Source organism: Bradyrhizobium sp. AZCC 1678, from assembly GCF_036924765.1.
GTDB lineage: Bacteria > Pseudomonadota > Alphaproteobacteria > Rhizobiales > Xanthobacteraceae > Bradyrhizobium > Bradyrhizobium algeriense.
Genome location: NZ_JAZHSE010000001.1, coordinates 7,700,001 through 7,813,261 on the forward strand (window position 1 = coordinate 7,700,001; position 113,261 = coordinate 7,813,261).

105 protein-coding genes, 3 tRNA genes, 1 rRNA gene, 4 pseudogenes and 1 riboswitch (1 of these 114 only partly in view) are annotated in these 113,261 nt (G+C 62.6%); of the genes and pseudogenes, 58 read left to right on the forward strand and 55 right to left on the reverse strand.

The window, feature by feature from the left end; translation table 11 throughout:
* Positions 1-56: 56 nt before the first annotated feature.
* From V1294_RS36705 to V1294_RS36715, 3 genes are all read right to left on the reverse strand, one after another.
* Positions 57-132: transfer RNA gene (locus tag V1294_RS36705), tRNA-Ala, on the reverse strand.
* 55 nt (positions 133-187) lie between these two features.
* A tRNA-Ile gene (locus V1294_RS36710) sits at positions 188-264 on the reverse strand.
* A gap of 208 nt (positions 265-472) precedes the next feature.
* A 16S ribosomal RNA gene (locus V1294_RS36715) occupies positions 473-1,963 on the reverse strand.
* Between the two features lie 842 nt (positions 1,964-2,805).
* On the opposite strand from V1294_RS36715, the gene V1294_RS36720 reads away from it, so the two are divergent.
* Both V1294_RS36720 and V1294_RS36725 read left to right on the forward strand, forming a co-directional pair.
* A complete protein-coding gene (locus V1294_RS36720; protein ID WP_334504149.1) occupies positions 2,806-4,875 on the forward strand; it encodes a M23 family metallopeptidase in 2,070 nt (689 codons plus the stop codon).
* A 152-nt stretch (positions 4,876-5,027) separates the two neighbouring features.
* Positions 5,028-6,653, forward strand: coding sequence for a Vgb family protein (locus V1294_RS36725; RefSeq protein ID WP_334504151.1), 1,626 nt, complete (start codon positions 5,028-5,030; stop codon positions 6,651-6,653).
* A 23-nt stretch (positions 6,654-6,676) separates the two neighbouring features.
* Here V1294_RS36725 and V1294_RS36730 read toward each other — a convergent pair whose 3' ends face one another.
* Complete coding sequence (locus V1294_RS36730; RefSeq protein ID WP_334504153.1) at positions 6,677-7,087, reverse strand: hypothetical protein; 411 nt, start codon at positions 7,085-7,087, stop codon at positions 6,677-6,679.
* A 169-nt stretch (positions 7,088-7,256) separates the two neighbouring features.
* Here V1294_RS36730 and V1294_RS36735 point away from each other — a divergent pair, with 169 nt between their 5' ends.
* Positions 7,257-7,616 carry an SPW repeat protein gene (locus V1294_RS36735; RefSeq protein WP_334485762.1) on the forward strand — a complete coding sequence of 120 codons (360 nt, stop codon included), beginning with the start codon at positions 7,257-7,259 and terminating at the stop codon, positions 7,614-7,616.
* A 131-nt stretch (positions 7,617-7,747) separates the two neighbouring features.
* On the opposite strand, the gene V1294_RS38190 is transcribed toward V1294_RS36735, so the two are convergent.
* From V1294_RS38190 to V1294_RS36750, 3 genes are all read right to left on the reverse strand, one after another.
* Positions 7,748-8,005 carry a hypothetical protein gene (locus tag V1294_RS38190; RefSeq protein WP_442895410.1) on the reverse strand — a complete coding sequence of 86 codons (258 nt, stop codon included), beginning with the start codon at positions 8,003-8,005 and terminating at the stop codon, positions 7,748-7,750.
* A gap of 468 nt (positions 8,006-8,473) precedes the next feature.
* Positions 8,474-10,339 carry a phage tail tip lysozyme gene (locus tag V1294_RS36745; RefSeq protein WP_334504156.1) on the reverse strand — a complete coding sequence of 622 codons (1,866 nt, stop codon included), beginning with the start codon at positions 10,337-10,339 and terminating at the stop codon, positions 8,474-8,476.
* A 16-nt stretch (positions 10,340-10,355) separates the two neighbouring features.
* Positions 10,356-11,900: a hypothetical protein gene (locus tag V1294_RS36750; protein ID WP_334504158.1), complete on the reverse strand. Its 1,545-nt coding sequence runs from the start codon at positions 11,898-11,900 to the stop codon at positions 10,356-10,358.
* Positions 11,901-11,943: 43 nt separating this feature from the next.
* Here V1294_RS36750 and V1294_RS36755 point away from each other — a divergent pair, with 43 nt between their 5' ends.
* Positions 11,944-12,147 (forward strand): hypothetical protein, encoded by a 204-nt coding sequence (locus V1294_RS36755; RefSeq protein WP_334485768.1) that lies wholly within the window; start codon positions 11,944-11,946, stop codon positions 12,145-12,147.
* Between the two features lie 238 nt (positions 12,148-12,385).
* Here the strand turns inward: V1294_RS36755 and V1294_RS36760 are convergent, their stop codons facing one another.
* Positions 12,386-13,210: an AfsR/SARP family transcriptional regulator gene (locus tag V1294_RS36760; protein WP_334504160.1), complete on the reverse strand. Its 825-nt coding sequence runs from the start codon at positions 13,208-13,210 to the stop codon at positions 12,386-12,388.
* A gap of 469 nt (positions 13,211-13,679) precedes the next feature.
* Here V1294_RS36760 and V1294_RS36765 point away from each other — a divergent pair, with 469 nt between their 5' ends.
* On the forward strand, positions 13,680-13,964 hold the full coding sequence (locus V1294_RS36765) for a hypothetical protein (RefSeq protein WP_334504163.1): 285 nt from the start codon (positions 13,680-13,682) through the stop codon (positions 13,962-13,964).
* A gap of 71 nt (positions 13,965-14,035) precedes the next feature.
* Here V1294_RS36765 and clpB read toward each other — a convergent pair whose 3' ends face one another.
* A complete protein-coding gene (gene clpB, locus V1294_RS36770; RefSeq protein WP_334504165.1) occupies positions 14,036-16,672 on the reverse strand; it encodes an ATP-dependent chaperone ClpB in 2,637 nt (878 codons plus the stop codon).
* Positions 16,673-16,894: 222 nt separating this feature from the next.
* On the opposite strand from clpB, the gene V1294_RS36775 reads away from it, so the two are divergent.
* From V1294_RS36775 to V1294_RS36805, 7 genes and pseudogenes are all read left to right on the forward strand, one after another.
* A complete protein-coding gene (locus tag V1294_RS36775) occupies positions 16,895-17,683 on the forward strand; it encodes an MOSC domain-containing protein (protein WP_334485776.1) in 789 nt (262 codons plus the stop codon).
* 1,185 nt (positions 17,684-18,868) lie between these two features.
* Positions 18,869-19,030, forward strand: a pseudogene (locus V1294_RS36780) (glyoxalase superfamily protein); the annotation flags it as partial.
* 48 nt (positions 19,031-19,078) lie between these two features.
* Positions 19,079-19,198: pseudogene (locus V1294_RS36785) on the forward strand (ClpX C4-type zinc finger protein); the annotation flags it as partial.
* A gap of 160 nt (positions 19,199-19,358) precedes the next feature.
* Entirely contained in the window at positions 19,359-19,517 is a 159-nt protein-coding gene (locus V1294_RS36790; protein WP_334504167.1) for a hypothetical protein, read from the forward strand.
* A 275-nt stretch (positions 19,518-19,792) separates the two neighbouring features.
* Positions 19,793-23,113 (forward strand): adenylate/guanylate cyclase domain-containing protein, encoded by a 3,321-nt coding sequence (locus V1294_RS36795; RefSeq protein ID WP_334504169.1) that lies wholly within the window; start codon positions 19,793-19,795, stop codon positions 23,111-23,113.
* A 169-nt stretch (positions 23,114-23,282) separates the two neighbouring features.
* Positions 23,283-23,594 (forward strand): hypothetical protein, encoded by a 312-nt coding sequence (locus V1294_RS36800; protein WP_334504170.1) that lies wholly within the window; start codon positions 23,283-23,285, stop codon positions 23,592-23,594.
* Positions 23,595-24,173: 579 nt separating this feature from the next.
* On the forward strand, positions 24,174-24,971 hold the full coding sequence (locus V1294_RS36805) for a phosphatase PAP2-related protein (protein ID WP_334504172.1): 798 nt from the start codon (positions 24,174-24,176) through the stop codon (positions 24,969-24,971).
* Positions 24,972-25,024: 53 nt separating this feature from the next.
* Here the strand turns inward: V1294_RS36805 and V1294_RS36810 are convergent, their stop codons facing one another.
* Entirely contained in the window at positions 25,025-25,912 is an 888-nt protein-coding gene (locus tag V1294_RS36810) for a TIGR02594 family protein (protein WP_334504174.1), read from the reverse strand.
* A 258-nt stretch (positions 25,913-26,170) separates the two neighbouring features.
* On the opposite strand from V1294_RS36810, the gene V1294_RS36815 reads away from it, so the two are divergent.
* Positions 26,171-27,031: an alpha/beta fold hydrolase gene (locus V1294_RS36815; protein ID WP_334504177.1), complete on the forward strand. Its 861-nt coding sequence runs from the start codon at positions 26,171-26,173 to the stop codon at positions 27,029-27,031.
* 52 nt (positions 27,032-27,083) lie between these two features.
* Here the strand turns inward: V1294_RS36815 and metW are convergent, their stop codons facing one another.
* Both metW and metX read right to left on the reverse strand, forming a co-directional pair.
* On the reverse strand, positions 27,084-27,752 hold the full coding sequence (metW, locus tag V1294_RS36820) for a methionine biosynthesis protein MetW (RefSeq protein WP_334485788.1): 669 nt from the start codon (positions 27,750-27,752) through the stop codon (positions 27,084-27,086).
* A 1-nt stretch (position 27,753) separates the two neighbouring features.
* Positions 27,754-28,959, reverse strand: a complete 1,206-nt coding sequence (metX, locus tag V1294_RS36825; protein WP_334485790.1) for a homoserine O-acetyltransferase MetX — start codon at positions 28,957-28,959, stop codon at positions 27,754-27,756.
* An 82-nt stretch (positions 28,960-29,041) separates the two neighbouring features.
* Positions 29,042-29,121: riboswitch (SAM riboswitch) on the reverse strand.
* Between the two features lie 175 nt (positions 29,122-29,296).
* Between metX and V1294_RS36830 the strand changes: the two genes are divergently transcribed.
* The 4 genes from V1294_RS36830 (at position 29,297) to V1294_RS36845 (ending at position 33,247) form a co-directional block, all read left to right on the forward strand.
* The gene (locus tag V1294_RS36830) at positions 29,297-30,157 is read left to right on the forward strand and encodes a chorismate mutase (RefSeq protein ID WP_334504179.1); all 861 of its coding nucleotides are present in this window, start codon (positions 29,297-29,299) and stop codon (positions 30,155-30,157) included.
* Positions 30,158-30,184: 27 nt separating this feature from the next.
* Positions 30,185-31,282, forward strand: coding sequence for a histidinol-phosphate transaminase (gene hisC / locus V1294_RS36835; protein WP_334485794.1), 1,098 nt, complete (start codon positions 30,185-30,187; stop codon positions 31,280-31,282).
* On the forward strand, positions 31,279-32,217 hold the full coding sequence (locus V1294_RS36840; protein WP_334504182.1) for a prephenate/arogenate dehydrogenase family protein: 939 nt from the start codon (positions 31,279-31,281) through the stop codon (positions 32,215-32,217). Before hisC ends, V1294_RS36840 begins: the two co-directional genes overlap by 4 nt.
* Before the next feature lie 280 nt (positions 32,218-32,497).
* Positions 32,498-33,247 carry a hypothetical protein gene (locus tag V1294_RS36845; RefSeq protein ID WP_334504184.1) on the forward strand — a complete coding sequence of 250 codons (750 nt, stop codon included), beginning with the start codon at positions 32,498-32,500 and terminating at the stop codon, positions 33,245-33,247.
* A gap of 129 nt (positions 33,248-33,376) precedes the next feature.
* Here the strand turns inward: V1294_RS36845 and V1294_RS36850 are convergent, their stop codons facing one another.
* From V1294_RS36850 to V1294_RS36880, 7 genes are all read right to left on the reverse strand, one after another.
* Entirely contained in the window at positions 33,377-34,288 is a 912-nt protein-coding gene (locus tag V1294_RS36850) for a heme o synthase (protein ID WP_334504976.1), read from the reverse strand.
* A 132-nt stretch (positions 34,289-34,420) separates the two neighbouring features.
* Positions 34,421-34,843, reverse strand: coding sequence for a c-type cytochrome (locus tag V1294_RS36855; protein ID WP_334504979.1), 423 nt, complete (start codon positions 34,841-34,843; stop codon positions 34,421-34,423).
* A 133-nt stretch (positions 34,844-34,976) separates the two neighbouring features.
* A complete protein-coding gene (locus V1294_RS36860; protein WP_334485809.1) occupies positions 34,977-35,375 on the reverse strand; it encodes a cytochrome C oxidase subunit IV family protein in 399 nt (132 codons plus the stop codon).
* Between the two features lie 9 nt (positions 35,376-35,384).
* The gene (locus V1294_RS36865) at positions 35,385-36,107 is read right to left on the reverse strand and encodes a heme-copper oxidase subunit III family protein (protein WP_334485811.1); all 723 of its coding nucleotides are present in this window, start codon (positions 36,105-36,107) and stop codon (positions 35,385-35,387) included.
* A 10-nt stretch (positions 36,108-36,117) separates the two neighbouring features.
* The gene (locus tag V1294_RS36870) at positions 36,118-36,822 is read right to left on the reverse strand and encodes a cytochrome c oxidase subunit 3 (RefSeq protein ID WP_334485813.1); all 705 of its coding nucleotides are present in this window, start codon (positions 36,820-36,822) and stop codon (positions 36,118-36,120) included.
* On the reverse strand, positions 36,819-38,594 hold the full coding sequence (locus V1294_RS36875) for a cbb3-type cytochrome c oxidase subunit I (RefSeq protein WP_334485815.1): 1,776 nt from the start codon (positions 38,592-38,594) through the stop codon (positions 36,819-36,821). Before V1294_RS36875 ends, V1294_RS36870 begins: the two co-directional genes overlap by 4 nt.
* A gap of 84 nt (positions 38,595-38,678) precedes the next feature.
* Complete coding sequence (locus tag V1294_RS36880) at positions 38,679-39,512, reverse strand: cytochrome c oxidase subunit II (protein ID WP_334485817.1); 834 nt, start codon at positions 39,510-39,512, stop codon at positions 38,679-38,681.
* A gap of 532 nt (positions 39,513-40,044) precedes the next feature.
* On the opposite strand from V1294_RS36880, the gene V1294_RS36885 reads away from it, so the two are divergent.
* Positions 40,045-40,953 carry a DUF2189 domain-containing protein gene (locus V1294_RS36885; RefSeq protein WP_334485819.1) on the forward strand — a complete coding sequence of 303 codons (909 nt, stop codon included), beginning with the start codon at positions 40,045-40,047 and terminating at the stop codon, positions 40,951-40,953.
* A gap of 617 nt (positions 40,954-41,570) precedes the next feature.
* Here the strand turns inward: V1294_RS36885 and V1294_RS36890 are convergent.
* Entirely contained in the window at positions 41,571-42,758 is a 1,188-nt protein-coding gene (locus tag V1294_RS36890) for a DUF2125 domain-containing protein (RefSeq protein WP_334485821.1), read from the reverse strand.
* A gap of 110 nt (positions 42,759-42,868) precedes the next feature.
* On the opposite strand from V1294_RS36890, the gene V1294_RS36895 reads away from it, so the two are divergent.
* Complete coding sequence (locus V1294_RS36895; protein WP_334504186.1) at positions 42,869-43,474, forward strand: gamma-glutamylcyclotransferase; 606 nt, start codon at positions 42,869-42,871, stop codon at positions 43,472-43,474.
* A 162-nt stretch (positions 43,475-43,636) separates the two neighbouring features.
* On the opposite strand, the gene V1294_RS36900 is transcribed toward V1294_RS36895, so the two are convergent.
* The 4 genes from V1294_RS36900 to ftsE all read right to left on the reverse strand — a co-directional run bounded on the left by V1294_RS36900 (position 43,637) and on the right by ftsE (position 47,232).
* Positions 43,637-44,800, reverse strand: a complete 1,164-nt coding sequence (locus V1294_RS36900) for a class I SAM-dependent methyltransferase (protein WP_334504188.1) — start codon at positions 44,798-44,800, stop codon at positions 43,637-43,639.
* Complete coding sequence (locus tag V1294_RS36905) at positions 44,724-45,440, reverse strand: YdcF family protein (protein ID WP_417021195.1); 717 nt, start codon at positions 45,438-45,440, stop codon at positions 44,724-44,726. Before V1294_RS36905 ends, V1294_RS36900 begins: the two co-directional genes overlap by 77 nt.
* Before the next feature lie 168 nt (positions 45,441-45,608).
* Positions 45,609-46,580 (reverse strand): cell division protein FtsX, encoded by a 972-nt coding sequence (locus V1294_RS36910; protein ID WP_108512101.1) that lies wholly within the window; start codon positions 46,578-46,580, stop codon positions 45,609-45,611.
* A complete protein-coding gene (ftsE, locus tag V1294_RS36915) occupies positions 46,573-47,232 on the reverse strand; it encodes a cell division ATP-binding protein FtsE (protein WP_108512102.1) in 660 nt (219 codons plus the stop codon). The genes V1294_RS36910 and ftsE overlap by 8 nt, the downstream gene beginning before the upstream one ends.
* A 306-nt stretch (positions 47,233-47,538) precedes the next feature.
* On the opposite strand from ftsE, the gene V1294_RS36920 reads away from it, so the two are divergent.
* Together V1294_RS36920 and V1294_RS36925 are read left to right on the forward strand one after the other, a co-directional pair.
* On the forward strand, positions 47,539-48,423 hold the full coding sequence (locus V1294_RS36920) for an MJ0042-type zinc finger domain-containing protein (protein WP_334504191.1): 885 nt from the start codon (positions 47,539-47,541) through the stop codon (positions 48,421-48,423).
* 40 nt (positions 48,424-48,463) lie between these two features.
* Complete coding sequence (locus tag V1294_RS36925) at positions 48,464-48,841, forward strand: response regulator (RefSeq protein ID WP_334504194.1); 378 nt, start codon at positions 48,464-48,466, stop codon at positions 48,839-48,841.
* 172 nt (positions 48,842-49,013) lie between these two features.
* Here the strand turns inward: V1294_RS36925 and V1294_RS36930 are convergent, their stop codons facing one another.
* Positions 49,014-51,710 carry a TIGR02302 family protein gene (locus tag V1294_RS36930; protein ID WP_334504196.1) on the reverse strand — a complete coding sequence of 899 codons (2,697 nt, stop codon included), beginning with the start codon at positions 51,708-51,710 and terminating at the stop codon, positions 49,014-49,016.
* Between the two features lie 172 nt (positions 51,711-51,882).
* Between V1294_RS36930 and V1294_RS36935 the strand changes: the two genes are divergently transcribed.
* The 3 genes from V1294_RS36935 (at position 51,883) to V1294_RS36945 (ending at position 54,899) form a co-directional block, all read left to right on the forward strand.
* Positions 51,883-52,263, forward strand: coding sequence for a carboxymuconolactone decarboxylase family protein (locus V1294_RS36935; protein WP_108512105.1), 381 nt, complete (start codon positions 51,883-51,885; stop codon positions 52,261-52,263).
* Between the two features lie 119 nt (positions 52,264-52,382).
* The gene (locus tag V1294_RS36940; protein WP_334485843.1) at positions 52,383-53,291 is read left to right on the forward strand and encodes an NAD(P)-dependent oxidoreductase; all 909 of its coding nucleotides are present in this window, start codon (positions 52,383-52,385) and stop codon (positions 53,289-53,291) included.
* A 96-nt stretch (positions 53,292-53,387) separates the two neighbouring features.
* Entirely contained in the window at positions 53,388-54,899 is a 1,512-nt protein-coding gene (locus V1294_RS36945) for a L,D-transpeptidase family protein (RefSeq protein ID WP_334504199.1), read from the forward strand.
* A 320-nt stretch (positions 54,900-55,219) separates the two neighbouring features.
* Here V1294_RS36945 and V1294_RS36950 read toward each other — a convergent pair whose 3' ends face one another.
* Complete coding sequence (locus tag V1294_RS36950; RefSeq protein ID WP_334504201.1) at positions 55,220-56,353, reverse strand: pentapeptide repeat-containing protein; 1,134 nt, start codon at positions 56,351-56,353, stop codon at positions 55,220-55,222.
* A gap of 441 nt (positions 56,354-56,794) precedes the next feature.
* Between V1294_RS36950 and V1294_RS36955 the strand changes: the two are divergent.
* Positions 56,795-56,934: pseudogene (locus V1294_RS36955) on the forward strand (NAD(P)-dependent oxidoreductase); the annotation flags it as partial.
* Positions 56,935-57,661: 727 nt separating this feature from the next.
* Here the strand turns inward: V1294_RS36955 and V1294_RS36960 are convergent.
* Entirely contained in the window at positions 57,662-57,955 is a 294-nt protein-coding gene (locus V1294_RS36960) for a DUF4167 domain-containing protein (protein ID WP_334485847.1), read from the reverse strand.
* Positions 57,956-58,248: 293 nt separating this feature from the next.
* On the opposite strand from V1294_RS36960, the gene V1294_RS36965 reads away from it, so the two are divergent.
* Positions 58,249-58,503 carry a hypothetical protein gene (locus tag V1294_RS36965; protein ID WP_334485849.1) on the forward strand — a complete coding sequence of 85 codons (255 nt, stop codon included), beginning with the start codon at positions 58,249-58,251 and terminating at the stop codon, positions 58,501-58,503.
* A gap of 133 nt (positions 58,504-58,636) precedes the next feature.
* On the opposite strand, the gene lysA is transcribed toward V1294_RS36965, so the two are convergent.
* From lysA to argH, 3 genes are all read right to left on the reverse strand, one after another.
* Positions 58,637-59,902, reverse strand: a complete 1,266-nt coding sequence (lysA, locus tag V1294_RS36970) for a diaminopimelate decarboxylase (protein WP_334504202.1) — start codon at positions 59,900-59,902, stop codon at positions 58,637-58,639.
* Positions 59,903-59,972: 70 nt separating this feature from the next.
* Entirely contained in the window at positions 59,973-60,239 is a 267-nt protein-coding gene (lptM, locus tag V1294_RS36975; RefSeq protein WP_334485853.1) for an LPS translocon maturation chaperone LptM, read from the reverse strand.
* Between the two features lie 112 nt (positions 60,240-60,351).
* Entirely contained in the window at positions 60,352-61,749 is a 1,398-nt protein-coding gene (gene argH, locus V1294_RS36980) for an argininosuccinate lyase (RefSeq protein ID WP_334485855.1), read from the reverse strand.
* Between the two features lie 147 nt (positions 61,750-61,896).
* Here argH and tlpA point away from each other — a divergent pair, with 147 nt between their 5' ends.
* The gene (gene tlpA, locus V1294_RS36985) at positions 61,897-62,565 is read left to right on the forward strand and encodes a thiol:disulfide interchange protein TlpA (protein ID WP_334504204.1); all 669 of its coding nucleotides are present in this window, start codon (positions 61,897-61,899) and stop codon (positions 62,563-62,565) included.
* 152 nt (positions 62,566-62,717) lie between these two features.
* Here tlpA and V1294_RS36990 read toward each other — a convergent pair whose 3' ends face one another.
* The 6 genes from V1294_RS36990 to V1294_RS37015 form a co-directional block, all read right to left on the reverse strand.
* Positions 62,718-62,897 carry a putative motility protein gene (locus V1294_RS36990; RefSeq protein WP_334504206.1) on the reverse strand — a complete coding sequence of 60 codons (180 nt, stop codon included), beginning with the start codon at positions 62,895-62,897 and terminating at the stop codon, positions 62,718-62,720.
* 319 nt (positions 62,898-63,216) lie between these two features.
* Positions 63,217-64,098 (reverse strand): 3-hydroxybutyryl-CoA dehydrogenase, encoded by an 882-nt coding sequence (locus V1294_RS36995; RefSeq protein WP_334490001.1) that lies wholly within the window; start codon positions 64,096-64,098, stop codon positions 63,217-63,219.
* A gap of 290 nt (positions 64,099-64,388) precedes the next feature.
* Positions 64,389-65,333 carry an electron transfer flavoprotein subunit alpha/FixB family protein gene (locus V1294_RS37000; protein ID WP_334485861.1) on the reverse strand — a complete coding sequence of 315 codons (945 nt, stop codon included), beginning with the start codon at positions 65,331-65,333 and terminating at the stop codon, positions 64,389-64,391.
* Positions 65,333-66,082 (reverse strand): electron transfer flavoprotein subunit beta/FixA family protein, encoded by a 750-nt coding sequence (locus V1294_RS37005; RefSeq protein ID WP_334485863.1) that lies wholly within the window; start codon positions 66,080-66,082, stop codon positions 65,333-65,335. Before V1294_RS37005 ends, V1294_RS37000 begins: the two co-directional genes overlap by 1 nt.
* Positions 66,083-66,198: 116 nt before the next feature.
* Positions 66,199-66,771, reverse strand: a complete 573-nt coding sequence (locus tag V1294_RS37010; protein ID WP_334485865.1) for a cob(I)yrinic acid a,c-diamide adenosyltransferase — start codon at positions 66,769-66,771, stop codon at positions 66,199-66,201.
* A gap of 21 nt (positions 66,772-66,792) precedes the next feature.
* Positions 66,793-66,987, reverse strand: coding sequence for a twin transmembrane helix small protein (locus tag V1294_RS37015; protein ID WP_108512116.1), 195 nt, complete (start codon positions 66,985-66,987; stop codon positions 66,793-66,795).
* A 179-nt stretch (positions 66,988-67,166) separates the two neighbouring features.
* On the opposite strand from V1294_RS37015, the gene V1294_RS37020 reads away from it, so the two are divergent.
* Positions 67,167-68,027 carry a YihY/virulence factor BrkB family protein gene (locus tag V1294_RS37020; protein ID WP_417021290.1) on the forward strand — a complete coding sequence of 287 codons (861 nt, stop codon included), beginning with the start codon at positions 67,167-67,169 and terminating at the stop codon, positions 68,025-68,027.
* On the opposite strand, the gene V1294_RS37025 is transcribed toward V1294_RS37020, so the two are convergent.
* Together V1294_RS37025 and gluQRS are read right to left on the reverse strand one after the other, a co-directional pair.
* Positions 67,951-69,207 carry an ATP-binding protein gene (locus V1294_RS37025; protein WP_334504208.1) on the reverse strand — a complete coding sequence of 419 codons (1,257 nt, stop codon included), beginning with the start codon at positions 69,205-69,207 and terminating at the stop codon, positions 67,951-67,953. The genes V1294_RS37020 and V1294_RS37025 overlap by 77 nt on opposite strands.
* A 64-nt stretch (positions 69,208-69,271) precedes the next feature.
* Positions 69,272-70,171: a tRNA glutamyl-Q(34) synthetase GluQRS gene (gluQRS, locus tag V1294_RS37030; RefSeq protein WP_334504210.1), complete on the reverse strand. Its 900-nt coding sequence runs from the start codon at positions 70,169-70,171 to the stop codon at positions 69,272-69,274.
* Between the two features lie 129 nt (positions 70,172-70,300).
* On the opposite strand from gluQRS, the gene V1294_RS37035 reads away from it, so the two are divergent.
* A complete protein-coding gene (locus V1294_RS37035) occupies positions 70,301-70,993 on the forward strand; it encodes a DNA-3-methyladenine glycosylase family protein (protein ID WP_334504212.1) in 693 nt (230 codons plus the stop codon).
* Here V1294_RS37035 and V1294_RS37040 read toward each other — a convergent pair.
* Complete coding sequence (locus V1294_RS37040) at positions 70,950-71,837, reverse strand: LysR family transcriptional regulator (protein ID WP_334504214.1); 888 nt, start codon at positions 71,835-71,837, stop codon at positions 70,950-70,952. The two genes, V1294_RS37035 and V1294_RS37040, sit on opposite strands and share 44 nt — an antisense overlap.
* Before the next feature lie 204 nt (positions 71,838-72,041).
* Here V1294_RS37040 and V1294_RS37045 point away from each other — a divergent pair, with 204 nt between their 5' ends.
* From V1294_RS37045 to V1294_RS37065, 5 genes are all read left to right on the forward strand, one after another.
* Positions 72,042-73,016, forward strand: a complete 975-nt coding sequence (locus V1294_RS37045) for an NAD(P)H-dependent flavin oxidoreductase (RefSeq protein ID WP_334504216.1) — start codon at positions 72,042-72,044, stop codon at positions 73,014-73,016.
* Between the two features lie 52 nt (positions 73,017-73,068).
* A complete protein-coding gene (locus V1294_RS37050; protein ID WP_334504218.1) occupies positions 73,069-74,256 on the forward strand; it encodes an ABC transporter substrate-binding protein in 1,188 nt (395 codons plus the stop codon).
* 30 nt (positions 74,257-74,286) lie between these two features.
* Complete coding sequence (locus V1294_RS37055; RefSeq protein WP_334504220.1) at positions 74,287-75,819, forward strand: acyl-CoA synthetase; 1,533 nt, start codon at positions 74,287-74,289, stop codon at positions 75,817-75,819.
* A gap of 233 nt (positions 75,820-76,052) precedes the next feature.
* Positions 76,053-77,150 (forward strand): DUF2855 family protein, encoded by a 1,098-nt coding sequence (locus tag V1294_RS37060; protein ID WP_334504223.1) that lies wholly within the window; start codon positions 76,053-76,055, stop codon positions 77,148-77,150.
* A gap of 96 nt (positions 77,151-77,246) precedes the next feature.
* On the forward strand, positions 77,247-79,007 hold the full coding sequence (locus V1294_RS37065) for a flavin-containing monooxygenase (protein ID WP_334504226.1): 1,761 nt from the start codon (positions 77,247-77,249) through the stop codon (positions 79,005-79,007).
* Between the two features lie 15 nt (positions 79,008-79,022).
* Here V1294_RS37065 and V1294_RS37070 read toward each other — a convergent pair whose 3' ends face one another.
* Both V1294_RS37070 and V1294_RS37075 read right to left on the reverse strand, forming a co-directional pair.
* Positions 79,023-79,532 (reverse strand): DUF2380 domain-containing protein, encoded by a 510-nt coding sequence (locus tag V1294_RS37070; protein ID WP_334504229.1) that lies wholly within the window; start codon positions 79,530-79,532, stop codon positions 79,023-79,025.
* Positions 79,533-79,592: 60 nt separating this feature from the next.
* A complete protein-coding gene (locus V1294_RS37075; protein WP_334504231.1) occupies positions 79,593-80,117 on the reverse strand; it encodes a DUF3280 domain-containing protein in 525 nt (174 codons plus the stop codon).
* Between the two features lie 181 nt (positions 80,118-80,298).
* On the opposite strand from V1294_RS37075, the gene V1294_RS37080 reads away from it, so the two are divergent.
* From V1294_RS37080 to V1294_RS37095, 4 genes are all read left to right on the forward strand, one after another.
* A complete protein-coding gene (locus V1294_RS37080) occupies positions 80,299-80,706 on the forward strand; it encodes a hypothetical protein (protein WP_334504233.1) in 408 nt (135 codons plus the stop codon).
* Positions 80,707-80,716: 10 nt separating this feature from the next.
* The gene (locus V1294_RS37085) at positions 80,717-81,706 is read left to right on the forward strand and encodes a sensor histidine kinase (protein ID WP_334504235.1); all 990 of its coding nucleotides are present in this window, start codon (positions 80,717-80,719) and stop codon (positions 81,704-81,706) included.
* Positions 81,694-82,374 (forward strand): response regulator transcription factor, encoded by a 681-nt coding sequence (locus tag V1294_RS37090; protein WP_334504237.1) that lies wholly within the window; start codon positions 81,694-81,696, stop codon positions 82,372-82,374. The genes V1294_RS37085 and V1294_RS37090 overlap by 13 nt, the downstream gene beginning before the upstream one ends.
* A 164-nt stretch (positions 82,375-82,538) precedes the next feature.
* The gene (locus V1294_RS37095; RefSeq protein ID WP_334504239.1) at positions 82,539-83,510 is read left to right on the forward strand and encodes a peptidyl-alpha-hydroxyglycine alpha-amidating lyase family protein; all 972 of its coding nucleotides are present in this window, start codon (positions 82,539-82,541) and stop codon (positions 83,508-83,510) included.
* Here the strand turns inward: V1294_RS37095 and V1294_RS37100 are convergent.
* Positions 83,507-84,430 carry a LysR family transcriptional regulator gene (locus tag V1294_RS37100; RefSeq protein ID WP_334504240.1) on the reverse strand — a complete coding sequence of 308 codons (924 nt, stop codon included), beginning with the start codon at positions 84,428-84,430 and terminating at the stop codon, positions 83,507-83,509. The two genes, V1294_RS37095 and V1294_RS37100, sit on opposite strands and share 4 nt — an antisense overlap.
* A 209-nt stretch (positions 84,431-84,639) precedes the next feature.
* Here V1294_RS37100 and V1294_RS37105 point away from each other — a divergent pair, with 209 nt between their 5' ends.
* Positions 84,640-85,065 (forward strand): YybH family protein, encoded by a 426-nt coding sequence (locus V1294_RS37105; protein ID WP_334504242.1) that lies wholly within the window; start codon positions 84,640-84,642, stop codon positions 85,063-85,065.
* 49 nt (positions 85,066-85,114) lie between these two features.
* Positions 85,115-85,756, forward strand: a complete 642-nt coding sequence (locus V1294_RS37110) for a LysE family translocator (RefSeq protein ID WP_334504245.1) — start codon at positions 85,115-85,117, stop codon at positions 85,754-85,756.
* A gap of 29 nt (positions 85,757-85,785) precedes the next feature.
* Here V1294_RS37110 and V1294_RS37115 read toward each other — a convergent pair whose 3' ends face one another.
* Together V1294_RS37115 and V1294_RS37120 are read right to left on the reverse strand one after the other, a co-directional pair.
* Positions 85,786-86,616, reverse strand: coding sequence for an N-acyl homoserine lactonase family protein (locus tag V1294_RS37115; protein WP_334504248.1), 831 nt, complete (start codon positions 86,614-86,616; stop codon positions 85,786-85,788).
* Positions 86,617-86,799: 183 nt separating this feature from the next.
* Entirely contained in the window at positions 86,800-88,560 is a 1,761-nt protein-coding gene (locus V1294_RS37120) for a chloride channel protein (RefSeq protein WP_334504982.1), read from the reverse strand.
* A gap of 193 nt (positions 88,561-88,753) precedes the next feature.
* Here V1294_RS37120 and V1294_RS37125 point away from each other — a divergent pair, with 193 nt between their 5' ends.
* The 7 genes from V1294_RS37125 to V1294_RS37155 all read left to right on the forward strand — a co-directional run bounded on the left by V1294_RS37125 (position 88,754) and on the right by V1294_RS37155 (position 95,250).
* Positions 88,754-89,311: an HNH endonuclease gene (locus V1294_RS37125; protein ID WP_027539519.1), complete on the forward strand. Its 558-nt coding sequence runs from the start codon at positions 88,754-88,756 to the stop codon at positions 89,309-89,311.
* Between the two features lie 212 nt (positions 89,312-89,523).
* Positions 89,524-90,447, forward strand: coding sequence for a division plane positioning ATPase MipZ (locus V1294_RS37130; RefSeq protein ID WP_334504251.1), 924 nt, complete (start codon positions 89,524-89,526; stop codon positions 90,445-90,447).
* A 125-nt stretch (positions 90,448-90,572) separates the two neighbouring features.
* On the forward strand, positions 90,573-90,893 hold the full coding sequence (locus tag V1294_RS37135; protein WP_334504253.1) for a hypothetical protein: 321 nt from the start codon (positions 90,573-90,575) through the stop codon (positions 90,891-90,893).
* Between the two features lie 281 nt (positions 90,894-91,174).
* Entirely contained in the window at positions 91,175-92,692 is a 1,518-nt protein-coding gene (locus tag V1294_RS37140) for an AMP-binding protein (protein WP_334504255.1), read from the forward strand.
* A gap of 164 nt (positions 92,693-92,856) precedes the next feature.
* Positions 92,857-93,828 carry a S1C family serine protease gene (locus V1294_RS37145; protein ID WP_334485916.1) on the forward strand — a complete coding sequence of 324 codons (972 nt, stop codon included), beginning with the start codon at positions 92,857-92,859 and terminating at the stop codon, positions 93,826-93,828.
* Between the two features lie 91 nt (positions 93,829-93,919).
* Positions 93,920-94,990 carry a phospholipase gene (locus V1294_RS37150; RefSeq protein WP_334504258.1) on the forward strand — a complete coding sequence of 357 codons (1,071 nt, stop codon included), beginning with the start codon at positions 93,920-93,922 and terminating at the stop codon, positions 94,988-94,990.
* A 53-nt stretch (positions 94,991-95,043) separates the two neighbouring features.
* Positions 95,044-95,250, forward strand: coding sequence for a hypothetical protein (locus tag V1294_RS37155; protein ID WP_334485920.1), 207 nt, complete (start codon positions 95,044-95,046; stop codon positions 95,248-95,250).
* A 75-nt stretch (positions 95,251-95,325) separates the two neighbouring features.
* On the opposite strand, the gene V1294_RS37160 is transcribed toward V1294_RS37155, so the two are convergent.
* The 4 genes from V1294_RS37160 to V1294_RS37175 all read right to left on the reverse strand — a co-directional run bounded on the left by V1294_RS37160 (position 95,326) and on the right by V1294_RS37175 (position 97,818).
* Positions 95,326-96,003 carry a DsbA family protein gene (locus V1294_RS37160; protein WP_334504259.1) on the reverse strand — a complete coding sequence of 226 codons (678 nt, stop codon included), beginning with the start codon at positions 96,001-96,003 and terminating at the stop codon, positions 95,326-95,328.
* A 31-nt stretch (positions 96,004-96,034) separates the two neighbouring features.
* Positions 96,035-96,820, reverse strand: a complete 786-nt coding sequence (locus tag V1294_RS37165; protein WP_334490005.1) for a sulfite exporter TauE/SafE family protein — start codon at positions 96,818-96,820, stop codon at positions 96,035-96,037.
* A 90-nt stretch (positions 96,821-96,910) separates the two neighbouring features.
* Positions 96,911-97,387: a PaaI family thioesterase gene (locus tag V1294_RS37170; RefSeq protein WP_334504984.1), complete on the reverse strand. Its 477-nt coding sequence runs from the start codon at positions 97,385-97,387 to the stop codon at positions 96,911-96,913.
* A 5-nt stretch (positions 97,388-97,392) separates the two neighbouring features.
* Positions 97,393-97,818, reverse strand: coding sequence for an acyl-CoA thioesterase (locus V1294_RS37175; protein ID WP_334504262.1), 426 nt, complete (start codon positions 97,816-97,818; stop codon positions 97,393-97,395).
* 97 nt (positions 97,819-97,915) lie between these two features.
* Between V1294_RS37175 and V1294_RS37180 the strand changes: the two genes are divergently transcribed.
* Entirely contained in the window at positions 97,916-98,509 is a 594-nt protein-coding gene (locus V1294_RS37180; RefSeq protein WP_334485925.1) for a TetR/AcrR family transcriptional regulator, read from the forward strand.
* 41 nt (positions 98,510-98,550) lie between these two features.
* Here V1294_RS37180 and V1294_RS37185 read toward each other — a convergent pair whose 3' ends face one another.
* Entirely contained in the window at positions 98,551-99,057 is a 507-nt protein-coding gene (locus V1294_RS37185; RefSeq protein WP_334504264.1) for a hypothetical protein, read from the reverse strand.
* A gap of 176 nt (positions 99,058-99,233) precedes the next feature.
* Here V1294_RS37185 and V1294_RS37190 point away from each other — a divergent pair, with 176 nt between their 5' ends.
* Both V1294_RS37190 and V1294_RS37195 read left to right on the forward strand, forming a co-directional pair.
* A complete protein-coding gene (locus V1294_RS37190; RefSeq protein ID WP_334504265.1) occupies positions 99,234-99,527 on the forward strand; it encodes a PsiF family protein in 294 nt (97 codons plus the stop codon).
* A 142-nt stretch (positions 99,528-99,669) separates the two neighbouring features.
* On the forward strand, positions 99,670-100,755 hold the full coding sequence (locus V1294_RS37195) for an AbrB family transcriptional regulator (protein WP_442895411.1): 1,086 nt from the start codon (positions 99,670-99,672) through the stop codon (positions 100,753-100,755).
* 1,020 nt (positions 100,756-101,775) lie between these two features.
* Here the strand turns inward: V1294_RS37195 and V1294_RS37200 are convergent.
* Together V1294_RS37200 and V1294_RS37205 are read right to left on the reverse strand one after the other, a co-directional pair.
* Positions 101,776-102,939 carry an IS110 family transposase gene (locus V1294_RS37200; protein ID WP_334495839.1) on the reverse strand — a complete coding sequence of 388 codons (1,164 nt, stop codon included), beginning with the start codon at positions 102,937-102,939 and terminating at the stop codon, positions 101,776-101,778.
* A 79-nt stretch (positions 102,940-103,018) separates the two neighbouring features.
* Positions 103,019-103,558, reverse strand: coding sequence for a disulfide bond formation protein B (locus V1294_RS37205; protein ID WP_334485929.1), 540 nt, complete (start codon positions 103,556-103,558; stop codon positions 103,019-103,021).
* Positions 103,559-103,727: 169 nt separating this feature from the next.
* Here V1294_RS37205 and V1294_RS37210 point away from each other — a divergent pair.
* From V1294_RS37210 to V1294_RS38195, 3 genes and pseudogenes are all read left to right on the forward strand, one after another.
* Positions 103,728-103,812, forward strand: a tRNA-Leu gene (locus V1294_RS37210).
* A complete protein-coding gene (locus tag V1294_RS37215; RefSeq protein ID WP_334504267.1) occupies positions 103,783-104,031 on the forward strand; it encodes a hypothetical protein in 249 nt (82 codons plus the stop codon). The genes V1294_RS37210 and V1294_RS37215 overlap by 30 nt, the downstream gene beginning before the upstream one ends.
* A 21-nt stretch (positions 104,032-104,052) precedes the next feature.
* Positions 104,053-104,304, forward strand: a pseudogene (locus V1294_RS38195) (type II toxin-antitoxin system RelE/ParE family toxin); the annotation flags it as partial.
* A gap of 38 nt (positions 104,305-104,342) precedes the next feature.
* Here the strand turns inward: V1294_RS38195 and V1294_RS37220 are convergent.
* Complete coding sequence (locus V1294_RS37220) at positions 104,343-105,059, reverse strand: hypothetical protein (protein WP_334485933.1); 717 nt, start codon at positions 105,057-105,059, stop codon at positions 104,343-104,345.
* Between the two features lie 144 nt (positions 105,060-105,203).
* On the opposite strand from V1294_RS37220, the gene V1294_RS37225 reads away from it, so the two are divergent.
* The 3 genes from V1294_RS37225 (at position 105,204) to V1294_RS37235 (ending at position 107,790) form a co-directional block, all read left to right on the forward strand.
* The gene (locus V1294_RS37225) at positions 105,204-105,791 is read left to right on the forward strand and encodes a TetR/AcrR family transcriptional regulator (RefSeq protein ID WP_334504269.1); all 588 of its coding nucleotides are present in this window, start codon (positions 105,204-105,206) and stop codon (positions 105,789-105,791) included.
* Positions 105,792-106,216: 425 nt separating this feature from the next.
* On the forward strand, positions 106,217-106,459 hold the full coding sequence (locus tag V1294_RS37230) for a hypothetical protein (protein WP_334504271.1): 243 nt from the start codon (positions 106,217-106,219) through the stop codon (positions 106,457-106,459).
* Positions 106,460-106,746: 287 nt separating this feature from the next.
* Positions 106,747-107,790: a lytic transglycosylase domain-containing protein gene (locus V1294_RS37235; protein WP_334504273.1), complete on the forward strand. Its 1,044-nt coding sequence runs from the start codon at positions 106,747-106,749 to the stop codon at positions 107,788-107,790.
* Between the two features lie 77 nt (positions 107,791-107,867).
* Here V1294_RS37235 and V1294_RS37240 read toward each other — a convergent pair whose 3' ends face one another.
* From V1294_RS37240 to V1294_RS37250, 3 genes are all read right to left on the reverse strand, one after another.
* Positions 107,868-109,658 carry a peptide ABC transporter substrate-binding protein gene (locus V1294_RS37240; protein WP_334504275.1) on the reverse strand — a complete coding sequence of 597 codons (1,791 nt, stop codon included), beginning with the start codon at positions 109,656-109,658 and terminating at the stop codon, positions 107,868-107,870.
* Between the two features lie 249 nt (positions 109,659-109,907).
* Complete coding sequence (locus tag V1294_RS37245; RefSeq protein ID WP_334485943.1) at positions 109,908-110,105, reverse strand: hypothetical protein; 198 nt, start codon at positions 110,103-110,105, stop codon at positions 109,908-109,910.
* Between the two features lie 159 nt (positions 110,106-110,264).
* Entirely contained in the window at positions 110,265-110,594 is a 330-nt protein-coding gene (locus V1294_RS37250) for a hypothetical protein (protein ID WP_334485946.1), read from the reverse strand.
* A gap of 289 nt (positions 110,595-110,883) precedes the next feature.
* On the opposite strand from V1294_RS37250, the gene V1294_RS37255 reads away from it, so the two are divergent.
* Together V1294_RS37255 and V1294_RS37260 are read left to right on the forward strand one after the other, a co-directional pair.
* Complete coding sequence (locus tag V1294_RS37255) at positions 110,884-112,215, forward strand: TRAFs-binding domain-containing protein (protein WP_334485948.1); 1,332 nt, start codon at positions 110,884-110,886, stop codon at positions 112,213-112,215.
* A 35-nt stretch (positions 112,216-112,250) separates the two neighbouring features.
* Positions 112,251-113,261, forward strand: the 5' portion of a protein-coding gene (locus tag V1294_RS37260; RefSeq protein WP_334504277.1) for a patatin-like phospholipase family protein. It continues 165 nt past the right edge of the window; the window shows 1,011 of its 1,176 coding nt (coding positions 1-1,011); its start codon is at positions 112,251-112,253; the stop codon falls past the right edge of the window.

Sequence of the window (113,261 nt, forward strand, 5' to 3'; positions counted from 1 at the left end):
GGACGATTTGAAAGGCATCTTGTTAGCAGGCCACTTTGTCGATCTTCAATTCCATCTGGTGGAGCCAGACGGGATCGAACCGACGACCTCATGCTTGCAAAGCACGCGCTCTCCCAGCTGAGCTATGGCCCCGTACCAGAAGACGAATGCTTACGTCGGCCATGAGACGTGATGCGCTCGATCAAAGTGGTGGGCCTGGGAAGACTTGAACTTCCGACCTCACGCTTATCAAGCGCGCGCTCTAACCAACTGAGCTACAAGCCCCTAACACGAGGGGCCGCAATGGCGCGCAGCCGGCTCACGCCAGATGCATCGCACAAGCGCTAAGCCCCTGGCGCGTGTTCGTCCGCGAAGAAAGAGAAACGTAGACGGCGAAATCCCGCCAATGCAGCTCAACAATCCTGACGATCGTTGGCCACTGATGTTTCTAAAACGGTTCGATAGAAGCAAGCTTCTGAAGAACCATCCTTAGAAAGGAGGTGATCCAGCCGCAGGTTCCCCTACGGCTACCTTGTTACGACTTCACCCCAGTCGCTGACCCTACCGTGGCCGGCTGCCTCCCTTGCGGGTTAGCGCACCGTCTTCAGGTAAAACCAACTCCCATGGTGTGACGGGCGGTGTGTACAAGGCCCGGGAACGTATTCACCGTGGCGTGCTGATCCACGATTACTAGCGATTCCAACTTCATGGGCTCGAGTTGCAGAGCCCAATCCGAACTGAGACGGCTTTTTGAGATTTGCGAAGGGTCGCCCCTTAGCATCCCATTGTCACCGCCATTGTAGCACGTGTGTAGCCCAGCCCGTAAGGGCCATGAGGACTTGACGTCATCCCCACCTTCCTCGCGGCTTATCACCGGCAGTCTCCTTAGAGTGCTCAACTAAATGGTAGCAACTAAGGACGGGGGTTGCGCTCGTTGCGGGACTTAACCCAACATCTCACGACACGAGCTGACGACAGCCATGCAGCACCTGTCTCCGGTCCAGCCGAACTGAAGAACTCCATCTCTGGAGTCCGCGACCGGGATGTCAAGGGCTGGTAAGGTTCTGCGCGTTGCGTCGAATTAAACCACATGCTCCACCGCTTGTGCGGGCCCCCGTCAATTCCTTTGAGTTTTAATCTTGCGACCGTACTCCCCAGGCGGAATGCTTAAAGCGTTAGCTGCGCCACTAGTGAGTAAACCCACTAACGGCTGGCATTCATCGTTTACGGCGTGGACTACCAGGGTATCTAATCCTGTTTGCTCCCCACGCTTTCGTGCCTCAGCGTCAGTATCGGGCCAGTGAGCCGCCTTCGCCACTGGTGTTCTTGCGAATATCTACGAATTTCACCTCTACACTCGCAGTTCCACTCACCTCTCCCGAACTCAAGATCTTCAGTATCAAAGGCAGTTCTGGAGTTGAGCTCCAGGATTTCACCCCTGACTTAAAGACCCGCCTACGCACCCTTTACGCCCAGTGATTCCGAGCAACGCTAGCCCCCTTCGTATTACCGCGGCTGCTGGCACGAAGTTAGCCGGGGCTTATTCTTGCGGTACCGTCATTATCTTCCCGCACAAAAGAGCTTTACAACCCTAGGGCCTTCATCACTCACGCGGCATGGCTGGATCAGGCTTGCGCCCATTGTCCAATATTCCCCACTGCTGCCTCCCGTAGGAGTTTGGGCCGTGTCTCAGTCCCAATGTGGCTGATCATCCTCTCAGACCAGCTACTGATCGTCGCCTTGGTGAGCCATTACCTCACCAACTAGCTAATCAGACGCGGGCCGATCTTTCGGCGATAAATCTTTCCCCGTAAGGGCTTATCCGGTATTAGCACAAGTTTCCCTGTGTTGTTCCGAACCAAAAGGTACGTTCCCACGCGTTACTCACCCGTCTGCCGCTGACGTATTGCTACGCCCGCTCGACTTGCATGTGTTAAGCCTGCCGCCAGCGTTCGCTCTGAGCCAGGATCAAACTCTCAAGTTGGACTTGAAACTTTAAACCGGCTGATCACAACGTTTGACGAGGTCCCACCATATTTATCGCCTGCGATTCACATCGCGGACGACGATGGTGTAACCTATGTAAACGTGTACCGCCGAAGTCTTTCGTCCAGCCTCGAAAGATGAAAACCGAAGTTTTCAAGTATTCGAGACTACGCAAGGACTCCGCCGTCCACGTTTCTCTTTCTTCATCTTCACTTGTCAAACAGCCCGGGATCGCTGGGATCCCATCCCTCCACTTCTGGAAGGTTCCCGCAGACCTCATCCGACGACAAATAACAACCGACTGTTATCGGCTGTTGAGTCACTCATCGTAATGAGGAGCTTACGGGGCGCGAATAGATGCGTTGGCCTCGGGGGCCAATGCATCGCCGCGCTCAGTGGCCGGGTTATAGGCCCGCCCGATCGGGGTTGTCAACGGCCATCGTCAACAAATTGTCGCATCACGTCGAAGAAATTTGCGACGCCAAGAAGTCCCTATATTTGGGGGCTTTGGCCGCACTAGAGCCACAATCCTGCGACGTTCTGACTATAAGGTATGCATTGAATCACCGGATGCCAGTGGGGGCTGCCGGTGGTCATCTACCCGGGACAGGCAATTTCGATGAACCCGTTGCCTTTCCCATGCGGCCGAGCAACTTCGAGAGATCTGCACAACCGTTGACGTTCGAGACTCTGGCCGGTCTTCTTCTGGCCTCTGATTCACGAATCAATATGCGTGCGGCACGCCATGCTCCGGACTAGCGCCCTTTAAAGGGCGGAAACGTGGGGTCGGATCGGGCGAGGGTCTTGTCGGATGTGGTTGGAATTTGGGGGGATACAGGGTTGAGCCAGAGGGCGCCACGCGGGAGCGGCTATGGACGCGAGACCGGGATCATCGATCTCGGTCACGAGCCGCCGCTTTCCGTCGATGGCTCCGAGGCCGCGGTGATCGATCGCCGCCGTGTCTCCGTACAATGGTTTAGCGGGACTATCCTGACCGGTCTGTGCGGCGCGGCTCTCATCGGCGGCGCCGTTTTTGCGTCCCTCGATGGCGAAATGACCTTTGCCAAGGTTCCCGAGCGGGTGGAGGGCGCGCTGCGCGGGGCGTTCGGCGCCAACGATCGCACCGCCACCCTGCACAAGAGCGACCGCCTGCCGCCTCCCGGCGAATCCAGCGCCTCGCGCAATGTGATGCGGGTATCGACCGTCACCCGCGTCGGCAACCGCGACGTGATGCGGGTGCGGCCGTTCGTCCGCATCTCCGGCAATCTGTCGATGACGACGAGCGATCTCAGCTCAAAAATCCCGCCGTTCAACGCCCAGCGCATGCTGACCGATGTCGGCACCACGACACAGGCCGCTTCCGAGGATCCGAACAATCCCGAGGCCGTCGAACCCGACGCCGAGGTTTCCTTCGTTACCAAGGATCTCGCAACGGTGCTGCCGAAGGCGAAACTCGCCGCCGTGGTCGCACTCGACGAAGTCTTGATGCGGGTACGGGATGCCGCGAACTGGCGCGGCTCGGGCGGCGTCCGCTACACGGCACTGACCAATGCGGCGGCCGACGCCAGCGGCGTGCAGTCCGATCTCAAGCTCGCCTACGCCACCGAAGGCAACGTCTCCGATCCTTATGCCGGCTTTGAAACCCGCGTGGTGCCGGAAAACGTCACGTTGCTGCCGAAGACCAAGGACCAGATCACCGGCGGCAATCCGTCCGGCGAACGCGTTCACGTCGTGAAGAAGGGCGACACGATCGCTTCGATCCTGCGCGATCTGGGCGCGACACCCGACGAAGCCAGGGCGGTTGCGTTGACCCTTGGCCCCCGCGGCCGCGACGGCGGCCTGAAGGAAGGCCAGAAGGTCCGCATCCTGATGGTGCCCTCGGGGCTCGGCCCCGCCGCCCGGCTGCAGCCCTATCGCGTGATCGTCGCCAACGACACCACCGTCGAAGCCGTGGCCGCCCTGTCGGACGTCGGCAAATACGTCGCCGTCGACGTGCAGAGCATGAATACCGTCGCCGAGACCGCCACCGGCAAGGATGACGACGACGACGATGAGGATGACGGCAGCGGCGTCCGACTCTACCAGAGCATCTACGAGACCGCCCTGCGCAACAAGGTGCCGGCCGCCGTGATCGAGGACATGGTCCGGATTTATTCCTACGACGTCGACTTCCAGCGCAAGGTGCAGCCGGGCGATTCCTTCGACGTATTCTTCGCCGGCGACGACGAAGGCACACCCACCACCGAAAAGACGGAAGTGCTGTTCGCTTCGCTCACCGTCGGCGGCGAGACCAAGAAATACTATCGGTTCCAGACGCCCGACGATTCCGTCGTCGACTTTTACGACGAGACCGGCAAGAGCGCGAAGAAGTTCCTGGTGCGCAAACCCGTCAACAACGCGATCATGCGTTCGGGCTTCGGCGGCCGCCGCCATCCGATCCTCGGCTATACCAAGATGCACACCGGCGTGGACTGGGCGACCCCCTACGGCACGCCGATTTTCGCCTCCGGCAACGGCGTGGTCGAAAAGGTCGGCTGGGAAGGTGGCTACGGCAAATATGTCCGCCTGAAACACAACAACGGCTACGAGACCGCCTATGGCCACATGTCGGCGTTCGCCAAGGGCATGGAGCCCGGCAAGCGCGTGCGCCAGGGCCAGGTGATCGGCTTCGTCGGATCGACGGGCATGTCGACCGGCGCCCATGTCCACTACGAAATCCTGGTCAACGGCCGCTTCGTCGATCCGATGCGCGTCAAGCTGCCCCGAGGCCGCTCGCTCGAAGGCGCGATGATGGCGAACTTCGAAAAAGAGCGCGACCGCCTCGATGTGCAGATGAACAACCGCGGCAGCGCGGCCCGCGTTTCCGAAGCAGCCGGTGCCGCGCAGCAGACGCGTCAGATCAGCCGCTGAGCCTTCGATAAAATCTTGAAAATCGGATGGGGCTTCTCACGCCCCGTGTCGGATTTATGGCAGCGGCACAGCGCTTTTTGCGACAGTTTCGTTTGCCAAACGGCCAGCCGCGACAAATACTGCCTCCCATAAAAACACTGGGAGGACGCGTCATGACGAGCAGGCTTGCGCTTTGGGCGACTGTTGCGGCGATCGTTGCAGGCACCACGGCCGGCGCCTCGGCGCAGACCTATGAGGTCACCAAGCTCGTTCCCGGCTCGGCGTTTCATGGCGTCCACGGGCTCGGGATCGACAAGTCCGGCCGCCTGTTCGCCGGCAGCGTCGCAGGCGCCGCGCTCTATGAGGTCGATCGCAACAACGGCACGGCGAAGATTGCGGTCCCCTCCCCGGAAGGCATGTCCGACGACATCGCGTTTGCGCCCGACGGCACCATGGCGTGGACGGCCTTCCTCACCGGCGATCTCTATTCGCGCAAGGGCGACGCCCCGGTCAAGAAACTCGCCTCCAGCCTGCCCGGCATCAACTCGCTCGCCTTCCGCAAGGATGGACGGCTGTACGCGACCCAGGTTTTCCTCGGCGATGCGCTCTATGAGATCGACGTCGAAGGCGTAAAACCGCCGCGCAAGATCATGGAAAAGATGGGCGGCCTCAACGGCTTCGAATTCGGGCCGGACGACATGCTGTACGGCCCGCTGTGGTTCAAGGGCCAGATCGCCAAGGTCGACGTCGACAAGGCCGAACTAAGCGTGGTCGCCGACGGCTTCAAGATTCCGGCCGCGGTCAATTTCGATTCCAAGGGCAATCTCTTTGTGGTCGACACCGCGCTCGGCCAGTTGGTGCGGGTCGATCCGAAGACCGGCGCCAAGAAAATGGTAGCCCAGCTCAGGCCCTCGCTCGACAATCTCGCGATCGACGACAAGGATCGCATCTTCGTCTCCAACATGGCCGATAACGGCATTCAGGAGGTCGATCCGGAAACCGGCGCTGCCAAACAGGTGATCATTGGCAAGCTGGCGCTGCCCGGCGGCATCGGTGTGGTCTCCGATGGGGGCAAGGACACGATCTACGTCGCCGACGTCTTCGCCTACCGCACCGTGGATGGCGCGACCGGCGAAGTCTCCGAACCCGCCCGCATGCATGCCGACGGCGTGACGCTGGAATATCCGATGAGCGCGACCGCCAAAGGCGACGACGTGCTGCTGTCAAGCTGGTTCACCGGCACGGTGCAACTGATCGACCGCAAGACCGGCAAAACCAAGGCGATGCTGCACGACTTCAAGGCGCCGCACGACGCGGTCAAGCTTGGCGACGGCAGCATTCTCGTCAACGAACTTGGCAGCAAATCGCTGGTCCGCGCCAGCGGCGAGCACGGCAAGGACCGCACTGTGGTGCTTGGCAACCTCGAAGGGCCGGTCGGGCTCGCCGCTGGATCGGGCGGCGCGGTCTATCTGACCGAAGCCTTTGCCGGCCAGGTGTCGAAGGTGGAGGCCAACGGCGAGAAAGCCGTGATCGCCAAGGATCTGAAGGAACCTGAAGGCATCGCGCTGGCGCCCGACGGCAAGCTGATCGTCGCCGAAGTCGGCGCCAAGCGGATCATTCAGATCGACCCGGCCAGCGGAGCCGTCACCGAAATCGCCGCCAACCTGCCGATCGGATTGCCGGCCGCACCTGGAGGACTGCCGAGCAACATTCCGACCGGCGTGGGCGTTGGGGCAACGGGGGTGATCTACTTCTCGTCGGATATCGAGAACGCGATTTACAAGGTGGTGAGGAAGTAGCCGCGCTAACGGGCCGCAGCCGTCTAGCGAGCGCCGTTGGCGCAGATTAGAAAGACGATTCCCAGCGCCGTAAGACCGAATGCCACGGCCGCAAGCGGCAGCAGCATGTCCATGGCGGCCTGCGTGCCACGAAGCCGGCCGCCCCAGACCACGAAGTCGCCCCTTCTCCAATCGCGCAGTGAAATGCTGTTCGGATGCCGCTCGTTGGGCATCCGGTGCCTGCTCCAGACCAGGGACAGCGACCAAGGCAGCATCACGGCGACCAGTAGCAGGACACTCACCATCGCGAGCGGAAGCCCGATGTCACTTTGGCGGTCGAACAAGATCCAGGCCGCGGCGGCGAACCAAACGACAAGACCGACCGCGGCACCGTAAATGCCCGGGTGAAACTGATCGAACACGGGTGTGTCGCGGGTAACGAGTTCCCTGGTCATGAAAGCGCCTCCTGCCTCGGGATCGGGAAAATTTCCACCGGAGCACGCCCCTGCTCAGGGACCAACCGACCGTGGCCACTCCGGTTTCATCAAATTTTCCGCCCGGCAGCGGAACCGGAACGCGGTTATCCGGTTGATTTGCATAGGAAAACCTCCAATGGAGGCTGTCATGGAGAACTGGACGAACGCAAAATTCTGTGACGTCGCGAACCTGGTCCTTGGTGCGATTCTTCTGTTATCGCCCTGGATATTTGGGTTCGACGCCGGAAAGGTCTCTGCGAATGCTAATATCACCGGTCTCGTTATCGCGGTCCTTGCGGTGGCGGCACTGGCGGCATACGCGGTCTGGGAGGAGTGGTTGAACCTCGTCGTCGGACTTTGGGCGCTGGTTTCGCCCTGGGTCCTGGGCTTCCAGGGAACCACCGCGATGACCGTGCACGTGGTGATCGGCGCGGCCGTGGCGATCCTGGCGGCGATCGAACTCTGGATGATGTCCCAGATCCCGCCCCGGCTGACGACAGGCCGCTGAGGCCAAACTTTTGGATAAGCCGGCCCGGCGTTGGACAAGTCTGCCCCGCGCCGGGTTGGTGAATGAACTCGAACGGTGCGGCGACAGTGGCTTGTGCGTCACCGCTGCGGAATTCAATGCTGCACTTGTTGCTACCGATCCCGGTCCGACCGTAAAGGCGATGACGGCCCGCGCACGAACTGGTTCATCGGTATGGTGCAACTGAGCGACAAGACGGAGGAGATGCTGCGCGGCTTCAAGGCGCCGCACGACGCGGTCAAGCTCGGCAACGGCCGCTCGGCAGCAAATCGCTGGTCCGCGCCAGCGGCGAGGTGCCCGACGGCAAGCTGATCGTCGCCGAAGTCGGCGAAAAAACGCATCGTATCGATCGACCCGGCGAATGGCGCCATTACCGAAATCGCCGCCAACCTGCCGATCGGATTGCCGGCCGCACCTAGCGGACTGCCGAGCAACATCCCGACCGGCGTCGGCGTTGGGGCAACGGGGTGATCTACTTCTCGTCGGATATCGAGAACGCGATATACAAGGTTGTGAAGAAGTAGGCGAGACGTCCGGAGCAGGCGTCGCCGCGAATCCGAAAACAACGAGCCTCAGGATTGATGACGCTGTGCAAGCGTCATCAATCCAAGTGATCCCGTAATCAGCCCACGGACCCGATTTGCTCGGCAATCTTCAGACAGTGGGCAATCTGTGCCGCAGGGTTCGCGGGACGCGTAAGCGATGACCAATCCCCAAGCGCTTTCGAACCCGTTGATCTCAATACTGCGGCACTACCCCATGGACGGGAGGACATCGCCGGCATGATCGTCAAGGCATCCTCCGATCAGTTGGCCATCATTTCATCGTCATGCCCCACATCAGGCGATCAGTGCCTGCGCGATCTTGAAGCGCTTAGCGACCTGACCCGGCTTGTCCGCAGGCCTCTCCACAGAGCGTACGAACACATCCACAGCCGTGTGGAGATCCGCCGCGTTTTTAAAGGCGGAAAACCTGTCGGCTTCCGCGATGATCAGTTGGGTGTTGAAAGCCGGGTCCATCAGCCGTTCCACACTGTGATGGCCTCCAACGCCCACGATGCGGTTAAGCTGGAATAGCCCCACGCTATCCTCGCCGTGTGTATTGTGCGCCCTGGGATTGAGGTTGGACTCACCGATCGCATTCGCAAGCGCCGCAATCTGCTGGTCTCGGCCATAGCCGGCGGCGGCGAAAGCTTTCAAAATCAGACCGGCAAACTGCCGGTTAGCGGGCGCGACGCTTGGCGGCAACGTGATTCCATCGATCGCGACGGCTCCAACTGCGCCAGGCTGGTCAAGCCATCGTACCCCTGCGATCTGGCTCGCCGGGAACGGCGTCTTGCCCACCTTCTTGCTCTGGTTGCCGCCGAGCAAAAAGACTTTCTTCTTGTCTGGAGAGAACTCGAGAAAGAAGCCGACATGTCCGGTGCCGCCGGTCGTCCCCGGCATGGGCGAAAGAACGACGACGGCTCCACGCGGGATGCTGGCCGACTGCAATGGAAAGTCGGCTCCCCATTTTTTCCAGCTAATCGCCGCTGCCGCCCCTTTCGGCACGCTCGCCTGGACGATCGGGTTGTCACACCTCTTCATGCAATGCGCCGCGAACGCGCCGCACCATGCCGGGGGTGGATTGGTGTTGGGGTTGCCACCAAAATCCGTGTCCGCAAAATACGTGCTGATTACAGCATTGTGCGTACCTTCCTTGACGCCCTCCGCTTGGGCCTGCTCTGCGATGGCCATCCAAGGCGCGCCGCCGGCGGTCACTTCCGGAATCATGTCCGGCCGGTGTTTTTCAATTCTGGCCAATGCGGCGACAAGCAGCTTCTTGAGCGTATCTTCCGCGACGTCGACAACCGATTTTAGCGTGCTCGGATTCGCCTCTGTGCCGAAGAAGACCGTAGGAAGGCCGGAAAGTTTCTCCCGCGCCTTGAACAACGCTGACAGTTCTTCGGCCGTCATGACGGCCTTGAGCACTTCCTTGATCGAGGTATCCGGCGGGGTACCTGCGTCTTGCGCGTCGAGAATGGCGATCGCCGCGGCCGGGCTGTTCGTCACATGCGCAAAGAACATGTCGAGGAAGCTTGCAACGAACGGGTCCTCCGCCGTGGCCTTTCCGGCGTCGAGGCGAATTTTGCTCATCGCCTTTCCGTGGACGTGCTGGCGCCAGGCCGCGGCGGGGATCTGAAGCACCGAATGGTCGCGATCGCTCGCGCGGGCATCGCTGGCAAGCGCACCGCCGTTATCGGTAAAATCCTTCCATTCGGCGACGGTGACCTGGAGTGCTCCGACGCCGTCGGAGCCAGGAATATTCTTTCCCAAATTCCTGATGTCCGTTTCGTAGAGCGCCCGCGCGATCAGAAAATCGGCCGAAACCACCCAGGGCCGGATCGACACTGCGGCCGGCGCTCCCTCCACGGGCTTCGTCTCATCGTTGAAGAGGAGTTGGACGTTGACGCACTCCTGAACGAAGCCTGCCTCATGTACCGGCAGCCTGTTCGCATCAGCTACTTCTTCGCAATCCTCCTTGATGATCCAACCCTTCAAGGTCTCATCTCCGGGAGCACCGATTTCAAAGAATAAAAATCCGTCCGAAGTCTTGACCGGGTCACCAAGCGGCGCCCCCTGAAAAAGAGTCTTTTTCGATCTGGATGTTGCCAGCGGCTCCTCTCGCAATCGGGCCGCCACCCCGTCCTTAACGACATAACTCATAGTACGTCTCCGAATTTTAACAGGGCGGAAGGGCGGCGGCCTGACCCGCAACCGCACGCTTATCTGAATAGTCCTGCAGTGCTTCCATAAAATCCGGCGTCACCTGGCCGCGCATTCCGTCAGGCAATTTCTTGATCGATGCGAAACAGGAACGCCTCAGTTGCGCAACTCTCTGGCGTGCATCTTTCAAAGGCACCGCGCTGCCCAGCATTCCGCCGTTAGGAAGCTGGCCGTTCGGCGCAGGGGGAGCTCGGTCAAGCAGATCTGTCAATATCTTGGTGCTTTTCATTGACCCATTCGCGTTCGAGAACGTCTGTCGTTCATACGCGTTCTGAATTCCGGCTGGACATGGAGTCAGCCCTACCAACACCTGGCGTTCCCTCGGTTCGATCTTGCCGCCCTGAGTCGCGTTAGCGAGATCAGTCTGCTCCCAGATCTCCAGCAACGCCTTCGTCACTCCGCCAATCATGGTTCGCTCGCTTGCCGGCGCACACAGTCCCGTCAGGATCGACTCGATGACTTCGGGTGTGTAAGTCCGCCGGTTAGCAGGATATCCGTCAATGATGGTCTCCGCTCCCGGCCAGATACGAATCTTGTCAAAATTATCCGGTGGCCTTCTTTCAACAAATCTCTCGCGCGGCGTGAACGGCGCGCCAACCGTGGGGAGCATGGGACCGGCGCCGGGTGCGACCCCGGTCTGTTTAAACACGGTCACCGTCGAATTGATGTTCGCCGCAATCGTCATCGGCATGCAAATCGACAGGTAGGTTCGCATCGTGTGGATGGCCAACGGCTTGTTGTCGATCGACGACGAAAACCTAAGCAGGTCCTGGCGAAAAGCGTGGCGATTGCCTATCACTACAGTCTGCACTGTCGTGTGATCGACCTGCAGCAGCAGCGAATTGAAATTGTTGACCGTACTAGTGGCCAACCCAAAGGCTGCCGAAATCGCGGCCAACCCGACCCCACTGACGCCCGCTATGTTCGGATTGGTGAGCGCGTCTACCGCGAAACGCACCGCGCTTATCTCCGCGAGGATCGCCGCGTTCTCACGCCTTTTCTGATCAAGCCACGCCAAATATGAATCGCAGCGCGCGTCGATATCGTTCAGACCAGCCTGGACTATCACCGGCCAGGCGTTCGCTGGGACGACCTGCGCGCAGCCAGGCGCGTCGGCACCGATAGAAGAAATTGATTGGCGGCAAAGATAACCCAGATAGATGTTCTGAAACTCGGTGGCTGAAGCAGTCTCCGCCGTATGGAGTTGAGTCCCGATACCGCCGCGGAAATAGTTTCGATCGTTCGGATCGCACCCGCTCAACAACACCGCCAACGCCGTACAGCCCGCCACGATACCCGCACGCATCGCACGCTCCCACATCTCCCGCACAAATTCCTTGCAATTGGTAAGCGAGTGTGCGGCGGCAAAAGCAAAAAAAGCTGCCGCGTGGCGCACGATGGCAATCGGCCCATCGTGACAAGCACGAGCGAACTCGCGGCCCCGCTGGGCTTTCGCTCGCGGCGGTTGGCTTTTACTGGTTGGCTGATCGGCTACGCGCACGCAATATCTCTCAATGCTCAGGTTTTGACGGTTCAATGTCCAAATGCTTCTGCCCCTCATGCTCGCCAGCGGCTGCATTCAAATTGGAGGCGACAATCGCAAAGGCGCGCTGCACATCGTCGACCACGTCGCGCCGGCGGGTGTTGATGTTGCGGACCAGGACCCGCCAACGCGCGTCTTCGCTGGCATCGGCGCTTTCACGCCAGAAGCGCAGAATGAAAACCTGATCGAGCAGTGGTCGCTGTGAGTCCATGCGCCGACGGTCGCATGGCCTGAACTCGGGACAATCCTGCGATCGTTCGGGCGTTGTCGTCGTCCGCTCACGGCCGGTCCACGATCCGCTGCCCGGCGGATCGGCTGCGGATCACGGCAAGGTCACGGCGTGCCCTGGAAAGCCGCGGGTTTCGCCCTGCCCGGACTTGGTCGACGGTGTGAGTGCGGAGTTTGGTGGGTAAAGCTGCCGTCCGAGGCCGGGCGGCTGGCGCTCAAATTGCAAAAATCTGCTTTTCGTCCCGACCGATCAGGCGCGCGCGCAGGCGCTGAGCGTTTTCGGCATTATGCAGGTTCCTGATCTCTTCGATGATCGCACGTGTCGCCGGAAGCGGCGAAATGCCGAGCTCCTTCCGGATCAGGCCGATCCAATGATCGTAGTACCTGATGGCATCGATTCGTCTTTCATCGAGCGCGAGCAGGGTCAGGAGATGCCGAACCAGCTCTTCACGATAGGGATCGAAGCGCAGCGAATGACGGGCGAGCTGGATCGCGTCGTGGTAGTAACCACAAAGCCCGAGATGACGAACCATGATCATGGTCGACTGGATGAAAAGGGAGTGAAGCCGCTCGCGTTCTTCCAGGATCCATTCGGCATCTTCGCCGTCCAGAAATGGCCCCTCGTACCGATACAAAACCGCGAGAACCTCCTTCATTCTCGATGGTTCCGGCTGGGCCTCGAGCCCGCTGAGCGTGCTCCGTGCGGCGTGAAGCAACGCCCAAGTGTCAACGTCCAGCCACGGTGTCTTCTCAAGAATGGTCTCGGGGCCAACGGTCCTCAAACCGTGGCCGTCCTGGTATTCGGGAGACGACGCAAGCAGCTTCCGCAGCCGCCAGACCGCAGAGTTCATGGCTCGGCGCCCCCTCTCGGTATCCAGCTCCGGCCAAAACAAGTCGATAAGCCGCTCGCGGCGATGCGGACGATCCGGAAACGTGAAGAGGAATCCAGCCAATCGCCGCCCGGCTGGACCGAGATCCGACCAAATCTGTTCGCTATTACGGGTAACTCGACTGGCGCCGAACAAACTAACGCTCAACACGGCCGTCCCTCCCCGCGCGAACACGACTAAAGAGCACACCTAAAAATGTCGTCCTGGCTTTCAGCCATTTCAGTTCAAAATTGCAGCCTCAATTTAAAATTGTCGATTCTCAAAAAGCGCGCGAAGCCCAAGGCTTCCCCAACAGTCCAAACCAACGCCGGCTCCTACGATACCCACGCCACGCATCGCACGCCCCCCGTCAGGGATTGTGGGGACCCGGCATGAAGTTGTTCAAGGAGAATCTCACAGCCCTTACGAGATGACGCGATACGTGCGTCTTTTCAACAACACCCTCTTTTCGTGCAAGGGCCCGACATATCGTGACGTTGCGGTATCAGGAGCTGCTTTGTGCGGGCGCTAGCGCGTTCGTTTTTTCCTTCCCACCGCCCCAATTTTCATCGGCGGCCGGGGAACTGAATGGGAGTGGACTGTTTGATTTTGATCGGCGAGCCCTCGATGGAGGAATGTCATGGCAAGCCTGTCGGGATCAGAGCGCATTACCCGGGACGACGTCATCAAGGCGATCGGCTCCGCCGACGACGTGACCATCGCCCAAATGATCGCGACCGGTGCGACGGTTGAGGAACTGGCTGAGGCCCAAGCATGGCTCGCGAATGACGAGCCGATGATGAATGCAGGCCGGCCGCTGGCGACGGGGCGGGTTCGCGAGCTCGTCGATATTCTCTCCGAGCTTGAGCCTGACGATGATGACGACCCCGGGTCTTCCACCGGACCTTCCATCACGCAAGGCTGAGATGCCCCGGCGCGCGTCCCGTGTCGGAGCATCTCATTTAGGTCAGGCCGACTTACACTTCTAGTCTAGCGTCAGTTCAGCTTACGCTTCGACACCGGCGCTTCGAACTGCGCGATCTCGGCGGTCTGCGGCGCGTGGCCGTTGAAGGTCAGCACATTGCCTTCGCTCGAGATCACGACGCGGTCGCCGTCGGCGATTTCGCCGGCGAGGATCATCTCGGCCAGCGGATCCTGCAGGTTGCGCTGGATCACCCGCTTTAGCGGCCTTGCGCCATAGGCGGGGTCCCAGCCCTTGGCGGCCAGCCAGTCGCGCGCCGCGGCATCGAGCGTCAGCGTGATCTTGCGATCCTCCAGCAGCTTCTGCAGGCGGGCGAACTGGATCTCCACGATCCGGCCCATCTCGCTCTTCTGCAGGCGGTGGAACAGGATGATCTCGTCGACACGGTTGAGGAATTCGGGCCGGAAATGCGCCCGCACCATGCCCATCACCTGCTCGCGCACGGCCATCGTATCCTCGCCCTCCGGCTGGTTGACCAAAAACTCCGAACCGAGGTTCGAGGTCATGATGATCAGTGTGTTGCGGAAGTCGACGGTGCGGCCCTGGCCATCGGTCAGGCGACCGTCGTCGAGCACCTGCAGCAGCACGTTGAAGACGTCGGGGTGCGCCTTTTCGATCTCGTCGAACAAGACGACCTGATAGGGCCTGCGCCGCACCGCTTCGGTGAGCGCCCCGCCCTCGTCATAGCCGACATAGCCGGGAGGCGCGCCGATCAGGCGCGAGACCGAGTGCTTCTCCATGTATTCCGACATGTCGAGGCGGACCATCGCGGTCTCGTCGTTGAACAGGTACTCCGCCAGCGCCTTTGTCAGCTCGGTCTTGCCGACGCCGGTGGGCCCTAAGAACATGAACGAGCCCATCGGGCGGTTCGGATCCTGCAGGCCAGCGCGCGAACGGCGCACGGCGGTCGCCACCGCACGCACGGCTTCGGCCTGGCCGACCACGCGCTTGCCGAGTGAACCCTCCATCTTCAGGAGCTTGTCCTTTTCGCCTTCCAGCATCTTGTCGACGGGAACGCCGGTCCAGCGCGACACCACCTGCGCGATGTGGTTGGCGGTCACCGCCTCTTCCATCATCTCGCCGGCATCTTCTTCTTCGATGTCTGCTAGCTTCTTTTCCAGTTCCGGAATCTTGCCATAGGCGAGCTCGCCCGCGCGCTGGAATTCACCGCGGCGTTGCGCGTTCGCCAGTTCGATGCGCAAGGCGTCGAGCTCGCTCTTCAGCTTCTGCGCGTCGGAGAGCTTGTTCTTCTCCGCGCTCCAGCGCGCCGTCAGCGCCGCCGATTTGTCCTCGAGATCGGCCAGTTCCTTTTCCAGCGCCTGCAGGCGGCTCTTGGAGCCGATATCGGTTTCCTTCTTCAGCGCCTCCTGCTCGATCTTCAGCCGGATGATTTCCCGGTCCATCAGATCGAGTTCTTCCGGCTTGGAATCGACCTGCATCTTCAGCCGCGCCGAAGCCTCATCCATCAGGTCGATCGCCTTGTCGGGCAGGAAACGGTCGGTGATGTAGCGGTTTGACAGCGTGGTCGCGGCGACCAGCGCGGAATCGGCGATGCGAACGCCGTGGTGCTGCTCATACTTGTCCTTCAGCCCGCGCAGGATCGAGATGGTATCCTCGACCGTCGGCTCGGAAACGAACACCGGCTGGAACCGGCGCGCCAGCGCCGCGTCCTTTTCGACATGCTTGCGGTATTCGTCGAGCGTGGTGGCGCCGATGCAATGCAGTTCGCCGCGCGCCAATGCGGGCTTCAACAGGTTGGACGCATCCATCGCGCCATCGGCCTTGCCGGCGCCGACCAGCGTATGCATCTCGTCGATGAACAGGACGATCGAGCCTTCGGCCGTGGTGACTTCCTGCAGCACGGCCTTCAGCCGCTCCTCGAACTCGCCGCGGTATTTGGCGCCCGCAATCAGCGCTCCCATGTCGAGCGAGAGCAGCTTCTTGTCCTTCAGGCTTTCCGGCACGTCGCCGTTGAGGATGCGCAGCGCCAGGCCCTCGACGATGGCGGTCTTGCCGACACCGGGCTCGCCGATCAGCACGGGATTGTTCTTGGTACGGCGGGAGAGCACCTGGATGGTGCGGCGGATTTCCTCGTCGCGGCCGATCACGGGATCGAGCTTGCCGTCGCGCGCGGCCTGCGTCAGGTCGCGGGCATATTTCTTCAGCGCGTCATAGGCATTTTCGGCCGTCGCGCTATCGGCGGTCCGGCCCTTGCGCAGCGCTTCGATCGCCGAATTGAGGTTTTGGGGTGTGACGCCGCCCTTGCCGAGAATCGCACCGGCCTCGCTGCCCTTCTCGAGCGTCAGGCCCAGCAGCAGCCGCTCGACCGTGACAAAGCCGTCGCCGGCCTTCTCGGCGGCCTTTTCCGCCGCAGCGAAGGCGCGCGCCATATCGGGCGCAAGATAGATCTGTCCGGCGCCGCTTCCCGAGACTTTCGGCAGCTTCTTCAGCGCATCCTCGGTCGCCTTGAGGATCGCGCGGGAGTTACCGCCGGCGCGGTCGATCAGACCGCTAGCCAGCCCCTCACTATCATCAAGCAGTACTTTGAGCATATGCAGCGACGAGAACTGCTGATGTCCGTCGCGCACCGCCAGCGATTGCGCAGACTGGACGAAGCCGCGCGCCCGCTCGGTGTATTTTTCAATATTCATGTCGTTTACTTCCCTCGGCCTGCCGTCCCCACCCCTGAGGCATGATTACGGCATCTTCATTGGGGTATCCGCGAACCGCATTGACATTTCTCAACCGGCCGCGGTTCGTCGCCCGCTTTTCAGGCTTGACGCAAATGTGGGCATCATGGCGCAAAACGGAAGAGGCCCGGTCACAAATTCGGGAGCGGTGGCGCACGACAACGGAATCCCTTAATAAGCGGCATGCCTGCCACAGCCCCGCCTGCCCGGATCACCGGAATCTATCGCTACCCCGTCAAGGGCCTGACCCCCGAACAGCTTACCCGCGCCGAGCTCAGCCCCGGTCAGACGCTTCTGGCCGACCGCCGCTACGCGATCGAAAATGGTCCCTCCGGCTTCGATCCGGCCGAGCCGAAATGGTTGCCGAAACCGCACTTCCTGATGCTGATGCGGGACGAATGGCTGGCCGGCCTGCGCACCCAGTTCGACGATGCGAGCAACGTCCTCTCGATTAACCACAACGGCCGGATCGTGGCCCAAGGCAATCTGGCAACGCCGGAGGGCCGGCGGACAATCGAGAACTTCTTCGCCACCGCCTATGCCGGCCAGATCAAGGGTCCGCCAAAGGTGCTCGAAAGCCCGGGACACAGCTTTTCGGATCTCGCCCGCAAGGTCGTCTCCATCATCAATCTCGCCAGCGTCCGCGCCATCGAGAACATGGTGGGTGCGCCGGTCCATCCGCTTCGCTTCCGCGCCAATCTCTATGTCGAGGGCTGGCCGGCCTGGCACGAATTCGACCTCCTCGACCAAACGCTGGCGATCGGCGACGTGAGACTCAAGGTGGTGAAGCGCATCGTCCGCTGCGCCGCCGTCAATGTCGATCCGGATACGGCCCAGCGCGACCTCGCCATCCCCCAGGCGCTGCAGCGCAGGCTCTCTCACGCCGATTGCGGGATCTATGCCGAGGTGATCACGGGCGGCACGATCAGCGACGGCGAGGTGATCGCGGCGGAACAGCCGGAGCTGTTGTGACGTAATTCGGAGCAGTAGGGTGGGCAAAGGCCACTTGGCCGTGCCCACCATTCTTTCCCATCCCACAATCTCCGCCGTCATTGCGAGCGAAGCGAAGCAATCCATTCTTTCTTTGTGACGCGAAATGGATTGCTTCGCTTCGCTCGCAATGACGGGGATATAGCAGAGCACCACAACGACCGTCATACCCCGCGAAGGCGGGGTATCCAGTACGCTGCGGCTTTTCGGTTCTATCACTACTGTCTCTGGAATACTGGGTCACCCGCTTTCGCGGGTGATGACAACTGAATGCGCGTTTGCGTTCTCGCGGCGCACGGCGCCCGAGGCTTGCATGAACCTTTTCCCTCCTTAAGAGGGAGCAGGGAATGCGGGGTGCTTGCTGCACCCGCGGTCTCGTGTGCAAGATGGAGATAGAGGCGCACACGAGCATACAGGTACAGCCGGAGCACGCCGGCATCCCCTGCGCAATGGGTTGACGGCTTATGCCGCGCTCTCCCTGGAGGCGAATTCGTCTTGCCTCCATCGCTGCCGGCTTGATGGCTCAATCGATCCGGTTGGATCAAATTCGCCACCGGCAGCTTGGCACCAGCCACGGGTGTCGGGACCACACGGTTTTGCCGTACGCATCAGCGCCGTACGTCCTGCGCGCCGGATTTCGCTCACAAGATAACTTGCCCTGCGATTCCATCTGCGCGCCGGCGCCATCGCGTCCACCGCATCCCATCCCGCGTTCGTGACGATCGCGATACGCCCCTCTTGTCGAGACGGGACAGCGCGGAAATAGCCACTGATTTGGGGTGAGGGGGAAGCGAATTATTTTTGCCGGGAAAACTGGACGACCCAAATCAGATTGAAACTGTTCAGCAAATTAGATTTTGCGCGCAGCGGGTTTTTGGGCAATCGCATGCAGGAGCGAAGCGGAATGCAGCCGACTTACCCGACGGGCGACTCATTATTGGTTATTGGGATTAAAAGCTCCTGGATCCTCGGCGTCGCCTCCCCCGAAGCATTTTGAGTTGACAACGCGGTGTCGCCCGCCAACATTGTAACCGGGTCGATACACCCGCCGCCTGCGCCCTTCGGGGATGGTGAACGTATCAATCTATCTCCGCGCCCTCGCCATTGGCGAACGGGTCGGCAAGGCAGGCACCGATCTCCTCCGTTCGTCGATAGAGAGGTGCTCTCATGCGCGATTTCCGCGATGCGAAAGCCATGGCGCATTCCCTGCGCGATGCCTTGAAGGCCAAGGCTATGGAAATCACCCATAGCGAATCCCTGGAGCTGATCGCGAAGACGTTCGGCTACGAGAATTGGAACATCCTGTCCGCCAAGATCGATACGGCGCAACCGCGTGCCGGTTCGACGGCCGGGCACCAGGGCCCAACGCCGCAAGCGGTGCTCTATTGTTCCTTCTGCGGCAAGAACCAGCATGAAGTGAACAAGCTGGTTTCCGGCCCGGCCGTGTTTATTTGCGACAAATGCATCGATGTGTGCAGCGACATCATCGACGAGCAACTGCTCCGGCTTATCGAAGGCGATGAGGCGAGCGCCCGGGCGATGTCCACCGAGCGGCTGTCGCATTATGTCGAGCACGCTAGGAAGGGAGAGCAACGCCATCGTCTCGCCTTGCGAGCGTATCGAGCGAATGCTTGCAATTCGACGCAACGCGGCACCGGTGGATGATGACATCTTGACGTCGTCCGGCATCATTCATTTGAAGAACAAGACGATTGACGAACTTCTGGCCAATCAGAAATTTCCGCAAGACCAACTGAAGCGGTACGAACAGGCCCTGCGCACGGCAACGCCCGTGCTTGATGAACGAAAGCAATGATCCGTTCAGGAGAGCCATTGCCAAGTCCCGGCCAAGTCCGGACTACGGTGCTCTCCGGGAGCACGCGTCTGGAATTGGCCCCTGCAGACCTGAGCGGGCAGCCTGACGATGTTTTCTTTCGCAACAGAAACGGGCGGTCCGCCTCAGCGACCCGATTGCCACTTTTGCGCGAACGGAACCTCGATACGGATCAACCGGAGTTGTGACTACGATCACATGGATCGCTCGACTTCTGGCGCATTGTAGCGGCGTTATTGATATCCGTTGAGGTCCGGATGCACTGCACGAATTGCGCAGCCGAAGTCCCGGAGCACAGAAAATTTTGCGGACAGTGTGGAGCGGCGGTGGTGCGGCGCTGTCTGACCTGCGGCGCGGCAAACCCTGCCCTGAACAAGTTTTGCGGCGACTGCGGGACCAAATTGCGCGTGGATTCTCCCGCAGCGGCACCAACGGCGCGGGACTCGCGCCCGATCGAGCGCCGGCAGCTTACGGTACTGTTTTGCGACCTGGTCGGATCGACTGCGCTCTCCGCGCGGCTCGATCCCGAAGACTTCGGCGCAATCATCGCCGACTACCGGCGCTGTATTACTGAAACCGTTGCCGGCTTCGACGGCTTTGTCGCGCGACATCATGGCGACGGTGCGGTGGCATATTTTGGCTATCCTCACGCACACGAGGACGACGCGGAGCGCGCCGTTCACGCCAGCCTCGCCTTGGTGCAGGCGGTCGCCGCCCTGCCCGCGAAAGAAAAGTTGAGCGCGCGCGTCGGTGTCGCAACAGGCGTCGCGCTGGTCGGCGATATGTCGGAAAGCGCGATTTCCGAGGAGCATGGCATCCTCGGCGATACCCCGAATCTTGCCGCCCGGCTGCAATCGCTCGCGCAACCCGGTGCCGTCATTATCTCGGGTCGCACAAAGACGATCGCTGGACCGCAATTCGAGTATCTCGATCTCGGTAAAGTCGAGTTCAAGGGATTCGTAAAGCCAGTCGCGGCCTGGCAAGTCGCAGGCAAGACAGCAGTGACCAGCCGATCGCATGCTCTCCAAAGTAGCGATTTGCTGCCGCTGATCGGTCGTGATGAAGAAATCGAGCTACTTCTGCGCCGATGGGAGCGGGCCAAGAGTGGCGAAGGTCAGGTGGTGCTGCTTTCCGGTGAAGCGGGGATCGGCAAATCACGGCTCACCATCGCGCTGCTGGAACAGCTTGCTCGCGAGCCGCACATACGCCTGCGGTTCTTCTGCTCGCCGCAGCATACCGACAGCCCGCTCTATCCGGTGATCGGCGAGATGTTGCGCGCCGCCGGCTTTGCTCACGATGACAGCCAGCAGGCGAAAATGGACAAGCTTGACGCGCTGCTGGCGCAAAGCTCGACGCCTTCAGAGGATGCGGCGCTGTTTGCCGAAATGCTGTCGCTGCCCAACGACGGACGCTACCCTCCGGTTGAAGTCGAGCCGCAGCTCCGTCGTCAGAAAACGCTGAAAGCGCTTGGTTCGCAAATCGAGGTGCTGGTGCGGATCAATCCCATGCTGATGATTTTCGAAGATGCGCATTGGGCCGATCCAACCAGCCTCGAATTGTTCGCCCGGGCGGTGGACTGGGCCGTGAGTCACCGGCTCCTGTTACTTGTCACTTTCAGGCCGGAATTCAGTCCGCCCGGGATCGGACGGCCGCACGTGACTGAGCTGACCCTCCATCGGCTGGCGCCGCGCGACATCGATCTCCTGATCGAGCGCGTCGTCGGCAACCGATCGTTGCCGGCAGGCATCCGCCAGGACATCATCGAGCGCACCGACGGCATTCCGCTGTTCGCCGAGGAGATGACCAAGGCGGTGCTGGACGCGGAGGGTGAGAGTGATGCGCAGCGGACCTTCGCAGGGGGACCAACGCCTGTTGTGGCGGTTCCGGCAAGCCTGCAGGCTTCGCTGATGTCGCGGCTCGACCGGCTCGGCCCGGCGAAGAACGTGGCGCAGGTCGGCGCAGCGATCGGCCGGGCATTTCCCCACATGTTGCTGGCCGCGCTCATGCGAAAGCCAAAGGAAGAACTGGACGCCGACCTCGACCGACTCATTGCGGCGGGTTTGTTGTTTCGGCACGGCACCCCGCCGTATGCGAGCTACCTGTTCAAGCATGCGCTGGTGCAGGACGCAGCCTACAGTACGCTGCTGCGCGAGCAAAGGCGCGTGCTGCATGCGCGCATCGCCGAAATCCTCGAAAGTCAGTTCGCAGAAATCGCCGAGAGCCAGCCCGAGCTGCTGGCGCGTCACTACGCCAAGGCCGACCTGATCGAGAAGTCAGCGCGCCTGTGGGGCAAGGCGGGACAGCGCTCACAGGAGCGTTCGGCGCTGGTCGAAGCCGCTGAACAACTCGGCCACGCCCTGGAACAAATCGCAACCTTGCCCAGCACGCCCGACCTGCGGCGCGAGCAGATCGTTTTACACGTCGCGCTCTTGAACACGCTCATGCATGTCAAAGGATATGGCGCGCCCGAAACGAAGGCTGCCGTAGCTCAGGTGAGAGCGCTGATCGAGCAAGCGGAGCGGCTCGGAGAACCTCCCGATGACCCTTCGTTGCTGCTCTCGGCTCTGTTTGGCCAGTGGATCGTCAACTTCATAAACTTCAATGGTGACGTTGCGCGAGAGCTTGCAGCGCGATTTCTGGCCCTTGGCGAGAAGGAGGGAACGGCGGCACCGCGCATGATTGGACACCGTACCATGGCGAGTACGCTTGCGCTTATGGGAGACCTCGTTGATGCCAAGGCGCACTACAATGAAGCCCTCGCCCTTTACCGTCCCGCCGAGCACCGGCGATTGATGACGCGATTTGGCCAGGACCTCCGGGTAACGTGCCTGGCCTTTCGTTCGATGGCTTCGTGGCTGCTCGGTTACCCCGAGGCTGCGCTCACGGATGCAGAATGCGCGCTAACGGAAGCTCGCCAGATCGAGCACGCCGCCACTTTGATGTTTACGCTGAATTTCCCGATTCTTATCAATACCTACTGCGGGAATTACCACGCGGCAAACGAGCGTCTCAAAGAGCTTGTCGTGTTGGCCGAGGAGAAAGGTGCCCCGTTCCGAAAGGCGGAAGGCGTGTTACGGCGGGGCTATATCCTGACACTCACGGGGGCCGCGAAAGCAGCCGAGATCGTCACGGCGGGCATTGATTTATGGCGGTCGGCCGGATCGACAATATTTACGCCGGAGCACGAGTTCATGTTGGCAATCGCCCATGCCAATTCGGGCCAATTCGACGATGCCTGGCGCTGCATCGACAAAGCAATGACGGCGATGCACGCAACCAAAGAAAGATGGTGCGAGGCTGAGGCGCATCGCGTTGCCGGTGAAATCGCGCTCAAGTCGCCGCAGCGAGACGTGGCGAAAGCGCAAGCGCATTTCGAGCATTCCCTGACCGTTGCGCGAGCACAGCAGGCAAAGTCGTGGGAATTGCGCGCGGCCATGAGCCTGGCGCGGCTCTTGAGCGATCAGGGAAAACGGCAAACGGCACGTGACCTTCTCGCCCCCGTCTACGGTTGGTTCACCGAAGGTTTTGACACAAGCGACCTTCGAACGGCCAAGGCGCTGCTCGGCGAGCTTCATTGATAAGGCCATCCGGCGACGAAGTTCCGGGTCCTGGCACGAAGCGGATCTAACGCTCGCGGCCGGCGTTTTCCGCGATCGGGAGAAGCACGGACGTCACAACCGGGCCTTCCGAGCCAAAGCGGACAACGCCGGTGTTTTTGCGGTATAGTTCGGCATTCAGATGAGCGGGATGCCTGCCTTGAGGGTTGATGTCATGTACAAAGCACCTGGATCATTGCTCCGATCATTACCCCTGACTATCGCTGCTGTTCTTCTCAGCCCGCAGGCGCGGGCGCAACAGGTTGCGGCGGAAACGCCGCAGACCATGCTGGCGGCTCAGATTCGCACGCAGGGGTTTGCCTGTGATAAGGCGCTCGGCGCCACGAGGGACAAAAAGCGCTCGCAGCCGGACCGCGCCGTCTGGGTCCTCAAATGCAGCAACGCGACATACCGCGTCACGCGCGCGCCCGACATGGCGGCGAAGGTCGAACCGCTCCCGTGAATGAATTGGCTGGAAGCAGGCCTCGTCGGATATCCGCGACAGCGCCGCGCTTGGCCGCCTCATGCCTCGATCGGCTGACCGGCAGGCCTCACCGCCAGGTACATCCAGCCGTGCAGCCGAGCAGGCTTCAACTGGCGCGCATTTGCCTGCGCCGCGACAAGGTCGACCCGGGACTGGACTTCACATTCCAAGCGCGAGAAAGCCGGTACAAACCACAATCAAGCCGACAATGATAACCGCAAGGAAACTGGAAGAAGTAATATCTTCGCGCATGACGACACCTATGCCTCAATCAGGCAAAGATCATCGAACCATCAATTCATTTCAGGATGTCTTCGTCGCACTCAGAAAATGACTTCATCTGATGGTTCTACTGTTACGTGCCGGACGTCCCACGAAGTATCATCACGGCCGTGAGAGCCCGGCGGCATCGGGATAGGCCTCATCATACCGCTCAGCGAGACGGATTTCCGAGATGTGGCATGCTTCACACGCGGCTATCGCGCGCAAGGTTACAGTTGCGCGCTCCCGGTTGACAATTGGCTTGGCCCCAGCGGAAATTTGCGCGGAGCATTGGTCATGGAAGATACCATACGGCTCTACCGGACGCTGCTGGGCAATCGCGCGTATCTGCGCTCGCTCGCCGAGGGTGCAGCTTTCCTCGCCGCCAGCACCATCGCGATATTCGCCGCGGTCACCTATGCCACGGTTCACGCCAGCAATTACGTCACCGATTTTGTGCTGAGCCGCGTTGGCCCCTTCAACGTGCGCTTTCTCTTCATTTACGGGACGTTCGCAGCGTTCGTGATTACGGCGAGCCTGCTGGCCTGGCGACCGAACCGGGTGCCATTCGCGCTCAAGGCCGTGGCGCTGTTCCTGCTGGTCCGCGCCGTGTTCGTGGCGCTCACCCACATGGCGCCATCGCCTATCGATCCGCAGAAGCCGGCGCCGTTCTTCAACTCGATTTTCTACGGCAGCGATCTATTCTTCTCCGGCCACACAGGCCTGCCGTTTCTCGCCGCGCTTGCCTTCTGGTACATCCCGCAATGGCGAATGTTCTATCTCGCGCTGACTGCCTTCTTCGGCTCGGTCGTGCTGCTCGGCCACTATCACTATTCGATCGACGTACTTGCCGCCCTGTTCATCACCCACGGCGTCTTTCAGATTTCGTGCTGGCTGTTTGCCCGCGACTACACGCTATTTCGTTCTTCCGAAAACCAGACTGCCCCACGGCCGAAGCGTGCAAGCCGAAAGGCGTTGGCTCCGGCCGGTAGCGGACATGAGCGCGCTCCCAAACCGTTCGTGCTGCACGTCGTCAGCGATGAAGCGATGCCGAGCGGTCAATCCAAAGCCGACTTGAATCATCCGAACGGATGAAAGCGTCCTCTCCTCCCCGCCAACAACGGAGAGAGGACGCCGCACGATCCGCCTCAGCTCGTCGGCATCACGTAGGCGTAGATCCGGCCGCGCGAGACCGGGGCTTCGCGGACGCGGTTGCCGTTATTGCCGGAGATCATGATCGGATTGCCCTTGGCATCGATGCCGGTGATGACGCCGACATGGCCGCCGCGGCGGCCGCGCGTCATCACCGCAATCGCGCCGACCTGCGGCCCGGAAACGCGCTGGCCGTAACTTGCGAACGAGTTCGCCATGTCGGAGCCGGTGCCGCGATAGCCGGAGTGCTGCAGCACCATGTTCATGAACCGCGCGCACCACAAGCTGCCGCGTCCGGTCGGGTTGCCGCCGAGATAGCGGCGCGCTGTGGCGACGACGTTCGACGAGCTGAAGCTGGACGCCATCGCGCCGCCGGCCGGCGTCACGGTTGAATTCGCTCCGGCGCTTGCATTTGTCGCGACGCTTGCATCCGTTGCGACGCTTGCGTTGACATTGGCAAGGCCGCGCGCCTGCATCTGCGCGACCCCACGCTCCCAGCGTGATGTGCGCTCGACCTGCCGCAGCCGGGCGCCACGACGGCCGCGATCGGCGCGCGCCTCCGTGACGACGCTGGGCGAGCCGAAGCCGCCGGGCGCAACCATCTGGGGGCTGCTTTCCATGAAGCTCGGGTTGGTATCGGCAAAGCCGCCGGCCTGCATTCGCTGCGCGCTGCGATCCCAGCGCGACGTCCTGATAGCGTGGCGATGGTGGCGATAGGCGTAATGATGCTTGGCATGATGGCCGGCGTGATAAGCGCGAGCGTGTCGCCCTGCGCCGTGGTGAGGCCGTGCCGAAGCTGGAGTGACGAATGCAACGATGGAAACCGAACATAGTGCCAGCGCGATGAAACGAAGCGACCGGCGAAACGCAAACAACTGACGCATACTAAGCCCTCTGTAGCACCCCCACCTTCCCCTTTGCGTTCGTCCACGAACGACCGCGGGCGGCGTTTTGCGTCGCGATGTGACGAGACGAAGATTTCATGTGGCGCTGCGGAAACAATTCCGGGGTGATTCCGCGATCTTTCGATGGCGAAAATGAAACTAGATTGCCGTATTGCGGCCGCGAGAATTAATTGCAATTTTGCTGCTCGGCCACGCAAGGATGTTGCGTGAAAACAAGAAAATGGAGAAGAATCCGAAATGCCCTATGCCGTCGCCAAAGACAGCGTTCGTCTGCACTACGAAGAGGCGGGAAGCGGGACGCCGATCATCTTCCTGCACGAGTTCGCGGCCGACCACACCAACTGGGAGCCGCAGATGCGCTACTTCTCGCGCGGCCACCGCTGCATCGCCTATTCGGCGCGCGGCTATACGCCCTCCGACGTGCCGCCTGACGCCGCCGTCTACACCTACAAGCATTTCTACACCGATGCGCTCGCGGTGCTCGATCACCTCGGCATCGCCAAAGCGCATTTCGTCGGCCTGTCGATGGGCTCCTATTCCTCGCTGCAGGTCGGCCTCAATGCAGCCGACCGGGCGCTGTCGATGACGCTCGCCGCCGTCGGCTCAGGCTCTGCCATCGAGCATCTCGATGCCTTCCGCGCGCAGTGCCGGGCCAATGCCGAGCAGTATGAGGCGATCGGCTCGGCGGAAGTCGCCAAGGTGACGCGCGAGGCGCCGAGCCGGATTCCATTTTTGCTGAAAGACCCGCGCGGCCATGCCGATTTCTACGCCGCGCTGGCGCGGCATGACGCCAAAGGTTCGGCCAACACCATGCGCAGCTTTCAGGGCGGACGGCCGTCGATCTACACCATGACCGATGCGATCCGGCGCGTGCCGACGCCGGCGCTGATCCTGTGCGGCGACGAGGACGACAATTGCATCGGGCCGAGCCTGTTCCTGAAGCAGCACCTGCCGGCGGCGGGGCTTTCGTTCTTTCCGAAGTCGGGCCACGTGCTCAATCTGGAAGAGCCGGCGCTGTTCAACGAGATGGTGGAGCGGTTCATCGCGCTGGTCGAGGCCGGGAGATGGCCGGTGCGGGATGCGCGGTCAATGGCGTGACTGTCATTCCGCGGCGATGCGCAGCATCGAACTCGGAATGACGGCAGTGCGGTCACTTCCCCGCCCCACCCCGGCTCAGCAAAAACACGCCCTGCTCGCCGAACATGTTCCAGACCCACCAGGGCAGGTTCAGCGGCACCGGGCGGCCGTAGAGGTCGAGCGCCACCGCGCGCTCCATCTTGACGTTGATCTCGTCGCAGAGCTGCACGAAATCCTTGATGGTGCAGAAATGGATGTTCGGCGTGTCGTACCAGGTGGCGGGGAGATTTTCGGTGCGCGGCATGTGTCCGCCGACGAGCAGTTGCAGCCGCATCTTCCAGAAGCCGAAATTCGGGAACGAGACGATGGCGCGCCGGCCGATGCGCAGGAGATTCTCCAGCACCGGCTTCGGCTGCCGCGTCGCCTGCAGCGTCTGCGACAGGATCACGTAATCGAAGGCATCGTCCGGATAATTGACGAGGTCGGTGTCGGCATCGCCCTGCACCACCGCGAGCCCCTTGGCGACGCAGCGGTTGACGCCCTCGCGCGACAGTTCGATGCCGCGGCCGTCGATGCCGCGGCTCTCCAGGAGTTGCAGCAACTCGCCATCGCCGCAGCCGACGTCAAGCACTTTTGAGCCGGCCGGAATCATTTCGGCGACCATGAGATGATCGGTGCGATACTTGCCGGTGCGGTCGGGCGCTACGCCGCCGAGCGGCAGGGCCGGTTCTTGAACCGCCATATCAACCACCCGCACCATTGGAGAGCCCACGCGCCTTGCCGGCCGATTCCAGGAAGGCGCGGGAAATGTCGAAGAACTCCGGCACATCGAGCAGGAAGGCGTCATGGCCGCGATCGGTCTCGATCTCGGCGAACGACACCCGCGCGCTGGAAGCGTTCAGCGCATGCACTAGCGCCCGCGATTCCGAGGTCGGGAACAGCCAGTCCGAGGTGAACGACACCACGCAGAAGCGGGTCTTGATGCCGAGAAACGCCTGCGCCAGCACGCCGCTGTGGTCGGCGGCGATATCGAAATAGTCCATCGCCCGCGTCAGATAGAGATAGCTGTTGGCGTCAAAACGCTCGACAAAGGACGAGCCTTGATAGCGCAGATAGCTTTCGACCTGGAAATCCGCGTCGAACGAGAAGGTCGGCAACTCGCGGTCCTGCATCCGCCGTCCGAACTTGCGATGCAGCGCGGCGTCGGAGAGATAGGTGATGTGCCCGGCCATCCGCGCCACGGCCAATCCACGATGCGGATGGGTGCTGCGTTCGAAATAGCGCCCATGGTGCCAGTCCGGATCAGCCATCACGGCCTGTCGGCCGAGTTCATGAAACGCGATGTTCTGTGCGGAGTGGCGTGTCGAGCAGGCGACCGGCAACGCCGAGAACACGCGCTCCGGATAGGCGGCGGTCCATTGCAGCACCTGCATGCCGCCCATCGATCCGCCGATCACGCAAAACAAGGTTTCGATCCCCAGCCGGTCGAGCAGCATGGCCTGCGCTCGGACCATGTCGGGGATGGTGATCACAGGAAAATCCAGCCCCCAGGCCTTGCCGGTGGCCGGATCGGTCGAGGCCGGACCGGTCGATCCCATACAGCCGCCGATCACATTCGAACAGATGATGAAGTATCGGTCGGTATCGAGCGGACGGCCGGGACCGACCATGATTTCCCACCAGCCGGCCTTGCCCGTCAGGGGATGCAAATTGGCGACGTGCTGATCCAGCGTCAGCGCGTGGCAGATCAGAATGGCGTTGGAGCGATCGGCGTTCAGTTCGCCATAGGTCTGATAGGCGATCTGGAACGGCGCGAGATCGATGCCGCAATCGAGCCTCAAGGGCTGATCCATGCCGAACGTCGCCACCGGCGAGGTCGGATGATCGGCCTCATGGGCGCGATCCTCGTTGAGGATCGAGGGACTAGATATCGAATGCACGTTTGTCATTTCGGCACCGACCTCCTTACGGAGGCTCTACAGACAGAATCAGGCCATAAAAAACCCGGCCTGAACAAAGGTTCGGCCGGGATCAACTCTGTCCCCGGCCTGTTTAGCGAGTTGTTTAACGTGGCTGCAAGCCGGCCGGCTCAAATGACCACGGAATGGAACAAAGCTAGTCCCGCCCAGGCATTTCGTCAAGGCAGGCGGGGGCCGGACGGCATGGTTAACCCGATCGTGCAGGGCTGGCCCGTGACGTTTCTCTTTGCTTTCAGCGCCCGTCTTTCCTAATCAATGCGACTGTCTGCCGGCGCATCGGGCTGTTCGGCACCAAGGTTTTTCGAAGATGTCCAAGGCACCGTCCAAGGCACCCCCGGCCCCGCCCTCGCTGCAGGAATTGCGCAAGGAAATCGATGCGATCGACGAGCAGGTCCATCGCCTGCTGATGGCGCGCGGCGACATCATCGACCGGCTGATCCAGGTGAAGCAGACCCAGGAAGTCGGCTCCGCGTTCCGGCCCGCGCGCGAGGCCAGCATGATGCGGCAACTGGTGCAGCGTCATCGCGGCATCCTGCCGCTCGACACCATCGAGAGCATCTGGCGCGTCATCATCTCGACCTTCACCTATGTCCAGGCGCCGTTCGCGGTGCATGCGGACGTCTCGGTCGGCGAGCCCGCGATGCGGGATTCGGCGCGGTTTCATTTCGGCTTCGTCGTGCCTTATGTCGGCCATTTCAGCGCGCAGGCCGCGGTGGAAGCGGTGGCGAAATCGAAGGGCGACCTGGCGCTGGTCTCGGCAATCTCGAGCCGCACGCCGTGGTGGATCGCGCTGGAAGCAGACGGCGCGCCAAAAATCATCGCGCGGCTGCCGTTCCTCGAACGCGCCGACCATCCGGCGGCGCTCCCCGTCTTCGTGATCTCGCGGGTCGCCGACGATGCCATGGTGACCGAGGTCCAGATGTGGAGCGTCCGCGTCTCCGGCTGGAACGCCGATATCGCGCGCGCCGTGGCGCCGCTCGCCGAAATCGTCGCCGTGCCCGACACCGCCTTCGACGGCGCAGCGCTTTTGGTATCCGACGCCGGCGCCGGCTTCGAGAAGATCAAGAAAGCCCTGATCCAGGCCGGCGCTTCGGTGCGCTCGTCGGCCCTCGTCGGCAGCCACGCAACGCGCTATACGGTGCCCCCGAACGGGGCAGCCAAGTCTTAAGCCGTCCTGAATATCCGGAGCCAGAAGATGAACCGCCCCGTGCCGAATCCCGGCATTCTTGATATTGCGCCCTACACGCCCGGCAAGACGCCGGTGCCGGAGCCGGGCCGCAAGGTGTTCAAGCTGTCCGCCAACGAGACCCCGTTCGGGCCGTCGCCGAAGGCGATCGAAGTCTATAAGGCCGCGGCGGCGCATCTGGAGGACTATCCGGAAGGCACCTCGCGGGTACTGCGCGAGGCGATCGGCCGCGCCTATGGGCTCGATCCCAACCGCATCATCTGCGGTGCCGGCTCGGACGAAATCCTCAACCTGCTGGCGCACACCTATCTCAGCCACGGCGATGAAGCGATCTCCACCGCCCACGGTTTTCTGGTGTACCCGATCGCCACGATGGCGAACGGCGCGAAAAACGTCGTCGCGCCCGAGACCGACTTCACCGCCGACGTCGACGCCATTCTCGCGCGCGTGACGCCGCGCACGAAACTGGTGTGGCTGGCCAACCCGAACAATCCGACCGGCACCTACGTGCCGTTCGACGAGGTCAAGCGGCTGCGCGCCAGCCTGCCGCAGAATGTGCTGCTGGTGCTGGACGCCGCCTATTCCGACTACGTGTCGCGCAACGATTACGAGCTCGGCCTGGAGTTGGTGGCGACCACCGAAAACACCGTGATGACGCACACCTTCTCCAAGATCCACGGGCTGGCCAGCTTACGGATCGGCTGGATGTTCGGCCCTGCCAACATCATCGACGCCGTCAACCGGATTCGCGGGCCGTTCAACGTCTCGACGCCGGCGATGCTGGCGGCGGTGGCCGCGATCGAGGACACTGCGCATGTCCAGATGTCGAAGGCGTTCACCGAGCAGTGGCGCAACTGGCTGACCGAAGAAATCGGCAAGCTGGGGCTCAAGGTGACGCCGAGCGTGGCGAATTTCGTGCTGATCCACTTCCCGCAGGAGAAAGGCAAGACGTCGGCGGACGCGGACGTGTTTCTAACTAAACGAGGCCTGGTGCTGCGGGCGCTCAACAATTACGGCCTCCCCCACGCCCTGCGCATGACCATCGGCACCGAGGAGGCCAATCGCCTCGTCGTCGAGGCCTTGCGCGACTTCATGGCGGCCAAATGAACGCAACGCCGATCTTCCGACGCGTCGCGCTGATCGGCTTCGGCCTGATCGGCGGCTCGATCGCGCGCGCCGCGCGGGCCCAGGGGCTCGCCAGCGAAATCGTTACCACCGCGCGCTCGGAGAAGACCCGCGCGAGGGTGACCGAACTTTCTGTCGTCGACGAGGTGCTGGAGACCAACGCGGAAGCCGTCAAAGACGCCGACCTCGTGATCCTCTGCATCCCGGTCGGCGCCTGTGGCCCGGTCGCGCAGGAGATTGCACCGTTCCTTAAAGCGGGCGCGATCGTGTCCGACGTCGGCTCGGTCAAGGGCGCGATCGTCCGCGAGATGGCGCCGCATCTGCCGGCGAATGTTCATTTCGTTCCGGCCCATCCGGTCGCGGGCACCGAGCATTCCGGGCCCGATTCCGGCTTCGCCGAACTCTTCATCAACCGCTGGTGCATCCTCACGCCGCCCGATGGCGCCGATCCGATGGCCGTCGAAACGCTGCGTGCATTCTGGACCGGCATGGGCGCCAAAGTCGAGATCATGACGCCCGACCACCACGATCTGGTGCTGGCGATCACGAGCCACCTGCCGCATCTGATCGCCTACACCATCGTCGGCACGGCGGATGAACTGGCGCAGGTGACGTCGTCGGAGGTGATCAAATTCTCCGCCGGCGGCTTTCGCGATTTCACCCGCATCGCGGCGTCGGACCCGACGATGTGGCGCGACGTGTTCCTCAACAACAAGGAAGCCGTGCTGGAGATGCTCGGCACCTTCAACGAAGATCTCTCGAAGCTCACCCGCGCGATCCGCCGCAACGACGGCGAAGCGCTGTTCGAGCATTTTACGCGCACCCGCGCCATCCGCCGCGGCATCGTCGAGATCGGCCAGGATTCGGCCGCGCCGGATTTCGGCCGGCCGCATCCGCCGCTGAAGAAGGCGGAGTGAGGGACACCGCTTCGGCACTTGCGCGCCGCTCTCCACACGTCATTGCGAGCGAAGCGAAGCAATCCATCTTTCCCCGTGTGGAGGCCTAGATTGCTTCGCTTCGCTCGCAATGACGTGGAGAGATCGTCAAGCTTGTAGCCCGGATGGAGCGAAGCGCAATCCGGGAACGATAGCGGTAGTGGCCCCGGATTGCGTTGCGCTCCATCCGGGCTACGAAGCTCCCCTCACGCGCGCCGGTTCGGCGGCGTAAAGGTTTCGACGACAGGGTTGGGCAGGCATCATGGCTCTGGAAATCTTTACATTGCGGGAACGACCCGATCTGCGGCCATTGATCTTCTCTGCTGAACTGGATTCGGTCTGGCCGGAATTCATGCGGCATGACGCGGTAGCGCAGCTCTACTTTGCGCCATCGAGATTCGATCGGTACCTCGACTGTGCGTTCGTCGGCGTCGCCGAAGGCAAGGTCGTCGCCCGGGCATTCAGCGTACCGTTCGCTTTCAACATCGACGGCCGCACCGAACTCCCCGATGGCGGCTGGGACGAGGTCATCCGTTGGGCTCACGATGATCAGATGGCAGGGCGCGCGCCGAATGCGCTGAGCGCCCTGGAAATCAGTTTGCTTCCCGAAGCGCGAGGCGGCGGCAATTCGCTGGCGTTGCTGGACGCCATGAAAGCATGCGCGAAAGCCCATGGGTTTGCGGAAATGTTCGCTCCGGTGCGGCCAAACCAGAAGCATCTTCGTCCATTCGTGCCGATGCGCGATTACGTTGACACAGTGGGTGCCGACGGCTTCCCGACCGACCCCTGGCTGCGTACTCACCTTCGCGCCGGGGCAAGGCTCGTGAAGATTGCGCCCTATTCCATGACGATTGTTGGCAGTATTGCCGACTGGTCACGTTGGACCGGAACGTCGTTCGATCGGTCTGGCGAGATCGCGATTGCGGGCGCGCTTGTGCCGGTCATGATTTCACTCGAACAGGATTGTGCGGTTTACGTCGAACCCAACGTATGGGTTCGGTACGCATTGTGACGACCATCCCCTCGTCATTGTTTCGAGCAGTGTAGCGGCGCGGAGCGATTACCTATCTTCAGCTTCTCCACGCCGTGATTGCGAGCGATATCCGGGGCGGTGTTAAAGAACGACGGACTTCGCACTGGATTAGAGCGGCTGAACATAGGGTACAGCATTCATCAACAGCGCACCAAAAAGAAGAACCAGATAGAGCATGGAAAACGCGAACAGGCGACGCGCAGGCTGCCTTTCCTCGTCGTTGCTCCGACGTACCTGCCATGAGAGAAAAATCATGATCGCTCCAAGCATCGCCGCGGCCGCGCCATAGATCGCCCCCGCGAACCCCAATGCCCAGGGCAGCAGTGAGACAGGAGCCAGAACAACGCTATAGAGAAGAATCTGGCGCTTTGTTTCGGCCCGGCCGGCTACGACCGGCAACATCGGCACCCCGGCGCGGGCATACTCGCCGGCAAGATTGAGCGACAGTGCCCAGAAATGGGGTGGCGTCCAAAGGAAGATGATCAGGAACAGGACGAGCGGTTCGAGCCCAACATTTCCGGCGGCCGCGACCCAGCCGATCACCGGAGGGAGTGCGCCAGCCGCACCGCCAATGACGATATTTTGCGGTGTTCGGCGCTTGAGCCACATCGTGTAGATGACGACATAGAAGAAAATTGTGAAAGCAAGCAGCGCAGCCGCAGCCATGTTCAGGAAAGTGCCGAGGCCTAGAACGGCGCACGTGCCGAGCATCAGTCCGAAAACCAATGCTTCCGAGCGCGATACACGGCCGCTGGGAATTGGACGCATGGCGGTGCGCGCCATCAACGCATCGATGTCGGCGTCGTACCACATATTGAGCGCACCTGCGGCGCCGGCTCCGGCAGCTATGCAAAGAAGAGCCACGACACCGGCGAAGGGATCGATGCCGCCTGGCGCGACCATGAGACCGACCAGTGCGGTAAAGACGACCAGCGACATAACGCGCGGTTTCGTCAGCGCGACATAGTCCCCGATGTTGGCATAGCTCCTGCGAACGAGAATTGAACGATTGATTTGCATGAGATTAATGCCTCCCCTTGCCGCCGACATGGCGGCGTCTTTCAGTCCGGTACTCAAGAAAGCCATCGGTTGTAGAACGCTCTTGTCAGGCAGTCTCCGAAATGCGCAGGCCGGTTTCACCGACTGCGGCCGCTACTGCAGCTTTGCGAGCTTGCTTTCCGCCGGGACAATTCCCGCCTTCTTTCCCGTCGCATCGAACTGCTTGAGGTAGGCGACGATGTCGTCAATCTGCTTTGGATCTTTCAAGCCTGGAAAAATCATTTTGGTGCCGGGTATCTTGGCTTTCGGATCCTTGATGTATTCCCGGAAGGTTGCTTCATCCCAGGTGATTCCGGAATTCTTGTTCGCGGGTGAATAGCTGTAGCCTTCAATGGTCCCGGACTTTCGCCCGAAGAGCCCGTTGAGAACCGGGCCAACGGCGTTCTTTGCGTTCTCCCCGATCTGGTGACACGCCTTGCATTGGACGAAAACCTTCTCGCCGGAAGCCACATCCTGGGCATACCCAGGAACGATTGCGAAGATTCCGGCTCCGAGCACGAGAATGAAACGGCGCATCCGACTGTCTCCATGGCCGACAAGCAATATGGTCGCGCAAACCGCAGCGACTATCTTGCCAATTGGCAAGCATAGCCTCGTGCCGACTAGCCCAGCGAGTGATCCTCCCCCTTCTGATGCGAGGCGGCAGTATCTAAGTCGGCGACGCGAAGAACAGGACCCGGATGAGATGCGTGTACTCGGATTCGAACACCATGATGGCCACGAATACCAGCACCAGCACCGGCGGCAGCAGGATGGCATAGGCGAGCGCCAGCCGCTCCCAGGCCATGTGCATGAATACTGCGACGATCAAGCCGGCCTTCAGCACCATGAACAGCAGGATCAGCGACCATCTGAGATAGCCGTGCAAGCCAAAGTAGTCGACGAGATAGGAGCAGGCGCTGAGGACGAACAACCATCCCCAGACCACGAGATAGAGCTTGATCGGGTGCTGCTGGCCCTTTGCGTGCACAGCTCCAGCTGGGATTGCGTCATGCACATGAGTGCGTAGCGAAGGTTGTTGTCCGTCTATTACCGCTGTACTTGTCATGCGCCGACCTCACCAAAGATAAAAGAAGGCAAAGATGAACACCCACACCAGATCGACGAAGTGCCAGTACAGGCCGGTGATTTCGACGATCTCGTAATGGCCTTTCCTGCTCGTGAAAAAGCCGCGCCTTTCGACATCGAAGTCGCCCCGCCAGACCTTTCGCGCAATCGCAATCAGGAAAATCACGCCGATCGTCACGTGGGTGCCGTGGAAGCCGGTGATCATGAAAAAGCTTGAACCAAACTGCGCCGCGCCCCACGGGTTTTCCCATGGCCGGACGCCCTCCATGATCAGCTTGGTCCATTCGAACGCCTGCATTCCGACGAAGGTTGCGCCAAGTGCCGCTGTGACCAGCATCAATACCGCGGTCTTGGTGCGATCACGGCGGTAACCGAAATTGACGGCCATCGCCATGGTCCCGCTGCTGCTGATCAGGACGAAGGTCATTATGGCGATCAGGATCAGAGGGATATGATGCCCGCCAATGGTGAGAGCGAATACCTCGCTCGGATTCGGCCACGGCACGGTCGTGGACATTCGCGCGGTCATGTAGGACAGCAGAAAACAACTGAAGATAAAGGTGTCGCTCAGGAGGAAGATCCACATCATGGCCTTCCCCCAGGAGACATTCTTGAATGCGCGCTGGTCCGAGGACCAGTCGTCAGCAATGCCCCGCCAGCCGGTAGCTCGCACGGCCGATTCTCCCGGGTTTGTCAGCGCAGTCTCTGCCATCTGGTCTCTCCTAGCTGAGCAACCGCCGACAGATGTCGACGAAATCGTCCGTCCAGCCCGTCAGCAGACCAAGCAAGACCAGCCAGACCAACAGCAGGAAATGCCAGTAGATCGTGCAGAGCTCCACGCTCAGGCGCACCTGGGGCATCTCGGCGCCACGCCACACCTTGGCCGTCGTTCTGCCGAGCGCCACCAGGCCACCCATCAGGTGCAGCCCGTGCGCGGCGGTGATCATGTAGAAGAAGGAATTGGCTGGATTGGACGCCACGAAATAGCCCGCGGCCCTCAGCTGTTGCCACGCCAGCAATTGCCCAATCAGGAACGTAACTGCGGACGCCCCCCCTGCGCACAGGCCGACGATGACACCGTCCATGTTGTCCCGGCGCGCGGCCACGTATGCCCATTGCAACGCGACACTGCTCACGACCAGCACGCCGGTGTTGAGCCACAGCAGCCCCGGCACGGGCAGTGCCCGCCAGTCCACCATGTTCATGCGCATGGAGTAAGCGCTGATGAAGAGTGCGAACAACGAGGTGGCGACGGCGAGAAACACTCCCAGTCCGATCTTCGCTGCCGGCAGGGTCATTGCTCCCGTGCCCGGGAAGTCGTCGATCGAACCTTCTTCCAGCCAGGGCTTGGCTGTCAGCCGTTGCTGCGAGAGCCACCATCCGACGATGACCGCTATTACAGCCATGAACAGGATGATGGCGCTCACGGAGCAGCTCCCTGGAGGGCCGGCGTCGCACGTGGCTGGTTCTGCGGAATGAAGTCCTGGGCAGCACCGGGCACGCTGTAGTCATACGCCCATCGATAGACCACCGGGAGCTCCTTGCCCCAGTTGCCGTGCCCGGGCGGGGTCTCCGGCGTCTGCCACTCCAGAGTTGTCGCCCGCCATGGATTGCCACCTGAAGCCTTACCCTTGAACAGGCTCCAGACAAGATTGAACAGGAACACCATCTGGGCGAGGCCTACGATCAAGGCCACCACGGTGATGAAGGCATTGAGCGTGTGGACGTTCGGCGTGATGAATGCCGCTTCGCCAATGTCGTGATACCGCCGCGGAATTCCCTGCAGCCCGAGATAATGCATGGGAAAGAAGATCAGATAGGCGCCGAGGAACGTGACCCAGAAATGAAACTTGCCCATCCAGTCATCCAGCATCCGCCCCGTTACCTTGGGGTACCAATGATAGATCGCGCCCAGCACGACCATGATCGGCGCCACGCCCATCACCATGTGGAAATGCGCGACGACGAACATGGTATCCGACAGCGGGACGTCCACGACGACGTTGCCGAGGAAGAGGCCGGTGAGTCCGCCGTTCACGAATGTGATGATGAAGCCGAGGGCGAACAACATCGGGACCGTGAGATGAATGTCGCCGCGCCACAGGGTCAGCACCCAGTTGTAGACCTTGATGGCGGTTGGGATGGCGATGATGAGCGTCGTCGTGGCGAAGAAGAACCCGAAATGCGGGTGCATGCCGCTCACATACATGTGGTGCGCCCATACGATGAAACTGAGCGCGCCGATTCCCACGATAGCCCAGACCATCATGCGATAGCCGAAGATGTTCTTTCGCGCGTGAGTGCTGATCAGATCGGAAACGATGCCGAAGGCAGGCAGGGCGACGATATAGACCTCAGGATGACCGAAGAACCAGAACAGGTGCTGGAACAGGATCGGACTGCCGCCGCCATACTTCATCTGCTGGCCCATCTCGACGAGGGCGGGCATGAAGAAGCTGGTTCCCAGCAAGCGGTCGAACAGCATCATGACAGAGGCGACGAACAGCGCCGGGAAAGCCAGTAGCGCCATCACGGTGGCCGTGAAAATGCCCCACACCGTCAGGGGCAAACGCATCAACGTCATGCCGCGCGTGCGCGCCTGCAGCACGGTCACCACGTAGTTCAGCCCGCCCATGGTGAAGCCGATAATGAACAGGATCAGCGACGCCAGCATCAGAACGATGCCCCAATCCTGCCCGGGGGTGCCGGAGAGAATCGCCTGCGGCGGGTACAGCGTCCAGCCTGCACCGGTCGGCCCGCCGGGCACGAAAAACGCCGAGGCCAGCACCAGGACCGCAAGCAGGTAAACCCAGTAGCTCAGCATGTTCACATAGGGGAAGACCATGTCCCGGGCGCCGACCATCAGCGGGATCAGGTAGTTGCCGAAGCCTCCAAGGAACAGTGCCGTGAGCAGGTAGATCACCATGATCATGCCGTGCATGGTGATGAATTGAAGGTATTGGTTCGCATCAATGAAGGAGAATGTGCCAGGAAATCCCAATTGCAGCCGCATCAGCCACGACAGCACCAGCGCCACCAGCCCGATTGCCGTCGCCGTCAGCGAGTACTGGATGGCGATGACTTTGGCGTCCTGCGAAAAGACGTACTGCGTCCACCAGCTTTTGGGGTGATAGAGCTCAACCTCCGGCACTTCGGCAGGCGGAACGTCTGCGATTCTGTCATACGGGACATCGACCATCGACTTACCTCCCGGTCGTTTCTCCATCACGGCGCGATGAGAGCGTCTTGCGCGCCCAATTTATCTTCGCAGCAGCAGCATTTCTTATTTGCCGCCGGATTCGTACGTCGCCCTCTTAATGGCGCTTCGGCCTGACAATTCCGCAAACGTCTTCTGCTTCTCCAGCCAGGTCCGATAGTCGCTCGCTTCGTCGACGAAAACCTTGGCGCGCATCTGCGCGTGCGCAGCGCCGCACAGCTCAGCGCAGAGAACATCAAACGTTCCGGTTCGGATCGGGGTCATCCAGAAATAGGTGACCGAACCCGGGACCATGTCCATCTTGGCGCGGAACTCGGGCACATAGAAATCGTGCAGGACATCGAGGGAGCGAAGCAAAACCTTGACCGGCTTGCCGACGGGGAGGTGCAAGTCGTCGCTTGCGATGACAACGTCGTCCTGCCCATGTTTATCGTCGGGGTTCAAGCCCATAGGGTTGTCGGAGCTGACGTAGCGAACATCGGTAGTGCCCATCCGGCCGTCCTTGCCGGGGAGGCGGAAGCTCCAGTTCCATTGCTGGCCCATGACTTCGATCTCGGTGGCGTCGGCCGGAACCGTGACGAACTGGTGCCAGACCACGAGGCCGGGCGCCAACATGGCGCCAACGCCGACCGCGGTCCCGATGGTGAGCCACCATTCGAGCTTTTTGTTTTCGGGATTGTAGGCTGCCTGTCTTCCTTCCTTGTGGTGAAAGCGGAAGACGCAATAGGCCATGAACGCGATCACCGCGAAGAAAACCGCCCCGGTGATCCAGAAGGTTATGTTGATGGTGTCGTCAATGTAGCGCCAGTTAGTGGCGATCGGCGTCCACCACCACGGGCTGTAGATGTGAAACAGCACCGAGCCGACTGCGACCAGAAGCAATATGAGCGCAACAACCATCCCTCGCTCCTTCTTGCCAGTAAAGGCAACGGAGTCGAATCAGAGGGCGGAGCCCGCATCTGTCTCGATGGCCGACTTCACATGCGCCATCGCAGTGCGTCTTGCCTCGCCCACTTTGACCGGTCGCGACATCCAAACGTGGCACCGAGCACACGTTACGACCGCTTTCGTCGGAATCCAGGGCGTCAGTAATTGAGGATGGTACGCGTCGGCGCTGGCGTCAATAGATCACTTGAGCGTCGACACGCTGCGCAGATGCAGCAAGCTGGCGAGCCAGCACAATCGTTCGACGATGACGCAACGCACCAAATGACCGTGAACGTGCACAGTTCACCAAACCGTGAGCGCTGTGCGGGTCGCATAGCGCTAAGCTCGCCGGGCAGGTCGCGACAAGTTTCGTCCGGCTAAGCTCCTTTCGTTGGACCAGGGTTTGCCGTACTCGGCTCGGCCGCGACTCTCGCACATCAATGCGGAGACACGCGGGTTGCGGCGTCGTTTGACCCCGCTACTGCGAGCACGGGAGGTTGCGCCTATGGCCACCACGTATTCTGACAGCATCGCAAAGTTTGGACGGCACGTTTTCGGTGACGCCGCCACATATCCGATTCGCAAGATCGAGCTATCCGACCTGGGCGAGGCGCTGCGCCTGGGCTGGGAAGATTTCAAGGCAATGCCAAGTCACGCGGTTGTGGTGTGCGTGATTTATCCCGTTCTCGGTATTGCGCTGTTCAGGATGGTCCTTGGCTATTCGATACTGCCGCTGCTGTTTCCGCTGGCGGCCGGGTTTGCCTTGCTTGGACCCTTTGCCGCGATCGGTCTCTACGAGCTCAGCCGCCGCCGCGAGCGCGGCGAAGAGGTCGGCGTCTGGGATGCGCTTCACGTGCTGCGCGCTCCGGCCTTCGGCGCCATGATCGAACTCGGCGTGCTCCTGCTCGTTCTGTTCGGAGCCTGGATCGGCGTAGCGAATGCGATCTACGTCTCAATCTTCGGCCACGCACCGGCTGCGAGCATCCCCGATTTTGCAACGCGCGTGCTGACGACTCCGGAAGGATGGTCGCTCATCATCGTCGGTTGCGGCGTTGGTTTTCTGTTCGCGGTCATTTCGCTGTGCGTCAGCGTCGTGTCGTTTCCGTTGATGCTCGATCGGCATGCCACAGCGATCGACGCCATCCGGACGTCGCTGCGGGCCGTGATGATGAATCCGATTCCGATGGCCGGGTGGGGGCTGATCGTCGCGGCGCTGCTGGTGATCGGTTCGATACCGCTCTTCGTCGGTCTCGCCGTCGTTCTGCCGGTGCTCGGTCATGCCACCTGGCATCTGTACCGGAAAGTGGTGGAGCCGGATCCCAACCCTCCACAGGAGGAACCCCACCTGCGGAAAGGACACCGCTACGCGGCGGATTTCCCGGCCAATCTCTTCCCGTGGAGCCGCGAGCGCTAGCTCGTAATGATTGAATGGATCCCGGAGCAGCGCCGCCGATTCGTATCGGCCGCGCTACCGGATCAGCGACGGACGCCTCGCATCGGCAATGGGTGAATCCAGTTACGTGCTCGTGGCCCCAGCAACTGGGACCGCGCAGTGCGGCTTGACATAGCCGATGCCCTCCTCCCGGATTGGCTGCTGCCGTCTGCACATCGGCTCGGCTGGTCGAGGCTAGCTAGAAACCGGCCCCCGATAGCAACAGAACTGCACCGAGTGCCATAAGGAAAAGGCCCGGCCAATTCGTTCCGAGCCCCAGGAATCGCAAGCTGCGCCGTGGCGGCTCCAAAGTATCGCGAGCGGGCCGGGAGGAATCCCGGCCACTAAGCGGTCCCCGCCAAATAGCGGTGCGTGCCATGTACAGGAATCCGCCGATAACGAGGAGCGCGCCAAGTCCCATCAGGAACATTCTCGCCTCTCTATTTGTCACTGCCCGCACGATACAACCGGACTCAAGCATCCAGGCTCGAAAAACGTTCCGGCCAAGCGCTGTAATTCAGCAGGTCGCTGTCCGACCTAAAGTCCGGAATCGAAACCAAAGCGGACCTCCATCGACCATCCTGAATTGGCCTGACGTCCTAGAACAGTGGCGGTATCTGCCCCACCTTCAGCGGGCCTAAAAACACCGCGCCGTCGACGAAGCGCAGCGGGAACGCGCGGGCCTTCTTGCCTTCGAGCTCCGCCTCCTTGCCGAGCGCATTGATGCCCGCGGCGACGCCGGTATTGGCGTTCTGCTTGACGACCTTGCCGAGCCCCGGGATCGCCCGGTCGAGCGCGCCGAACAAATTGTTGAGGTCTTGCGATTTCACGCCAGGTGCTACGCGATCGAGCGTTGCCTGCGGCACGCCCTCCTCCAGCATCTTTTCGATTCCCAGCGCCGGAATCACTTTCTCGATGCCCGCCACCGTCATCTGCAATTCGCCGTCGATCCGGCCCTGGGCGTTGAGGCTCAACGTGCCCGCGGCGACCGAGACCAGATCGCCCTGCTGAACCCGCGAGCGCACGACTTCGACACGGCCGCCTGCCGCCTGCAACTCCCTGAACCGTTCCGGCCAGGGCTTTGGCTTGAAATCCTTCAAGCCGCTCAGCCTGGTTTGCACGTCGACATCGAACGGCGCAGCCAGCAGCGGGTGCACTTCCTGCACGCTGCCGCCCGATATCTGCAACACGGTCTCGATCACGGGATTGTCCTGCGCCGAGCCTTCGGCGAACCGGCCGTGCAGCTGGGCCTGGCCGGCGCGCGCGAGCGGCGTCTGCACCGGTCCGTTGATACGATCGATCGAGGGATTCTCGAACACGATGGAGGCGCGCTGCGGAATGTCAGGCAGTCCGCTGACGCTGCTGCGGCCGCTGGTCCAATTCACCTTCATCGACGGCGGCTGCCCGCGATCGGCCAGCGTGGCCGGCGCCTTGAATTCGGCGATCAGCAGTTTCGGCTGGTAGATTTGCGCGATCACCATGATTTCGCCGAGCCGCGCGGTGAACAGCGCCTTCGCATCGGCCGTCTGCGAGACCAGCGCAACGCTGGCGTCGTCGCAGCGGACTTCGAAGCGGAACGGAAAGCCCGCAACCTCGCGCTTGGCGCACGCATAGACCCGGCCGGATTTGGCCTCCTGCGCGGCCCACGCGTCGGCGCGGACGCCGACTTCGGACGCGGCATAGAACCAGAATGCGCTCCATGCCGCAGCGGCGACGACGAGCAAAGCGGGCATGATGAAGAGGCGCCACAGCGGGCGCCGGCGCGGCGCGGGGGTCGTGTCAGGCATGCGGCGTCCTTTGGCTAGCGATTTTGTCAAATGTAAGCATCCACCGATCACAACAAAAGGCATTGATTTTACTTCGCTTTGTCGTTCGGTTCTGGTAGCGGTGCGAGGGTATGTCCGCGACTGATCTCAACGATACGGAATTCTCGACAGGCGACCTCTGGGTGTTCGGTTACGGCTCCCTGATGTGGCGCCCGGGCTTCGAATTCATCGAGCGCCTTCCGGCGCGGCTGATCGGCGAACACCGCGCGCTCTGCGTCTATTCCTTCGTCCATCGCGGCACGCCGGAGAAACCGGGCCTCGTGCTCGGGCTCGACCGCGGCGGCGCCTGCCGCGGCGTCGCGTTCCGGGTCGCGGAGAAGAACCGCACCGCCACCATCGCCTATTTGCGCGAGCGCGAGCAGGTCACCTCGGTCTACCGCGAGGTGAAGCGCTCGGTGTGGCTGGAAAACGAGGCGCGCCAGCGCGTCAGCGCACTCGTCTACGTGGTCGACCGCGGCCATGTGCAATATGCCGGACGGCTGTCGCCGGCAGAACAGTTGCGCCATGTGCTGCAAGGGCACGGCCGGTCCGGCGTCAACCGCGACTATGTTCTCGCCACCGTGAAGGCGATCGAGGCGGAAGGTTTTCGCGATTCCCAATTGCACCGGCTCGCGGCGATGCTGCACGACGCGCATCCGCTTCATCCTGCCAAAGGGGATGCACAAGACGCGTCATAGATTGGTTTGGTCACCCGCGGCATGCTGCGCCTGTATCTGGTGCGCTGTGACTCCTCGATCCGTCGCTCGACCTCAACGCACCATCAGTGCGTGAGATGGAAGTCCGCCCAAAACCGGAGCCCCACGGAAAGAGCAAAGATCACGATCAGCACTGGCGGCAGGCTATTGTGCAACGATCCGTCCCCTTAGCGCGAACAAATCGGCCGGCTCATATTGGCGGAATCGCGGCGCGACATTGTCCACGATCTCGGCCGATGGCTCGCCCAGCACCGAGCTTTCTTCAAGAATCGCGAACCCGGCCTCGCGGAACAGCCTGAGATAATCGCTGTGCCGAAGCCGGTTGACGTATTGCAAGCCACTGTTGAATGGGCGCCACTGCGCGTCGTCGTATTTCAGGAAATTGAACCGCGAGAGACTACTGTCCGAACGGGCATAATGGTCGCTGTAGTCGATCGAATGCGTCGTGATTCCGATGGTCACCGCCCGCAGTCCCGCGAGCAACCGCACAAGCTGGTCCGGCGGGATGTGCTCCAGCACCTCGTTCGAGCAGGAGCAGTCGACCTTCTGATCAGTATCAGTGACGTCGTGCGGCGCCCGGTAGCAGACGCCAAAACGTTCCAGATGCTCCCAGCTTTCCAGCGTGACATCACCGGTGAGGATTCGCCGCGCCGCATGCTGGATCAGGTCGAGCCGCGCGAGACGGTCGACGTCCGAGGCTATGACCTTCGCGACCCCGAGCCGCCGCAGCCCCAAAGGGACAGCGAGATCCCGGCCGGCGCCGATTTCGAGCACTGACGATGGGGTTCCACCGACATGTCGCGCATAGTCCTCGACGACACGGCGGGCAATATTCTGAAGTGAAACAAGTGTAGCAGCGGGCCGGGGCCAGGTCCGCGTCACATGCCGTTGCAGAAAATAGTGCGCGTGCTTCCCGCCCGGCATTTCGAGCACCCGGAACGCCATGGCTTTAAGTCGCCAACCCATAGATAAACAACCTACAGGCGAGTCCGGATCGACACAACATGGAACCGCGGTCATCCCGGGTACCCGTGCTGGTTCCAGATTCGTCCACGCCGCTTGCTTGATGCGTAGACGACGCCGGTTCGCGACTTGTGCAGGTTGCCGGGATTTCACTAACGCGTTCAGTTTGCACCGACGGAAGCGTTCATGATCACGCCGGAATGATTCACTGCGCAGCAGGTTGGAGACACCGCGTGCCGGCGCGATGTGTCGACAATCAAAAGCCTGCTCAGTTGGCTTGCGCCGTCGCCGGCCGGCGCGGCGCCGGCGCGGGCTGATCGGAAAGTTCGGGCGCCAGGTCGACACCTGCATCCGCCAGCCGCACGCGCACTTCGGCGGCGACATATTTCGCGTATTCCGACAGCAACAGACGCAGCGTCGCACCGCTGGTCCACCACGGCTCGTCGCGCCAGCGGTCGCCGACCACCGCGAACGGAATCAGCGTGACGTCGGGCATCGCATGCGACAACTCCAGGATGGCGCGCGGCATGTGATAGTTCGACGTCACCACGATCAGCGACTTGAAGCCGCGCTCGCGGAGCCAGCGCCGCGTCTCCGCGGCGTTGCTCCTGGTATTGACGGCCGAACGGTCGAGATCGACGCAACAACGCAACAGCAGTGACTGGTTGTCGGGCAGCGAGCGCGAAATGTCGCTCAGGGCATTGGTCGGATGCACGCCCGAGATCAACAGCCGCTTGCCGTAACCGCCGGCCAGCAATTCCATCGCGTCCGACACCCGCGACGAGCCGCCGGTCAACACCACGATCCCGTCGGCGTTGCGCGCCGGCCTGATTTCGACGCCGCGCAATTGCGAAAGAAAGGCGATGAAGCCCACGGCCGCGCCGACGAACAGGATCGCCATGGCGCCGACGACGACGGCGCGCAGCCATCCGCGCGGCCGCGCGGCCGGCGCTCTCGGCATGCTGTCGTCGTACTGCAAACCCATCTGGTCCGGCGATCCTCTTCCCTTGAGCCGCGTTTCGATGGAATCGAAACCAGGCTCCAGGTTCCCGATTTGACGCGTTTTCCTGACGCGAACCGGTCCCCACTTTACTTGGAAAACTTTAGCCCAATTCTAGAACGTTTTCAGACGAAGTGGAGTCCCGGCCCCGCGTCAATCGATGTCATCCAGCGTGGCGAACAGCGTTCGCCGCGAGGCCCAGGCGGTAATGGCGGCGATCGCCACGGCCTGTACCGCGAGCGCCAGATAGCCCGAGGGCGGCAGCGAAAACGTCCCCAGCAGCGCCGCGAACTGATCGCCGACGGGGGTGCCCGAGAACCAGGCGGCGATCGATTCGGAGAAGCCGAAACCCAGCATTGCAGCGCCGCCGCCGATCACCCCGCCCTCCAGCCCTAATCTCAGAAAATGCCGCAGGAAATGGTTGGCGATATAGCGGTCGCCGGCGCCGACGAAATGCAGCACCTCGACGATCGGGCGGTTCGCCGCCATCGCGCCGCGGGTCGCGAACGAAACCGAAATGATCGTCGCCGCGATCACCAGCACCAGGATGCCGATGCCGGCAAATACGGTCGCGCCGGTCATCGAGCGCATGCGCTCGATCCAGGCGCGGTGATCGTCGACGCTCGCCGACGGCGCCACCTGAGTCACCCTGGAGCGCAGGCCTGCGAGATCGAGCGTGGTGCCGGGCTGCACGCGCGCGACGATGACCCGCGGCACCGGGAGCTGCTCGATCGACAACCCGCTGCCGAGCCACGGCTCCAGCAACCTGGCCGACTCGTCCTTGCTGAACGGCTTGACCTGGACGATACCGGGCTGCGTCCGCATCGCCTCCGCCGCCGCGGTCACGTCGCGCTCGAGATCGCGCCCTGCCTGCGGGCGCACCTGCATGGTGATTTCGCTGGCGACTTCGGACTGCCATTCCGCAGCCGATGCGCTGACGAGCAGCACGGTGCCGGTGGTGATGGAAGCGAGGAACGTCATGATGGCGACGACGGCGACCAGCGCGCGGCCGGAGATCGACGCCCGCGGCACGATCGGCGACATGTTGCGCGCACGCGCCGGCACCTGCGGGCGCTCCGTCCCGAGATCCACCAGCGGCCCGTGCTCGTCACCCATCCTACTCATAGATGTGCAACCGTCCCTGGTGCAGCACCATTCGCCGCGCCTCGTACTGGTCCATCAGCGTGATGTCGTGGGTCGCGATGATCACCGCGGTGCCCAGCCTGTTCAATTCGATGAACAGCCGCAGCAGGCGCCGGCCGAGCGTCGGGTCGACGCTGCCGGTCGGTTCGTCCGCCAATAGCAATTGCGGCCGCGAGATCACCGCGCGCGCGATCGCGGCGCGCTGCTTCTCGCCGCCCGACAGGATCGGCGGCAGCGCATCCATCCGCTCGCCGAGGCCGACCCACCGCAGCAGGTCGATCACCTCCCGGCGATAGCTGGATTCTTCGCGGCCCATCACGCGGAACGGCAGCGCCACGTTCTCATAGGTCGTCATGTGGTCGAGCAGGCGAAAATCCTGCAGCACGATGCCGATCTTCTGGCGCATGTTCGCGACCTGATCCTTGCCGAGCAGCGAGACGTCCTGGCCGAACAGGTTGACGAGGCCGCGCGTCGGCCGAATCGACAGAAACAACAGCCGCAGCAGCGAGGTCTTGCCGGCGCCCGAGGGACCGGTGAGAAACTGGAAGGAATGCGCCGGAATCAGGAAGGTAAGGTCGCGCAGAATCTCCGGGCCGAGCCCGTACCGCAAACCGACATTTTCGAACCGAACCAAGCTCAGCTCCGCTCGACATGAGCCGTGGCCGAGCTCCGCTCGGCATGGGCAGTTGCCGAGCTCCGCTCGGCGTGGGCAGTTGCCGAGCTCCGCTCGGCGTGGACAGTGGCCGAGCTCTGCTCGGTGTGGGCCGCGGCCGTAAACCCCGGACTTGAACCTGAACCTGGACCCGAACCCGAACTTTGGGCTCGTGGCCCGCTGGTTTGGGAACCAACCGGACAAAACGGTTTTGCGACCGTTATGGTTTCCGATTCGTTAACGGTCGCTATGTAGCATCCGGACAAAGACACGGTAGAGATGGGCTCCATGCATATCGTTTGCCCTCATTGTACAACATCTTACGCCATCAATCCGACCGCCTTGGGACCCGCAGGACGTACCGTCCGCTGCTCGCGCTGCAAGGAAACCTGGCTGGCGCGGCCCGAAGACGCGATCGAAATGGCGGACGCCATGCCGGCCGCCATGCCAGCTTCGGCGCAATCGGCCCCGCCGGCCGAAAATGATGCCGCGGCCGAATGGGAGGCGCTGGCGCGCGAGGAAGAGGGGCAGGACGCCCCGGTGGTCGACAGCCCCTCGATTTCGGCCGGCTGGCCGCCCGAGGGTGAAGGTTCGCCACCAGGCGGCGACAGCGACTGGCCGTCGGCCGCCCGGCTGGATGCGCAGGACCATGAAGAGATCCCGATCACCACGCACCGCCAGCGGCTGGCCCGCCTCTTCCGGCCGCCGTCCCTGCCCCGCATCCCCTTTATGCCGTCTGTTGGCCTGCCGACCGCCTGCGCCGCGATGGGCGCGCTGATCCTGGCGCTGATGATCTGGCGCGCCGATGTCGTGCGGCTGCTGCCGCAAACCGCGACATTCTACAAGATGGTCGGGCTGGAAGTGAACCTGCGCGGGCTGGCGTTCAAGGACATCAAGGTCAGCAACGAGACGGTGGACGGCAAGCCGGTCCTGGTCATCGAAGGCACGATCATAGGCCAGACCAAAAACCCGGTCGAATTGCCGCGGCTGCGCTTTTCCGTCCGCGACGAGCAAGGCACCGAGATCTACGCCTGGAACGCGGTGCTCGAGCAGCCGGCGCTCAAGCCCGGCGAGCGCGCCTACTTCAAGTCGCGGCTGGCTTCGCCGCCGCCCGAAGGCCGCAATATTGACGTACGCTTTTTCAACAAGCGGGATCTGGCCGGTCAGGCCTGAACCAGGCCGCCCATCCCGCTGGGGCGAGAGAGACGACTTTATGCCACGCGTGCTGATTGCCGATGACGAGGATTCCATGCGCTCGCTGGTGGCGCGCGCGATCGCCATGGACGGCCACGAGACCGTCACCGCCGAGGACGGCGCCGAAGCGCTCGATATCCTGACCCGCGAACGCGGCACGTTCGACCTGCTGCTGACCGACATCCAGATGCCCGTGATGGACGGCATCGCACTGGCGCTGACGGCGGCGCGCGATTTTCCGGACCTGAAGATTTTGCTGATGACAGGCTTCGCCGATCAGCGCGAACGCGCCTCCGGCCTCAACGCCATCGTGCACGACGTGGTGACGAAGCCGTTCTCGGTGCACGACATCCGTACCGCGGTCGCGGATGCGCTGGCGGCGAGGAAGAGCGGATAGTTGAGAAGCGGTCTACCGGTACCGCCACATCCTCAGCTCGTCATCCCCGCGAAGGCGGGGATCCAGTACGCCGCGGGTTCTCGATTCAATCGCTGACGTCTCTGGAATACTGGATCATCCGCCTTCGCGGATGATGACACTGTGCGTGATGATGGTCGGTTGAGCCGACCCCTCAATAATCCTTCAACAGCCGCTCGATGTAATCGAGTTCGATCTGCGGACGGGACGGATCGGCGAGACGGCGCCGCAGTTCTTCGAGGATCCGGCGCACCCGCTGCACGTCGATCTCGCCGGGGATCTTCACAGTATAATCATCGCTGAATTCGTTGTGGCGCATCGGCCGTCCCAGCGGATCGGTCGAGTTGGCCGCGCCCTGCTGGCGGCCTCTGGGATTGCCGGGGCCGTCGCCCGGCTGGTCGCCGTCACCCTGCTGCATGGCTTCCGCCAGGCTCTGGGCACCCTTGCGCAACGCGTCCAGCGCGCGGCCTTGCGAGTCCACCGCACCGTCGGCATTGCCCTCGCCGAGCCGGCCGGTGGCGTCGCCCATCGCCGAATCGGCCTGATCGAGCCCGTCCTCGCCGTCGCCCTGGTCGCCGCCTTGACCCTGCTGGCCCTGACCCTGTCCCCGTTCGCCGCGCTGACCCTGTTGGCCCTGTTGGCCTTGCTGGCCGCGCTGGCCCGGCCCCATGCCGCGCTTGGCGAGTTCTTCCTGCAATTTCTTGAGCCGATCGCGCAGGCCCTGCTGATCCTGCTGCAGGTCGCCCATGCTCTGGTCGCCCTGCTTGTCTCCCTGCTTGCCGCGCATGCGGTCGCGCCTGGAATCCTGGCCCTGCTTGTAGGTCTTGTCGCGCAATTGCTGCTGCTTGCGGATCATGTCGCCGAGTTCGTTCAGCGCCTGCTCCATATCGTCGCCGCCCTGGCCGGGCTGCGCCATCTGCAGATTTTCCAGCATCTGCTGCAGCTGTTCCAACAGCTGCTTGGCGGCATCCTTGTCGCCGGAACGCGACATGCGCTCCAGCCGGTCGAGCATGCTCTTGAGATCCTGCTGGCTCAGCATCTTGGTGTTGGGATCGAGCGGGCGCGCCAGCTGCTGCGGGTTGTTTCGCTGCTGCTCGACGAGCTGGCGCAGGAAATTGTCCAGCGCGGCGCGCAGATTGTCCGTGAGCTTCTTGATCTCCTCGTCGGTGGCGCCGCGTTCCAGCGCCTGCTTGAGCGCCTCCTGCGCCGCGCGCAGCGCCTTGTCGACATCAGAGATGTTGCCATCCTCGATGGTGACGGCGAGCGCCCACAGGCTGGCGACGACCTCGCGCAGCGAATCGTCAGTGCGCGCCGCCTCCAGCTGCCGCGACACGCTGTAGAGGCCGAGATAGTGTCCCGCCTCCGGCGTGAACAATTCCGGCGCGATCATCAGCGCATCGAGCGCGGTATAGACCTGCGCATTCTGGTTGGCATCCAGCGCCAGGATGCGGCGCTGCTCGATCAGGGCGCGCGCCAGCGGTTTTGTGAACAGCCGCTCCGGCAGCCGCATGTTGAAGGGCTCGCTCTTGCCCTCGTTGCCGGCCTCGTCCTTGGCAGTCAGCGTCAGCGTCACGTCGGCGCCGGCGTAGGGATCTTCGCTGAGATCCTTCGCCGTCTGGCCGACGCCGTTGCGGGTGCGCGCATTCGGCAGCACCAGCGGAAACTGCGGCGGCTCGAACAGCGGCCGCCGCTCGGCCTTGTCGGCCTCCTTCTTCTTGCCGTCCTTCACATCGGGGGTCTTGGCATCGGGAGTCTTGGCGTCGGGAGTCTTGGCATCGGAGGTCTTGGCATCGGAGGTCTTGGCCGCATCAGCGTTGCGGGCAGCGAATTGCGCGCGGGCTTCGGTGACGCCGTAATCGTCCTCGAGCTTGTAGGACATCTGCAGCGAACCGCGGGCCTGGCGTTCCGGATCCTTGACCAATGAAATGGTCGGCGCGCGGTCGGGCGTGGCCGCGAAGCGCCACAGCGGCTGGCCGGACGGCGCGCGGACATGCGCGCTGCCGTCGCCCGTGATCTTGAAGTGCCGTTCGTTGGTGCCCTTCGGCGCCTGCTCGCCCGGCGCGACCTCGGTCACGCCGCCGCCGACCACGACATCGATGGTGCCGCCGCTGGAGCGCACCAGCAGCGTACTGCCTGACGGCACCGACAGCGGTGCGCCGCTATCGGGCGAAGCCGCATCCCTGGCGGCGGACAGAATCACCGGCGGCTTGCCGGTATAGACCGGCGGGGTCACCCAGGCATCGACCCGGACGTTGGCCGGCGCCAGCACGCCGTTCCAGTCGAACGCTGCGGCAATCCGCAGCGCGCGCTCGTCGCCGGCGGCGACATAGGCGGCCGCCAGCATCACCATGACCAGCGCGCGCAGCGCCCAGGGATCGTGGATCGGAAGCCGCGGCGACGGCAGCCCGGCGCGAATCCGCTTGATCGAGGCCAGCGTGCGCTCGCGTTGTTCCCGCCACAGCGCCTGCGCGATCGGGTCCTTGTTTGAGAGCGTATCGGTCAGCGCGGTCGCCGGGCGGTGGCGAATGCCGGTGCCACGGTCGAGCCTGCTCAACGCCTCTTCGCGGGTCGGCCAGCGAAATCGCGCAAGCGGGTACAACGCCGCCAGCGCCAGCACGATAAACAGACCGATGCCGATTGCGCGCGCTAGAAATGGCAGTGCCAGCCACAATCCGGCCCAGGACGCCACCAGAAACAGCCCGACCACGCTTAAAATCCGGGCGAAGCCCGGCCAGGCGCGCTCCCACGCAATCGCATACTGAGCCCGTTGCAGGGCCTGCGTCAGTTGAAGCCGCGCGACAGCATCCGGCTCGCGCGGGGTTTTCGTGGGGTCGGGGGAGGCTTCGCTCAACAAAATTCTCCGGGTTGCCGACAAATCACCCTAGCACGGCGGCGGCATTGAGGCACCCCGCGTCCAGAGGGTTCCCACACCCGGAATTACGCATAACACGAAGGCGTGACTGCCGGGCTTTAGCCCCGTAACGTCGGTTTCGAACCCGTAAAAATACGTAAGGAAAGCGTTCATGGACCAGAAGACACACGACAAGGGCCTGGAAATTCGCAAAGCCGTGCTCGGCGAGGCCTATGTCAACAACGCCCTGAAGAACGCCGACAGTTTCAACAAGCCGTTCCAGGAACTGGTCACCGAATATTGCTGGGGCGCGGTGTGGGGCCGCGAGGAATTGCCGCACAAGACGCGCAGCATGCTCAACCTCGCCATGATCTCGATCCTCAACCGGCCGCACGAATTGAAGGCGCACATCAAGGGCGCACTGACCAACGGCGTCAGCCGCGACGAGATCCGCGAGATCTTCATGCAGGTCGCGATCTATGCCGGCGTGCCCGCCGGCGTCGACAGCTTTCGCATCGCGCGCGAAGTGTTTGCGGAATTGGACAAGGCGTAGAGACCAGTCGACATTTCATCCGTCATTGCGAGCGAAGCGAAGCAATCCATCTCGCCGCACAAAGAAAGAATGGATTGCTTCGCTTCGCTCGCAATGACGGAGCAAGAGGAAACATCACCATGGAAATCGGATTTATCGGGCTCGGGAAGATGGGCTTCCCGATGGCGCGCCGCCTGATTGAGGCCAGGCATCAGCTCACGGTATTCGATACGCGCAAGGAAGCCGTCGACAAACTCACAGCGCTCGGCGCGCAGGCCGCATCGTCACCGAAGGAAATTGCCGATCGCTGCGAGACCGTGCTGGCAAGCCTGCCGTCGCTGCAGGCCTCGCTCGACGTTGCGACCGGCTCGGGCGGTGTGATCGAGGGCAAGCGGGTAAAGCGCTTCGTCGATCTCTCCACCGTCGGCTCGCAGATGGCGGCCAGAATTCACGGCCTGCTGGCGAAGAACAACATCGTGCAGATCGACAGCCCCGTCAGCGGCGGCGTCGGCGGCGCCGAGAAAGGAACGCTGGCGGTGATGGTGTCCGGCCCGCGTGCCGATTTCGAAGTGACAAAGCCCGCGCTCGACGTGATCGGAAAAGTGTTCTTTATCGGCGAAAAGCCCGGCTCGGCGCAGACCATGAAACTCGCCAACAACTTCCTGTCGGCCACCGCCATGGTGGCGACGTCGGAAGCCGTGGTGATGGGCGTCAAGGCGGGGCTCGATCCGGCCGTGATGATCGACGTCATCAACGCCGGTTCCGGCCTCAACACCGCAAGCCGCGACAAGTTTCCCCGTGCCGTGCTGCCGCGCAGCTTCGATTTCGGCTTCGCCACCGGGTTGATGGTGAAGGACGTGCGGCTGGCGCTGGAGGAGATGAAATCGCTGGGGCTGTCGATGGAAGTCGCCGAAGCGGTCGGGCGCCTGTGGGAAGTCGTCATCCGCGACGAGGGCGCGGAGTCGGATTTTACCGCCGCCATCAAGCCGATCGAAAAGGCGGCAGGCGTCGTGGTCGGCGGGGCGAAGGGCGGCCACGCGGCGAAGTAGCGCTGACGCAGTTCCAGGTTGGCAAGTCCGACCGAATGGCGTTGAATGTATTTGCGTGGAAGCCGGCGTTGACCCGATCGATCAGTTGGGACGCGGATGACGTCTCGTTGCGTAAATCCAGTGTGCAGGCAGAAGCGGCTGCGGCCCGCATGTCTTGCCGTTGCAGGTCTGGCCTTGCTGATCGCGGCGGGGAACGGTGCGCCCGCCAGAAGCGGCCAGAGCCAACGCCCGATCGAGTCCATTCAGTCGCGCAGCGCCGGCGAGCCGACCATGGCCATAGTTTCGCTTCGCAGCCAGCGGATCACCGTCTACGACGCCAAGGGGTGGATCCTGCGGGCGCCGGTGTCGAGCGGCACGAAGGGACGCGAGACACCCGCAGGGATCTTCAGCGTCATCCAGAAAGTCGAGGAGCATTACTCGAACCTGTATGACGACGCCTTCATGCCGCACATGCAACGCATCACCTGGTCGGGCATCGCCCTCCATGGCGGCGTGCTGCCGGGGCGTCCGGCGTCCCATGGCTGTATCAGACTGCCGTTCGACTTTGCCGAACAGCTGTTCGGCGCGACCGCGATGGGCATGCGGGTGATCGTGGCGCCAGGCGATGTGGCGCCTGTCGAGTTCGCCCATCCGCTTCTGTTCCAACCGAAGCCCGGTGCGGCCGCCCTGGCCGCCGCCCGGACCACGGAGGCGCAAGAGGCGGCGAGGAAAGCAGCCGAGGCGCGAATAGCCGCCGGGACGGCCTTGCGGGAGGCCACGCAGGCCAGGACGCCGGTTCGCGCGGCGGAAAATCTGAAGCGCAGAGCCGAGGCACAGTTGGCGGCCGCCGAGACTAAACTTGGCTCCGACATCTCCGCGGAGGCAAAGGAGCAGGCTGAGGACGCCAAGGCGCAGGCCGTCGCCAAAATCGCGGAGCTGCAGCTGCAATGGGACGTCGCCAACGTGGATCTGCAACTGAGGCTCGATGCCGTCACCTCTGCGCGTGAAGCCGCCGCCGCGGCGGAGACTGCGCGGGCCGCGGCAGCCGAGGCGGCCCGCCAGATCGCGCGCGAACTCCAGCCGGTATCGGTGTTGATCAGCCGCAAGACCCAGCGGCTTTATGTGCGGCAGGCATTTGAGCCGGTCTTTGAAAGTCCGGTCACGATCGCAGACCCCGATCGTGCGATCGGCACGCATGTCTTCACCGCCATCGGGCGCACGGCCGACGACGCCAGTTTGCGATGGAGCGTCGTCTCATTGCGCAGCGGAGGTGCGCCGAGCGGCTCGGCTGAGCCAGAGGACCGGCCGCGCGGGAATAGCGGTCGCGGCGTTGAGCCGGTGCCGACGGACCCGGACAGTGCAAAGGCCGCGCTCGACCGCATCGTCATTCCGCAGGACGCAGTGAATCGCATCGCCGGCATTGCGCCGCGATCCTCGCTGATCGTTACCGACGAGCCGATGAGTTCTGAAACCGGCAAGGGAACGGAATTCGTGGTGCTGTTGAGCGGCGAGCCGCAAGGCGGCATCAAGCGGCGCCGGCGCAGTCCGGGGAGCGACTTCCGCTACGCATACCCACGCAGCCAGCCTTTCGGGCGCTCGCCTTTCGGAAATCCCTTTTTCAACTGGTGAGCCATGTCTCGGGCGGCAACTCGCTCAATGAAATGAAATGCGTCGAGCGCATCGGGCAACCTAACGAAGCCACCCGAATTTGCTGCGATGCCGGGTCCCTTGTAGCACCGAACGGACGTGCAGAAGCCGTACCGCGATGTTCGCTATCGCGGGGGTGAACGGACATAGCTCGGACGCCACCTGAGGTTTGCTAATGACCCCAAATCGGACGTTGCCAACGCTCTGATCAAGATCGGGCTTCGAGCGCAGTAAAGGCGCGCCGCCACTTCACGTATCAGACTGCCGCCCTTAACTCGGACGGAACGTTAGGGAAACACGTCTCAGATATCTCTAACAATCAGCCGCTCGGTTCTCTTTGCCAGCAGTTGTTCGAACCTCATTTTGGCTGGTTCAACAACTTCGGCTTCCAGCCGTTCAATGAGGCGGTCAATTGAGCGATAACGAATGGGGTCTAGCACCCAATCGCGATGTTTGAGCCAAAGGTCGGCAAACATGGAAAATGGTTCTTCGTCCCCTTCCAGTATCGGGACGAAGGGAACCATGCAATCAGGCACAGTCGCCTGGAGTTCAAGTGGCGTGGAACGCGGCTTCGTGATGTCGGCAATCACAAAACATGAGAGACTTGCCAACAAACGCACTGTTTCGGTGAAGTCTTTCGTTTCCGGCTTGTCGAAGTTAAACACCATCGGTACGAAGCCGAGTTCTCGTAATTTGCCTCGCAACCGTTCGAGCAACTGCAGTCGCCCCTCGCTAAAGCGTCCCAAGAGGAGGACTCCCTTTCGACCGACCGTGTCGATTAAGTCGCGGATCTTCTCGTTGTGAAGCAACAGATAGACAAATTGAGCAACTTCAACGTTGTCAACGGTTATGGTCGGTTCGCCCTCCTCTGTAATTATCAGGTTCTTTTGGATAGCGCCGTCCAGGTTCAGTTTCCATGCTGCCACTCCATAGACGCGACTGTCAGAGAGGTCCGCGTTCGAGAAGTTCGCTTCCGAAAGATTTGCGTTCCGCAGGTCTACGCCATTCAGCTTCGCTCCTTCAAAATTCGCCTTGTACAGATCTGCGCCGCACAGGTCCGCGCCCGTGAGATCTGCACCGGCAAGTGTCGCAAAATCCAGCTCTGCGTCAGACAAGTCTGCATTTTGAAGATTGGCGCCCGTCAAATCTGCGCCCCACAGTGACGCGTCACCAATGTCGGCCTCACACAGATTTGCGCCAGCCAACTTGGCGTCGTCGAGGGATGCGCCGCGCAGGAATGATCCTCGCAGGTTTGCCGATATCAAGTTCGCATGATCAAAGGAAGCGCGGCCAAAAGATCCATATGACAGGTCTGATCGTTCAAGGCTCGCGTAGGAAAGCCCAGCGCCGTCAAGGTACGCTCCGACAAGTTTTGCGGCATTTAAGTTCGCCTTAAATAAATTTGCCCTTGGGCAAAATGCTGTCGATAAGTCCACTCCCTCCAGCTCTAAATTCGCTAGGTCCGCCTTGTTGAAGTCCCCAATGCGGGGGGGGGGACGCTAGCGCTCGATCAATTTGCACTGCGGTAAGATCGGACGGATCAAAGAATCCCTTCAGGATTACGGACGGCCCATGCGGCTCCGCATTTCGCCGATACCGAGCTTCTTCTTGACTTCTCCAATCATTCCAGACGGATGCTCCCTGTCGTAAGAGCGCCACGTGCTCATCATTTGCCATGTGCCCCCCTTGAGAGCGCTCGCATGTCGACAAACAGCGCGCGAAGACGCGCTCGCCATTTGCCATGATACATCGCGCAAGCGGGACCTAAAGAAAAATTGCCGCGTTTGTGACAAGAAGGACGTGTCGCCGAGCGCTTGGTGCGCGCTTTACTTCATGCGCAGCGCAACGGCGGGCGAGGAGGGAAGCTGATGACGTGGTTACCGATTGAAGTCGCCGAAGCGGTCGGACGCCTGTGGGAAATCATCATCTGCGACGAGGGTGCGGAGTCGGATTTCACCGTTGCAATCAAGCCGATCCAGAAGTGGCGGGCGTCGTGGTAGGCGGCGCGAAGGGCGGCGTCACGGGGAAGCGAGGTTTATTGGGTAGGACGGGTGAAGCGAAGCGATACCCATCACGGCCAGCCTTTCGGGCGCTCGCCTTTCGGAAATCCCTTTTTCAACTGGTGAGCCACGTGGGATGGCCAAAAATGCAATTCATCTTCGATCCGATTTGGGTGCAGTCGCGCGGCAACTACCCTCGCCGAAATCGGCGAGCAGAAGCGCAGCCATGATCGCCGCCTCTACAGCGACTCTCGCACTATTCAGCCTGGCAATCTTCGCAGCCCACGCCGTGGGGCGGTTACCGAACGCGCTAGTTAATTAACCCCGCTTCCGCGTGCGGCTTCCAAAGAGGTCGGAGCCCCAGAATGAAATGAGGACCAGCGCGCAAGTCGCGAGGCCCAACAATGCCAGAATTGTTTCGAGCATCATCGAATCAACTCCCTTCTGTTGGGATTCTGCCATACGAACGCGCCGCAGTTGAGCGCGTTTATTCCGCGTGCCCGGCACCGCCGTGCGGCACATTGGAAGGATGGCCCCCGCTTCGGGCTAGGCATCAACCGTCGGGGCCGTCCCTTGTCCCATGCCGGGCATGCCCATCCACATGGTGCCCAGCATGGGCCGGAATAAAAATCTGATTCGAATCAATGTCTGTATGGAACCCGACGGTTTGGCATGGTTCCAGGCGCGATGGGACTCCAAGCAATCCAGGGGAAGTCCGGCAATCGCACCCGATCCTGCGGCACACTAATTCGCATTCTTCGCCATCGACCGGAAATAGTGCTCGGCATGCTGGAAATAATTCTCCGCTGCGATCCGGTCTCCCTTCAGAGCTTCAGCGCGGGCCAAGGCCAGGTAGCGTTCATAGTTTTTCTCGGCACTCTGAGCGTTCTTCGCGTGAGGGTGGGGGAACCCGGAAGATTCATTTCTCCGGGCAGGCCGGGATCCTCGGCGCGCTACGCCGGCCATAGCTTTCGTATTTGGACGTGGCTGTACCGTTACCGGCTTAACTTCCGAAATGTGCTTCATGTTGGTTTTCATGTTGTATGCCGCTCCGGCAGAGCCGTGCGACGTTCATTGGAGGAATTGTCGTGCTGCAATCCGGTCGATGGGCCACTGAGGGCGGCGCTCAAAAGCGCGAGGGTACGGTGTTCCTGGCGCCCGATTAGCACAGTGAGGGCCCGCCGAACAAATCCATATCGACTGCGTTTTAGATAAGAGCGCAGAAACCGATTTCAAGTTGCTGGCTGAACAGAAGAAGTTTTAGCGAAACGTCCATCCTCGTCGTGCGCGCCCATAACGCGGCAGCAGCCAGAACGTAGGAGGAAAGATCCATGATAAGAAAACCCATAACGACGATGGCCGAGGAGCCAATACCCAGGAACATCATGCGCGCCGATGTCACGATCACCGAGGGTTTCGGCATGGAGGTCGACGGTCAGATGAAGGCGGTGTTCGACACAAAGGAAGCCGCCGAAAAGAAAGCGCGGGAACTCAAGACCAAATTCCCGATGCTTCAGGTCAAAGTCTATGACGCAGCGCAAAGAACAACTGCGGTGATAGCGGCCAATACAGCCGAAACCGTCTGACGGACGCTTCAGTATTGCGTAGGATGAGGTGGAGCGAAGGGCTGTATGATAGGAAGTGGTCTGGTCTGTCGTCGTCCCTGCGAACGCATGCGTTCGCAGGGACGACACCGCTGTTGTGGCGCCATCAGCGGGCTCACAACCACGGCGCCAGCCGGTCCATCGCGATCAGCTCTTCGACCTCGATGCGCGGGCGCACCACGGCGTATTGGTCGTCCTTGACGAGGACTTCGGGCACCAGCGCGCGCGTATTGTAGAAGCCGGACTGCACCGCGCCGTAGGCGCCGGCGGTCATGATCGCGATGAGATCGCCGGCCTTGGGTTCGGGAAGGTTGCGGTCGAGGGCGAGGTAGTCGCCGGTCTCGCAGACCGGGCCGACGACGTCGGCCGTGATGGTTCGCACGCCCTTGACGGGCTCGCGAACGGGGAGAATGTCGTGGTGGGCTTCGTACAGCGTGGGGCGGATCAAATCGTTCATCGCGGCGTCGATGATGACGAAGTTCTTGGCCTCGCCGGGCTTCACATAGATGACGCGGGAAACGAGGATGCCGGCGTTGCCGACGATCATCCGCCCGGGCTCGAACATCAGCGTGCAGCCGAGATTATGCGTCACCCGCTTGACCATCGCAGCATAGGCCGACGGCAATGGCGGCGCTTCGCGGTCGGCGTGATAGGGGATGCCGAGCCCGCCGCCGAAATCGATATGCTCGATCTTGTGGCCGTCGGCGCGCAGCGTCTGCACGAAATCGGAAAGAATCCGGAACGCGGTCTCCATCTTGGACAGATCGGTGATCTGGCTACCGATATGCATGTCGGTGCCGGTCACCTCGATGCCCGGCAGCTTCGCCGCGAGGGCATAGACCTCGCGCGCCCGCAGAATCGGGATGCCGAACTTGTTCTCGGACTTGCCGGTGGCGATCTTGGCATGCGTCCCGGCATCGACGTCCGGATTGGCCCGCAACGAAATCCGCGCGGTCTTGCCAGTCTCGACCGCCAACTTCGACAGCAATTCCAGTTCGGGCTCGGATTCGACGTTGATGCAGAGAATGTCCGCGGCGAGCGCCGCACGCAGTTCGGGTTCGGTCTTGCCGACGCCTGAGAAAAGAATCTTGCTCGGCGGAATCCCCGCGGCCAGCGCGCGCTTGAGTTCGCCGCCCGACACGACGTCGGCCCCGGCGCCGAGTTTCGCCAGCGTGCGCAGCACCGACTGGTTGGAATTCGCCTTCATGGCGTAGCAGACCAGCGTCTTCTCGCCGGCAAAGGCCTCGGTGAAGACGCGGTAATGGCGCTCCAGCGTAGCCGTCGAATAGCAATAGAACGGCGTGCCGACCGCGTCCGCAAGTTCGGACAGGTTGACGGCCTCGGCGTGGAGCACGCCGTTGCGATAGTCAAAATGGTTCATAGCGCGCTCACAGCGTTTTCGAGCGAAGTGGATACCGGTTCGCGTCAAGAAAACGCGTCAAAACAAGACTCTAGTCCAGCAGCGGATCGAGAACGAATTTCTTCTTGCCGCCCTTGGGGGCGCTGGGGCCTGCCTCGGATCCGTAGGTCGAATTGAACACGCCGGGCTGCGCCGCGCGCTCGGCCTCGGTATCCGACGTGGCCTGGGCCGCTGGCGCCGCCGCGGTCGGCGGCAGGTCGAGGCCACTTTTGCGTCCGCAGCCCCCGAGCGCGAGCGCGGTGACGCTCAGCAGGATGATGGCCCATCCCGACGATGACGGGCGGTAGTTACTGATCACGACGAAATCCCCAATGCGCGCCGCACCATACAAAGATTGCCTTGGTCTGGCGAGTGCCGATCGGCCACGGAAACCCAAGAAAAACCTAAGCAATTGCAGCGAAATTTTTTCCTCAGCCCAATTTTCGCTCTTTTTCCAGCCGTTTCAGCCAGGCTTTGGCCTGCGACAGCACGTTCTTCGGCGCAGTGCCGCCATAACTGGTCCGGCTCTTGACGGAGGCCTCCACCGAAAGCACGCGCAGGGCATCCGCCGTGATTTTCGGCTCGACCTCCTGCATCGCCTGCAGCGGCAATTCGTGCAGCGCCACGCCCTGCTTCGAGGCGAGGCCGACGATGCGCCCGGTGACATGGTGGGCCTCGCGGAACGGCATTTTCAGCGTCCGCACCAGCCAGTCGGCCAGGTCGGTGGCGGTGGCATAGCCCTCGCCGGCGGCGGCCTTCATCCGTGCCTCGTCCGGCACCAGATCGATGACCATGCCGGTCATGGCCCGAATCGCGAGCGAGAGCGCGGAAAACGCCTCCATGGCACCCTGCTTGTCCTCCTGCATGTCCTTTTGATAGGCGAGCGGCAGCCCCTTCATCACGATCAGGAGACCGTTGAGCGCGCCGATCACCCGGCCGGTCTTGGCGCGCACCAGTTCGGCCGCGTCCGGATTACGCTTCTGCGGCATGATCGAGGAGCCGGTGGTGAACTTGTCGGAGAGCCGCACCAGGCCGACCAGCGGCGAGGTCCAGATCACGATCTCCTCGGCAAAACGCGACATATGCACGGCCGCGATCGACGCCGCCGACAGGGTCTCCAGCACGAAGTCGCGATCCGATACGGCGTCCAGCGAATTGGCCATCGGGCGGTCGAAGCCGAGCGCCTTGGCTGTGGCGGTGCGATCGATCGGAAACGAGGTTCCGGCCAACGCCGCGGCCCCGAGCGGCGATTCGTTCAGCCGCTTGCGCGCATCGGCAAAGCGGCCGCGGTCGCGCGCGGCCATCTCGACATAGGCCAGCAGATGATGCCCGAACGTGACGGGCTGGGCGGTCTGCAGATGGGTGAAGCCCGGCATCACGGTCGCGGCATGTTCCAGCGCGCGGCTGGCCAGCGCATGCTGGAAGGCGGCCAGCGCCGCATCGGTTACGTCGATCGTGTCGCGGACATAGAGCCGGAAATCGGTCGCCACCTGGTCGTTGCGGGAGCGTGCGGTGTGCAGCCGTCCCGCTGCCGGCCCGATCAATTCGGAAAGCCGGCTCTCGACGTTCATATGGATGTCTTCGAGCGCGCGCTTGAAGTCGAACGAGCCCTTGCCGATTTCTGACAAAATCGTGTCTAGACCCTTGCCGATATTTTTCGCATCAACAGCGGTGATAATGCCTTGCGCGGCCAGCATTGCGGCGTGGGCCTTGGACGCGGCGATGTCCTGGGCATAGAGGTGACGGTCGACGTCGATCGAGACGTTGATTTCCTCCATGATCGCATCGGGACGCTCGGTGAACCGGCCGCCCCACATCTTGTTGCTCATGACTTCCCTGGCCTTACTTCTTAAGCCTTGCCATCTAAATCGTCGAACCGGCTGCGAAACGCGGTGCCGGTTTCGGCCGTAACTCGACCGTAATCTTGCGCCCTGCATAGCCGTATCTGATACAGGATGACAAACGATATGCCCGAAATGTCCCCGCCCCGCCCGGCCACGAAACGCCGGATCCCGCTCGCCATCGGTGCAGTGGCGGCTGTGGGCGTGATCGGATTGGGCGCGTTTTACGAGTTCGGCGGCTTCAAGCGCGGCAGGGGCGGCGATCCCTCCTGTACGGGCGCCGTCGAACTGGCCCGCAAGATCGCGCCGCTGGCGCATGGCGAGGTAGCCGCGCTGACCATGGCGACGACCCCGCTGCGGCTCCCCGACCTCGCCTTTGAGGACGCCGAGGGCAAGCCCCGAAAGCTCTCGGAATGGCGCGGCAAGACCGTGCTGGTGAACCTGTGGGCCACCTGGTGCGTGCCTTGCCGTAAAGAGATGCCGGCGCTCGACAGCCTGCAGGCCAAGCTCGGGGGCAAGGATTTTGAGGTGGTCGCCGTCAATATCGACACCCGCGATCCCGAGAAGCCGAAAAACTTCCTCAAAGAGGCCAATCTGACCAGGCTTGGCTATTTCGCGGACTCAAAAGCCAAGGTTTTTCAGGACCTTAAGGGCATAGGCAAGGCGCTGGGCATGCCGACCTCGATACTGGTCGACGGCCAGGGCTGCGAAATCGGCAACCTGGCCGGCCCCGCCGAATGGGCCAGCGACGATGCAATCAAGCTGATCAAGGCCGCGATGGAGCCAGTGAAGGCGGGGCTTTAGCAGCCCGGCGATAGAATCCTAGGCTGGGCAAAGCGACTTGTCCGCCGTAGCTCGAAGAGCGAAGGCGGAAGCGTGGCCACCTAATGTCGCGAACTGGAGAGATGGCGGCACGGCGCAAGCGCGCCTTTTGCCCACCCTGCAAGACGGTAATTTCAGGCCGCAATATTGAGGTTGCCGCCAACGCCGGGGGCGAGATTGGCGGTACCCAGCAGCGTCTGGACCGCGGCTTTCTCCGCGTCCGCATTCTGTTTGATGATCGAGGTCTGGATCTGCTGCTGCGTGCCCGCCGCCTTCATCGCCATTATGCTCGAAACCAAAGCCATCATATCCATTACGCAGCACTCCTCAAACCTGAGGGCACCCTACCCCGGCACCGGTTAACGAATTCTGGAGATTGTGCTGTGAGCGCGGTGGAACCTGTCCGAGCAGCGTGAAAAAAAGTGGGGTGGGCAAAGCGACTTGTCCGCCGTAGCTCGAAGAGCGAAGGCGGAAGCGTGCTCACCGATCCTTTCACAACCGGCGATGGCGCCTGTGCAGAGCACGCCGACGTTTGAATTTGCAGAGGCATGGTGGGCACGCGGAGCCTGTCATCGGGCGCGCATTCGCGCGACCCGGTGGCTTTGCCCACCCTACAGCATCGAGAGTGGAGCCCTAGCGCGTCGGGACCGGCTTGTCGCCGCGGTAGTCGTAGAAGCCGCGCTGGGTCTTGCGGCCGAGCCAGCCGGCCTCGACATATTTCACCAGCAGCGGGCACGGCCGGTATTTCGAATCCGCCAGCCCCTCATGCAGCACCTGCATGATCGAAAGACAGGTGTCGAGACCGATGAAATCGGCGAGTTCCAACGGCCCCATCGGGTGATGCGCGCCGAGCTTCATGGCGGCGTCGATCGCCTCGACGTTTCCGACACCCTCATAGAGCGTGTAGATCGCCTCGTTGATCATCGGCAGCAGGATGCGGTTAACGATGAAGGCCGGAAAATCCTCCGATACCGCGATCTGCTTGCCGACCTTGCCGACAAATTCCTTTGCCGTTTCGAAGGTGGAATCGTCGGTGGCGATGCCGCGGATCAACTCAACGAGTTCCATCGCCGGCACCGGATTCATAAAATGAATGCCGATGAAGCGCTCGGGACGATCGGTCGAGGCGGCGAGCCGCGTGATCGAGATCGACGAGGAGTTGGTGGCGACGATCGCTTCCGGCTTCAGCGCGGCACAGAGCTCGTGAAAGATCTTGCGCTTGACCTCTTCCTTTTCGACTGCGGTCTCGATCACGAGGTCGCAGTCCGCCAAACCATCCAGCGTCTCGGTGGTGGTAATGCGGCCGAGCGCCTTTTTGCGCGCGTCCTCGGTAATGGTCTGCTTGGCAACCTGGCGCGACAGATGGCCGTTAATGGTCGCCATCGCCGATTTCAGCCGTTCGTCGGAGACGTCGTTGAGCACCACGTCGAAGCCGGCGAGCGCCGCCACATGCGCAATCCCGTTGCCCATCTGGCCCGAGCCGATCACGCCGACCTTCTTGATTGTCACCGCCATCTTTTCATCCACCGGAACGGCGCGCACATCGCGCCTGTTCATCTCTGAACCTCAGATACGATATAATCAGTATCGAGGTTTCAGTCCCCATCATTGGCACGTTTTCTTCACGCGAAGCTTAATCCACTTCGCTCGCAACCGCTTAAGGTAAATATCTTCCGGACGTTGCGCGTCCGGCTGGAGCGGAATGAACGCTGCCTCGAATCGTCATTCCGCTCTATCTTTTTGTTTGAACATGATCTTTTCGGAAAAGCCGGCTTCCCCTTTTCCGGATCACGCTCCGTCCGTCGTTACTTTCCGAGCTTACCGAGCGCTTCGGTCAGTTCAGGAACCGCCTGATAGAGGTCCGCCACCAGGCCGTAATCGGCAACCTGGAAGATCGGCGCGTCTTCATCCTTGTTGATCGCAACGATCACCTTGGAATCCTTCATGCCGGCGAGATGCTGGATCGCGCCGGAGATACCGATCGCGACATATAGTTCCGGGGCGACCACCTTGCCGGTCTGGCCGACCTGCCAGTCGTTGGGTGCATAGCCGGCATCGACCGCGGCGCGCGAGGCGCCGACGCCGGCGCCGAGCTTGTCGGCGAGCGGCTCGATATATTTGGCAAAATTCTCGCGGCTCTGCATGGCGCGGCCACCGGAGACGATGATCTTCGCGGAAGTCAGTTCCGGACGGTCGCTCTTCGCAACCTCCTCGCCGACGAAGCTGGATAGGCCCGGATCGGCCGCAGCAGTGGCGTTCTCCACCGTCGCGCTGCCGCCGTCACCGGCCGCGGCGAAAGTCGAGGTCCGCACCGTGATAACCTTCTTGGCGTCCTTCGATTTCACCGTCTGGATCGCGTTGCCGGCATAGATCGGCCGCTCGAACGTGTCAGGCGAAACCACCTTGATGATCTCCGACACCTGCATCACGTCGAGCAGCGCCGCGACGCGCGGCATCACGTTCTTGAAGCGCGAGGTGGCGGGCGCGACGAAGGCGTCATAGCCTGAAGCCAGCGACACGATCAGCGCGGCCAGCGGCTCGGCGAGGTCGTGGGCATAGGCAGCGTTATCGGCGAGCAGCACCTTCTTGACACCGGCAAGCTTGGCCGCGGCATCGGCCGCCGCCTTGGCGTTCTCGCCGGCGACCAGCACGTGGACGTCGGCACCGAGGGCGGCTGCTGCCGTCAGCGCCTTGTTGGTCGCGTCCTTGATCGACGCGTTGTCGTGTTCAGCGATCAGTAGCGTCGTCATCAGAGAACCCCGGCTTCGGTCTTGAGTTTCGTTACCAGCTCAGCAACGTCCTTGACCTTGACGCCACCCTTGCGGCCCGGAGGTTCCGCGGTCTTGAGCACTTCGAGATGCGGCGTGAGATCGACGCCGTAATCTGCCGCGCTCTTGTCGTCGATCGGCTTCTTCTTCGCCTTCATGATGTTGGGCAGCGACGCGTAGCGCGGCTCGTTCAGCCGCAAATCGGTGGTGACGATCGCCGGTCCCTTCAACTGCACGGTCTGCAGGCCGCCGTCGACCTCGCGCGTGACCTTGAAATCGCTTCCTTCGACTTCGAGCTTGGAGGCAAAGGTCGCCTGCGACCAGCCGAGCAGGGCAGCCAGCATCTGGCCGGTCTGGTTCGAATCGTCGTCGATCGCCTGCTTTCCGAGAATGACGAGGCCGGGCTTCTCCGCGTCAGCCACGGCTTTCAGAATCTTGGCGACCGCCAAGGGCTCCACATTGCCTTCGGCCTTGACGAGAATCCCGCGGTCGGCGCCCATGGCGAGACCGGTCCGGATCGTCTCCGAGGCCTGCGCCGGGCCGATCGACACCACCACCACTTCGGTCGCCTTGCCGGCCTCCTTCAGCCGCAGCGCTTCCTCGACAGCGATTTCGTCGAACGGATTCATCGACATCTTCACGTTGGCCAGTTCCACGCCCGTTCCGTCGCTCTTGACGCGGACCTTGACGTTGAAATCGACCACCCGCTTTACCGGCACAAGAACCTTCATCGATCCTCTTTCGCTTGAATTCTGGGGTTTTATTGGCTTGGGCGCGGAACCTAATGGCCCCGCTATCGGCGGTCAACGCGCGAAAGCCAAAAATCAGCCCTTGGATAGAGGCTATCTTACCGGTTTTGGCCGGGCACCCACAACACGTCTCCGGCCCCATTATCGTTCATGTGACGGCTGGCGACGAACAGGAAATCCGACAGGCGGTTCATATACTGGATGGCAGCCTCGCTGACCGGCTCCTTAGGGTTCGCGGCGAGTTCCACCATGATCCGTTCCGCCCGGCGGCATATGGTGCGGGCGAGATGCAGGTATGCCGCGGCGGGGGTGCCGCCAGGCAGGACGAACGAGGTCAGGGGCGCGAGATGCTCGTTCAGGCTATCGATGTCGCGCTCGAGCCGTTCGACCTGGCTTGAGAGCATCCGCAACCGCTCAGCCTTGCCGTCGCGCTGGGGCACCGCGAGATCGGCCCCGAGATCGAACAGGTCGTTCTGGATCCGGCCCAGCATCGCGTCGACTTCGCGGGAATCGCCGAGGTGCAGCCGTACCACGCCGATGGCGGCGTTGGTCTCGTCCACGGTGCCATAGGCTGCGATGCGCAGATCGTATTTCGGCCGGCGTTCGCCGCTGCCGAGCGCCGTGGTGCCGTCATCGCCGGTCCTGGTGTAGATGCGGTTGAGTACGACCATTGGCGCTTCCCTTTTCCTGCCCTATTTGGCCATCGCCCAGACCACGACCATGGTGATGACGATGGCGATGAACTGCAGCAACACCCGAAGCCGCATCAGGTTCTGCGAGCGGCTCGGCGAGCCGCCGCGCATCATGTTGATGAGGCCGAGCAGCAGCACGATAGCCACGGCCGCAACCGCGATCGGGAGGACGATCGAACTCAGAAAGGATGCCATCGGCGCTACATAACACCGGCAAGCGCCGACTGCCACACGTTCACAACCCCTCGCACAACCGATCGACGATCTGGCTTTTAAGCCAATAATATCAGATGCTAGCACAAATTTACGACCGGACCTTCGTAGCCAGATCGGGGTAAGATGTGAGGTTCATTCGCTTCGTCTACCTCGTCGTGATGGAGGCGTTTTATACGTTCCTTGCCGATGACGGCTGGGCGATCGCGAGCCATATCGCGCTATCGACGTTGATGGCGCTGTTTCCGTTCCTGATCGTGCTGACGTCGCTGGCCGGCTTTTTCGGGTCCAAGGAGCTGGCCGACGGCGCGGTGGGGCTGCTGCTGCAGACCTGGCCGCAACAGGTCGCGGACGCGCTGTCAGGCGAAATCCACGACGTGCTGACCACGACGCGCGGCGACATCCTGACCGTCGGCGCGGTGCTGGCGGTCTATTTCGCCTCCAACGGCGTCGAGGCGCTGCGGGTCGCGCTGAACCGCGCCTATTCGGTGGTCGAGCCGCGGGCGTGGTACTGGCTGCGGCTGGAATCGATCGGCTACACGCTGGTCGCCGCCGTCACGTCGCTCTTGATGGCGTTCCTGATCGTGCTCGGTCCGCTGATCCTGGAAACGGCACGCCGCCACATTCCGTTCTTCGTCGAATCCAACGAAAGCCTGCTCAATTTCGCCCGCTACGGCATCACGATCACGGCGATGACGGCGGCGTTGTTCGTCCTGCATGCCTGGCTGCCCTGCGGCCGCCGAAGCTTTCTGCAGATCCTGCCAGGCATCGTCTTTACAATGGTGGCGTCACTGATTTCGGGCATCGTTTTCGGCCAGTATCTGGCGCGCTTCGCCAGCAACTACGTGACCATGTATGCAGGGCTTGCTTCGGTCATCATCGCGCTGGTGTTTTTGTATTTCATTTCCGCGATTTTCGTCTTCGGCGGCGAACTGAATGCGGCGATCATGAAGTCGCAATTGCCGAAGGGGATGTCGCTTCATGCAGCGCAGTCGCCAGGGCGCGCGGAGACACAGGCTTGACCAGAAAGATATCGGCGCCGGCGGCGCGCGATGCCGCCTCGTCCTCGCTGCGGCCGGATATGCCGATGATCGGAATGCGCCCGAGCGGCGGCTGAAGCGCGCGAATGCGCGTGATCGCTTCGATGCCGTTGATCCCCGGCAGGACCATGTCCATCAGCACCGCATCGAATGCGCCGTGCGCAAGCCGCTCGGGCGCCGCCTCGCCCTGGCCGATGAACTCGGTCTGGTGACCAAGCTCGGTCAGGATCGCGTTGAGCACGACGCGGCCGAACGGATTGTCCTCGACGCTGAGCAGGCGCAACGGCCGCGGCGAACCGATCGACGCCTCGCCATCGGCGCCCGACGCCGCCGTCACCGCGTCCTTTGCCGGTGACATCACGACATTGAAGGTAAAGGTGGTGCCGCCGCCACGGCGTTGCGTCACGGCGACATCGCCGCCCATGGCGCGCGCCAGTTGCTTGACCGACGACAATCCGAGACCGGCGCCGCCGAAGCGCGATGCAATGGAGACATTGGCCTGCGAAAACGGCCGGAACAGGCGTTTGACCTCGCTCAGCGTCATGCCGATCCCGCTGTCGGAGACCTCGAATTGGACGGCGACCTTGCCTTTCGGGCTGCGCAGGGGCGTAACCTCGAGGGCGACGCTGCCCTGGTCGGTGAATTTCACGGCATTGTCGATCAGGTTCTCCACCGCGGCGCGCAGGCGCACGGGATCGCCGATCGCAAATGCCGGCAGCTTTTCGGAAATGACGACCGACGACTGCAGGCCCTTGGCCGCCGCGCGGCCGGTCAGCGAATCACCGGCATTGCGGGCGAGCGTGCGCAGGTCGAAGAAGTCCTGCCGCACCTCGAGCCCGGGACCGCCGCTGCGCGCCGCATCGACGAACAGGGTCGCAAGGCTCGCCAGATGTTCCGCGCCCGCCTTGATGGTGTCGACCCAGCGCCGCTCGCGCCCGTCGAGTTCGGACGTCGCCAGGAGATTGCTGATTGCCAGAATGCCGGTGAGCGGCGTGCGGACCTCATGCGCGAAGGCCGCCAGCGCGGTCTCGACCATGCCAGCGCCGGTGGCGGCGGATTTGCGGGCACCGCGCATTTTTGCCGCGGCGCTGGATGCGCGCTTCTTCGCTGGCCGCTTCTTTACTGGCCGTGTGATGCGTTGTGAGCGCCGCTTTGCCGCCATGGTCCCCCTTCCTCTGCCGCGACCAGCATGACACGCGATAGCAGCCGATGTCACGGAGACGTTTTCAACAACCCCCAGTAGTATTACGGAAGTCGCCGGACAAACCGACGAGGCTGCAAATATCCGCAGGCGCGGCACCTTGCCCACGCAATTCGCGCAAGGCCGTGGCTTGCGTCGATTTCGAAAGCTTGTGTCCCGACGCATCTTCGATGAGCCGGTGATGCCGATAGACCGGTTGCGGGATACCGAGCAGTTGCTGCAACAGCAGATGCACGCTCGTCGACCAGAACAGGTCCCTGCCCCGCACCACATCGGTAACGCCCTGCAAGGCGTCGTCGATCACGACGGACAGATGATAGCTCGTTGGCGTCTCCTTGCGCGCGAGAATGACGTCGCCCCAGGCTTCGGGCTGTGCGTGCACTGCGCCGGTCTCGCCGCCGGGGCCTTCGCCATGTTCGATCCAGGTGAGCTGATTCGTGCGCGCGCGAGCCGCCGCCATGTCGAGCCGAAGCGCGTAAGGCGTGCCTTGCGCGATCAACTGTCGGCGTTGGTCCGGCGGCAGCGATTTCGCAGCCCCCGGATAGAGCGGCGCCCCGTCCGGATCGCGCGGCCAGGGCGCGCTAGCGTCGCGTTGTGCAACCAGTCGGGCGATTTCCGCGCGGCTCTCGAAGCTCGGATAGATCAGGCCCAAGTCTGCCAATCTTTCGACTGCCTCCCGATAGCGCGCAAAATGCTCCGATTGCCGCCGCACCGGCGTTTCCCAGGATATCCCGAGCCATGCGAGGTCTTCGTAGATCGCCGCCTCGAATTCCGGCCGGCACCTCGTCGCGTCGATGTCCTCGATCCGCAGCAGGAACCTTCCCCCCGTGCGGCGCGCGAGGTCGAAATTGAGCAGCGCCGAATAGGCGTGACCGAGATGGAGGTAGCCGTTCGGGCTGGGTGCAAATCGGAAAACGGGTGGCATGATCCTCCAAACACCCGTCATTGCCGGGCTCGATCAGCAATCCATCGTGCAAGTGCCTTTTACGATATAAGATGGATGCGCGGGTCAAGCTCGCGCATGATGATCCAGTGAGTCGATAACATTCCGTAAATGACCATCCACCTCAGCAGCCAGTCCGATCTCGAAGACGCCGTCCACGCGCTGGTCAAGCAGGACGTGCGGCTGAGGCCGATTTTCGAGCTGACGGGCATGCCGGCGCTGCGGCAGCGCGAGCCGGGCTTTGCCGGCCTCGCCGCGATCGTGTGCGGCCAGCAATTATCCACAGCCAGCGCCGGCGCGATCTGGGCGCGGCTGGCGGCCGCGTTCGATCCGTTCGACCATGATTCCATCCGCAAAGCGCGCGCCGAACGCCTCGGACGGCTTGGCCTTTCGGCCGCCAAGATCAAGACGCTGAAAAACATCGCGCGCGAACTGGCGGCCGAACGGCTGAACCTCGATGTGCTGGCGGAAGAGGATGCCGACGCCGCCCACCACACGCTGACGGCGCTGCACGGCATCGGCCCGTGGACCGCCGACGTCTACCTGCTGTTCTGCCTCGGCCATGGCGATGCCTGGCCGGCCGGCGATATCGCCATACAGGAAGCGATCAAGATCGGACTTGGCCTGCAGGCGCGCCCGAACGCCAAGCAGATGGCGCCACTGGCGGAGCCATGGCGCCCGCTGCGCGGGGCGGCGGCGCATCTGTGGTGGAGCTATTATCGCGTGCTGAAGAAGCGCGAGGGCGTGCTGGCCGACAAGCTCATCCCCGCAACCTCACCCGATCCTCTCGCGCGGAAGCCGTGACGAAATCGATTACGGCGCGCACGGCTGGAAGTTCGACGAGATCGGGATGCGCCAGCAGCCAGAGGTCGGCCACGCTGGCGAGCTTCTGTGGCGCGACGCGGACGAGATCCGGATAGGCGGTCGCGACAAAGCAGGACAGCGTTGAAATCCCCAGGCCCGCGCGCGCCGCGGCGAGCATGTCGCCTTGCGACGAACATCGCATCACCATCGAGCCCTGCCGTGTGATTGCGTCGCTCCATCGCGCCAGCCGCTCGTTCGACAAGCGGTCGGCAAAGCCGATCACGCTGTGTCCCTTCCATTCGTCGCGCCGTTCGGGGAGCCGCCGCCGCGCGGCGTACTCCCGCGAGGCGTAGAAGCCGGTGCCGAGCCGCCCGATCTTGCGGCCGATCAAATTCTCTTCGCCGCTGTCCACCGGGCGCAGCACGACATCGGCCTCGCGGCGGCGCACGCTGGCCGGATAGGGATGGGTGATGATCTCAAGCTGGATATGGTCATGTGCGCGCAGGAACGGACCGAGCTTCGGCATCAACCAGTGCGAGGCGAGCGTAGAACCGATCGACAGCTTGACCACGCCGCGCGCCTGCGCGCCCGTCGCAGACACCGCAGCCTCCGCACGCAGCGCCGCCGCCGCCATCGCCTCGACGTGCTCGCGAAACTTGCGACCCTGCGCGGTCAGCGAAAGACCTTCATTGGAGCGCGCGAACAGGGGAATGCCGAGCTGGCCTTCCAGTTCGGCAATCTTGCGGCCAACCGTCGGATGGCTTGAGCGCAACCGGCGCGCGGCGGCGGCGAAGCTGCGGGTCTCGGCCACCGCGACGAAGGTCTTGCACAGCTCCCAGTCCATTGGCTCCCCTCGCGACGCCGCAGCCGCACTGTTCATTCCTGATTGATCACCTGTTCAATATTGAACGACTGCAGCGTGCCGTCCAGCCCTATAATGCCGTCAACAAGCGCAGGTCAGCGGCTCCGCCCGGCCTGAAGCTCTCAAATCAACATCAATGGATGCGCTCCGGACGTAACCGGCCCTGCGCGATCAAGGAGGAACTGAATGCCGCTGCCCGCTTCGCTTGCCAATTCGCTCGAACTGCCGGTGGTCGGCTCGCCGCTGTTCATCGTGTCCGGACCGGAACTCGTGATCGCCCAGTGCAAGGCTGGCATCGTCGGCTCATTCCCCGCCCTGAACGCCCGCCCCGTCGAAAAACTCGGCGAATGGCTGAGCCGAATCGAGAACGAGCTCGGCGAGTACAAGGCGCTGCATCCGGAGAAGAAGGTCGCGCCTTACGCGGTCAACCAGATCTGCCACGCCTCGAACGACCGGCTGATGAAGGACATGGAGACCTGCGTAAAGCACAAGGTTCCGATCATCATCACCTCGCTGCGGCCGCCGATCGAAATCGTCCAGGCCGCGCATTCCTATGGCGGCGTGGTTTTCCATGACGTGATCAACGTCAAGCATGCGCGAAAAGCCGCCGAGCATGGCGTCGACGGTCTCATTCTGGTCTGCGCCGGCGCCGGCGGCCATGCCGGCACGCTGTCGCCGTTCGCGCTGCTGCGCGAGGTGAAGCAGTGGTTCAAGGGCACCGTCCTGTTGTCGGGCGCAATCTCCGACGGCTGGGGTATTGCGTCCGCGCTCGCGCTCGGCGCCGACATGGCCTACATGGGCACGCGCTTCATCGCGACCGCGGAAGCCAACGCCGATCCGGCCTACAAGGCGGCGCTGGTCGAGCACGCGGCGCACGACATCGTCTACTCCAACCTGTTCACCGGCGTGCACGGCAATTATCTCGGGCCCTCGATCGTGGCCGCGGGGCTCGATCCCGACAATCTGCCGCTCAGCGACAAGTCGAAGATGAATTTCGGTTCCGGCGGCAACACCAAGGCCAAGGCGTGGCGCGACATCTGGGGCTCCGGCCAGGGCATCGGCCAGATCGCGGATGCGCCGCCGGTCGCCGAACTGGTGGAGCGGCTGAAGGCTGAATTCACTGATGCTAGTGGCGACTTCCTCAAGCGAGCGCGTGCGTAAGACACGCCGGCACAACGAATAGCCAATCAAACAAAACAGAGGGACGGAAACAATGAGAGTGTCGCGACCTTTATTGACGATAGCATTCGCGCTGTTGGCAAATGCTGCCGCTCTCGCCGAGGGCGACAAGGACGAAATCCGCATCGGCCAGACGCTGCCCTACAGCGGTCCGGCGTCCGGCTTCGGCATTATCGGCCGGGCGCAGGAGGCCTATTTCGAGAAGATCAACACTGAGGGCGGCATCAACGGGCGCAAGATCAAGTTCATCAGCCTCGACGACGCCTACTCCCCGCCCAAGACGGTCGAGCAGACCCGAAAACTCGTCGAACAGGAGGAAGTGCTGCTGATGTTCGGCTCGCTCGGGACCGCCACCAACAACGCGGTGCATCGCTACCTTAACAGCAAGAAGGTGCCGCAGCTCTTCGTGCTGAGCGGCGCGACCAAATGGGCCGACCCGAAGAATTTCCGCTGGACCATGCCGGGAATGGCCGCCTACCAGTCCGAAGGCGTCGTCTATGCCAAGCATATCCTGCGAACCAAGCCTGACGCCAGGATCGCCATTCTTTCCCAGAATGACGATTTCGGCCGCGATTACGTCGCCGGCTTCAAGCGCGGCCTGGGAGACAAGGCCGCGACCATGATCGTGTCGGAGGCAACCTACGAGACATCAGCGCCGACGATCAGCTCGCAGCTTGCGACGCTGAAGGCCTCCGGCGCCAACGTGATGTTCGGCGTCGTGCTCGGCAAATTCACCTCGCAGATGATCAAGAGCGTCGCCGAGATCAACTGGAAGCCGGACCAGTTCTTCGTGCCGACCTCGGCATCATCGATCTCGTTCCTGGAACCGGCTGGCCTCGACAACGCCGTCGGCCTGATCTCGTCCAGCAACGTAAAGGACACGCTGGACGCGCAGTGGGCCAATGATCCAGGTGTGAAGGAGTATTTCGCCTTCATGAAGCAGTATCTGCCGAATGCGGATTTGACCAATTCGAACTACGCTGCCGGCTATCATTATGCCAACCTGATGGTGAAAGTTCTGCTGGCCTGCAAGGACGATCTCAGCCGCGAGAACATCATGAAGCAGGCGGCGTCGCTGCGCGAGGTGCCGCTGCCGCTGTTGTTGCCGGGCATCACGGTATCGACCGGCGCCGACGACTATCTGCCGTTCCAGCAATTGAGGCTGCGTCGCTTCGACGGCAAAAGCTGGATCGGCTTCGACGAAATTCTGGATGATGGCTAGGCCGACGGTTCCGGCCGGCCGGGAGGAAATATGACATCGATCATCAGTGGTGAACGCCAAATCAGCTATCCGGAGATCCACGCCCGCATCGCGCGGGCGGCGGCGGGCTTCAGGGCGCTCGGCGTCAGTGGCGGCACGCCGGTCGGCATGATGCTGCGTAATGACTTCGCGTTCTTCGAAGTCTCGGTCGGGGCGGCGACGCTGGGCAGCCCGGTGGTGCCGATCAACTGGCATCTGAAGGCCGAGGAAGTCGCCTACATCCTGGCCGACAGCGGCGCGAAAATCCTGGTTTGTCATGCCGACCTGCTGCCGCAGATCAGGGACGGCCTGCCCGGTGATGTGCGGCTGCTCGTGGTCACGACGCCGCCGGAAATCGCGGCGGCGTTCAACGTCGCGCCTGCGCTGACGCAAGTCCCCGACGGTATGACGGATTGGGACCGCTGGCGCGACACACATGTGTCGCTGCAGGAGGCTCCGGTCGGCAGCGCACCGATGTTCTACACATCGGGCACCACCGGCTTGCCAAAGGGCGTGCGCCGCAAGCCGATGACGCCGGAACAGGCCGCGGCCTCGGCGCGAGTCGGCGGCATCGCCTATGGCGTGAAGCCGAACGAAGATCAGGTCATTCTGATGAACGGGCCGATGTATCATTCGGCGCCGAACTCCTACGGCATGCTGGCGTTCCGCAGCGGCTGCAAAATCGTGCTCGAACCGCGCTTCGATCCCGAAGACATGCTGCAGCTGATCGAGCGTCATCGCGTCACCCACATGCACATGGTGCCGACGATGTTCGTCCGCCTGCTGCGGCTGCCGGATGACGTCAAGCGGCGTTACGATCTGTCGTCGCTGCGCTTCATCGTTCACGGCGCAGCGCCCTGCCCGCCGCAGGTCAAGCGCGCCATGATCGAATGGTGGGGTCCGGTCATCAACGAATATTTCGGCTCGACCGAAACCGGCATTCCGGTTTGGCACTCGGCCGAGGAGGCACTTGCAAAACCCGGCACCGTCGGCCGCACGATCGAGGGCGGCATCGTCAAGATCTTCCGCCCGAACGGTGAATTGTGTGCCGTCAATGAGCCCGGCGAGATCTTCATGCGGCAAATGTCCGTTCCGGATTTCGACTACCACGGCAAGGCCGAGGCGCGCACTGAGGCTGGCCGCGACGGCCTCGTCAGCGTCGGCGATGTCGGCTACCTCGACGAGGACGGCTACCTGTTCCTGTGCGACCGCAAGCGCGACATGGTGATCTCGGGCGGGGTCAACATCTATCCGGCGGAAATCGAGAACGCGCTGATCGGCATGGACGGCGTGCGCGACTGCGCAGTGTTCGGCGTGCCCGACGACGAATTCGGCGAGCGGCTGTTCGCGTGCATCGAGCCGGAGGCGAATGCCGCATTGTCGCCCGCCGCCGTGCAGGAGTTCTTGCGCGGACGCCTTGCGAACTTCAAGGTGCCGAAGGACATCCAGTTCATGGATGCGATGCCGCGCGAAGCCACCGGCAAGATTTTCAAGCGCAAGCTGCGCGATCTGTATACCGAGGGCAGGCTGCGCGCGTTGGCGTGAACTCTCGCCCCGCGGCATGCCTGCGACAAACGCAAAGCGTTTGCGCAAGGGAGCGAAGCGACGAAGCAATCCATCTATCCCCGTGCAGAGAGATGGATTGCTTCGCTTCGCTCGCAATGACGGGGGAGCCATCCGGCCCCCAAATCGAACACCGTTTTAAACATCATTGCTGTTGCAAAACGGTCATCGGACGGCGCAAAGATCGCTGCATGTAAGAAGCAGGGATCGAAACAATGCAAGCCACCGACTTCATCGTTGCCCGCAATGATCTGCAGCAATGCAAGGTGATCGAGACGCAACTGCCTGACGCAGCCGCGCTGCCTGATGAGGCGCTGCTGGTGAAGGTCACGCGCTTCGCCTTCACCGCCAATAACATCACTTATGCCGTGCTCGGCGATCGTCTGAAGTATTGGCAGCTGTTTCCGGCACCCGAAGGTTTCGGCAACGTTCCGGTATGGGGATTTGGCGAGGTGATCGCCTCGAAGCATCCCGGGATTGCCGCGGGCGAAACGCTGTTCGGCTATTTTCCGATGGCGACGCATCTCGTCATCGAAGCCGCCGACGTCACCAAGCGCGGCCTGCGCGACGCCGCCGCGCATCGGCAAGGCGTGGCGCCGGTCTACAACACCTATGCGCGCGTCAATGGCGACCCGGCTTTTGCCGGCAAGCAGGGGGACTATCAGGCGCTGCTGCGGCCGCTGTTCATGCTGTCGTTCCTGGTTGATGACTTTCTCGCCGAGAACGAATTTTATGGCGCGAAAAGCGTGATGCTTTCCTCGGCCTCGAGCAAGACCGCCTATGGGCTCGCGCATCTTCTGCACGCCAGGGGTAGCGGCATCAAGGTGATCGGCTTGACCTCGGTGGGCAACACGGCCTTCGTCAAATCGCTGGGCTGCTACGACGAGGTCGTGACCTATGACGATGTAAGCGCGCTGCCGACGAGTTCCGCGGTCGCGTATGTCGACATGGCCGGCAACAGCCCGTTACGCGCGATGCTGCACCGGCACTTCGGCGAGCAAATGAAATATAGCGGAATCATTGGGCTCACGCATCGCAAGTCATCGCCCGATGAACAGGCGCAGGCACTGCCGGGCGCAAAACCTCAATTCTTCTTCGCGCCGGACCAGATCCGCAAGCGGGCCAAGGAATGGGGACCGGGCGGCGTCGACATGCGGTTTGGCGCCGCATGGTCAGGCTTCGTCCCGAGGCTGGATCAGTGGGTGAAAGTGAGCGAGAGCCATGGGCCTGCAGCCGTTCAACGCGCCTATCTTGATACCCTCAACGGCCGCGTGCCGCCGGATCAGGGGCTTATCCTCTCTCTAACGGAATAGGCGGCATCTCCTCGCGCCCTTTCTGCGCCGTCCCGAATAGGTATAGGCTCGCAGAAAGGGAAACGCCGCACAGACGGCTGGTGACGGGAATCGCCCATGCTCGACAGGACGAACGACAGTTCGGTTGCCGCAGACAATTGGCTGGCGCAATTCGAGGAAGCGCTCGGAAAGCCCGATGAAGCCCTGCTGAAGACGCTGTTCCATCCCGACAGCTATTGGCGCGACGTGCTGGCGCTGAGCTGGAACATCCAGACGATCAATGGCGCCGATGCGATCCTGAAAGCCCTTCCGCCGCTGGCCCGCAGCGCTTCGCCCAGCGGCTTCGCCATTGCGCCCGGTCGCGCCGCGCCGCGAAAGGTGATGCGTGCGGGCACCAACGCGATCGAGGCCATCTTCAAGTTCGAAACCAGGGTCGGGCGCGGCAGCGGCATCATCCGCCTGATCCCCGATGCGGACGATGGCAACCGTTTGAAGGCCTGGACGCTGCTGACCGAGCTTGGCGAGTTGAAAGGTTTTGAGGAGCAACTCGGCGTCAATCGGCCGCGCGGCAACGCCTATTCACGGGACTTTCGCGGGCCTAACTGGCTCGACCTGCGCAAGGCCTCCGCCGAATATGCCGACCACGATCCAACCGTCCTCGTCATCGGCGGCGGCCAATCCGGGCTTTCCATCGCCGCCCGCCTGAAGCAACTGAATGTCGACACGCTGATCGTCGATCGCGAGCAGCGCATCGGCGACAACTGGCGCAAGCGCTACCATGCGCTGACGCTGCATAATCAAGTGCAGGTCAACCACCTGCCCTATCTGCATTTCCCGCCGACCTGGCCGACCTATATCCCCAAGGACAAGCTCGCCAACTGGTTCGAGACCTATGTCGAGGCGATGGAGCTGAATTTCTGGACCGAGACCGAGTTCGAGGGCGGCAGTTACGATGAGCAGCAAGGCCGCTGGACGGTGACGCTGCGCCGTGCCGACGGCGCCAAGCGCACCATGCATCCGCGCCATGTCGTGCTCGCGACCGGCGTCAGCGGCATTCCGAGCGTGCCTGACATTGACGGACTGAAGGATTTTGCCGGCAAGGTAATGCATTCCAGCCAATACGACGACGGCGAGAACTGGAAAGGCAAGCGCGCCATCGTGATCGGAACCGGCAACAGCGGCCACGACATCGCGCAGGACCTGCATTCGAGCGGCGCAAAAGTCACGCTGTTCCAGCGCTCTTCCACGCTGATCGTCAGCATCGAGCCATCGGCGCAGCTGGTCTACGCGCCCTACAACGAAGGTACGCTGGAGGATAACGACCTGATCACCGTCTCGATGCCGCTCAAGCTGGCGCGCAGGAGTCACGCGCTGACTGCAGAAAAATCCAAGGCGCTCGACAAGGAATTGCTCGACGGCCTGGAGCGCGTCGGTTTCAAGCTCGATTTCGGCGAAGACAATACCGGCTGGCAGTTCAAATATCTCACCCGCGGCGGCGGCTATTATTTCAACGTCGGCTGCTCCGACCTGATCGTGAAGGGCGAAATCGCGCTGAGGCAATTCGCCGATCTCGATACGTTCACGGCCGATGGCGCTAAGATGAAGGGCGGCGAGACCGTCGCCGCCGACCTCGTCGTGCTGGCGACCGGCTACAAGCGGCAGGAAGAGCTGGTGCGAAAACTGTTCGGCGAGGCGGTCGAAAAGCGCGTCGGCACTATCTGGGGTTTCGGCGAGGAGCAGGAACTGCGCAACATGTACACCCGCACCGGCCAGCCCGGCCTCTGGCTGATCGCCGGCGGGCTGGCGCAATGCCGCATCGGCTCGAAACACTTAGCGCTGCAGATCAAGGCGATCGAGGAGGGGCTGCTGCAGCACTAACGCCAGCGCTGCCGTTCACCATTCGGCGTGATCGAGGATTTGCCGGGCAAGGAAGGATTCCGCCCGGCGCCAGGCCGCGTCGTTGTCGCCGCGGAAGCTGATATAACGATAAAACACGACTTTCCGCGCCTTCACGTCGATGACATCGAATTTCGCCTGCTGTATCAGCGTGCTCATCTTGTGAAAGCGGCCAATCAATAGATGGGTGGCGCCGGCCTCCTTCGCCTTGCCCAGCAGTTGACCGTCATGGATGTCGCCCACCGAGCAGGCGTTTGGCGGACATTCAAGCGCTGCATTTGCTATCTTTCCGCTCGCTACCAGATCGCTGCGCAACGCCGCTTCGAATTCGCGTAACCGCCGGCGATGGTCGGCGCTTTGATCGATCACCTCACCCGAGGTGTCGACATAGTGGATTTCGGCGACGGCGAACACGAGCGTCGTCGCCTGCGCCCGACCTTGCCGGACAGAACAGGCGCAGACAACAGCGGCGGCGGTCAAGGCGAGGCTCAACATCCGCATTTTCATCAGATTTTCCATCGCAAATGGTTCCTTTGCATTGCATAACGTGCGTTTCGTTCTGGCAAACTATTTCGCCTGCTCCAGCAGACGGTTTTCGATCAGCCACCGCGCCCCGCGGCTCCAGGCCACGTTGGCGCCCATGCGCAGGTCGGTCTGCGCGACGGCGACGATCGCCCCGGATCTGGCGTCGCGAACCTTGTAGGTGACGGCGTATTCCATTCGGGTGATGCGCGTGACGATCCCGATCATTGATTGATCTGCGTCAAGGCCGGCGGAGATCCTGGCGTCGCAGCCGTCGCAATCCCGCAACTTGCCCGCCTTCGCCGCCTGGTCGTTCACAGTGCTGACGTCGACCAGTTGGTAGCGCCCGGATGCCGCGATCAGCCGGCGGGCTTCCTCCGTCGAAAGTCGCAATTGCTCGCGGTCGATATCGTCAAGAGGGACGTAGGCGGCTCCGGCGCTGAAATCCTCGAGTTCGAATGGAAAGACGGCGATCTTGATCGGAGGCGGCGCGGCCGTCTCGGCGGCCCCAGCCGCCGCTAGCGCTGCAAGCACGATGGCCGGAGCGAGGACAAGGGCGATGTGGCGCATGGATCACCTCGGAACTGCTGCCTTACTCCGCCGCGATACCGCCCGATCCATAGCCCTGCCGAAACGGCAGCTTTCCCTGGATCAGCCGGGTGAAATGCCCGATCTTATCCTGCCCCGCTTTCTTCCCAACTAAATTTGCCTCAATATTCGAAGCCATGGGGAGAAAGCTTGAGGAGGAAGCTTGCGACAGGCATCCAACTCCGTGGCGAGCCGCCCGCCCGCCATCGATCTGAAGCTGCGGCTGGCGTTACGCGTCGCGGCGCTTGCGGCCATTTGCTTCATCGCCGTCGCGGCCTACACCTTGTTTGACAGCGACCGTGTCGCGAAGGCCAAAGCAAGCCGTATCGCCGAGATCGTGGCCCGGGATATCTCGTTGCAGCAATCGCGGGCGCAATGGGTCTCGGTGTCCATCAACTCGACGCCGGATTTGCAGGGAATCGCCGCGTTGATGGAGCCGGGGCTCTGCATCGCCTACCGCGACAACACCGGCGCGTTTCGGCAAGGCGTCTGCAGCGGGGCGCCCGCCGACGAAATGGCCGCCCCCCGAAATCTTCGCGTCGCTCTACCGGGCCATCTTTCGGCCGGGTGAACCGGTCTCGATGCCGGTCCTCGTGGCGGGCAGTGCCCGGGGCACGGCCGTCGGGACCTTCGACCCGGCAACGCAGATCGGCCAGAGCTGGCGCGAGGCGAGCCGGCTGCTCTCCATCACGGCTTTCGCGCTGGCTGGGCTTTGCATTGCGGTCTATGCCACGCTGGCGCGCGCGCTGCGGCCGACGCGGGCCATTGGCGCCGGGCTGAACCAGCTGGCGGCGAACGACCTTTCCGCGCGGCTGCCCCGCTTCGATCTCGCGGAATTGTCTGTCATCTCCGGCGTATTCAATACGCTTGCAGAACGGCTGCAGACCACCCTCGCCGAACGCAACGCCCTGACGCGAAAGCTGATCGAAGTGCAGGACGAGGAGCGGCGCCATCTTGCACGCGAGTTGCACGACGAATTCGGCCAGTCGCTTTCCGCTATCGCGGCGCAGGCCGCCGCCGCCGCCCACACCGCGGAGCGCGAATGCCCGCCGCTCTACGAGGAGTGCCGGGGCATCTCGCGCACGACCGCGCATATGATGGAAACCCTGCGCGGGGCGCTGGTGCGCCTGCGTCCGCCCGATGTCGAGGAACTCGGCCTCACGATCAGCCTCGAAAGCCTGGTTGCGAGTTGGAACGGTTTTGAGAAGGGCCGCACCCGCTTCGAGATTGCCGTCATTGGCGAGGCCGACGATTTGCCGCCCGGTGTCAGCGCCAGTCTTTACCGGATCGCGCAGGAGGCGATCACCAACGCGGCAAAGCACGCGCACGCCAGGCACGTGCAATTGCGCCTCGAGGCCGGAGATGCCGACATCGTCCTGAGCGTCGAGGACGATGGCGAAGCTGATGGCGCCAGCCTCGCGCCGAAAGCGGGCATGGGACTGCTCGGTATGCAGGAGCGCGTGGTTTCGCTCGGAGGGACCTTGCAATTCGAGCGGCGCGAGGCGGGCGGCGCCCGGCTTGTCGCGCGCATTCCCACCATGCGGGCGGAGCCTCAGCCATGGCAGCCTTAGACTTGGCGGACACCGCAGGCCGCACGCGCGTGATGCTGGCGGACGACCATGCCATCGTGCGCGAGGGCTATCGCTCGCTGTTGCAGAAGCAGGATCGCCTCCAGGTCGTCGCTGAGGCCGACAACGGGGCCGATGCCTATCGCGTCTACAAGGAAGCCAGGCCCGACCTCGTCATCATGGACCTGTCGATGCCCGGAATTGGCGGGGTCGAAGCCATCAGGCGCATCCGGCATTGGGACAATTCCGCGCGCATCCTCGTATTCACGATGCACCAGAGCGCCGCCTATGCGATCCAGGCGATCAAGGCCGGCGCGCGCGGCTTCGTCACCAAAAGCAACCCGCCCGAGGCGTTGCTGCGCGCGATCACCGAGGTCATGGCCGGACGCATCGCACTCAGCCCCGACATCGACCACGAACTCGCCATCAACAGCCTCGCCGACGAGCCTTCGGCGATCGATGCACTCAGCCCACGGGAATTCGAAATCCTGCGCATGCTGCTTGCCGAGAAATCCGTGGACGAGATCGCAACCACGCTGCATATCAGCGTCAAGACCGCGGCCAACACCCGCTACCAGATCCGCGCCAAGCTCGGCGTCGGCTCCGACATCGAACTGGTACGCCTGGCGCTTCGCCAGCGGATCATCGCGGCGGAGGATATGAGGAGTTAGACTGGACGGGCTTCGACGCAAACCCGAAACGCGATCCGCGATGCATCTCGATACGCGCAAGAGACCACCATCGACGGGCTGCGGCCATGCGCAAAAGCCCCTCGCGATCCGAACCGGCGTCTGCGACACTCGCATCAACGATGTAACATTGGGGAGGAGCGAAGATGCCGGCTATTCTCGGCTCGGGCGAGCACCGTTATCGCGTCGTCGAAAACTGGGCGAAGCTGCCTGACGGCTGGAGCCTGACCGACGCCGCGTCCGTCGCGGTCGACAGCAAGGACCGCATCTATGTCTTCAACCGCGGCGACCATCCGATGGTGGTGCTGGACCGCGAAGGGAATTTCCTCAGGAGCTGGGGCGAAGGCCTGTTCAATCGTGCGCATGGTTTGCATATCGATGCCGACGACCATCTCTATTGCACCGATGACGGCGACCATACCGTGCGCAAGTGCACGACCGACGGCAAGGTGCTGCTGACGATCGGCATCCCAAACAAGCCCGCGCCGTTCATGAGCGGCGAGCCGTTTCACCGCTGCACCCATACGGCGCTGTCGCCGAGGGGCGAGATCTACGTCTCGGACGGCTACGGCAATGCCTGCGTCCATAAATATTCGCCGGATGGAAAGCTGCTGAAAACCTGGGGCGAGCCCGGCACCGATCCCGGCCAGTTCAACATCGTCCACAACATCGCGACCGATGCCGACGGCTGGGTCTATGTCGCCGACCGCGAGAACCATCGCGTCCAGGTGTTCGACGGCAACGGCAAATACGAGACGCAGTGGAACAATTTGCACCGGCCCTGTGCGCTGTGTCGTTGCGGCGGCGGCAAGCAGCCGAATTTCATCATCGGCGAGCTCGGCCCCGGCCTGGCCGTCAACCGCAAGGTGCCCAATCTCGGCCCGCGGTTATCCATCGTGGATTCACAGGGCAAGCGGATCGCCCGGCTCGGCGGCGAGAACGGCCCGGGGCTGGAGGCCGGAAAATTCCTCGCGCCGCACGGCATCGCGATGGATTCCAGGGGCGACATCTATATCGGCGAAGTCGGCGTCACCGACTGGAAGACGAGCTTTCCGGACACGCCGATGCCGCCGGAGGTTCGGGTGAGCCGCTGCCTGCAGAAGCTGGAGAAGATCTAGGCGGCAGGACGGGATCGGCCCTGCCCGTCGAACAGATTGTGCTCACGCGCAAGGCCCTCTCCAACGATATCGAAGAACGCTCGCACCCGCGCGGTCCGCTTCAGGTCGGCGTGGGTCACGATCCATAGTTCGCCAACCAAATCCGGCACCGGACCGGGCAGCGCGCGGACGAGGTCGGCATCTTCGTCGCCGAGATAGCAGGGAAGCAGCGCGAGACCGATGCCGGCTTTCGCGGCGGTGAACTGATTGACGAGGCTGTTGGTCCGGTAGACGAAGGCGTCGTCCGGCGCCATGCGATTCAGCCAATCGGCAGCCATGATGCCAACAGCCGTTTCTTCCCATCCGATCAGGGCGTGACAGCGGAGATCGTCCGCGGAAGAAATCGCCCCGCCGCTCTCTTCGAGATAGGCCACAGCGCCATAGATCGTCCATGCGACGTCGGCGAGCTTGCGGCCCCAGAGGTCGCCCTCCTTCGGCCGCATGGGACGAAGTGCGATGTCCGCCTCCCGTCGCGAGAGGTTGAGGACGCGGTTGTCGACCACGAGCTCGACGATGATGCCGGGATGGGTTTGCCGGAACGTTGCGAGATGGCTGGTCAGCTTTCGATAGGCCAGCGTTTCCGAGGAGGTGACCCGCAAGCGGCCGGAGAGACGGCGGTCGCGGCCGGCAATGTCGCGGTCGATGGCGAGCGCTTCATCTTCCATCCGCTCGGCGGCTGCCGCCATCCGCTCGCCCGCCGGCGTCGCCTGGTAAGCGCCGCCGGGAAGCCGTTCGAACAGACGAACACCGAGCCGCGTTTCCAGGGCATTCAGACGCCGGAACGCGGTCGAATGGTCAATATCAAGCGCTTTGGCGGCGCCGGTGAGGCTGCTTGCCCGATGCACCGCCAATACGAGTTGGGGCTCGTTCCAGTCCTCCATGGCTGCACAGCTAGGGGTCCCTTGCAGTTTCGCAAGCCGCGCTGGCGCATTTCCAACGTGCTTCCGCTGCGCCAGACGCTACCTGTCTGAGCAGCGAGAAAAGCGAGATGATGGAACACAGCATGACGCCAGTTCAGCTTTGCTGCCGTAGCACGAGGCGGCTTGCGTCAGCTCGCTGATCGATCAACCCTGAACATGGGAGTTGAGCCATGGGAGCTCCGTCACCCGAGCTTTGCAATCTCTGGCTGGCACGCGCGTTCAATGCGCAGGACGTCGATGCCGCGGCCGCGATGTACCACCCCGATGCCTCGATCGTTCAGGTCGACGAAGTCCATGGCGGCAGCACTATCGCGCGCGGCGCCGACGGCATCCGCAAGACGATGGCCGCCTATGTCGGATTGAAGCCGCACATGGACGTCGTGACCCATCACACCACCGTCTCCGGCGACTTCGCGATGACGCGGTCGCAATGGCTGATCAAGGGCACCGACAAGGACGGCAAGCCAACCGAGGTGCATCACCACGGCATGGAGGTTCACCGCCGGTTGCCCGATGGCAGCTGGGTGTTTTTCATGGACCATCCGTTCGGCGCCGATCCGAACTGGGCGGTTGAGGCTCCGCCGCACACCGAATAAGCCAAGCCGTGATACTCAAGCCCGTGCAAGCCGCCCAGAGGATTAGACAATGCAAGAACTAGCAACGCTCGCCAGTATCGTTGCCGCGCTCAGCGTCGGAGTGATCAGCCCCGGGCCGAGCTTCGTGATGGTGGCCCGCGTGGCTGTCGCATCAAGCAGAATTCGCGCGCTTGCCACAGCGTTGGGTATGGGCGTGGGAGGCACCATCTTCGGCGCGGCGGCGCTGCTTGGGCTGCAGAGCGTCCTGCTGGCGGTGCCCGCGCTCTATGCTGCCCTCAGGGTCGTTGGCGGTCTGTACCTTTGCTACCTCGGATTTCTCATATTCAGATCTGCGCGGCAGCCTCTCGCGGCTGTCGCCGACAGCGGCAAGGGCAGCAGCCGGCCCCTTACAGCGTTCTGGCTGGGCCTCACAACACAGCTCAGCAACCCGAAGGCCGCCATCGTCTATGCAAGCGTGTTCGCCGCTTTTCTCCCGGCGTCGTTCACGCTGGGGTTCGCTGCCGCGCTGCTTGCAGCCGTGCTTTTCGTCGAGACCGGCTGGTATGTATTGGTCGCCCTTCTCTTCTCGTCGTCAGGGCCGCAACGGGCTTATCTGTCTTGCAAGTCGTGGGTTGATCGAGCAGCCGGCGCCGTGATGTTCGCTCTCGGGCTGAAGCTCATTACCAGCGCCACCAGCGCCGCCAAACCGTAGACGGGCAGCCTGCAGAAGCTGGAGAAGATCTAGACTGCGGCGCCGGCCAATTGCCGGCCCGCCAGCCGCGCCGCCGCCTGCGGATCATGGGTTGGCAGATAGACGGTCGGACGGGACTGGACGAAATTCCGGATCGCGTCGAGGGTGGCGGTGGAAACCCCCTCGTCGGCGCTGACACCGTCGAGCTTGCCCGCGAGCATCAATTTCTCGTCGTAGGAAGTGTCGCCAGCGAAAAAATAGGTGGTATTGCCATCGTCGGCCACGATCGAGAGATGATCGGCCGTGTGACCGGGCGTGGCGACTGCGATAACATCTCCCGCGGCCGTCAATCGCCGGCTTTGCGCGAAGGGTCCGAACGACCGGGCTTCAAGCCGCAACGGCGCCGGATCGAACCAGGACGGCCAGCGGTGCGGAAGATAGCCGCGCATCCGGCCCGCAAAGCCGCTGGCGATTTTCAACTCACCCGGCGCCACCAGGATTTCGCTGTTCGGGAAATGCGCCAGCCCGCCGTCGTGATCCATGTGCAGATGGGTGAGAACGACCCGTTTGACATCGCGCGGGCCCACACCAAGTGCACGCAGCTGCGGACCGATCTCCTGCTCCGGCTCGATCCGGAACGCAACTTCCCAACGGACATAGGGATGCAACGACTTGCCGGATTCGAGCAGATGCGCACCCTGCCCGGTATCGACCACGATCACGCCTTCGCTGCAGTCGATGGCCCATGCATAGGTCGGGAGCCAATCGGTCCAGGTGGGGTCGGCAAAAATAGCGAGCCGCCGCGACCATCCATGTCCGCGTCCTTCGACCTGCGCAGTTTTGATCCGGACAAAGCCGGTCTGAATCGCGTGAACTTTCATGGCAGCCTCTGCGATGGTTGGAAACCCCAGGAAACCTCAGGTTAAGCGCCTTGATCATCGGCGGCTAGCGCGCCGGCGCACGAACGACCCGCGCGATCACGGTGGATTGACCAGCGGGCGCCTTAACTTTGCCATCCAGGAACTGCGGCCGCCCGTCGAGGCCAGCGCCATAGACGCCGGCGCTCAAACCTCGCCGATCGCCTCCCGCCTGCGTTTGTCGGATTCTTCCGCGTAGCGCCGCATGGCATGGGCTTCGGTGAGAATTCCGACCGGCCGATGTTCGCCGCCGGCTTCGACGACCGCCAGCGATTCCGCTTCGGCGGCGTCAAATACCGCGATGGCTTCCTGAATGTTCATGACCGGATGCAGCACGACGTCCCGATGATGCAGGATGCCGATGAGGCCGCGTGTGGCATCGATGTCAGGTGCGTGGGCTTCGGCGACCACAGCGAGCCCGACATAGCGCCCCGTGGCATCGACCGCGACGACCTGCGTCTTCGATCCCAGTGGAAATTTCACCCGGAAGTCCTCGATCCCGATACCGGCATCGACCGTGGCGACATCCGACCGCATCAGGCGCCGCACCGTGAGATCGCGGATCCAGCCGACATCGGCGGCGCTGCGGATGGTTTCGCCGCGCAGATGCAGGCGCCAGGTCGCGAACGAGTAGCCAAACAATTCGCGGGTGATCTGGGTGGAGATCATGACCGCGACCAGCACCACCGTGGTGAGCCAGAGATTGCCGGTCGATTCGAGCGCGATGAACGACATCGTCAGCGGGCCGCCGATCACCGACGCCGACAGCGCGCTCATCCCGATCACGGCATAGACATTGGGATCCAGCGCAAGGCCCGGCCAGATCAGATCGACGCCGGCGGCGTACAGCCGGCCGCCGAGCGCGCCCATGAACAGCGTGGCGAAGAACAATCCACCGCGAAAGCCAGAGCCGAGCGAGATGATCGAGGCCAGCGCCTTCAGCGCGAAGACGCCGGCGATGATCTGCAACGGCATCGAAACGAGGCCGGAAAAATGCAACGCGCCGTGACCTGATGACATCACCTGCGGCGTCAGCAGCGCGAGCAGACCGACGGCGAGGCCGCCGAGTGCCGGGCGCAGCGGCGGCAAGAGACGGGTCTTCGCCAGCCCCGTCTCGCACAACGCGACGCCGCGCATGATGAGGATGCCGAACAGTGCCGCCAAAATTCCGAGCAGCGCAGCAACCGCAAGATCGCGCCCGACCACGTCGCCGACCGGGCCGACGCTGATGCCGAGCGACAGCTCCTCAAATCCATGGGTGACGAAATAGCCCGCCACGGCGGCGACGCCGACGGGCGTCAGGCTGGCCGACGTATAGCCTCCGATCACGAGTTCGAAAGCATAGAAGGCGCCGGCGAGCGGGGCGCCGAACGCGCCCGAGATCGCAGCCGCCGCTCCACAGCCGACCATGATGCGCTGGTCGGCGCGGCGCAGGTGAAATCCACGGCCGAGCGAAGCGGCAAGGCCGCTCGCAAGCTGGGTGTATCCGGCTTCAAGGCCGACCGACGCCCCGACCCCGCTGGACCAGGTGGTCTGCAGGGCCACGATGACGCTGCCGCGAAACGACATCCGCCCGCCATGAAGGGCGTTGGCCTCGATCGGGTCGATCTCGCGCGCAGGCCGCCAGCGCAGCAACAGCAGCAAGGCGACCCCGAGCAGCAAGCCGCCGAGACTTGGAACCAGCACGGCCCGCAGCGTCTCGACACTCGGCTGGCTGGAAAGCCGCTCCGCGATGCTGATATTGAACAGCAGCGCGTGCAGGGCCGCTACCGCCACACTCATCGCCAGCACCACCAGGCCGCCGATGGTTCCGATCATCGCCGCCAGCACCACCAGGCTCGTTTCATGGGCGCGAACGAACGCCCGTAACCGGCGCGGAGCCTCAAGATAACGTGAAGGGGTGGCCATTTTTGAGGTCCGCCAGCGGCTGAACGATGCCAGTCCGTCCGGTTTAGCGGTCTTCACGGCCATGTTGCAAATCCGGGCGGAACGGTGGCAGTGGCGGATAAGGCCCGGAACGCTCTTCACAATCCCGTCACGCTGCCTGTAGTATGCAAGGCGCATGCTGCTTCGCAGCTAACATGGGGGTCAGGAGCGTTACTTGAACGCACATGTCTCGCAAGGCGGTTGGCCGGTATTGGTGCTGAACGCGGATTTCCGGCCGCTGAGTTACTACCCGCTGTCTCTCTGGTCGTGGCAGGACGCGATCAAGGCGGTGTTTCTCGATCGCGTCAACATTGTCGAGCACTACGACCGCGCGGTGCGCAGCCCGACCTTCGAGATCCAGCTTCCGAGCGTGGTGTCGCTGAAGTCGTTCGTCAAGCCGACGACGCATCCCGCCTTCACCCGGTTCAACGTCTTCCTGCGCGACCGCTTTGTCTGCCAGTACTGCCACGCGCATGACGACCTCACCTTCGATCACATCATCCCGCGCAGCAAGGGCGGCCAGACCACCTGGGAAAATGTCGTCGCAGCCTGTTCGCCGTGCAATCTGCGCAAGGGCAATCTGACGCCGCAGCAGGCGCGGATGTTTCCAAGGCAACACCCGTTTGCGCCGACGGTGCATCAACTGCATCGCAACGGGCGACTGTTTCCGCCGAACTATCTGCACGATAGCTGGCTGGATTATTTGTACTGGGATACCGAGCTCGATCCGTAGGATTCGCGCCACGGATTTGTCGCACCATCCATCGGTTGGCCTTCTGTTCGAGCCGGCAACAACATCAACACAAATGGGCGACTGGCCGTTCTAGGAACAAACTGGCTGATTGCGCAGTTATTCAATCCCTTGGCCTGCAGGGACTGCCGCCGCCTCGCGGATCTCGTCCCTCCTGAGCAGGCTTGAAAGCAACCGAATGTTAAGGCGCAGCCGTGCTTACCGCGCCCGTACATCAATTGCGTCCCCCGCCGCATGTCGTCGTGGTCGGTAATGAGAAGGGCGGCTCGGGCAAAACCACCATCGCAATGCACATCGCGGTTGCGCTGCTGAAGGCCGGCCAGCGCGTCGCAACCGTCGACCTCGACAGCCGGCAGCGGACACTCACCCATTATGTCGAGAGCCGGCGCGACTGGGCGCGGCGGAAACAAGTCGATCTGGAGTTGCCGACGCATTCCTGCATCGCACGCGTCGAAGGTGCCATGGTGGCGGAAAACGAGGCCGCCGAATGCTCCGATTTTCAGCGAGCGATTGCCGCTGCACAGGATCGCCATGACTTCGTCGTGATCGATACGCCTCCGCATGACAGCTATCTGATGCGGCTCGCCCATTCGATCACCGACACCCTGGTGACGCCGCTCAGCGACAGTTTTGTCGACCTCGATGTGCTGGCGACGCTCGATCCGGTGACGTTGACGGTCACGGGGATCAGCCATTACGGCGAGTTGGTGCGCGAGACGCGTCGCCATCGCCGGCCGGTCGATGGCGCCCTCATCGATTGGGTGGTCGTGCGCAACCGGATTTCGCCGCGACGATCATCTACCGCCCAGGTTCTTTGCGGCTGCTTGCAGGAGCTGGCCCTCGATGCAGGTTTTCGAGTTGTGCCCGGCTTTCACGACCGCCCGATTTATCGCGACCTTTTTCCCCGGGGGCTCACCGCGCTGGACGCGCTGTGCGAGACAATGCCCGGCATCGATGGGGAGGTCTCTCGCATCCCCGCGTGCTGCGAGGTTGAGGGCCTGCTCGAGGGGTTGAAACTGCCGATCAACGATCGCGGTCGCCGCCATGCAGCGCTTCGCGCCGAATGGTTTGCTTCTCGCGATCGGCCGCTGGATATCGATATCCTGGCCGGTCCGTAAAGTGCGAAGCTAATACGGTGGAACTTGCGGTCAAAAACCTCGTGAGCGCCGGGAACGACCGCGCGCGGTGTGGGTTCGGTAGTTCGGTTGCAAGCCTTAACAAGCAGTGAAGGAGTTTGCGGAACATGACAACGAGATCGCGCATTTGCTCGACGGCCGGCCTGGCAATCGCCGGTTTGTTGGCCCTCAACGTCACTGGTGCGTCGGCACAGGCAATCTATGTCGATTCATATGCCGCCCCCTATCCCGTAGCCGATCCGTATCCCGTGGCAGTGGCTCCGGGCAGCGTTTACGTCGCACCAGGGCCGGTTGTCGCGGCACCGCCGATTGTGCGGCCCCGCACCGTGGTGGTGAGCCGTCGGGCCTATGTGCCGGCCCCCGCGTTTGGCGCGCCGGTGCCCCTCGACTACGCACCCTACGGCAACATTGTCGTTTCTGACTGGTGAGCCGAACGCGTAGACGCCCAACGCCCGCGTAGGAAGGCCCCGCCGAAGCGGGGCCTTTTCTTTTCGCGGTCTGCCTCGCAGCGTGCCGATCCCTTGCGGTCGAACATGGCGCCACTGCGCTGATTCAAGCCGATAACAATGTCCGGGCAAATGCGTTCTGACCCGGCACACGTGCTCCGGTCTCCCTTCACTCAGCCACCTAATTCTGTCACGATATTTTTGAGGCGCCCGCCTCGTCACAACCACAAGAGCGGCAACAACGCCCCAACGGAAACGCCCCCATGCTCATTCCCATCGCCGACGTGCCGCGCTGGTATGCCGAACGGAAACCGAAGGACACCATCGCGGTCAGCCACGGTGACGATGCCATCACTTGGGAGCAGCTCGAGCGCAACGCCAACCGGCGCGCACGTGCTTTTGCCGCTAAAGGCGTCAAGCCTGGCGATTTCGTCGCCATCGGGCTGCCCAACAGCAATGTGTTTTTCGAGACCACCTTTGCGGTGTGGAAATGTGGCGCGACGCCGACGTCGCTGACTTGGCGATTGCCGCGCGGCGAGGCCGCAGCCGTGCTCGACATCCTCAAGCCATCGCTGGTGGTCGGCGGCCAGCCCGACTGGAACGCGCCCAATTCAGTGCCGGCCGATTTCGTGCCGGATGGCTTTTCCGACGAGCCAATCAGCAATCCGGTGGCGCGCTACTGGAAGGCGATGACCAGCGGCGGCTCGACCGGTCGGCCGAAAGTGATCCTCGATCACAAGCCCGCCGTGGTCGATACCGCCGGATCGGCGGCGCTCGGCATGCCACTCGGCGCTTCCCTGCTCAACCCCGGCCCGCTCTACCACAACGCCCCCTTCATCGTTTCGCACACCGCGCTGTTCAACGGCGGACGCGTCACCGGCCTCGTCAAGTTCGACGCCGAGGAATGCTTGCGCCTGATCGAGGCCAGCCGGGTGCAGTGGGTCAATTTCGTGCCCACCATGATGCACCGGATCTGGGCACTGCCCGACGAGGTGCGCAGCCGCTACGACTTGTCGAGTCTGCAGATCGTGTTTCACATGGCCGCGCCGATGCCGCCATGGCTGAAGGAAAAATGGATCGAGTGGTTGGGGCCCGAGCGCATCTACGAACTCTATGGCGGCACCGAAGCACAGGGCGCCACAATCATATCGGGCGTTGAATGGCTCGAACACCGCGGCTCGGTCGGCAAGATCGGCGAGACCGCGCGCCTGCGCATCATCGGCGAAGACGGCAACGAGGTCGCCACCGGCGAAACCGGCGAGATCTATTTCCTGCCCAATGACGGCCCCGGCTCGACCTATCACTATCTCGGCGCCGAGCCGAAGCGCCGCGCCGACGGCTGGGAATCGCTCGGCGACATCGGAAGGCTGGATGCGGAAGGCTATCTCTATCTCGGCGACCGCCTCGCCGACATGATTTTGCGCGGCGGCGCGAACATCTATCCGGCGGAAGTCGAGGCCGCGGTGACGGAACATCCCGAGGTGCGTTCCTGCGTCGCCGTAGGCCTCCCCGATCCGGAATTCGGGCAGCGCGTGCACGCCATCCTCGAACTCGACCCGAGCGCCGATGCGCAGGCGGTTGCCGACGGCATGGCCGCGTTCCTGGCCGACCGGCTCAGCCGCTACAAGCACCCGGAAAGTTTTGAGGCCGTTACCGTCGGCCTGCGCGACGATTCCGGCAAGGTTCGCCGGACGCTGCTGCGCGACGAACGCGCGGGCTGGCTGAAGCAAAATCGCGATTTCCGGATCATGCCGTCGCGCGAACGGGCCAAGGCGGGCTAACCTTCAATGTCCGTGGAACATTTATAAAAATATGGCCTCTTATGAGTCGCATGACGGCCCTTTTTGGGGGACACTTTCAAGACGGCCGTTTGCAGCATAGATTGTCATGAATTCCCGGCGCTTTCGCCCTGCCGAAAGCGCGCCGGTTCCCCAGGAGACCATCCATGGCCACTTTGACCGAGTGGAGAGTGCCGCCCGCAAACCAGCCGCGCGCGAGCGACTACGCTTTCGACCTCGACAAAGCCCTGTCGTCGGTTGTCGGGCTGCATTCGATCATCCCGTCCGATGCCCACAGCGCGGAGACGCTCGGCACCGAACGTGCCGGCAATGGCGTCGTGATCGATAGCGGGCTGGTGCTGACGATCGGCTATCTCATCACCGAGGCTGAAGCAGTGTGGCTGCATCGCGGCGACGGCCGCGTCGTGGAAGGCCACGCGCTCGGCTTCGATTTCGAATCCGGCTTCGGCCTGGTGCAGGCGCTCGGCGACCTCGATCTCGAACCGCTGCCGCTCGGTTCTTCAGCCACCACCCAGGTCGGTGACCGCGTGGTGGTCGGCGGTGCCGGCGGGCGCACGCGCTCGGTCGCAAGCCAGATCGCGGCCAAGCAGGAATTCGCCGGCTATTGGGAATATCTGCTGGATGAGGCGATCTTCACCCATCCCGCGCATCCGAATTGGGGCGGCACCGGGCTGATCTCGAACCGCGGCGAACTGATCGGCATCGGCTCGCTGCAGCTCGAACGCGAGCGCGAGGGCAAGGCCGAGCACGTCAACATGATCGTCCCGATCGACCTCTTGAAGCCCGTGCTCGACGACATCAGGAAATTCGGCCGCGTCAACAAGCCGTCACGGCCGTGGCTCGGCATGTACACCACCGAGATCGACAACCGCGTCGTGGTGGTCGGCATCGCCAGCAAGGGACCGGCAGCGCGCGCCGAATTGAAGACGGGCGACGTCATCCTCGCGGTCAACGGCGACAAGATCACCAGCCAGACCGGCTTCTACCGCAAGCTCTGGTCGCTCGGTGCCGCCGGCGTCGACGTGCCGCTCACCGTCTACCATGAGGGCGTTACCTTCGACGTGGTGCTGAGCTCGACCGACCGCGCCAGGCTGTTGAAGGCGCCAAGGCTTCACTGAGCTAGGGCTGCATTAAGAAAGGCTTCATTAAGCTAAGGCTTCATTGAATTGAACCAAGAACCAAGCCACCATTGAAAGCAGAGTACGCCCGATGAGTGAGGCCGTGGTGGACGACATCGTGGCCGTGCTGCCGCCGCTGTTGCACTCGCTTGAAGCCCTGGGGTTCATCGCGCGCTACCTCAATCCGCCGGATTTCGACCGCGTGATGGAGCGCGTTGGGCAACCGGATGAAGCCCTGCGCGCCATTCGGCCGCGACTCGCGCAATGGCCGGCGGAATTTGCAGACATCAAGACCCCGCTGGAGACGGCCAGCGATGCGGCGCTGGCCGCTTTCGCGGCCTTGCGCGTCGTGCAAAACGGCCAGGGCGATTTCGTCAGCCTGTTTCGTGCGCTGCGTTACGCCCCGCGCGCGCAGGAGGCGCTCTATGCGCTGTCGGCGAAACTGCCGCCGGTGAACCAGTTCTTTGTCGATCCCGCGCTGCGCGACGACGCCGAGCTTGAAGCGCGGCTGGCGGCGCCGGCCAACTCAAACACCGGCGTCTTCCACAATCATAACGAGCCCGACAGCCGCGGCGGCTTCTCGCTCTACGTGCCGGAATATTACACGCCCGACCGCGCATGGCCGCTGGTGATGGCGCTGCACGGCGGCAGGGGCAACGGCCGCGGCTTCCTGTGGAGCTGGCTGCGCGACGCCCGCAGTCGCGGCGCGATCCTGGTCGCACCGACCGCAACCGGCAGTACCTGGGCATTGATGGGCGACGACACCGATACGCCGAACCTCATGCGCATCCTGGAATCCGTGCGCGCGCGCTGGAATGTCGATCCGGGCAGGATGCTGCTGACCGGCATGAGCGACGGCGGCACATTCTGCTATGTGACGGGCCTCGACGGCGCTTCGCCCTTCACCCACCTCGCGCCGGTGTCGGCGACATTTCATCCGATGCTGGCGGAAATGGCCGATGCCGACAGGCTGCGCGGCCTGCCGATTCATATCGTGCATGGCCGGCTCGACTGGATGTTTCCGGTGCAGGTGGCGCGGCAGACCAGCCAGGCGCTGTCGGCAGCCGGCGCCAACGTCACCTACCGCGAGCTCGACGATCTCAGCCATGCCTATCCGCGCGAGATGAACGCGAAAATGCTGCAATGGCTTGATAGCCCGTAGACATGGAACCATGCTCCGGGTGCGGCGTTATCAGCCGCAACGGAGGGTTTGCCATGCAGACGTTTGTCGGAATGATTTTGGGTGCGCTGCTGCTGGTTGGCGGCGTTTATGTCTACGATTCCATGCAGACGTCGAGCGTCGCGAGCGGCCAGGTCGCCCAGGCCAATCGCACCATCGTCAACTGGGATGTTGCGGCCGCCGACTGGAACAAGTTGAAGACGCGCGCCCATGAGGATTGGGTCAAGATTTCGTCGAAGTAATTCGGCGATAGCAGCGATAGGAATCACGCCGTCGTCATTCACGACGGCGTTTTTTCTGGACATTTTTTCTGATGGCTAGTTGGCCTTCTTCGCCTTGCGCGCGTCGGCAATCACCATCTCGAATTGCGCCATGGTCAGGATTCCCGGCACGCGGAACTTGCCGACGATGAAGGATGGCGTGCCCTTGAATCCGAACGCCACCGCCTGATCGTGGTTGCGGGCGAGGATGATGTCGATCGCCTTGGCGTTGGACGTGGCGTCTCGGTTGAGGCGATCCATGTCGACGCCGGCGCCGGCCAGCAATTCGCGGATGCGCGGTTCGGTCAGTTTCGAGCTGACGCCGATCATCGCCTCATGCGCGGCCATGTACTTGCCCTGATACTTCGCCGCCAGCGCCATCCGCGCCCCGAATTTCGAGATCTCGCCGAGGATCGGCCAGTCTTTCAGCACCAGGCGAACCTTGCCGTCGTCCTGCACCACCTGCTGGATCTCGGGCGCGATCTTGCGGCAATACGGGCAGTTGTAGTCGAACCATTCGACGATGTTGATGTCGCCGTCGGGATTGCCGGTGGAGGGTACATCAGGGTCGCGCAGCACCAGCGCCTCGGTCAGGACGTCGTCGCTGGCTTGCGCGAACGCCGATCGCGACGCCGCGCCGGCGCCGAGCAGCGCGGCACCGCCGCCAAGCAGGCCGAGCGCCTTACGCCGCGTGCATCCCGGGTTGGCCCCGGCCGGATTGTTCGATCGCTTCATGTGGGTCTCGCGAAGGGGCTGCATCCCCTGTCTACGCCGGAGATGGGGATATGTTACGCGCCAGCATATAGAGCGCCACCGCAATAATGACCACGGCGAACACGATATTGAGCGCGCCGCGGCGCTCGGCGAGGTGCCGTGCCGAACGCGTGCCGGCCAATCCACCGGCGATGCCGCCCGCCACGAACAGTCCCGCCAGTGCCCACGAAACCAGGCCCGACCAGGCATAGCTGGCGGCCGTGGTTAGGCCGAACGCGGTGACAGCGACCAGCGACGAGGAGACCGCGTTCATGATCGGCATGCCGGTGGCCAGCATCAGGGCCGGCACGATCAGGAAGCCGCCGCCGATACCGAAGAATCCCGATATCGTCCCGGTCGCCAGACCAAGACTGACGATGGCCGGCATGTTCGACATCGAGACCTTGACGTCAGGCAGGCCGATCCGCGAACGCGTCTTCAGCATCAACAGCGCGATCACGATCATCACCAGCGCAAACAGCGCCAGCAGTTTCTGGCCGTCGACCATCTTGCCGAGGATCGAGCCGCCGAAGGCGCCGGCCATGCCGGCGGCGGCGAAGATCAGCGCGCAAGACCAGATCACGGTGCCGCCGCGCGCATGGTTGGACAGGTTGATCGCGGCGTTCGCAGCCACTGCGATCGCGCTGGTGCCGATCGCGACATGAGGCTCCGCCACGCCGACCACATAGACCATCAGCGGCACCGCCAGGATCGAGCCGCCGCCGCCGACCAGGCCGAGCGAGAACCCGACCAGCATCCCCGACGCCAGTCCCAGCACGCCATGCGCGGCTGTGATGATCAAGTTGAAAGACTCAGTTGCACTGCCGGACCATAGAAGGATTTTTCACGTCCTGCTATGCCGATAGCATAAGTATGCACTGCAGCAGCGTCAGGTCGGTGCGTGCGCCCTTTCCTGCGGGGCATCCTCGCGGGCCGCCAGCGCCATCAGCGTGCCGCTCATGGTCGCGATCAAGGTCTCGACCCCGTCATGCGTTGCATAGGCGCGGGCCTCGCACACCGTCAGCGTGCGGCCGGGTTTTACCACCGTGGCACGGAAGGTGAAGCGTTCGCCGCGCGCGGGCGCCAGCAGGTTGGTCTTGAATTCCACGGTGAGAATTCCCGTTGCCGCCGGCATCAGCGTGAAGGCAGCGATGCCGCAGGCATTGTCGAGACCTGCGGTGATGATCCCGGCGTGGACGAAGCCGTGCTGCTGGGTGAGGTCGGCTGAATAGTCCATCGCGAGGTCGACCTCGCCCGGCTCCAGCCGCGCGATCGAAATGCCGAGCGTCTGCATCGCGCGCTGCTGGTTGAACGTATGGATCGCGATTGCGCGATAATCCGGGTTCTTCGGCTGGAAGCGCGACATGCGGTTCACGCCATCGCCGGCTCGAGATGCCTCATCGCGGCGTCGCGGATCGCGGGCGCGAACGGCGACGACTTCCGCGCCTGCCGGTCCATGTGGACGCCGACGAATTCGCAGACCGCGGCGATCTCGCCGGTTTCGGCGTTGCGCATCTCGTGCATGAAGCGGACCGACTTGTCGCGGATTTCCAGTAGCCGGCTCCTGACTTCGACGATATCGCCGGCCAGCAGCTCGCGCTTGTAGGTGACGGTCTGCTGCACGGCGGCCATGCCGCGGCCGGATTCGCGCAAGTAGGACGGCGTCAGCCCCAGCCTTGCGAACAGATTCCAGTTCGCCTCGTCGAATTTGCCGACATACCACATGATGTTCATGTGCCCGACATGATCGCCTTGCCAGGGATAGACCGTGCCGCAATAGGTCGCGTCCGTCTCCATCGTTCGCTCCCGCTTTTTTAATTTTGATACGGTGGCGTATCAGACCCCGCCCGGGTTAGCAATACGGTACCGTATCAAGAATCGGTGAGGCCGGACCATGAGCGATCCCAAAAGCGACGCCAAGGCGGAGGCGCGAACCGGCGAGGTGCGCAGCGAGAGCTGGATCGAGGCCGGCTTTGAGGAAATCGCCCGGACCGGCGTCGAGGGGGTGCGGGTGGAGGTGCTGGCAAAACACCTCGGTGTCACCAAGGGCGGCTTCTACCGCCGCTTCCGCGACCGGGCGGCCTTGCTCGAAGCCATGCTGCAGCACTGGAGCGAGGGGCGGATTGCCGCGATCGAAAAGCACACCAGCCTCGATGGCGCCACCGCACGCGAGCGGCTGAAGGCGCTGATCGCGCTTTACTCCGAACGGATGAATACCGAAGGCATGGCGGTTGAGCTCGCGATCCGGCAATGGGCCCGCTCCGACGAGCTTGCCGCCAACGCGGTGGCCCGCGTCGACGCCGCGCGGTTGAAGAATGTCGGGCATCTCTACCGCGCCAGGGGGCTGGCGGCTGAGGACGCCGACGCGCAGGCGTTCCTGTTCTATTGTTTCGTGTTCGGCCAGAGCCTGCTGTTTCTCGAACGCGGCCCGCGCAAGCGCGCGCAACTGGTGGCGAAGTCGGCCGAAACATTGCTCCGCGGGGTGTAGGCGCGGCCGAAACATCCGGCCGCGCCCTTGTGGGTTGCTGCTTAGGCCGCGCCCTTCAGCTTCTTGGAGCATTCGCTGTAATAGCCGCCGCCCTTCTGGATCCACTTCAGGCCGCCATTGCCGTTGGTGGCCTTGTTGGCATTGTACTGATCCACGCAGGTGTGCATGCGCGCCTTGCCGGCAGTCTCCTTGGAATATTTCGGATCCACGGCGCTCGGAAAGACCGCCGGGCCTGCCGGTGCCGCCGGCGCCGCGGCTTCCTTGGCTTCCTTCCTGGATGCTTTCTTGGCGGCTTCCTTCGGCTCCGCGGTAGGGGCCGGAGCCGCAGCGGTGGGAGCGGCGGTCGTTGGCGCGGCCGTTGCATCGGCACCGCATTGGGCTTTCCGGAAGTCGTTCCACTTCTGGCCGCCGAGCGTGCCGGCGGTTTTGGCAGCCTGGTATTTGGCGCTGCATTCCTGCGCGGTCAGAGCGTTCGCCTGCGACGTCATCGCAAACGCAGCCAAACCCGACATCGCAATCGCGCCCAGTATTTTTGCTTGAATAGTCATCCTGGTCTCCTTGGGGAAGTCATCTGCGCCTGCCATCCTAGCGCAACCACAGCTTGCGACAACGCGTAGAGCGACCCTCCGGTAAAAAATTTTGTGTCAGCCAGTTCAACTCCATTCACCTGTGGTTCAGCATGGCAACGCAACGGTTGCGTCCTTGTTTCAATCCGAGGTGCCCCATGACGAAAATATCCTCCCTCGCCACCGCAACCGCCGTTTCCCTTCTGCTCATGGGCTCCGCCTTCGCGCAAACCACGGCGCCGGCCAAGACCGAGCCGTCCAAGACTGAGCCGGCCAAGACTGAAACGACCAAGACCGAAACCAAGGCGCCGGCGGAAAAGAAGGCCGAGAAACCGCGCACCGCCGCCTCGCTGGAATGTTCGAAGGAAGCCGATGCCAAGGGGCTTCACGGTAAGGAACGCAAGAAATTCCGCTCCGCGTGCAAGAAGGCCGCCGCCGAAAAGGCGAAGTAACCGCCCCGCCCTCCTGCGCGAGGGCCGTATCGGGACCATCAGCATTTTTATGACGCCGGCAGGCCATCGCCGGCGCCGCCTGCGCATTGCTGCAATCGCGTGGCGCATTTGTCCCTCGCATGCGGATTTGCCATAAGGCGGCGTGAGCCTGATCCCCGCCTCGATGTCCTCCGCTGTTGCCGACCGTGCCAAAATTCTCGGCACGCTCGAGACGCTCGTCATCGGCGCCGGCGGCGGCCTGCTGTTTCTGTGGCTCAACCTGCCGGGCGGGCTGATTTCCGGCGCGATGGTCGCCGTCGGCATCGCCGCTCTCGCCGGGCGGCCGGTTACCATGCCGCCGATCCTGACGCAGACCGTGCTGGTGCTGCTCGGCATCACGCTGGGCTCGCTGGTATCGCGGCAACTGATCCAGCACATGAGTGCCTATCCCTTGACCATCGGCCTGCTGGCGCTGGCGACATTCTGCTCGACCTTCGGCTCGAGCTTCTATCTGCAGCGCATGCACGGCTGGGACCAGACCTCGGCATTTCTGGCCGGCAGCCCCGGCGCGCTGTCGCAGATCACGATACTGGCCGCCGAGAAGGGCGCCGATGTCGCCGCGATCGCGGTGGTGCAGACCATGCGCGTGATCATCCTGACCGCCGCGCTGCCGCTGCTGCTGGCGTTTACCGGGATTGCGCCGACGGCGCCGGCGGAAATCGCCAGCCTGATCGCCTCGCCGCTCGAACTCGCCGTGCTGGCGGCCGCTGCCATAGCCGTCGCGCTGCTGCTGCGGCTGGCCAAATTTCCGGCGAGCTGGATGTTCGGCGCGATGATCGCCTCCGCCGTACTGCACGGCACTGACTTGATCGAGGGCGGCCTGCCGCCATGGATGCGCAGCGTCGCGCTGGTCGGCATCGGCGCTGTGATCGGCACGCGGTTTTCGCGGATCAGCAAGTCGACGCTCGTCAGCCACATCAATGCCGGGCTGGGCTCGTTTGCGGTCGCCATCGCCATATCGGCCATCTTCGTCACGGTGATCGTGCTCTCCACCCATGTGCGCTTCGCCGACGTTGTGGTGGCGTTCGCGCCGGGCGCGATGGACGCCATGCTGGCGCTGGCGCTCACGCTGCATATCGATCCGATTTTCGTCGGCGCCCATCATCTGTCGCGCTTCGTGTTCGTCTCGATCACGACGCCCGGCATCGTGCATCTGTTCGGCCGTCCGCAGGAGGATGTGGACGATTAGGGTGGCCGTCATTGCGAGCGCAGCGAAGCAATCCCGTCTTTCCGCGCACGAGGTGACAATGGATTGCTTCGCTCCGCTCGCAATAACGTGGATGTAGTTTCACGATCTCGCGGCGCATTGCGCCCGAGGCTTGCTATCAACTTCCCGCCCTCTTGTTCAGAGGGCGCAGGGAAGACCGGGTGCTTGCTGCACCCGCGGTCTCGCGTGCCAATGCACACGGCAAAAGGCGGCACACGAGCATACAGGGCAGCTGGAGCATTCCGGCCTTCCCTGCGCAATGGCTTTACGGCTTACTTCGTGCTCTCCCCGGTGAACGGCTCTTTTGCCACCGTCGCTCCACGGGAGAACCGTGAAACTTAGCGCCAGCACCGCGGCGCCCGAACCACACGACTTCGCCGTACGCTTCGCGCCCGCTCGCGCTTTGCGTCCATCGCATCTCACCGCACGTCCGTGACGATCGCGAGCGCCCCTCTATGGGTGAGACGGACGGAGTTATGCCGCTGATTTGCGCGAGAACGAAAGCAGAATATTTTTACGCGAAGGGCTGGACAGACTTTTGGTGATTTGCCCGACAAGTGAAGTCGTAGAGGGTGGGCAAAGCGACAGCGTGCCCACCATCACGAGCAGAATGCTTGATGGTGGGCACGGCGCAAGTGCGCCTTTGCCCACCCTCATATGAGGCCTTTTGAGTCAAGCATCCCAACCGGGGCTTGGATGTGATTTTTTGCATTCGGCGGAGCGGCGGCGCGCGGAGCCATGCGTAGCGCAGCGTGCCGCCGCGGTCGGTGCGCTCAGGAACTGGCTTCCGGCGATTTATGCAGCAGCTCACTGCATCACCTCATATCCGGTCGGGCGGTTACAGCCCGGTACCCACATTCCGCATGCTTGCGGCGAGGAAGCCACGAGGATGAGACCCATCTACGAAGCGGCCTGTTGATTTGGCCCAAGGGTGGCACGGTCATCATCCATTCCGCGCTGACCGCGGCTGGTGCCGCGACGCTGACGCGTTGCTTGAAACGGTTACGGCTTTGTGGCCTTGAGCAGGGCTCCTTCGGGGACCAGGCCGGTTGTGAGATAGCGCCAGAGCGCCACCATCAGCTTGCGCGCCAAGGCCACGATGGCGATGCGCTTGTTGCGCTTGCTGGCGTTGTTGTGGGTGCGGCTGCGGAACCATCGGGTGAGCGCACTCTCCGGCTGATGCCGCAGCCACAGCCAGGAAAGTTCGATCGCGGCGCAGCGGGCGCGCGGGTTGCCCGCCTTGCTGATGCCCTGGTCGCGGTCGATCCCGCCGCTCTGCCACGGACTGGGCGTCAGCCCGAAATAGCTCGCGACCTCACGCCGGTTGCGGAAGTCCTTGTAGAACACCTCGCTGGCCAGCGTCGTCGCGAACGCCGGGCCGAGGCATTTGAGCCGGAGCAACAGTTCGCTGCGCTCCGCCATCTGCGCCGCCGCAGGTGCCGGATCCGCTTGAGCCTGTGCCTGTGCGAGCCGCTCGAGCTGTTCGCGTACCAGCATCAGCCGCGCGTGCTCGTACTTGATCTCCGCCAGCATCCGTGGCGGCACCGCCTGGCCCTGCCAATCCCGCTGCGTCGCCAGCCAGTTCAGCCAGTCGCGCCGGCGCGGGTTCCCGACCGCCATGCCCAACAGCCGCAGCAGCGCCTTGATCCGGCTGGTGTGCGCGGTCTGTTCCTTGATCAGCCGGCCGCGTTCGCGGCTGGCGCGGCGGGCGTCCTCTTGCTCCGGCGCAGGTACCCGCACGATCCGTACCACCTGCGGCTCACCGCGCAGATACGCCATCAGCGTCCGCAGCATCTTCTCGCCGTCGATCCGGTCGGTCTTCACCCGACGCGCCCGCTGATCCACCGCAATGCTCGCAGGGTCAAACACGTAGTTCGTGATCCCGGCCGCCATCAGAAGCCGGTGCAGCCAGAACCCGTCGTAGCCGGCCTCGTAGCAGCTCACCACCGCCGGAATGGCTCCCAGCGCCCGAGCCGCCCGGTCGCGCTCCCGACCGATCAGTGCCAGCAACTCGGCATGATCTCCTCCCTCCAACTTATGGCGGGACATCTTGCCTTTGTCCGGGCTGTGCAGCGTCACCAGCCAGCTCTTCTGACTCAGTTCGATTGCAACGAAAATTGTGCCACAATGGTCGACGGTGGGCGTGTCTACGGTCGATGCTTGCATCTGACTCTCCGATGGTTCGAGTGTGGAAACCCAAACCTACCGGAAAGGCCACGCTCACCGCCCCATGGAATCTACGAAGCTACGCCCGCTTCGCCGACACCATGCCCCACGCGGCGATCGCAGCCATCAACAGCGAGATCAGCACGTTGTAGCCGGCGAGCGAGAGGCCGAGGAAGCGCCACTGCACCTCGTCGCAGCGGATCACTTTGACGGTGTCGAGCCGCTGCAGCAGCGTGCCGGCACTGCCAAGATCGGCGATGGGGCCGGAGCAATCGGTCGGGCCCTGCCAGAATTGCCACTCGACGCCGGCGTGGTAGGCGCCGAGCCCGGCATTGGCGAGGGCTGCGAGCGCAAGAATGGCGAGGCCCGCCAGCAGCACCGGCCTCGGCGCCCCCCGATAGGCCCCAAACGCCACCACAAGGCCGAGCGGGACCGCCAGATAATAGGCGTAGCGCTGCTCGAGGCAGAGCGGACAGGGGCGGATGTCCAGGACCAGCTGGAAGAACCACGCGCCCGCCAGCGCATCCGCCGCAATGAACGCAATCGCCAGCGCCGCGACCAGCGCCGGATCGGCGGACAGGCGCGCAGGCGACGAATGGGCGGCTGCATCTGATGTCACGGACGTTCTCCGGAGCACAATCCATGCTCAAACAGGCAACAGCGTCGTATCCCCTCGCCGCCCGGGTGTCGAGAGACGCCACAATCACATCCGCGCGGGTTGACCCGCGCAGGCCGCCCGCTATATTCCGCCCGCTTCGCCGCACCGGCCCTCCGGCCCGCGACCGAAGGCCCCTGTGGCGGAACTGGTAGACGCGCTCGACTCAAAATCGAGTTCCGCAAGGAGTGCTGGTTCGATTCCGGCCAGGGGCACCACGCTTCGCCCTCGCGGGCTTCGCGTGGCGCAGCCACGTCGGAGCGTGTCCGGCGAAGCTCGAGCAACGCGAGAGCGAAGACGGACGAGCCTTCGCTGCTTTGGATGCCGATGACATTTCCGAAGAGGAATGGCGAATAATTGAAGAACGCGCCGCCCGGTGCGATCTGGTGAGCGACGAACAGGTTGAGGCAGTTTTCAGCCGCTACCGCAACGCATGAAGCTCCGGCACGGACGCGGCGCGCTCGCCGATCTCTGAGATTTTTGCGTACATCGCGAAGGACAGCGGGGCAGCGGCGCTCAACTTGTCGCCCGCATCGAATGCGGCGACAGCCGAAATCGCCGCGCAACCGAAATTTGGGCGCAGCAACCCGCAATCCGAAATTCCGTCGATTTCCCGTAACTACTTGATCGTCTACGAAGTCGAATCGAACGAGGTCATCGTTCACTTCGTTCGCCACGGCGCGCGGCGTCGGCCATGGGAAAGCGAGTGAGGTTTCGTCGCTATTTCGGTCATTGAGGTCCCTCGCGTTCAACCAGCCATCGCCATCGCCCCGAGCACACGAGGGGCAGATCTGAGCTTGGTCATGATCACAACGTGGACCAGCAGATCGACTGGAACCAGCATCGCGGGCACGAAGATCCAGGGCAGCGTCCCCATGACGAGCGTGCCCGGCCCTTCCGTGAACACGCGGAATGCCGTGCCCGGGACCGACAACATCGCAAGAGTGAGTGCGGTCAGCAGATCGAGCAGTCCGAACGCGTTCCAAGCCCCGAGCCATAGCTTTGGCATTTTGACCCCAAGTACCAGCAACGGCACGAGCAAGAGCGCTACCGCGCCCGTAATGATATCGCCAATAGCGGCGACCGGCGCGAACGGTGCCGACAGTCGCCCGTCGAAATAGAGAAGCAAGAAGAACACGCCGGCGACACGGCCGGCATGCACCGCCACCAGAGCTGGCATTGGAACAGACAGCAATGCATCGCGCGCCTGCGGGATCAGCACCCAGGCTCCAAACAGGATCGCAAGAAAAAGGGTGAATGGCACGAGGTTGACCGGAAACGGGCCAAGTGTCCCGGGCGAGAGGACCCCCAGCCCATAGACTGCGACGACAACTGCGAGCCACACCGCGGTCGCAGCAAAAAGGGCAATCTTGGTTGCTCCGCGAAGGAACGCAGGGCCAATCAACAGACCTGCCTGAGCCGCGCAATAGGCGGTGGCAAAAATCGCTGCGACGATATCGAGCATGGTGACCTCCCGGAGCATTTGCTGCTGTGCCACAACCGAACCCGGCGTATGATAGTGAACATCGTGTTCGGAACAACAGACAGCCCGTGGCCTGCCGTTCGTTACCGAACGATCGACGGCACGAGTCCGGAAAAAAGGTGAGGAATGGAAGAGATCGACCGGCGCGTCGCGCGCACGCGGCGAGCGCTTCACGAGGCACTGATCCGACTGATCATGCGCAAGGGCTTTGATGCCCTAACCGTGCAGGAGATCATCGACGAGGCGAATATTGGCCGCGCAACTTTCTACGCCCACTACCGCAGTAAGGACGCTCTGCTCCGCGGCGGCTTCGAGCGGCTTCGCAGCGAGTTGAAAGCCGCACGACAAGCTCCGCGGCATGGCGGCGAGCGGGATCAGCCCCTGACATTCAGCCTCGCGATGTTCGAGCATGCTTGCGCCTACCGGGATGCTTATCGCGCCATGTTGGGAGGACAGGGCAGCATCATCGCCGTCAACGAAATCCGCCGCGTCCTTTCCGAACTGGTGAAGGAGGAATTGCCGACGCTCGGCGACGATGGCGCGGTGCCGCGCGAACTCATGCTGCAATTCGTCGTGGGAACGTTTCTGACAACACTGACATGGTGCCTCGAGAAGCGGTCGAAACTGGCGCCTTCCGAGGCGAACGCCATTTTCCGTCATCTGGTGATGCAAGGCATTGGGCGGGCAATCGTCTCGGACGGCCGCCAACGGTAGAATCAATGCCTTGCGGTTGCCATCAAACGAGCTTGGGAGCAGCGTCCCAATTCGTCGCCCGGATCGAACAGGCGACGGCACTGATCGCCGAGCAACCGCATCTCGGCCCGGCAATCCGCAATCCGAAATTCCGACGATTTCCGGTCACAGCTATCTGATCGTATATGAGGTCGGATCGGACGAGGTCATTGTTCATTACGTTCGACATGGCGCGCGGCTGCGGCCATGGGAAGGCGAATGAAATTCCTGCTTGCGATGCGGGTGTAAATCAAGCGCGCATCGCTATGACCAAAAGACGCGATCATCCCATTTGGTGCACTGGACTGCCCCCCTGGAATGAGACACGATAATTTCTGTGACAGGCTGTCACCGTAATTCCGTAATTCACGCCCGCCCTCGATCTGTCCAAGCCATCCAGGCACGCCATGCGAAGAGCACCTCATTCGGTCGAGACGTACCGGGTCTCGCTGAAGAAGATCCATGAATTGGATGGCGCGCTAGAGCTGATGTATTTCAGTTGGCGCGGGATGACGCTGGCGGCGGATGAATATCTGGGCACGCTGGGATTGTCGCGAGCGCACCATCGCATCCCCTACGTCATTGCGCGCCGGCCCGGCATATCGGTCGGCTCCCTCGTCGAGGTCATCGGCGTCTCCAGCAGGCGCTGAACCGCCCGCTGAACCTGCTGTTGCGACGTGACCTGGTGATCTCAGTGCAATCGTCCGTGCACGAAGCTTTTACGCTGGGCGCCTGACCGCGTCCGTCAGCGTCAAATTCAATTCGGCAGCGCGAAGCCGCGTTGTCGCGCGTACTGACTCTGCATTGAACTCGGCACGCGGGAACCCTGTTCGGTAGTACTACGGGTCAGAAAACACAGCGCTGCCGCAGTTCATCCGCGAAATGTCCACATCCGACTTCTATCCGGCCGGCCTTCACACCCATGGATGGAAGTTTGATGCGATATCTTTTCGCCGCCGTGATTGCTGTGTTCGTGATCGCAGTGGATTTTGAAAGTTCCGACGTCAGGTCAGTCTGGATGGAACCGTCTTTCGTCGTCGCCGAAGCGCAATCGGAACCGGCCACGACACCGAATTCCCACGCTGGAATTTCGGCCGCGTCGGTCGAGTATTCGCAGGCGTTGGACTCAACAAACGTCGTCGCTGCGCCATACGAGAAAGCTGTAGCAGCGGATGCCGCCGCTCATGCAGCCGCATCGTTCTACGACGAGTCCGCGCCACCGAATCCGATCTGCGAAGCGGTCAAGGTCGCCGCGGAGGAAAACGATATCCCGATCGGATTCTTCGCGCGCCTGCTCTGGCAGGAAAGCAGGTTTCGCGCCGAGGAGGTTAGCTCGGCAGGCGCGCGGGGCATTGCGCAATTCATGCCGCAAACGGCCGTCGAAATGGGCTTGAGAGACCCGTTCGATCCGCTGCAGGCGATCCCTGTGGCGGCAAGATTTCTTCGCAAGCTTCATAACCAGTTCGGAAATCTCGGGCTTGCGGCGGCTGCCTACAATGCGGGCGGCGGCCGGATTGAGAAGTGGCTCTCACGCCGCAGCACACTCCCAAAGGAAACGCGCGCTTACGTCAAGATCATCACCGGCCACAAGGCCGAAGCGTGGACCGACGAAGAGAATACCGTCCACATGCCGACCGATCTGCCGCAGAAAGCGCCGTGCGAGGGCGTCGGCGGCCTGTCGCGGCAAGACCAGATCGCCGCCGTGAATGTCGACCTGACGCCTTCCGCCAGCGCGCTGTTGCGCAAGGCGGAGGCCGACGACGCCGAGGACAAAAAGAACGCGGCCGCCAGCAAGCTGCGCGTTGCGGCAGTTTCGGCGGCTCGGCATGCCGGCGCAACCCTCCGAAAGACCAATGCGCGAGCTGTCCTGCTGGCCGCAAAAGGACCGTCGCGCAAACGGGGGAAACAAGCCGCCGTGCGTCTCGCGTCGGCTTCTTCCACCGCCGGCCGCACGAAGTCATCGAGGGCGCGGGAATTGTAACCGTTGCCATCGATCCGTCGCCAAACGAAAGAAGCCCGCGTCGCTCGCGGGCTTCCTTGTCGCGGGAAACCCCGCTCTCACGCCTCCCGGTACCAGCTCGCGAGCTGCCACAGATCGTTGTCCCAGCCCGAGATATGCGCGGTCAGCTTGTTGCCGAGCGCCGCGACCCGGGTCCGCGAGACGATGGGCTGGATGTAGTTGTCTGTCACGACGAGGTCGTTGAGCTTGATAAACAGCGCCGCGCGCTTCACGGCGTCGAGCTCCTGCTCGGCCTGCTTGTAGATCTCGTCGTATTCCTTGCTTTGCCAACGCGAGACATTGCGCCCCTGCCACTTGTTTTCCTTGTTCGCCACCTGCCACGACACATACTGGTTCATGAAGAGCTGCGGATCGGCCTGCGGCATTGTCGTGTTGTACATCTGCGCGTCGCAATAGAAATGCGGGTAGGTATCGGGATTGGCGGTGTCGGAGGAGAAGAACACCGATCCCACCACCGACTTCAGCTCGACGTCGATGCCCGCCTTCTGGCACGCCTGCTTGATGATGGCCTGGGTCTTCTGCCTGGGCGCATTGATCGAGGTCTGGAATACAAACTTCAGCGCCTTGCCGTCCTTGGCGCGAATGCCGTCGCCGCCCTTTTTCCAACCGGCGGCCTCGAGGATCTGGTTGGCCTTCTCGATGTTGAATTCGAACTTGGTGTTTTTCGACCGGAACCGTTCCGGGTTGTTGAGGAAGTTCGCAGTGGCCCGCGCCGTGCGGCCATAGATGAATTTCTCGATCGACACGCGATCGATCAGGAGATGGATGGCCTGGCGCACGGCCGGGTCGCTGAACAGCGGATGCCTGGTCTTTATGCTGGCGCGCTCGCCATCGACCTCGACCGCGGGATCGGTCGAGTTGAGCTGTATGAATTCGACATTGCCTGACACCGTGATGTTGACCCTGCCCTTTCCGGCGGCTTCCAGCTTCTGCAGGATCTCCTCTTCGACCAGCATGTTCCAGGCATAGTCGTACTCTCCGGTCTGCAGCACCGCGCGCGCCGCCGACACGGCGTCGCCGCCGCCTTTGACCTCCACCTCATCGAAGTGCGGCCGGTTGGCGACGTGATAGGTGGGATTGATTTTTGCGCGGAGCATGTCGCCCGGCTTGAAATCAACGAACAGATAAGGGCCGGTGCCGACCGGCTTCAGATTGTGCGGTGCCTCGCGCGACTTGGCGCCGACGTAATCCTTGAACAGATGTTTTGGGATGATCGCGCCGTAGTTGCCGACAAAGGCATCGGCCCAGAACGGCGTCGGCTTGGCAAAAATAAGGCGGACGGTGAAGTCGTCGATCGTCTCGACCGTGACGTCCTTGTAGCTGGCGATCGAGACCGCCGCGCTTTCCGGCGTTCTGGCATATTCCCAATTGAAAACGACATCGTCGGCCGTGAACGGCATGCCGTCATGCCATTTGACGCCGCGTTTCAGCTTCCAGACCACCGAGCGACCGTCCTCGGCCAAGCCGTCATTCTCCTTGCTCGGGATTTCGGCGGCGAGGATCGGAACCAGATTGCCGTCGCCATCCCATCCCGCCAGCGGCTCGTAAAAGATCCGGCAGCCTTCCTGATCCTTGGTGCCGACGGCGAAATGGGGATTGAGCAGGGTGATGGCCTGCCAGTACATCAGTTTCAGCACGCCGCCGCCGCCGGCCTTGGTCGGCTTGTAGGGAAGCGCGGTCGCAGCCATCGCGACTCCGGACTGGCTCAGCATCATCCCGGCCATCGGCGCCGAAAGGCCCACGGCAATCATTCGCTGGACAAAGGCCCGCCGCGACAACCGGCCGGTCTTGACGTCTGCAATCAGGTCTCGAAGTTCCCGCTCTTTCATGGGCCGGCTCTCTCACTGGTGGTAAATGCCTGGTCACTCTCGATGATGGAAATGGATCAGGTCAGCGCGAACCTGTCAAAGCAGGATACGGGCCATCCCTTCATACCAAGTCGATTTTTGCCAAATCCAACCGAGACAAGGTGACGCGGCGCCAGCCGGCTGATGGAAATTACGGCGGCGGTGCACTCAATTGACACGTCAGGCCTTCGCGGGCTCGCCTGCGAATGAAGTGCGCTGTCACCGCCGCCATTATGTTGGCGAGCCTGCCCCCTCCCCGCCAATCGCGCGGTCCAGGGCGTCGATCAGCACCTGAATCTCGATGAACTTGTTGCGGGCCCGTTCGGCTTTGTCGCGGTCGAAGGGAGCGGCCAGTACCTTCGCATGCATGTCCCTGTCCTCGATCATGCGCTCACGGGCTTTCTTCAGCGTTTCAAGTCGCTCGCTCATTTTGGTTGCTTTCAACGGAGGGGATCGACGCCACGGCGCCAATCTCATGCGTACACCGATCCAGCCGCCGGTACCATATCGATCAATGGCGCGGCGTCATCCATCGAGCATACAAAAAGCCCGCGGCGCTCGCGGGCTTTTCGTTTCTTGCAACCTCTCCTACCAGCGGTAGCCGCCGGTGCCGAAGCTGAAGGTTACGCCGGGGCCGCCGCCGTAGTAGCGGGGACCGTAATAGCCGTAAGGGCGCGGGGCATAGTAGTTGTAGCTCCCATAGTACGGCCGGTAATGACGGTGGCGCCAGTGGTGATGGTGATGGCCATGCCAGTGGCGATAGCGATATTGCGCGCTGATGTCGGTCGAGGACTGCGTGGCAGTCCGGGAGGCATCCGCCGAAGATCTCGACTTCACCGCATTGTCGGCGGCGTAGGCCGCGGAACCTCCCATCAGGGCGGCGGCACCAACGGCAAACACGATAGCTAGCTTCTTCATCGTCGAACTCCAGTAGAACGAGTGAAGGCTAACCGGCCGGCGCACGTGACGTTCCGGCGTGCGACATAAAGCCCAAGATCGCCTGAACGAATGTTCATGAAACTGAACGCAGTTCTTCTGAACAATTGACCATCGCGAAGTTCGCGTTGACTTCGGCAGCACATCCACCCGCGAAGCTTCCAGCTTGCAATCACACTCGTTCTGGTTCAGACTTGTGCATCATTTCATAAGCAACCATTGATTGCCGACGACTCCAGCGGTGCCGCTTACCAGCCGGCCGGAGGATATTATGGGTAGCTGTTTTGTCATTATGGGCTTTGGCGAGAAGACCGACTTCCAGTCGAACCCGCAGCGTGTTCTGAACCTGAACAGGACCTACGAAGACATCATCAAGCCGGTGGTGGAAGAGGCCGGCCACACCTGCGTTCGCGCGGACGAGATCATCCATTCCACCGTCATCGACAAGCCGATGTACGACAATCTGCTTTCGGCAGATCTGGTCATTGCGGACCTGTCCACGGCCAACGTCAACGCGGTGTATGAGCTCGGCGTTCGTCACGCGCTCCGCCCACAGCGGACGATCGTGCTGGCGGAGAAGAACTTCAGCTTCCCGTTCGACCTCAATCATCTCAGCATCCTGAAATACGAACACCTCGGAAAGGAGATTGGGTTCAAGGAGGTGATGCGCGTCAGGGAAGAACTGAAAAAAAAGATCACGGTGCTGATGGACAGTCCCGAGCCCGACAGCCCGGTCTTTCTGTTCATCCCCTCGCTTCAGCCTGCCAGCCTTCCCAAGGCGCCGGCGATGGTCGCCGCGGGGCCGCCCGCGCCCTCCTCTGAGCCCACGGATCGGGAGCAGAAGAGCTTCGCCGAACTGCTCGTAAGCTTTCGCGCCGCGAAAGACGAGGTCAAGGAGGCTGACGATTGGGCTCTACCTCTGGCCCTTCTGAAGCGACTGAAGGCGATGCAGCCTGACGACCCCTACATCCTCCAGCAACTGGCGCTCGCGACCTACAAGTTCCAACAGCCGGACAAGAAGACATCGCTTATCAATGCAAAGAACATTCTGAACGCGCTTGCGCCACAAACGTCGAGCGATGCCGAGACGGTGGGACTGTGGGGCGCCATCCACAAACGGCTGTGGGATGAGACGGAAAATCCTGAGGATCTCGATGATGCGGTGCGGGCTTATGCGAGAGGCTACTACATCAAAACCGATTATTATAACGGCATCAACTACGCATTCGTGCTCGACGTTCGCGCGTCCCGCAGCGAGGGCGATGAGGCTTTGGTGGATCGGCTTCTCGCGCGACGGGTCCGCAAGGACGTCCTGAAAATCTGCGACCGTCTGTTGCAAGCCGCAGCCGCGGCGGCCGAACCCGGATCGAAGCATGACGCACCCGGCGCCAGCGCCGACGAGTTGTTCTGGATCGGGGGGACGAAGGTTGAGGCCTTGTTCGGGTTGGGCCGCAGAGACGAGGCGGGAAGTCTGAAGACCGAGATTGTCGAGAAGGAACGCCAGCGCCTGATCAAGGCCGGCCGCAATGGCGACGCCGTGAATTGGATGGGGTCCAGCCTGAACGACCAGTTGAAGAAGCTGGGCGAGCTATTGCCGCCTTGACGGGTTCGAAACACGACAGCAAATCGGGGCGACAAATGGCTGATCTCAACGGGCAAGCAGAATCTTCGACCGCAAAACCGCGCAGGCTGCTGGCGCTCGATGGCGGCGGAATCCGCGGCGTGATGTCGCTCGAAATCCTGCGCAAGATTGAGCAGGATCTGGCGACGGCCACCGGCAAGGGCGCGTCATTCCGTCTCGGAGACTTCTTCGACTATATCGGCGGCACCAGCACCGGCGCCATCATCGCGGCCGGCCTCGCGATGGGAAAGTCAGTTCAGGAACTGATCGATTTCTACATCGAGGCGGGACCGCTGATGTTCGAAAAGACATCCCTGATCGGCCGGCTGCGCAGCTTCTATCAGGCCGATCCGCTGCGCGAGAAACTGAACGACGTGTTCGGGGAGCGCACGCTTGGAGCCAAAGACCTGCGTTCGCTGCTGTTGGTCGTCACGCGAAATGCAACGACGGATTCGCCGTGGCCCGTCTCTAGCAATCCCCTCGCCCGGTACAACGATCGCGACCGCCCGGACAGCAATCTGCAAATTCCGCTGTGGCAGCTGGTGCGGGCGAGCACCGCCGCACCCGTTTATTTCCCGCCTGAAATAGTCGAGTGGGATAAAGACGACCCTGCAAAAACCTTCTTCTTCGTCGATGGCGGCGTCACACCTTACAATAACCCGGCCTTCCTGCTGTTCCGGATGGCGACGCTGCCGCAGTACCGGCTGAACTGGCCCACCGGGGAGGACCGCATGATGCTGATTTCGGTCGGCACGGGAGCGGCGGCAGCGGTCAGCCGTGACCTCAACGCGCGCGGACAATTGATCCCGGCCAACGTCGCGCACCTTCCCGGCGTGCTGATGGGCGGCGCTGCGATCGACCAGGATATCAATTGCCGCGCTATCGGCCGCTGCGTGTTCGGCGAGCCGATCGACCGCGAGATCGGCGACATGATTCCGCGGCAGGGCGACCCGCTCAAGGGCGGCGTCGTTCCGCTCGACGAAGATTGCGGCCGCCAATTCCTGTATGCCCGCTACAACCCCGATGTC

Coding starts and splice junctions, on each gene's coding strand:
- V1294_RS37000 (WP_334485861.1), bottom strand. CDS start 65,333: ATGACGACGCTACTGATCGCTGAACACGACAACGCGTCGATCAAGGAC.
- V1294_RS36940 (WP_334485843.1), top strand. CDS start 52,383: ATGGAAATCGGATTTATCGGGCTCGGGAAGATGGGCTTCCCGATGGCG.
- V1294_RS36775 (WP_334485776.1), top strand. CDS start 16,895: ATGCCTGCCACAGCCCCGCCTGCCCGGATCACCGGAATCTATCGCTAC.
- V1294_RS36885 (WP_334485819.1), top strand. CDS start 40,045: ATGGCCACCACGTATTCTGACAGCATCGCAAAGTTTGGACGGCACGTT.
- V1294_RS37005 (WP_334485863.1), bottom strand. CDS start 66,082: ATGAAGGTTCTTGTGCCGGTAAAGCGGGTGGTCGATTTCAACGTCAAG.
- V1294_RS36920 (WP_334504191.1), top strand. CDS start 47,539: ATGCATATCGTTTGCCCTCATTGTACAACATCTTACGCCATCAATCCG.
- V1294_RS37010 (WP_334485865.1), bottom strand. CDS start 66,771: ATGGTCGTACTCAACCGCATCTACACCAGGACCGGCGATGACGGCACC.
- V1294_RS36755 (WP_334485768.1), top strand. CDS start 11,944: ATGCTTCTGCCCCTCATGCTCGCCAGCGGCTGCATTCAAATTGGAGGC.
- V1294_RS36765 (WP_334504163.1), top strand. CDS start 13,680: ATGGCAAGCCTGTCGGGATCAGAGCGCATTACCCGGGACGACGTCATC.
- V1294_RS36865 (WP_334485811.1), bottom strand. CDS start 36,107: ATGGCAGAGACTGCGCTGACAAACCCGGGAGAATCGGCCGTGCGAGCT.
- V1294_RS37185 (WP_334504264.1), bottom strand. CDS start 99,057: ATGACTATTCAAGCAAAAATACTGGGCGCGATTGCGATGTCGGGTTTG.
- tlpA (WP_334504204.1), top strand. CDS start 61,897: ATGTCCCCGCCCCGCCCGGCCACGAAACGCCGGATCCCGCTCGCCATC.
- V1294_RS36800 (WP_334504170.1), top strand. CDS start 23,283: ATGCCTGCCTTGAGGGTTGATGTCATGTACAAAGCACCTGGATCATTG.
- metW (WP_334485788.1), bottom strand. CDS start 27,752: ATGGCGGTTCAAGAACCGGCCCTGCCGCTCGGCGGCGTAGCGCCCGAC.
- V1294_RS36730 (WP_334504153.1), bottom strand. CDS start 7,087: ATGACCAGGGAACTCGTTACCCGCGACACACCCGTGTTCGATCAGTTT.
- V1294_RS36890 (WP_334485821.1), bottom strand. CDS start 42,758: ATGCCTGACACGACCCCCGCGCCGCGCCGGCGCCCGCTGTGGCGCCTC.
- V1294_RS37020 (WP_417021290.1), top strand. CDS start 67,167: ATGGAGGCGTTTTATACGTTCCTTGCCGATGACGGCTGGGCGATCGCG.
- V1294_RS37190 (WP_334504265.1), top strand. CDS start 99,234: ATGACGAAAATATCCTCCCTCGCCACCGCAACCGCCGTTTCCCTTCTG.
- V1294_RS37045 (WP_334504216.1), top strand. CDS start 72,042: ATGCCGCTGCCCGCTTCGCTTGCCAATTCGCTCGAACTGCCGGTGGTC.
- V1294_RS36795 (WP_334504169.1), top strand. CDS start 19,793: ATGCACTGCACGAATTGCGCAGCCGAAGTCCCGGAGCACAGAAAATTT.
- V1294_RS36945 (WP_334504199.1), top strand. CDS start 53,388: ATGACGTCTCGTTGCGTAAATCCAGTGTGCAGGCAGAAGCGGCTGCGG.
- V1294_RS37110 (WP_334504245.1), top strand. CDS start 85,115: ATGCAAGAACTAGCAACGCTCGCCAGTATCGTTGCCGCGCTCAGCGTC.
- V1294_RS37015 (WP_108512116.1), bottom strand. CDS start 66,987: ATGGCATCCTTTCTGAGTTCGATCGTCCTCCCGATCGCGGTTGCGGCC.
- V1294_RS37160 (WP_334504259.1), bottom strand. CDS start 96,003: ATGAAGCGATCGAACAATCCGGCCGGGGCCAACCCGGGATGCACGCGG.
- V1294_RS37060 (WP_334504223.1), top strand. CDS start 76,053: ATGCAAGCCACCGACTTCATCGTTGCCCGCAATGATCTGCAGCAATGC.
- V1294_RS37025 (WP_334504208.1), bottom strand. CDS start 69,207: ATGGCGGCAAAGCGGCGCTCACAACGCATCACACGGCCAGTAAAGAAG.
- V1294_RS37155 (WP_334485920.1), top strand. CDS start 95,044: ATGCAGACGTTTGTCGGAATGATTTTGGGTGCGCTGCTGCTGGTTGGC.
- V1294_RS37220 (WP_334485933.1), bottom strand. CDS start 105,059: ATGCTCGATATCGTCGCAGCGATTTTTGCCACCGCCTATTGCGCGGCT.
- V1294_RS36895 (WP_334504186.1), top strand. CDS start 42,869: ATGTCCGCGACTGATCTCAACGATACGGAATTCTCGACAGGCGACCTC.
- metX (WP_334485790.1), bottom strand. CDS start 28,959: ATGACAAACGTGCATTCGATATCTAGTCCCTCGATCCTCAACGAGGAT.
- V1294_RS37065 (WP_334504226.1), top strand. CDS start 77,247: ATGCTCGACAGGACGAACGACAGTTCGGTTGCCGCAGACAATTGGCTG.
- V1294_RS37105 (WP_334504242.1), top strand. CDS start 84,640: ATGGGAGCTCCGTCACCCGAGCTTTGCAATCTCTGGCTGGCACGCGCG.
- V1294_RS37140 (WP_334504255.1), top strand. CDS start 91,175: ATGCTCATTCCCATCGCCGACGTGCCGCGCTGGTATGCCGAACGGAAA.
- V1294_RS37070 (WP_334504229.1), bottom strand. CDS start 79,532: ATGAAAATGCGGATGTTGAGCCTCGCCTTGACCGCCGCCGCTGTTGTC.
- V1294_RS37240 (WP_334504275.1), bottom strand. CDS start 109,658: ATGAAAGAGCGGGAACTTCGAGACCTGATTGCAGACGTCAAGACCGGC.
- V1294_RS37055 (WP_334504220.1), top strand. CDS start 74,287: ATGACATCGATCATCAGTGGTGAACGCCAAATCAGCTATCCGGAGATC.
- V1294_RS37050 (WP_334504218.1), top strand. CDS start 73,069: ATGAGAGTGTCGCGACCTTTATTGACGATAGCATTCGCGCTGTTGGCA.
- V1294_RS36935 (WP_108512105.1), top strand. CDS start 51,883: ATGGACCAGAAGACACACGACAAGGGCCTGGAAATTCGCAAAGCCGTG.
- argH (WP_334485855.1), bottom strand. CDS start 61,749: ATGAGCAACAAGATGTGGGGCGGCCGGTTCACCGAGCGTCCCGATGCG.
- V1294_RS36965 (WP_334485849.1), top strand. CDS start 58,249: ATGATAAGAAAACCCATAACGACGATGGCCGAGGAGCCAATACCCAGG.
- V1294_RS36880 (WP_334485817.1), bottom strand. CDS start 39,512: ATGGTTGTTGCGCTCATATTGCTTCTGGTCGCAGTCGGCTCGGTGCTG.
- gluQRS (WP_334504210.1), bottom strand. CDS start 70,171: ATGCCACCCGTTTTCCGATTTGCACCCAGCCCGAACGGCTACCTCCAT.
- V1294_RS37245 (WP_334485943.1), bottom strand. CDS start 110,105: ATGAGCGAGCGACTTGAAACGCTGAAGAAAGCCCGTGAGCGCATGATC.
- V1294_RS36810 (WP_334504174.1), bottom strand. CDS start 25,912: ATGCGTCAGTTGTTTGCGTTTCGCCGGTCGCTTCGTTTCATCGCGCTG.
- V1294_RS36925 (WP_334504194.1), top strand. CDS start 48,464: ATGCCACGCGTGCTGATTGCCGATGACGAGGATTCCATGCGCTCGCTG.
- V1294_RS36855 (WP_334504979.1), bottom strand. CDS start 34,843: ATGCGCCGTTTCATTCTCGTGCTCGGAGCCGGAATCTTCGCAATCGTT.
- V1294_RS37200 (WP_334495839.1), bottom strand. CDS start 102,939: ATGCAAGCATCGACCGTAGACACGCCCACCGTCGACCATTGTGGCACA.
- V1294_RS37235 (WP_334504273.1), top strand. CDS start 106,747: ATGCGATATCTTTTCGCCGCCGTGATTGCTGTGTTCGTGATCGCAGTG.
- V1294_RS36960 (WP_334485847.1), bottom strand. CDS start 57,955: ATGAAAACCAACATGAAGCACATTTCGGAAGTTAAGCCGGTAACGGTA.
- V1294_RS37115 (WP_334504248.1), bottom strand. CDS start 86,616: ATGAAAGTTCACGCGATTCAGACCGGCTTTGTCCGGATCAAAACTGCG.
- V1294_RS36990 (WP_334504206.1), bottom strand. CDS start 62,897: ATGGATATGATGGCTTTGGTTTCGAGCATAATGGCGATGAAGGCGGCG.
- V1294_RS37035 (WP_334504212.1), top strand. CDS start 70,301: ATGACCATCCACCTCAGCAGCCAGTCCGATCTCGAAGACGCCGTCCAC.
- V1294_RS37090 (WP_334504237.1), top strand. CDS start 81,694: ATGGCAGCCTTAGACTTGGCGGACACCGCAGGCCGCACGCGCGTGATG.
- V1294_RS37250 (WP_334485946.1), bottom strand. CDS start 110,594: ATGAAGAAGCTAGCTATCGTGTTTGCCGTTGGTGCCGCCGCCCTGATG.
- V1294_RS36745 (WP_334504156.1), bottom strand. CDS start 10,339: ATGAGTTATGTCGTTAAGGACGGGGTGGCGGCCCGATTGCGAGAGGAG.
- V1294_RS36815 (WP_334504177.1), top strand. CDS start 26,171: ATGCCCTATGCCGTCGCCAAAGACAGCGTTCGTCTGCACTACGAAGAG.
- V1294_RS37095 (WP_334504239.1), top strand. CDS start 82,539: ATGCCGGCTATTCTCGGCTCGGGCGAGCACCGTTATCGCGTCGTCGAA.
- V1294_RS37170 (WP_334504984.1), bottom strand. CDS start 97,387: ATGTCGCGCTTCCAGCCGAAGAACCCGGATTATCGCGCAATCGCGATC.
- V1294_RS37145 (WP_334485916.1), top strand. CDS start 92,857: ATGGCCACTTTGACCGAGTGGAGAGTGCCGCCCGCAAACCAGCCGCGC.
- V1294_RS38190 (WP_442895410.1), bottom strand. CDS start 8,005: ATGGCGCCATTCGCCGGGTCGATCGATACGATGCGTTTTTTCGCCGAC.
- V1294_RS36905 (WP_417021195.1), bottom strand. CDS start 45,440: ATGGGTTTGCAGTACGACGACAGCATGCCGAGAGCGCCGGCCGCGCGG.
- V1294_RS37175 (WP_334504262.1), bottom strand. CDS start 97,818: ATGGAGACGGACGCGACCTATTGCGGCACGGTCTATCCCTGGCAAGGC.
- V1294_RS37135 (WP_334504253.1), top strand. CDS start 90,573: ATGACAACGAGATCGCGCATTTGCTCGACGGCCGGCCTGGCAATCGCC.
- V1294_RS37225 (WP_334504269.1), top strand. CDS start 105,204: ATGGAAGAGATCGACCGGCGCGTCGCGCGCACGCGGCGAGCGCTTCAC.
- hisC (WP_334485794.1), top strand. CDS start 30,185: ATGAACCGCCCCGTGCCGAATCCCGGCATTCTTGATATTGCGCCCTAC.
- V1294_RS36830 (WP_334504179.1), top strand. CDS start 29,297: ATGTCCAAGGCACCGTCCAAGGCACCCCCGGCCCCGCCCTCGCTGCAG.
- V1294_RS36995 (WP_334490001.1), bottom strand. CDS start 64,098: ATGGCGGTGACAATCAAGAAGGTCGGCGTGATCGGCTCGGGCCAGATG.
- V1294_RS37255 (WP_334485948.1), top strand. CDS start 110,884: ATGGGTAGCTGTTTTGTCATTATGGGCTTTGGCGAGAAGACCGACTTC.
- V1294_RS36840 (WP_334504182.1), top strand. CDS start 31,279: ATGAACGCAACGCCGATCTTCCGACGCGTCGCGCTGATCGGCTTCGGC.
- V1294_RS37230 (WP_334504271.1), top strand. CDS start 106,217: ATGCGAAGAGCACCTCATTCGGTCGAGACGTACCGGGTCTCGCTGAAG.
- lysA (WP_334504202.1), bottom strand. CDS start 59,902: ATGAACCATTTTGACTATCGCAACGGCGTGCTCCACGCCGAGGCCGTC.
- V1294_RS37150 (WP_334504258.1), top strand. CDS start 93,920: ATGAGTGAGGCCGTGGTGGACGACATCGTGGCCGTGCTGCCGCCGCTG.
- V1294_RS37100 (WP_334504240.1), bottom strand. CDS start 84,430: ATGGAGGACTGGAACGAGCCCCAACTCGTATTGGCGGTGCATCGGGCA.
- V1294_RS37075 (WP_334504231.1), bottom strand. CDS start 80,117: ATGCGCCACATCGCCCTTGTCCTCGCTCCGGCCATCGTGCTTGCAGCG.
- V1294_RS37040 (WP_334504214.1), bottom strand. CDS start 71,837: ATGGACTGGGAGCTGTGCAAGACCTTCGTCGCGGTGGCCGAGACCCGC.
- V1294_RS36845 (WP_334504184.1), top strand. CDS start 32,498: ATGGCTCTGGAAATCTTTACATTGCGGGAACGACCCGATCTGCGGCCA.
- clpB (WP_334504165.1), bottom strand. CDS start 16,672: ATGAATATTGAAAAATACACCGAGCGGGCGCGCGGCTTCGTCCAGTCT.
- V1294_RS36875 (WP_334485815.1), bottom strand. CDS start 38,594: ATGGTCGATGTCCCGTATGACAGAATCGCAGACGTTCCGCCTGCCGAA.
- V1294_RS36910 (WP_108512101.1), bottom strand. CDS start 46,580: ATGAGTAGGATGGGTGACGAGCACGGGCCGCTGGTGGATCTCGGGACG.
- V1294_RS36850 (WP_334504976.1), bottom strand. CDS start 34,288: ATGCAAATCAATCGTTCAATTCTCGTTCGCAGGAGCTATGCCAACATC.
- V1294_RS36805 (WP_334504172.1), top strand. CDS start 24,174: ATGGAAGATACCATACGGCTCTACCGGACGCTGCTGGGCAATCGCGCG.
- V1294_RS36735 (WP_334485762.1), top strand. CDS start 7,257: ATGGAGAACTGGACGAACGCAAAATTCTGTGACGTCGCGAACCTGGTC.
- V1294_RS36725 (WP_334504151.1), top strand. CDS start 5,028: ATGACGAGCAGGCTTGCGCTTTGGGCGACTGTTGCGGCGATCGTTGCA.
- V1294_RS37180 (WP_334485925.1), top strand. CDS start 97,916: ATGAGCGATCCCAAAAGCGACGCCAAGGCGGAGGCGCGAACCGGCGAG.
- V1294_RS37120 (WP_334504982.1), bottom strand. CDS start 88,560: ATGGCCACCCCTTCACGTTATCTTGAGGCTCCGCGCCGGTTACGGGCG.
- V1294_RS37085 (WP_334504235.1), top strand. CDS start 80,717: ATGCCGGTCCTCGTGGCGGGCAGTGCCCGGGGCACGGCCGTCGGGACC.
- V1294_RS36860 (WP_334485809.1), bottom strand. CDS start 35,375: ATGACAAGTACAGCGGTAATAGACGGACAACAACCTTCGCTACGCACT.